This is a genomic window from Salmonella sp. 32020114201800008SM, assembly GCF_017572025.1.
GTDB lineage: Bacteria > Pseudomonadota > Gammaproteobacteria > Enterobacterales > Enterobacteriaceae > Salmonella > Salmonella enterica.
In genome coordinates, this window is the sequence record NZ_JAGEQM010000002.1 from 470,172 (window position 1) to 585,514 (window position 115,343).

Sequence of the window (115,343 nt, forward strand, 5' to 3'; positions counted from 1 at the left end):
GGAAGAATATCATGCGATTTTTGCCGAGAGAATGATCCAGCATCCGGCGGTGCAGCGTATTTGCAATGCGGACTACTCGGCATTGTTTAAACTACAGTAGACGTACCTACCGTAATACTTCCGGCTGCGGTATTAACCCGCAGCCGGAATCATTCTACAAGTTCAGCAGGCTACGGTACTGCCCACCTTCGCGGATAAACACCGGAATTCTGTTCAGTGGCGTAGCGTAATGCAGCGTCTGCCCTCCTGAATAGCTTTCACCGGTCGCAAGATCCGTCCATGTTTCCCCTTCTGGTAGCCAGACATCACGCTCGCGCATACCTTCATGCATGACGGGGGCGATCAGCAGGTCAGGACCAAAACAATACTGGTCGGTGATTGTCCAACTTGTTTCCTGTTCGGGGAATTCAAAGAACAGGGGGCGCATCACTGGCGTATTGTGCTTATGGGTTTCCTCCATCAGCGCTTTGATATAGGGCTTGAGTTTTTCTCGCAACGCCAGGCAACCTGTCAGTACGTCGCATACTTCCTCACCGTAGCTCCAGACCTCGTTCGGCGCACCTGTAGGGCATTGAGCAATGCCATCCCGGTACGGTTGCGCGGGTAAAATCTGCGGATCGCGGTTGCCGTGCAGACGCATCACCGGACTAAAGACGCCCCACTGGAACCAGCGAATTAGCAATTCATGGAATTTCGGGTCGTGAATATTACCGCCATGAAAACCGCCGATATCCGTCGTCCACCACGGTATCCCCGCGATTCCCATATTGAGTCCGGCAGCAAACTGGTTGCGCAGCGATCTAAACGAGGAGTGAATATCCCCTGACCAGACCAGAGCGCCGTACTTCTGACTGCCGGCCCAGGCGCAGCGTAGCAGGTTGATAACCTGGTCTTCGCCATCGGCTTTCATGCCGTCAAAAAAGGTTTTAGCGTACATACGTGGGTAGATATTGCCCACTTCCAGTACCGGCCCGGCATGGTAGCGATAGTTGTCGTAGTCGTAAACGCTGAACTCAGGTTCGGCTTCATCTAACCAGAATAACTTCACGCCTTTATCGTAATAGTTGCGTTTGGCTTTGCCCCAGACGTAGTCGCGCGCGCCCGGATGAGTCGCATCAAAGTAAGTGGTATTGCCGAGGAAATCCATATTGATCGGCAAGCCACGTTCCGTTTGTACCAGCCAGCCGTTTTCGCGCATCTCCCGATAGCTTTCGGTACGGTTATCCACCGTCGGCCAGACGGAGACCATCAGCTCAATTCCCAGCGATTTCAGCTCGGCAATCATGGCATCAGGATCGGGCCAGTCGCGCGCATCGAACATCCAGTCACCCTGATTCGGCCAGTGAAAGAAGTCGATTACGATCACTGAGATAGGCAGATTGCGGCGCTTATATTCGCGGGCGACCTCCAGCAGCTCTTCCTGCGTACGATAACGGAGTTTGCACTGCCAGAAGCCCATGGCGTAGTCCGGCATCATCGGCGGCGTGCCGGTAGCCAGCGCGTAAGCCCGGCTAATTTCTGCCGGGGTATCGCCAGCCGTGATCCAGTAGTCCAGTTGTTCGCTGACCTGCGCTTCCCATTCGGTAACGTTTTGGGCAAAGGTTACGCGTCCGACTGCCGGGTTGTTCCATAAAAATCCGTAGCCCAGACTGGAGAGCATAAACGGTACTGAGGCCTGGGAGTTACGTTGCGCCAGCTCAAGCACGCATCCTTTGAGATCCAGGTTGGCCTGTTGATACTGCCCCATGCCATAAATTTTTTCCCCTTCGGTGGCTTCGAAGCGGGCTTTCAGTGAATATTTCCCACCCTGAATAGGGCGGAACTCGCGTCCCTCAAGGTTGAGTGCGCTGACGTACTGGCCGTGAGATGATTCATCCTCGCCAATTTCGCCCCGCAGGCGCCAGAACTCCTGCAACAGGGGTTTGTGTGGATGGCGGTAAAAGGTAACCTGTCCTTTTTGATTGACGATAGCGATAATTTTGCCGTTGGTCAGCGTTGCCTGGTGGTGCTCATAATCAATGTGGCACTGACTTTCTGCGACTGGCTCAGTCAATGCCCAGTCTTCATTTCTCATTACCGGCAGATGACGGCCGCTGCGTACGCGCAGGCTGTTCTCGCCCCAGGGTTCAATCCATAAATAGCGATCGTTTTGCTGCCAGACCAGACGACGCGGGTCTTGTTGCATAAATGGCATGGTGGTGCCTCCCATATTCGAGGGTGAAGGTAAAGAACGTTATGAGTTGACGGTTTCCAGATCGTGGCGAATCTTCTCTTCCATCGCTTCGTATTTGCGAAAGAAAAGTAGTGGGATCGCTGCGAGCGCGAAGAGTAGGGCGGGTGCCCAGATAAAGGCCCAGATAATGCCCTCCAGACCCGCAGCACTCTGGGCATGGTTGGGGACATAGCCAAAACTGTTCATGATCCAGGCGGCGAAAGCGGTGCCGAGGCCACTACCCATCTTGATGCAGAAGGTGCTGCCGAAGGCGATAAGAATGCCGGTAGCCTTAATACCGGTCTTCCAGGCGCCGAAATCGACGGCGAAGCCCAGCATGGCAAACGGCATTGAGCAGGCGATACCGCTGCCGATATTGCCGAGTATCCAGGCGGCGATGAGGAAAGTAATGTTGTCCGCTGCCAGCCACATCATGACGCCGCCAAACGTGGCGACCAGCAGACCGCCTACCCATATCCAGGTTTTAGCCAGGTACTTGCTAAAGAAGGGGATAGCGATGATAAACAGGATCTGAATCGTCGCCAGGCTGTTAATCAGCGGTACCAGATCTTTACGGTCGAGGTTGTAGGTCAGATAATAGACAATGGTCGTGTTGCGCTGCTGTAGGGCAATCCAGAAGATCAGATTAGCCAGCACCATCAGGATCCACGGCCAGTTACCTTTCATCGCCGCGAAACTTTTTTTCATCGGCAACTTAGGTTCATGCTGTATTTTATCCGTATCCATTTCACGAATGTTTTTAAACGCAAAGAGCGTTAGCGCGCAGGATATAATGGCAAACGTAATTGCCGTATAAATAAAACCAGCGTGATCATCACCGTTACCTAAAAAAGCGACTAACGGCAAGGCGGTCGCGTTCATTAATAAAACCCCAATTTGTCCACCGGTCATTCGCCAGGAATTTAAAACCAGTCTTTCTTTGGGAGATAAGGTCATCAGGGGTAATATTGCACTGAGTGGTGTATTAAGTCCGGTAAATAGAATGCTGGCAATCATATAAGATATTGCTGCATAGATGGCTTTTCCTGTCATACTGATATCAGGAGACCAAAATGACAGTGCGCTGAATACCGCAAAAGGCAGCGGTAACCATAAAAACCAGGGACGACATTTACCGTAGCGTGAACGTGTTTTATCGATGATGATCCCCCATATGGGGGCGTCTATGCCATCGATAATACGCGCCAGCAGCAGGATAACGCCTGCTACGGCAAGGCTAATGCCCGCAACGTCTGTGTAGAAATATAAAATGTACGTTGAACCGAAGCAGTACAGCAGATTACCCGCCACATCCAAAGAGCCGTAGCTAATACGCTGTAGTAAAGACAATGATGCTGACCCGGAAGGCTGGGTATCCTCAATGACAGAACTCATAATGATAACTCCGATATTGGTACGATACGCCCAGAAAAACAACCTCTACTTTCTAAGCAAGTTTTGAATATTATTTTTATGTCGTTTCTGAATTTAACCTCAGATTAAAATGAGTAAGTAAGGTGTACATGAAAAGTAGTTAACCCGACGGCATCAATCAATTATTAAATCTTACATCAGGATTGCGTTTATTAGTTTTTGAATGAGCGATGTTTTTATTTGCTAAGGTGGTCACAGTTTTTTCAGTAATGAAATAAGAAAAGGAAAACAGTGAAAGAAAATAACTTTCAAGTATTACGTGACTGAGGGAGGGGGAGCTGAAAAAATAGGCTGGTCAGGAAGAGCGTGAACGAGTGAGGTTAGCGCCAGCGGTTGACGAGCAAAACGGCAGATAGCAGGCATAAAAAAACCCGCTTTACGCGGGTTTTTCTACAAAGCTGATAACAAGCAGGCGATTAAGCCAGTTTGTTGATCTGTGCAGTCAGGTTAGCTTTATGACGTGCAGCTTTGTTTTTGTGGATCAGACCTTTAGCAGCCTGACGGTCCACGATCGGTTGCATTTCGTTAAATGCTTTCAGTGCAGCAGCTTTGTCGCCAGCTTCGATAGCTGCGTATACTTTCTTGATGAAAGTACGCATCATAGAGCGACGGCTTGCGTTGTGCTTACGAGCCTTTTCAGACTGAACGGCGCGCTTCTTAGCTGATTTGATATTAGCCAAGGTCCAACTCCCAAATGTGTTCTATATGGACAATTCAAAGGCCGAGGAATATGCCCTTTTAGCCTTCTTTTGTCAATGGATTTGTGCAAATAAGCGCCGTTTAAATTGCAGCACTCGTTGCGTAGTGATGGCGCAGGATTCTACCAGCTTGCGTGCTGTGAATACAGCTTTTCCATGAGAAAAATTGCATTAAGCGGCGGGTTTTGGGGCGGAGTTTGCCGCATGGCGATGAAAAGCATCTTCTTTATGTTTCCTCAGGGCAATAGTCGGTTAACCTTGACCGCTGTACAAGGTATACTCTTGCGATTTTCACTGTTTTGAGTCAGACATGAAGCTGATACGCGGCATACATAATCTCAGTCAGGCCCCGCATGGGTGTGTGCTGACCATTGGTAATTTCGACGGCGTACATCGGGGGCATCGCGCTCTACTGCAGGGGTTGCAGGAAGAAGGACGCAGACGCGGTCTGCCGGTGGTGGTCATGATTTTCGAACCGCAGCCGCTGGAGCTGTTCGCGACGGATAAAGCGCCCGCTCGCCTGACGCGCCTGCGTGAAAAACTGCATTACCTTGCGCAGTGCGGCGTGGACTATGTGCTGTGCGTGAAATTCGATCGCCGCTTTGCCGCTTTGACGGCGCAAACGTTTATCAGCGAACTGCTGGTGGAGCGACTTGGCGTGCAATTTCTTGCCGTCGGCGATGATTTCCGCTTTGGTGCTAGCCGCGCGGGCGATTTCTTGTTATTACAGAAGGCGGGGGCGGAGTATGGTTTTGCGGTTTCCAGCACCCAAACCTTTTGTGAAGGCGGCGTGCGTATCAGTAGTACCGCAGTGAGACAGGCGCTGGCGGAAGATAACCTGGCGCTTGCCGAAAGCCTGCTGGGACATCCCTTTACTATTTCCGGGCGTGTCGTTCATGGCGACGAGCTGGGACGTACCATTGGCTTCCCGACGGCGAACTTACCGCTGCGCCGTCAGGTCTCCCCGGTAAAAGGGGTCTATGCGGTGGAAGTCACCGGGCTTGGCGATAAGCCGTTACCCGGCGTAGCGAACATTGGCACTCGTCCAACGGTGGCTGGCGTGCGTCAACAACTGGAAGTGCATCTGCTGGACGTTGTAATGGACCTCTACGGTCGCCATATAGATGTAATACTGCGTAAAAAGATACGTAATGAGCAGCGATTTGCGTCGCTTGATGAGCTAAAAGCGCAAATCGCACGCGATGAGTTAACGGCCCGCAAGTTTTTTGGGCTAGCCGGGCAGGTGTAACCCTGACGGTGTTTATCAAACCGAAATACGGAACCGAGAATCTGATGAGTGACTATAAATCGACCCTGAATTTGCCGGAAACAGGGTTCCCGATGCGCGGCGACCTCGCCAAGCGTGAACCGGGAATGCTGGCGCGTTGGACCGATGATGATCTGTACGGCATCATTCGTGCGGCCAAAAAAGGCAAAAAAACCTTCATTCTGCATGATGGCCCTCCATATGCGAATGGCAGCATTCATATTGGTCACTCAGTTAACAAGATTCTGAAAGACATTATCGTGAAGTCCAAAGGACTGTCGGGATTTGACTCGCCTTACGTGCCGGGCTGGGACTGTCACGGTCTGCCTATCGAGCTGAAAGTCGAGCAGGAGTTCGGTAAGCCGGGCGAAAAATTCACCGCCGCTGAATTCCGCGCCAAGTGCCGCGAATATGCCGCTACGCAGGTTGACGGCCAGCGTAAAGACTTCATTCGTCTGGGCGTGTTGGGCGACTGGTCGCATCCGTACCTGACCATGGACTTCAAAACCGAAGCCAACATCATCCGCGCGCTGGGCAGAATTATCAAAAACGGTCATCTGCACAAAGGCGCTAAGCCGGTGCACTGGTGCGTTGACTGCCGTTCCGCGCTGGCGGAAGCGGAAGTTGAATATTACGACAAAACGTCGCCGTCTATCGACGTGGCGTTCCGCGCCGTCGATCAGGATGCGGTGAAAGCGAAGTTTGGTTTGCCGGGCGTGAGCGGCCCTGTGTCGCTGGTTATCTGGACCACCACGCCGTGGACACTACCGGCTAACCGCGCCATCTCCCTGGCGCCGGACTTTGATTATGCGCTGGTGCAGATTGACGGCCAGGCGGTGATTCTGGCGAAAGATCTGGTTGAAAGCGTCATGCAGCGTATTGGCGCGGCTGAATACACCATTCTCGGCACCGTTAAAGGCGCGGAGCTGGAACTGCTGCGCTTTACCCATCCGTTTATGGGCTTTGACGTGCCGGCGATCCTCGGCGATCACGTCACCCTGGACGCCGGTACCGGCGCGGTACATACCGCCCCTGGTCACGGCCCGGATGACTACGTGATCGGCCAAAAGTATGGCCTGGAAACCGCTAACCCGGTTGGCCCGGACGGCGCTTACCTGCCAGGCACATATCCAACGCTTGACGGTGTTAACGTCTTCAAGGCGAACGATATCGTTATTGAACTGCTGAAAGAAAAAGGCGCGCTACTGCATGTCGAAAAAATGCAGCACAGCTATCCGTGCTGTTGGCGTCACAAAACGCCGATCATTTTCCGCGCGACCCCGCAGTGGTTCGTCAGCATGGATAAAGAAGGGCTTCGTCAACAGTCGCTGAAAGAGATCAAAGGCGTTCAGTGGATCCCGGACTGGGGTCAGGCGCGTATTGAATCAATGGTCGCTAACCGTCCTGACTGGTGTATCTCACGTCAGCGTACCTGGGGCGTACCGATGTCGCTGTTCGTGCATAAAGAAACGCAGGAGCTGCTGCCGATTGAGCGTACTCTGGCGGCGATGGAAGAGGTGGCGAAACGCGTCGAAGTTGACGGTATCCAGGCATGGTGGGATCTCGACCCGAAAGAGATCCTCGGCGAAGATGCCGATCAATACGAGAAAGTTCCGGATACGTTGGACGTTTGGTTTGATTCCGGTTCCACCAGTTATTCCGTGGTTGACGCACGTCCGGAATTCGCCGGTCATGCTGCCGATATGTATCTGGAAGGGTCTGACCAGCATCGCGGCTGGTTTATGTCCTCCCTGATGATTAGCGTGGCGATGAAAGGCAAAGCGCCATACCGCCAGGTACTGACTCACGGCTTCACCGTCGATGGTCAGGGGCGCAAGATGTCCAAGTCCATCGGTAACACCGTGTCGCCGCAGGATGTGATGAATAAACTGGGCGCGGATATCCTGCGTCTGTGGGTAGCGTCTACTGACTATACCGGCGAAATGGCGGTCTCTGACGAAATCCTGAAACGTGCTGCCGACAGCTATCGTCGTATCCGTAATACCGCGCGCTTCCTGCTGGCGAACCTCAATGGCTTCAATCCGGCCACCGATATGGTCAAACCGGAAGAGATGGTGGTGCTGGACAGGTGGGCGGTGGGCTGCGCGAAAACGGCGCAGCAAGAGATTCTGAAGGCATACGAAGCTTACGACTTCCATGAAGTGGTACAGCGCCTGATGCGCTTCTGCTCCGTTGAAATGGGTTCGTTCTACCTCGACATCATCAAAGACCGCCAGTACACCGCGAAGGCCGATAGCGTCGCGCGTCGTAGCTGCCAGACTGCGCTGTATCATATCGCAGAAGCGCTGGTTCGCTGGATGGCGCCGATCATGTCCTTCACGGCTGATGAAATCTGGGGCTACCTGCCGGGCGAGCGTGAAAAATATGTCTTCACCGGCGAATGGTACGACGGGTTGTTTGGCCTGGAAGAGAATGAAGAATTTAATGACGCATTCTGGGACGATGTCCGCTATATCAAGGACCAGGTCAACAAAGAGCTGGAAAATCAGAAAGCCAATGGCATCAAATCGAACCTGGAAGCAAAAGTGACGCTGAAATATGCTGACGATGCTAACGGTACGATCAAGAAGCTGAAACTGTTGGGCGAAGAGGTCAGATTTATCTTCATTACTTCCCAGTTCGTGATTTCTGAGCAAGCGGGGGGTATTGATGATGAAAATATTCAGTACAATGCTGGTAATACGACAGTTCAGGCAGTGGTAACGCGTGCCGAGGGTGATAAGTGTCCGCGCTGCTGGCACTACACTACTGATGTCGGCAAGGTGGCGGAACATGCAGATATCTGCGGACGCTGTGTCAGCAACATCGCCGGTAATGGCGAACAACGTAAATTTGCCTGATGAGTAAACCACTCTGTTCAACAGGACTACGCTGGCTATGGCTGGTAGTAGTCGTGCTGATTATCGATTTGGGCAGCAAATACCTGATCCTCCAGAATTTCGCTCTGGGGGATACGGTAGGGCTGTTCCCGTCGCTTAATCTGCATTATGCGCGTAACTACGGCGCGGCTTTTAGCTTCCTGGCGGATAGCGGCGGCTGGCAGCGCTGGTTCTTTGCCGGGATTGCGATAGGGATCTGCGTAATTCTTTTGGTGATGATGTATCGCTCGAAAGCGACGCAGAAGCTGAATAACATCGCTTATGCGTTAATCATCGGCGGCGCGCTGGGTAACCTGTTCGACCGCCTGTGGCACGGCTTTGTTGTCGATATGATCGATTTTTACGTCGGCAACTGGCATTTCGCGACGTTCAACCTTGCCGATAGCGCGATCTGTATCGGCGCGGCGCTGATAGTACTGGAAGGCTTTTTGCCGAAGCCGACAGCGAAAGAACAGGCATAAGCGTAAATACCGGGTGGCGCTTATCCGGTTTTGTAGGCTTGGTAAGCGCAGCGCCATCAGGCAAACGTGGTGCCGGATGGCGGTGAAAACGCCTTATCCGGCCTACGGTTTTATCGTTCTTTATGCCTCCGGGCAAAACACGTGAGCAATTTGCATGTCTAAATCCGTACAGAGCAACAGCGCGATCCTCGTTCACTTCACCCTGAAACTGGATGATGGCTCAACGGCGGAATCTACCCGCAATAACGGCAAGCCAGCCCTGTTCCGTCTTGGCGATACCTCGCTTTCCGAAGGTCTGGAGCAGCAGCTTCTGGGGTTGAAAGAAGGGGAAAAGAAAGCGTTTTCGCTGGAGCCTGACGCCGCGTTTGGCGTCCCCAGTCCGGACTTGATCCAGTATTTCTCGCGCCGTGAGTTTATGGCGGCGGGCGAACCGGAAGTCGGGGCGATTATGCTTTTTACCGCAATGGATGGCAGCGAAATGCCTGGCGTGATTCGCGAAATCAACGGCGACTCGATTACCGTTGATTTTAACCATCCGCTGGCCGGGCATACCGTTCACTTTGATATTGAAGTGCTGGAAATCGATCCGGCGCTGGAGGCATAAACATGCAGATCCTGTTGGCCAACCCACGCGGTTTTTGCGCCGGGGTAGACCGCGCTATCAGCATTGTTGAAAATGCGCTCGCCATTTACGGCGCGCCAATTTACGTTCGGCACGAAGTCGTGCATAACCGCTATGTAGTGGACAGCCTGCGCAAGCGCGGGGCGATCTTTATAGAGCAAATTAGCGAAGTGCCGGATGGCGCCATTCTGATCTTCTCCGCTCATGGGGTTTCCCAGGCGGTGCGTAACGAGGCGAAAAGCCGCGATCTTACCGTTTTTGACGCCACCTGCCCGCTGGTGACGAAAGTCCATATGGAAGTGGCGCGCGCCAGCCGTCGCGGTGAAGAATCTATTCTCATCGGCCACGCCGGGCACCCGGAAGTGGAAGGCACCATGGGCCAGTACAGCAACCCGGAAGGGGGGATGTATCTGGTTGAGTCGCCAGAGGACGTCTGGACGCTGAATGTCAAAAATGAAGGCAAGCTCTCCTTCATGACGCAAACCACGCTTTCTGTGGACGATACGTCCGATGTGATTGATGCGCTGCGTAAACGCTTTCCGAAAATCGTCGGCCCGCGCAAAGACGATATTTGCTATGCCACTACTAATCGTCAGGAAGCGGTGCGGGCGCTGGCGGAGCAGGCTGACGTGGTGCTGGTGGTCGGCTCGAAAAACTCTTCTAACTCTAACCGATTGGCGGAACTGGCCCAACGGATGGGAAGAACTGCGTTTCTTATCGACGATGCGGCGGATATCCAGGAGGCGTGGGTGAAAGAAGCCGCCTGCGTCGGCGTCACTGCTGGCGCTTCCGCGCCGGATATTCTGGTGCAGAATGTTATTGCGCGTCTGCGCGAGTTTGGCGGCGGCGAAGCCGTCACGCTTGAGGGGCGCGAAGAAAATATTGTTTTTGAAGTGCCGAAAGAGCTGCGTGTGGATGTTCGTGAGGTCGAATAAGATTTCACAATTCAGAAATCTGCCTGATGACGCTACGTTGACCAGATCTTAAGGATTTCTTTTGATATTCAATGTGCGACAGGAAGAATAAGGCGTAGTCGTCATCCAGTGCTAATGCCCCACCTTTTTGCTATTCATCTGAAAAACCAGCACAATCGTTGCTGGTTTTTTGGTTGTAATGCCTACAGGGATAAGGGAAATGGGCAAAATAAAATATGGATTGGCAACGTTACTCGCCATCGGCTTTTGGATGGACGCAACAAGCGCCACGGTGCTGGAGCTACCCGCCTGGGAGCGAAACTATACCGGGACTATCGCGGGGAAACCGGTAAACGTTAATATCACGCGATTTGGTAATACGCTTTATGGGTATTACTGCTATGAACCTTGCAATCAGCACAAGGCAGCGATTGCTCTACGCGGCTCACTCCAGGATAAAGAGGTGCATCTTGAAGAACGCGTAAAGGCGCTTTCGGGTTACTGGAATGCGGAAATCTCCAGCAGTGAGATTAAAGGCGAATGGACGTCCGCAGATAAAAAACGACATTTTCCTGTTGCCCTTATCTATTACAAACCTAAAAACTCCCCTGATATTGTGCTGGTCACGAACACGAATGATGCAGGGGGTTACGACCCTTCCAAAGAGATTGATTGCGGCAATACGCCGGCCATTTCGGCGATAAAATTATACCGTGATGGTAAACTCATACAGACCTTAGATACCGCCTCGGTGGGCACTTGTAGCCCGTTTATGCCTCAATGGGGGGATGTCAATTTTGATGGCTACCCGGATCTATCGATTGTAACAGAGTTACTTGCTGGGCCGGATGCTCCAGTACAAACATGGCTCTATGACCCCGCCAAACAGCGTTATGTTGATGCGCCAGCGTCTTATCAGGAAATCACTTCACCAGAGATCGATGCTGAACATAAACAGATTGTCAGCTATTGGCGCGGCGGTTGCTGCAGCCATGGCGTCAATGTGTATCGCTGGAAAGGAAAAACGATTGAACTGATCGATCGCGGTGAAAGCTACTTTCAGCCTGTGATAAGTAAAGGCAAAATGTATAACTGCTACATGACACCTTCCTACGCTGATGGGCGTATTATTTATCCGCTAGTACGTAAAAATGGTCATTTGACGCCGCCTCTTAGCCTTGATGGGACGTGTCAATCTTTTTGGCTAACCGGTAATGTTCGTACCGTGATTCAGGCAGAAAAACCCGGCGCTGAGCCCGAATCGCTTGAGATTCAGTGGCAGGAAAACAAAGCATCGCCAGGGCGTTTTTGCCCATTAGTTCCGTTTGTCGAAGGTGATAAGCTAAGTCCGCGTCTGGTGACGGATGACGATGTGCCTGATGCCTGTATCAGTCGCGCTGAGTATGAAGATATAAAACAATAGGTCAGGAGAGCATTAATGACAGCATCCCTACACATTATTCTTGATACCGATCCGGGCATTGATGACGCGGCTGCGATTGCCGCTGCGCTGTTCGCCCCCCAGCTTGATCTGCAACTAATAACCACCGTCGCAGGTAATGTTTCCGTTGAAAAAACGACCCGTAATGCGTTGCAGCTTCTGCATTTCTGGAACAGCGATATCCCACTTGCCCAGGGGGCCGCGACACCGCTGCTGCGTCCGTTACGCGATGCGGCATACGTCCACGGCGAATCCGGTATGGAAGGCTATGATTTTGTCGACCATCAGCGCCAACCGTTGGCGAAGCCTGCGTTTATCGCTATCCGGGATGTGCTGATGAACGCCCCGGAGCCCATGACATTAGTGGCGATTGGGCCATTGACCAATATTGCGTTGCTACTGATGCACTATCCGGAGTGTGCGTGTAACATTCGCCGTCTGGTGTTGATGGGCGGTTCCGCAGGGCGCGGCAATTTTACGCCTAATGCTGAATTTAACATTGCTGTCGATCCGGAGGCCGCGGCGCTGGTGTTCCGCAGCGGTCTGGAGATTGTGATGTGTGGGCTGGACGTTACAAATCAGGCAATGCTCTCGCCAGATTTTCTGAATAAACTGCCCGCGCTGAATCGCACCGGTAAGATGTTGCACAGCCTGTTCAACCATTATCGCAGCGGTAGTATGCGCACTGGCGTCCGGATGCACGATCTCTGCGCTATCGCCTGGCTGGTGCGTCCGGAGCTTTTTACCCTGCAATCCTGTTTTGTGGCCGTAGAAACGCAGGGGCAATATACCGCCGGTACCACGGTGGTGGATATTGAAGGGCGTCTGGGGCAGCCCGCCAACGCGCAGGTGGCACTGGCGCTGGATGTGGACGGTTTTCGTCAGTGGGTGGCTGAGGTGTTTGCCTATGCGCCGTAATTACATGTTGGCGCCATAATCTCATACTTTGCCGCGATAGAGTCTCTCCGGCCTGCCCACTTTCCCGTAGCTGATCTCCGCTTCGAGAAAGTTATTTTTCACGCCTTGTTCCAGATAGCGTCGGGCAGTGGTTTTACTGCTGCCCAGAATTTGCGCCAGAGTGTCTGCTGTATGTACTGCCTGCGGGTCGGCGAATATTTGTCGTACCCGGTTGAAGGTGTTTTCATCAATTCCCCGCAGTCCGCTATTCGGTTCTGCGGTTTGTTCTTTGGCCTGGATATTAAATAAGGCATCAACGTGCGTCTGGTTTGCCTGCTCACTGGAACGTAACGAACTGCGGTAACGGGTGAACCGCTCCAGGGTATGCTGCAGGCGCTGATAATGTACCGGCTTAATCAGGTAATCGAATACGCCCATGCGTAAGGCATCGCTGATGGTATCCATATGATTGTCGGCGGTAATGAAAATAATTCGCCCCGTGTAGTTGGTGCTGATGGTATGACGAATTAAATCGATCCCTTTGCCATCGGGTAAAAAATTATCCAATAGAATTAACTGTGGTTGATAGAGGCGTATTTGCTTCTTCGCACTTTCCAGTTTGTCTGCGATGCCGACGATTGAAAACTGGGGAAAAATCTTGATGGTGTCCACCAGGATTTCCGCTAGCATCGGTTCGTCTTCAACGATGAGTGTCGTAATGCTATCCATGTTATTCTTCTCTGGTAAAAGGGATATAGAGGGTAAAAATGGTGCCAAAAGGATTATTGCTATCGACGATAATGTCGCCATTGGCCTGCTTGACGTAGCTGTGCACCAACCATAATCCAATTCCGTGATCGCCGTTGTTGTGGGTGGTCACTCCACGCTCGAAAATATGCTGGCGGATATTTTCGTCAATACCACATCCCTGATCGGCAACTTCAATAATGACTTCATTACCTTCGCTATTGATCAGGCACTCAATCTGTCGCGAGCCTTCGCGATTGAGCAGGGTGGCGTTATAGGCGTTGTCCAATAAATTGCCAACAATCGAAATCCATTCATTATGCGAGAGCGATGACGGCAGGTGTTCAACAAAGCTTGAAGGATCGAAAATCAGCTCCAGCCCCAGCTCTTTTGCCCGATAATATTTACCGATTAATAGCCCCGCAAGGTGGTGGTCGCGGAAATTATGGGAAATAAAATCGAGTACTTTCTGGTGGCTTTCCGACTGCTGCTGAATCAGCGCCAGCGCATTATCGTAGCGCTTCAGGAACAGCAGTCCGGCAATGGTGGAAATAAGGTTGCGATGCTCATGCTGCACGGCGCGCAGGTTATCGGCGTATTGCCGCACCTGGCTTAACTGCAGGCTGAGTGTATTGATATCGTCTTTGTTGCGAAAGCTAATAACCCAGCCCTGAGGCTGGTTGTCAATAATGACCGCCATGCGACTGGCGATGACTTTCATTTGGTTAAAGGTGACGATCTCATCTTTTTTGTTTTTTTGCGGCGCATCGTAAAAGAAGGCCTCCGGCAACACGACATGGTGGATTGCATAGCCAATGAGTTCAGACTCCGGTTGGCTCAGATTCAGTAAGCGGCGAGCCGTTTGGTTAATGGCGGTAATACGGTGATGGGAGTCAATGGCGATCAACCCTTCAAATACCGACTCAAATAACACGCTTTGCTGAATTAATAGTTGTGAAAGCTGCTGCGGCTCCATGTTAAGCATCTGCTTTTTAATATGCAGCGAGAAGCGGCGGGCGCAGTACAACAGCACCAGCAGCAGTAACGCCATCGGGAACAGCAACGAGCTGATTTGTAAGTTAAGCCAGCTCTCCAACTGTTCCAGAGTATAGCCGACGGAAACAATACCAATGACTTTACCGGTATTGTCCTGAATCGGGGATTTACCACGTAGGGAAGAGCCTAATGAACCTTTGCGCACCGATACGTAGCTTTTAGCGTTATACAGCGCGTCGTCGCTATCGCCGCCCTCCATATATTTGCCGATCTCATCCGGGTTGACGTGATACAGTCGCTGACCTTTTTCGTTGCCAACGGTAATGTAAGTCGCATCCGAAAACGAGCGCATTGGGTCAATCAGCGCTTTGATGCGTGACAAATCATGCGCCTCTACGGCTTCAACTAATTCTGGCATAGCGGATATTTGCATTGCCTGAATAAGCGCACGTTGGCCCACCTGATAATGCAGGCGTTCTTTCGTGATATCGGTCAGATACCAGGTGATTGCCAGCATCACGATGGTGGATGTAAACAGGATCAGTAGAAATATCCGGTTTTGAAACGAGCGTCTGGCAAACCAGCGTGTAATTTCCCGTATAAACATATTGGTATTTAGATATTTAATTACGGTATTTTCTTGCATTCGGCATCACCGGAACCTGAACCAGTTCATACTTACTTTTCTTTCAGAAAAAATTTGGATGAAAATGGGATACGACATGCGTATCCCATCCACTATTACATCGCCAGCACGTACTTCAGCATCACGCCCGCCGCAATGGCCGAACCGATAACCCCCGCCACGTTCGGGCCCATCGCGTGCATCAGCAGGAAGTTCTGCGGGTCTGATTCCAGCCCCACTTTGTTCGATACGCGGGCCGCCATCGGCACCGCCGACACCCCCGCCGAACCGATAAGCGGGTTGATTTTGTTCTTACTGCACAGGTTCATCAGCTTCGCCATCAACACCCCGGCCGCCGTCCCGATACCAAAGGCAATCACCCCCAGCAGCAGAATGCCCAGCGTCTGCGGCTGCAAAAACTTATCCGCCACCAGCTTCGCCCCCACCGACAGCCCGAGGAAAATGGTGACGATATTAATCAGCCCGTTCTGCACCGTGTCGCTCAGACGCTCCACCACGCCGCTTTCGCGCATCAGATTGCCAAAGCAGAACATCCCCAGCAGCGGCGCGGCGTCCGGCAGCAGCAGCGCCACCAGTAGTAACAGCACCACCGGGAACAGGATTTTTTCCCGCTTACTCACCGTGCGCAGCTGCACCATGCGGATTTTGCGCTCTTTCTCGCTGGTCAGCGCGCGCATAATCGGCGGCTGGATTAACGGCACCAGCGCCATATATGAGTACGCCGCCACCGCAATGGCCCCCAGCAGCTCCGGCGCCAGCTTGCCCGACAGATAAATCGCCGTCGGGCCGTCCGCGCCGCCGATAATGCCGATGGCCGCCGCCTGCGGCAGGGTGAAGGCAATCAGGCCGAAGTAGTTCAGCGTCAGCGCCCCCAGCACGGTGGCGAAGATGCCGAACTGCGCCGCCGCCCCCAGCAGCAGGGTGCGCGGGTTGGCCAGCAGCGGGCCGAAGTCGGTCATCGCGCCCACGCCCATAAAGATGACCAGCGGCGCGACACCGGAGCCAATCGCCACTTTGTAGAACAACGCCAGCACCCCCGGCGTGTAGCCCATGTCCACCGCCAGATTTTCCATCTGGCCCTGCACCGACGGCAGCGCCAGCGCTAACGCCTCCTTGATGGCGTGCACGTCCGGCGCGCAGTTAAGCTTCGCGGCAATCACCGCCAGCTGCCCGGCGTCGTGGTGGGCCAGCAGGCTCTCCAGCGCGGTCAGCGCCATGCCCGCTTCCGGGATGTTGGAGAGCAGCCCGCCGAAGCCAATCGGCAGCAGCAGCAGCGGCTCGAACTTCTTCGCTATCGCCAGCCACAGCAGCAGCAGGCTCACCAGCAGCATGATGGCCTGGCCTGCGCCAAGGTGCATCAGCCCCATGCCCTGAAGCAGGGCGTTCAGACTTTCCATTTCCGCTCCTCGTCCTTACGCCAGCGTCATCAGGGTGTCGCCGACGGAGACCGCATCGCCGGACTTCACCGCGATACCGCGTACCGTCCCGGCCTGCGCGGCGCGAATTTCGGTTTCCATCTTCATGGCTTCCAGAATCAGCAGCACATCGCCTTCGGCCACCGTCTGGCCCTCGGTGGCAATCACCTTCCAGATGTTGCCCGCCAGCGGCGCGGTGACCGGGGTGCCGGCGCCTGCCGGGGCGGCAGCCTGAACCGGTGCGGAAGACGGGGTGGCAGCAGTGAGCTGGCTGATATCGCCGCCGTCGCTGACCTTCACCACAAAGGCTTTGCCTTCCACTTCCACGGTGTAGATACCGGAGGCGGCAGGCTTCTCTGCTTTTGCCACCGGCTGCGCGGCTTCCGCCTGCGGTACCGGCTCAAACGCCGCCGGGTTATGGCGGTTCTCAAGGAATTTGAGGCCGATTTGCGGGAACAGCGCCACGGTGAGCACGTCGTCGATGGCGTTTCCCGCAAGCGTGATGCCCTTCTCCTGCGCCTGGCGCCTGACGTCCGCTTCCAGTTCAGCCAGTTCCGGTTTGAGTAAATCCGCCGGACGGCAGGTCACCGGAGCGCCCCCTTCCAGCACGCGGGCCTGTAACGCCGCGTTCACCGGCACCGGGGTGTGGCCGTATTCGCCTTTCAGAATGCCGGCCGTTTCTTTGGCAATGGTCTTGTAGCGTTCGCCCGTCAGCACGTTGAGCACCGCCTGGGTGCCGACAATCTGCGAGGTCGGGGTCACCAGCGGGATAAAGCCGAGGTCCTCGCGCACGCGGGGGATTTCCGCCAGCACCTGGTCGAGTTTGTCCGCCGCGTTCTGCTGCTTCAGCTGGCTTTCGAGGTTGGTCAGCATCCCGCCCGGCACCTGCGCCACGAGGATACGGCTGTCGTAGCCTTTCAGCTGGCCTTCAAAGGCGTGATACTTTTTGCGCACCTCGCGGAAGTACGCGGCGATATTTTCCAGCTTCAGGATATCCAGCCCGGTGTCGTGCTCAGTACCTGCCAACGTCGCCACCAGCGCCTCGGTGGCCGGGTGGCCGTAGGTGGCGCTCATGGACGAAATCGCCGTGTCCACGCCGTCAACACCCGCCTCGATAGCCTTCAGCAGGGCCATCTCCGCCATCCCGGTGGTGGCGTGACAGTGCAGGTGCAGGCGCACCTCAAAACGTTTTTTGATTTCGCTGACCAGCTCATACGCCGCCATCGGCGTGAGAATGCCGGACATATCCTTGATGGCAATCGAGTCAACGCCGGTCTCTAACAACTGTTCGGTTAAGTCCAGCCAGGTCTGCAGGGTGTGCGCCGGGCTGGTGGTGTAACTCAGGGTCCCCTGGGCGTGGGCGCCGTGGCTGCGCACCGCCTGCAGTGCGGCTTTCATATTACGCGGGTCGTTCATGGCATCGAAGACGCGGAACACGTCCATGCCGTTTTTCACCGCGCGTTCGACGAAGCGTTCCACCACGTCATCGGCGTAATGGCGATAACCGAGCAGGTTCTGGCCGCGCAGCAGCATCTGCAGTGGGGTTTTGGGCATGGCTTTTTTGAGTTCGCGCAGGCGCAGCCACGGGTCTTCGCCGAGGAAACGGATGCAGGCGTCAAAGGTGGCGCCGCCCCAGCACTCCAGCGAGCCGTAGCCCACGTCATCGAGCTGGGCGGCAATCGGCAGCATGTCGTCAAGGCGCAGGCGGGTGGCGAAAAGGGACTGGTGGGCGTCGCGCAGGACGACATCGGTAATGGCAATGGTCATGGATCCCTCCGGGAAATTAAACGTGGTGGCGGTGATGGTGAATGGCGGCGGCAATCACCGGCTTTAAGCGGGTGAAGTCGTCCACGGCGGGAACGGCACGCGGTGCGGGCGCGGCGACGGGTTCCGGGAAGAAGCGAGTAATCACGGCAGACATGCCGCGAATGGCAAAGATGAGCAGGAACAGAAAGCTCAGTACGAACCCCATCCCTAAAAACATCAGGGTGAAACCTTCACCCAGTAGTACAGCTTCATTCATGAATCATTTTCCATAATGAGAGGCACGACGGTGGCCTTGACGACAGCCTTCCTGGTGAATCCGGCTAAGGAGTAGAGTGGATTTCCCTTGGCCACCTCTGGCTTTGGCCTCTACTTTTCTCCAGGTCGTTTGCGGCAAAGACACCGCCGTGCGTTTTTTTACACCATCATGCTGAACACGATGCTAGCGATAACCAGCACAATACCGCCGCCCAGACGAGAGGAAATTTGTGCATATGAAATGAGGTTCATACGGTTACAGGCGGAGAGCACTTCCAGATCGCCAGAGCCGCCGCGGTTGGCCATACAAAGACCCGCAGTAATGGATGATTCAATCGGGTAGAAGCCAATCAACCAGCCCCCGATAGCTGCGCCAACGACTGCGCCGACCACGATGATCGCGGCGATAACGACGTTGGCGAACGTCAGGGCATCGATGATCTCTTGCAGATCGGTGTAGCAAACACCCACACCGACCATCAGCACCCACAGTAGCTGTTTGGAGAAGAAGTCAGAAAGACGTTTCGCCCCGGCTTTAATCTCCGGTGAGCAAAGACCTGATGCGTTCAGCGCAGCAACAATCAGAACCATCCAGGCGAAGTAGTGAATAGAGACGCCGCCGATGCTTGGCAGAATTTTCTTGGCAACAACATAGGCCAGCAGGAAGCAGGTGGTGGATAACACCATGCCAACCGCCGTTTCACGATGGGTAATCTGACCGGCCTTTTCATCATCTTCGGTTTTGAAGGAAGCCTTACGAACCAACTCACCTTCACCGCTAAGCCAGGTGTATTTTTTGCCTATCATATCGAGGAGGGCGGCGAAAATAATGGCGAAGATATTCGCAATGGTCAGAATAGCAATAGCCGTTGAGTAATACTCTTCGCGAGAACGTCCGGTAACCGAGTGATAAATTTCAGACAGAGGCACGGCGCCCGCGCCGTTACCACCGCCCATAATCGGCAGAACGTACAGCATCATGATACGGTCGACCGGGATACCGAAGCACAGACCAATGACGATACCGAAAAGGGACGCGCCGACAATCCCGGCGAGGATGGTTGGGATATAGCCCAGCAGTGATTTTAATAGCAGCTTACGGTTTACCGACAGGATCGCGCCTGTGATCAACACTGCGATAAACAGGTTAAGGAAGTTGCTTTTATCCATTACGTTGCTGATCGCATCAATTTCTTTCTGCGTAAATATGCCAGCATAGACAAAATAAGCTGCAACCAGAAATATCATAACCGGTGCGCCACCAATATATTTATTGAAGATCGGTAAACGTTTGCCGATTTCACCAAAAATGGCCCCCATCACAAACATAAGGGCAAAACCACCGACTAAGTCAGTCGGTATAGCATTATAAAAATGAGAAAGTAATAGAGTAATTAATGCAAAGGCATAAAGCGGTAGCGGCATACCAAAGATTTTGAATCTGAGTAAATCGCTAGCCCCCTTTTTCTCCGTCGCCGAAGCCTGGGTCATGTTGGTCATAAACATTTTCCTGTGTATTGATGGGTAACAAGACCCGCGCATACTAATAAATTCAATGAACCATGAGATGTGACTATCTTCACTGAATGGTTGTGTTTTTAATTAATTTAATTATTTTTATTAACTCTGGTTAATTAAGGAAATAAAAACCATAAAGCTTATAAAAGCAAGGGGGAAAGTGTGATGTCTATTCCAGACGAGTAATACAAACGCTGGCGAAATATGCGACGTTATTTGCTGACGGATGCAGAATAGAGTGAATCTAATATTTAAACGCATTTATTTGCAAAAGGATGTATTGCGTCGCGAGTCGGTCGCCATGTTTCTGGAGGGCGTGGGACTCGCCCTGGAAGATGATTGTGAAATCGCGGTATGCGCATATTGGCAGGGTGAGATAGTCGGGTGCGGTTCTCTGGCCGGGAACGTACTGAAATGCATCGCTGTTTCCCCGGTTTTACAAGGGGAAGGGCTCAGCCTCAAACTGCTGACTGAGCTGCTTACATTGGCCTACGAGTTAAACCGCAGCGAGCTTTTCCTGTTCACTAAGCCGCAAAATCGGTTGCTGTTTTCTGGCGCGGGGTTTTGGCCCATTGCGCAGGCAGGTGAGCTGGCGGTGTTAATGGAGAACAGCAGTGAACGGTTAGCGCGCTTTTGTCGCCAACTGGCGCTTTATCGTCAACCGGGAAAAACGATCGGCGCCATCGTCATGAACGCCAATCCGTTTACATTGGGCCACCGTTATCTGGTGGAGCAAGCGGCTGCGGCCTGTGACTGGTTGCATCTGTTTGTAGTCAAAGAAGATGCTTCATTTTTTTCCTATACCGACCGTTGGGCGCTGATCGAACAAGGAATCGCGGGTATTGACAACGTCACGTTGCATTCCGGCTCCGCTTATATGATCTCGCGTGCGACGTTTCCCGGCTATTTCCTCAAAGAAAAAGGGGTTGTAGACGACTGCCATTGCCAGATCGATCTGCAACTCTTCCGTGAACATCTGGCTCCAGCGCTGGGGATTACCCATCGTTTTGTCGGCAGTGAACCGTTTTGCCCTCTGACCTGTGCCTATAACCAGCGAATGCACGACATTTTGCACGATCCGAAGCGTAGCGGCCCGGTTATTGAGGTCGTCGAGCTGGCGCGGGTGGAGAAAAACGGCGCGGCTATTTCCGCCTCTCGCGTCAGAAAACTGTATAGCGAACGTAATTGGTCGGCAATAAGCGCGCTGGTGCCTGCTGGCACCCTGGCATATCTGCAGCGGCATGCCGCCAGACACACTGAAACCATATGACGTAACACCGTTAACAAGGAACATAACTAATGAAAATCATTAAAGATGCCCTGGCAGGCACGCTGGAATCCAGCGATGTGATGATCAGGATTGGTCCATCCAGCGAGCCAGGAATTCGGCTGGAGCTAGAGAGTCTGGTGAAGCAGCAGTTTGGCGCGGCGATTGAGCAGGTGGTTCGGGAAACGCTGGCGAAGCTGGGCGTTGAACGCGCGCTGGTTAGCGTCGATGACAAAGGCGCGCTGGAGTGTATTTTACGCGCCCGAGTGCAGGCGGCGGCGTTACGCGCTGCAGAACAAACGGAAATTCAATGGAGTGCGTTATGAGACCACGTCGCAGTATGTTGTTTATCCCCGGCGCAAATGCGGCCATGTTGAGCACCTCGTTTGTCTACGGTGCGGACGCGGTGATGTTCGACTTAGAAGACGCCGTAGCGTTACGTGAGAAAGATACCGCCCGTCTTTTAGTCCATCACGCGCTTCAACATCCGTTCTATCAGGATGTTGAAAAAGTGGTGCGCATTAATCCACTGAACACGCCATTCGGTCTGGCCGATCTTGAGGCCGTCGTGCGTGGTGGCGCGGATATCGTGCGTCTGCCGAAAACCGACAGCAAAAACGATGTGCTGGAGCTGGAAGCGCAGGTCGAACGGATCGAACGTGAATGTGGACGTGAAGTCGGCAGTACCAGGCTGATGGCGGCGATCGAATCAGCGAAAGGCGTGGTCAATGCCGTCGACATCGCCACCTCCAGCCCGCGCATGGTGGCAATTGCGCTGGCGGCATTTGATTACGTGATGGATATGGGCACCAGCCGGGGCGATGGCACCGAGCTGTTCTACGCCCGCTGCGCAGTGCTGCATGCGGCGCGCGTTGCGGGTATTGCCGCCTATGATGTCGTTTGGTCGGATATCAATAATGAAGAAGGCTTCCTGAAGGAAGTGCAGTTGGCGAAAGGGCTTGGTTTTAACGGTAAGTCCTTAGTGAACCCACGTCAGATTGAGCTGTTACATCAGGCTTATTCTCCGACACGTAAAGAAGTTGAGCATGCGTATGAGGTGATTGCCGCCGCTGAAGAGGCTGAGTCTCGCGGTCTGGGCGTCGTTTCACTCAACGGCAAAATGATTGACGGCCCGATTATCGACCACGCGCGCAAAGTGGTGGCGCTGTCGGCTTCCGGTATTCGTGATTAAGGAAGGAACCATGAAAGAGACTGTAACCATGCTCAACCAGCAATATGTCGTACCGGAAGGATTACAGCCCTACCAGGGGGTAACAGCGAACAGCCCGTGGCTTGCCAGTGAAACGGAAAAGCGTCGGCGTAAAATTTGTGACTCGCTTGAAGAGGCTATTCGTCGTTCCGGGCTTAAAAATGGCATGACGATATCCTTCCACCATGCGTTTCGTGGTGGCGACAAAGTCGTCAATATGGTGATGGCGAAGCTGGCGGAAATGGGATTCCGCGATCTGACGCTTGCCTCCAGCTCATTAATTGATGCCCACTGGCCGCTTATCGAACACATTAAAAATGGCGTGGTGCGGCAGATTTACACCTCCGGGCTGCGCGGCAAGTTAGGGGAAGAGATCTCCGCTGGCCTGATGGAAAACCCGGTACAGATCCACTCTCACGGCGGCCGCGTAAAACTGATTCAGAGCGGTGAGCTGAATATTGATGTCGCTTTCCTCGGCGTGCCGTGCTGCGACGAATTTGGTAATGCGAACGGTTTTAGCGGCAAGTCACGCTGCGGCTCTTTAGGGTATGCGCAGGTTGATGCGCAGTACGCTAAATGCGTGGTGCTCCTGACTGAAGAGTGGGTCGAGTTCCCCAATTATCCGGCCAGTATCGCGCAGGATCAGGTTGATTTGATCGTGCAGGTGGATGAGGTAGGGGATCCGGAAAAAATCACCGCGGGCGCGATTCGTCTGTCCAGCAACCCGCGTGAACTGTTGATCGCCCGGCAGGCGGCCAATGTGATCGAACACTCGGGCTATTTTTGTGACGGTTTCTCGCTGCAAACCGGCACCGGTGGCGCATCTCTGGCGGTCACCCGTTTCCTGGAAGACAAAATGCGTCGGCACAACATTACGGCGAGTTTTGGCCTGGGCGGGATCACCGGCACCATGGTGGATCTGCATGAGAAAGGGTTGATCAAAGCGCTGCTGGATACGCAATCATTCGATGGCGATGCAGCCCGTTCTCTGGCGCAGAATCCACATCATATTGAAATTTCAACCAATCAATACGCGAACCCCGCCTCTAAAGGCGCGGCATGCGAACGCCTGAATGTGGTGATGCTGAGCGCACTGGAAATTGACGTGAATTTTAACGTTAACGTGATGACCGGTTCAAACGGCGTACTGCGTGGCGCATCGGGCGGCCATAGCGATACGGCAGCAGGGGCCGATCTCACCATTATTACCGCACCGCTGGTCCGTGGCCGAATCCCATGCGTGGTGGAAAAAGTGCTGACTACCGTCACGCCAGGGGCAAGCGTTGATGTGCTGGTTACCGACCATGGTATTGCGGTGAACCCTGCGCGTCAGGATCTGATTGATAACCTGCGTGCTGCTGGTGTGGCGCTGATGACCATCGAACAACTGCAACAGCGCGCCGAGCAACTGACCGGTAAACCGCAGCCGATTGAGTTTACCGATCGGGTGGTGGCTGTGGTGCGTTATCGCGACGGTTCAGTGATTGACGTGATTCGCCAGGTTAAAGGCTGATGAAGGGCACAGACCTGCTGTACCAGGGCCAGGCAGTTACGCTGGAGGAGATGCTACAAGCGCGCGATAAACGTGCCGCCAGGCAGCGTCAGGCGTTGAACTGCTATCGGCTACCGTTGATTTCCCTCACGCTGGTTGCACCGGGCGCCGTTAAAAACTCAGCGGTCTGGCGGCGTGTCGCCGATTACGCAATTGCCGAAATACTGGCGCTTTGCGAACAGAAGGAGTGGGTCAACGTCTGGGAAATGCAGGTAAATGAACGCAGCGGCCCGGAATGGATGGCAGCGGTCTGTGCGCCGGCAATGGCGTTGAAACAGCACATGTCGACACTAGAGATGAGCCATCCGTTAGGGCGGCTTTGGGACATCGACATTATTGATAGCGACGGTAAGTCGCTATCACGCCGTGAACTCGGGCATCCTGCCCGGCCATGTTTGATATGCCAGCAGGATGCTCATCTCTGTGCCCGGGGCAAGCATCACACCCTTGACCTTTTGTTGGATGAAATTGCACGAAGGATTGAATGCTATGAGCGTGAGCGTTGTAACTGAACGGCGTACGCCAGCGTACTCATCGCTGGCGGCTGGCGATCTTAACGGGTTGGTTGCAAGAGCGCTGCTGACGGAAGCCAGGCTGACACCAAAACCCGGTCTGGTCGATATTCGTAATTCGGGAGCGCATAGGGATATGGATCTGGCGGCATTTGAACGTAGCACTACCGCCATTGCTCCATGGATGGAAAAGTTTTTTATCATGGGCAACAACACGGCGGCGCTGGCGGCAGAAAATGTCCTGGTGATGCTGCGTCCGCTGGGGATGGCCTGTGAGAACGATATGCTACAGGCGACCAATGGTGTGAATACCCATCGCGGGGCGATTTTCGCTTTTGGCCTGCTGAGCGCAGCGATTGGTCGACTTCTCGCGCGGGGAGAACCGTTGGAGCAAAATCGTATCTGCGACCAGGTTGCCCGCCTGAGTCGGAATATTGTTGCCCACGAGCTCTCAGCAAAAAAAGCGGGAAAACTGACAAAGAGTGAAACCCATTTCCAGTGTTATGGACTGTCGGGCGCGCGGGGAGAAGCGGAAAGCGGTTTTCGAACCGTCAGAACGCAGGCTTTGCCGGTGTTTAACCGGGTCGTGCAGGAGCATGACGATACCCATCTTGCCCTACTGCAAACATTGTTGCATCTGATGGCGTGGAATGATGATACCAATCTGGTGTCACGGGGAGGCCTGGAAGGGCTTTACTACGTGCAGCAGCAGGCACAAAAATTGTTGTGGCAAGGGGGCGTATTGGTTGAGGGGGGCATTGAAGCGATGCAGTCCCTCGATGATGAACTCATCCTGCGTAACTTAAGCCCTGGCGGTAGCGCGGATTTACTGGCAGTGACCTGGTTTTTAAGTCATTTTCCTGCCGGTTCCCTCTATCCTGAGTAAGTTTCTCTTCTTTCATTCTCTCCAGCAATGATTCATCCTGCGGGATGAATCATGTCTTTTACTGATATCGCTCCCTGTTTATCATTAATTTCTAATTATCGGCGATTTTAGATGGCGGCCTCCGGGCGCGCTGGTTACTCTGAAAACGGTTTACGCAATTTTTACAAAAGAGAATAGCTATGCATGAAGCACAAATCCGCGTCGCCATTGCCGGCGCCGGTGGCCGCATGGGACGGCAGTTAATCCAGGCCGCCATGGCGATGGAAGGTGTTCAGCTGGGTGCCGCGCTGGAGCGCGAAGGCTCTTCCTTGCTGGGCAGCGATGCTGGCGAACTGGCAGGGGCGGGAAAGTCCGGCGTGATCGTTCAAAGCAGCCTTGAGGCGGTAAAAGATGATTTTGACGTTTTCATCGATTTTACCCGTCCGGAAGGCACGTTGACGCATCTGGCGTTTTGCCGCCAGCATGGTAAAGGGATGGTGATTGGTACTACCGGCTTTGACGACGCCGGTAAACAAGCCATTAGCGAGGCGTCACAAGAGATTGCGATCGTTTTCGCCGCAAACTTTAGCGTCGGCGTTAACGTCATGCTCAAGCTGCTGGAGAAAGCCGCGAAGGTAATGGGCGACTATAGCGATATTGAAATTATTGAAGCGCACCACCGCCATAAAGTGGATGCACCGTCGGGTACGGCGCTGGCAATGGGCGAGGCAATCGCCGGGGCGCTGGATAAAAATCTGAAGGACTGCGCGGTCTACTCGCGTGAAGGTTATACCGGCGAGCGCGTACCGGGCACGATTGGCTTTGCGACCGTTCGGGCGGGCGACATCGTCGGCGAACATACCGCGATGTTTGCCGATATTGGCGAGCGCGTAGAGATTACGCATAAAGCTTCCAGCCGCATGACGTTTGCAAATGGCGCGTTGCGATCGGCGTTATGGCTAAAAACGAAGAAAAATGGGCTATTTGACATGCGGGACGTGCTGGGGCTGGATGTATTATAGCGACTAAATACCTTCGTGATGTGGTTGTGGTAATCAAGATTAATTGATTACAAAGGGCAATATATTATTGCCCTTTTGTTTTTGCCCCCCGGTTATTCGGTCAGATAAATAACGCCTTTCACCATTCATGTTTCGACAGTTTCTTCTCCCACGACATGTTCTGCCGCAGTGACTTACCGTATGCAAAAGGCACCTCGACCAGACTGATAAGACTGATATCCATCGGAGGGGGAGTGCTGTTCCTCGGGGGCGTTTTATCTCTTTTACTTCAATGGGTTAGCTTTTTTATGCTGTAGTGAGGCTGGTTGTGTTCCAATCTTATGCGCTAGTCTTAAAGAAAAAGAAGTTGGATCTTTATATCGCGATTGTAATTCTTATTACATTGTCTTAATTTGCTGTTTTTTGTCGATTTTTTGATGTGTTTGATTTGTTTTTTATTTTCATAACAACTTGATTTTTAAATTATTTTTGTTGTTAATTTGCTTTATTTTGAATTTTTATGAATTTAATGGCATTAGTGATTATTAAATGAATTTTTATCGTTGTTTTTTGTTGTTTTGATGTGAAATTTGACCATTTGGTCCACTTTTTATCGTTCCAGTCAGCTTTTTTCTAACTTAAGGAAGCGCAAGCGTTTTCTATCGTCACTTAGTTGATCTTTTTGCCTCTTAAACAGAATAACTTACTTATAATGTGCAAAATAACATAAAAAACACCCGCTTTAAGTTGACTTTTATCCGGCTTAACTTCAGAATGCCGCCGTTTGCCAGAAATCCACGGGTAAGCAAATTTGCATTGCTTCATACTGACTGAATGAATTAATATGCAAATAAAGTGAGTGAATATTCTCTGGAGGGTGTTTTGATTAAGTCAGCGCTATTGGTTCTGGAAGACGGAACCCAGTTTCACGGTCGGGCCATAGGGGCAACAGGTTCGGCGGTTGGGGAAGTCGTTTTCAATACTTCAATGACCGGTTATCAAGAAATCCTCACTGATCCTTCCTATTCCCGCCAAATCGTCACTCTTACTTATCCCCATATTGGTAATGTCGGCACCAATGAAGCCGATGAAGAATCTTCTCAGGTTCATGCGCAAGGTTTAGTGATTCGCGATCTGCCGTTGATTGCCAGCAACTTTCGTAACACAGAAGACCTCTCTTCTTACCTCAAACGCCATAACATCGTGGCGATTGCTGATATCGATACCCGCAAGCTGACCCGACTGCTGCGTGAGAAAGGCGCACAGAACGGCTGCATCATTGCAGGCGATAGCCCGGATGCGAAGCTGGCGCTGGAAAAAGCGAAAGCATTTCCTGGACTTAACGGTATGGATCTGGCGAAAGAAGTGACCACGGCGGAAACTTACCGCTGGACGCAGGGTAGCTGGACGCTGAAAGACGGTTTACCGGAAGCGAAATCTGAGGATGACCTGCCGTTCCATGTGGTGGCCTATGATTTCGGCGCCAAACGCAACATCCTGCGCATGCTGGTGGATCGCGGCTGCCGCCTGACGGTGGTGCCAGCGCAAACCTCTGCTGAAGAGGTGCTGAAAATGAATCCGGACGGCATCTTCCTGTCGAACGGCCCTGGCGACCCGGCCCCGTGCGACTACGCCATCGAGGCGATTAAGAAATTCCTCCAGACCGACATTCCTGTGTTCGGCATCTGCCTCGGCCATCAGCTACTGGCGCTGGCGAGCGGTGCGAAGACCGTTAAGATGAAGTTCGGCCATCACGGCGGCAACCATCCGGTAAAAGATATGGACAGAAACGTGGTAATGATCACTGCGCAGAACCACGGTTTTGCGGTGGATGAAGACTCGCTGCCAGCCAACCTGCGCGTGACCCACAAGTCGCTGTTCGACGGCACCCTGCAGGGGATTCATCGTACCGACAAACCGGCGTTCAGCTTCCAGGGTCACCCGGAGGCGAGCCCAGGCCCGCACGATGCGGCGCCGCTGTTCGACCACTTTATCGAGCTTATTGAGCAATACCGTCAGTCCGCGAAATAATCAGGAGTAATAAGAGCCATGCCAAAACGTACAGATATAAAAAGCATCCTGATTCTGGGCGCGGGCCCGATTGTTATCGGTCAGGCGTGTGAGTTTGACTACTCCGGCGCTCAGGCGTGTAAAGCGCTGCGCGAAGAGGGTTACCGCGTTATTCTGGTGAACTCCAACCCGGCCACCATCATGACCGACCCGGAAATGGCCGATGCCACCTACATCGAGCCGATTCACTGGGAAGTGGTGCGCAAAATCATCGAAAAAGAGCGTCCGGATGCGGTGCTGCCGACCATGGGCGGCCAGACCGCGCTGAACTGCGCGCTGGAGCTGGAGCGTCAGGGCGTGCTCGAAGAGTTCGGTGTGACCATGATTGGCGCCACCGCCGACGCCATTGATAAAGCCGAAGACCGTCGTCGCTTCGATATCGCGATGAAGAAAATTGGTCTCGACACCGCGCGTTCCGGTATCGCGCACACTATGGAAGAAGCGCTGGCGGTTGCCGCTGACGTGGGCTTCCCGTGCATCATCCGGCCTAGCTTTACCATGGGCGGCACCGGCGGCGGTATCGCTTACAACCGTGAAGAGTTCGAAGAAATCTGCGAACGCGGTCTGGACCTCTCGCCAACCAACGAGCTGCTGATTGATGAATCGCTGATCGGCTGGAAAGAGTACGAGATGGAAGTGGTGCGTGATAAAAACGACAACTGCATCATCGTCTGCTCTATCGAAAACTTCGATGCGATGGGTATCCACACCGGTGACTCCATCACCGTGGCCCCGGCACAGACGCTGACCGACAAAGAATACCAAATCATGCGTAACGCCTCGATGGCGGTACTGCGTGAAATCGGCGTCGAAACCGGCGGTTCTAACGTCCAGTTCGCAGTGAACCCGAAAAACGGTCGTCTGATCGTTATCGAAATGAACCCGCGCGTCTCCCGCTCCTCGGCGCTGGCGTCGAAAGCCACCGGCTTCCCGATTGCCAAAGTAGCCGCCAAACTGGCGGTGGGTTACACCCTTGACGAACTGATGAACGACATCACCGGCGGGCGCACTCCGGCCTCCTTCGAGCCGTCCATCGACTATGTGGTTACTAAAATTCCGCGCTTTAACTTTGAGAAATTCGCCGGTGCTAACGACCGTCTGACCACCCAGATGAAATCGGTCGGGGAAGTGATGGCGATTGGCCGCACCCAGCAGGAATCCCTGCAAAAAGCGCTGCGCGGCCTGGAAGTGGGCGCTACCGGCTTCGACCCGAAAGTCAGCCTTGACGACCCGGAAGCGCTGACCAAAATCCGCCGCGAGCTGAAAGATGCGGGCGCAGATCGTATCTGGTATATCGCCGATGCCTTCCGTGCGGGCTTGTCTGTGGATGGCGTCTTTAACCTGACCAACATCGACCGCTGGTTCCTGGTGCAGATTGAAGAGCTGGTGCGTCTGGAAGAGAAAGTGGCTGAAGTCGGGATTACTGGCCTCAACGCCGACTTCCTGCGTCAGCTCAAGCGCAAAGGGTTTGCCGATGCGCGTCTGGCGAAACTGGCGGGCGTACGCGAAGCGGAAATCCGCAAACTGCGTGACCAGTATGACCTGCATCCGGTCTACAAGCGTGTGGATACCTGCGCGGCGGAATTCGCCACCGATACCGCCTACATGTACTCCACTTATGAAGATGAGTGCGAAGCGAACCCGTCCATTGACCGCGATAAAATCATGGTCCTCGGCGGCGGCCCGAACCGTATCGGCCAGGGTATCGAATTTGACTACTGCTGCGTACACGCCTCGCTGGCGCTGCGCGAAGACGGTTACGAGACCATTATGGTCAACTGTAACCCGGAAACCGTCTCCACCGACTACGACACTTCCGACCGTCTGTACTTCGAGCCGGTCACGCTGGAAGACGTGCTGGAAATCGTGCGCATCGAGAAGCCGAAAGGCGTTATCGTGCAGTACGGCGGCCAGACGCCGCTGAAGCTGGCGCGCGCGCTGGAAGCGGCAGGTGTGCCGGTAATCGGCACCAGCCCGGACGCCATCGACCGCGCGGAAGACCGTGAACGCTTCCAGCATGCGGTTGACCGTCTGAAGCTGAAGCAACCGGCCAACGCCACCGTCACCGCCATTGAACAGGCGGTCGAAAAAGCGAAAGAGATCGGCTACCCGCTGGTGGTTCGTCCTTCTTACGTACTGGGCGGTCGGGCGATGGAAATTGTCTACGACGAAGCCGACCTGCGTCGCTACTTCCAGACCGCGGTCAGCGTCTCTAACGATGCGCCGGTACTGCTGGACCGCTTCCTTGATGACGCGGTTGAAGTGGACGTGGACGCTATCTGCGACGGCGAAATGGTGCTGATTGGCGGCATCATGGAACACATCGAGCAGGCGGGCGTACACTCCGGCGACTCCGCCTGTTCCCTGCCAGCCTACACCCTGAGCCAGGAAATTCAGGATGTGATGCGCCAGCAGGTGCAGAAGCTGGCCTTCGAGCTGCAGGTGCGCGGCCTGATGAACGTGCAGTTTGCGGTGAAAGACAACGAAGTCTATCTGATTGAAGTTAACCCGCGTGCGGCGCGTACCGTACCGTTCGTCTCCAAAGCCACCGGCGTGCCGCTGGCGAAAGTGGCGGCGCGCGTAATGGCCGGCAAATCGCTGACCGAGCAGGGCGTGACCCAAGAAATTATCCCGCCGTACTACTCGGTGAAAGAAGTGGTGCTGCCGTTCAACAAATTCCCGGGCGTTGACCCGCTGTTAGGGCCAGAAATGCGCTCCACCGGGGAAGTGATGGGCGTGGGCCGTACCTTCGCGGAAGCGTTCGCTAAGGCGCAGCTGGGCAGTAACTCCACCATGAAGAAACAGGGCCGTGCGCTGCTCTCCGTTCGCGAAGGCGACAAAGAGCGCGTGGTGGACCTGGCCGCTAAGCTGCTGAAACAGGGCTTCGAGCTGGATGCTACCCACGGTACGGCGATTGTGCTGGGCGAAGCCGGTATCAACCCGCGTCTGGTGAACAAGGTGCACGAAGGTCGTCCGCACATTCAGGACCGTATCAAGAATGGCGAATATACCTACATCATCAACACCACCGCAGGTCGCCGCGCGATTGAAGACTCCAGGGTGATTCGCCGCAGCGCGCTGCAGTACAAGGTGCATTATGACACCACGCTGAACGGCGGTTTTGCCACGACGATGGCGCTCAATGCCGATGCCACCGAGAAGGTAACCTCGGTGCAGGAAATGCACGCGCAGATCAAAAAGTCGTAAACAAAGGGTCCGGTGGATATTGCTCTAACCGGACCTGTAATATAATGTTGAAAGGGTTTCTGTAAAGAAACCCTTTTTTTATCTTGCGTAAGGTCATTCCTGGAGAAGTCCGTTTCCGTAACCACATTTTCAATGTAATAAGCACGATATTGCTCACACTAATCAATATTTAAGTCGCATACTATCTTGCATATCCACAATTTTAATATGGCTTAGTTTTTATTAGTTTGGACAGGCCGTAGCCAGATTTTTAATTTGTGAAATGGTGTGCTTATGTGTGAAAAATATGTTGAAAGACCGCTTTATTTGTTAATTGCTGACTGGATGATGGCAGAGAACCGATGGATCACTGCCAGGGAGATTTCCCGTCAATTTGATATTGAACATTGCAAAGCAATTAATACGCTCTCCTATATTCTGTCAGAAGTGGGGGAAATTGTTTGTGAAGTGAAGATGATCCCTAACCAAATTGCAGGACGAGGCTGCCAGTGCCAGCGTCTGGTGAAAGTCGTGAGTATCGACTCTCAACTCTATCGCCGATTGAATCATAATTTGCAGGAAAGAAAAGTGAGCGTGGCGAAAGCGCCGCGGCTGTCTGCCGTTCCCCCCACAGAGCTAAACCGTGAGCAGAAATGGCAGATGATGCTCTCCAAGAGTATGCGTCGCTAATTGTCTGTTTAACCTGTTGGCGGGGTAAACGGTAATTGACGCGTAGGCCGGATAAGCGTGAGCGCATCCGGCATCAATTACTGTGCTGATTTTGGCTTCACGTCCGTCGTGCCTTTCAGGCGCGGTCGGTTTTCTTCGACCTGCGTTAACGGCTTCGTTTCAGATAACCCCGTTCGACAACGGATCGCAAGATCCTGATATTCTTTGGTATTGAGGCGTTTCCAGTGCAGCTCCTGGTCCGTAACCTGGCGTAGTACGCGCGCCGGTGAACCCACCAGCAGTTGCCTTGCCTCACCCTGAAATCCGGCTTTGACAAAACTCATGGCGGCGACAATGCCCTCTTCGCCAATCACTGCGCCGTCCATAATGACGCTATTCATGCCGACCAGGGCATCCCGTCCCACCACGCAGCCATGTAGAATAGCGCCGTGGCCGATATGGCCGTTTTCATGCACGATGGTATCGGTATCGCAGTAGCCATGCATAATGCAGCCATCCTGCAGATTAGAGCCTGCCTCCAGGATCAGGCGACCATAATCCCCACGCAATGACGCGAGTGGGCCAATATAAACACCGGCGCCCACGATGACATCGCCAATCAGCACGGCGCTGGGGTGGACAAACGCGTCCGGATGCACCACCGGGATCAGTCCTTCAAAGGCGTAATAGCTCATAGTTGTACCTCGGTTTTTTGCCGGATGGCGGCGTAAACACCTTATCCGGTCTACGGTTGCGCATGTGCTGTAGGCCGGATAAGCGAAGCGCCATCCGGCATAGTCACATTAACGACCTTTCCACACGGGATCGCGTTTTTCGGCAAATGCCTGCGGTCCTTCGAGCGCATCTTCTGAATGCAGTACCGACGGATAATGCTTCAGTACGCCGCTGCGGATGTAGCGGTAGCCTTCTTCTACCGGCATTTCGCTGGTCGCGCGATAAATCTCTTTCAGCGCCGCGATAGCCAGCGGGGCGCTATTGACCAGTTGTTGCGCCAGTTCGCGCGCGCTATCCATCAGTTCGCTCTGGCTGACAACGCGGTTCACGATCCCCCAACGCAGCGCTTCTTCGGCGCTCATTCGTCTGCCGGTCATTACCATTTCGTTGACGATAGCCGGTGGCAGCAGCTTAGGCAGACGCAATACGCCGCCGCTGTCAGGCACGATGCCGAGCTTGGCTTCCGGCAGCGCGAAGCTGGCGTTTTCGGCGCAAACAATAAAGTCCGCCGCCAGCGCCAGCTCAAAACCGCCGCCAAACGCGTAGCCGTTCACCGCGGCGATAACCGGCTTATCGAGGTCAAATATTTCGGTTAAACCAGCAAAGCCGCCGGGACCAAAATCGGCATCCGGCGCTTCACCTTCCGCTGCCGCTTTTAAGTCCCAGCCAGCAGAAAAGAATTTCTCCCCGCCGCCGGTAATGATTGCTACGCGTAATTCCGGATCGTCACGGAAATTAAGAAAAGCTTCACCCATTGCAAAGCTGGTTTTGGCGTCAATGGCATTCGCTTTAGGTCGGTCGAGGGTAATTTCCAGGATCGGGCCGTTACGGGTCAGATGTAATGATTCACTCATAGTTCATCTCCAGATAAATAGTTTCCCGGCGGGAGGGATTCCTGCCGGAAGGTTTATTTCAGATTTTTTTTGATTATTTTTCCTGAACAGTTGCGCGGCAGGTCGGTTCTGATCTCCATAAAAGAGGGAACCTTGAATTTCGCCATATTGTTTTCGCAAAAGCTGAAAAACTCGGCTTCGCTTAATGTTTCACCTTCATTAAGGACGATAAACGCTTTAATGGCCTCATCACGGATCGCGTCTTTAATACCAACCACCACAATGTCCTGAATTTTCGGATGCGCAGAAATAATATTTTCCAGCTCGACGCAGGAGACATTTTCCCCGCCGCGTTTAATCATGTTGCAGCGTCTGTCGACAAAATAGAAATAGCCATCCTCATCCTGGTAACCCGAATCACCGGTATGTAACCAGCCCTCTGGTTCCAGCGCCCTGGCGGTTGCCTCCGGCTGCATGTAATACTCTTTGAAGATAGTCTTGCCGGGGATGCCTTTAATACAGATTTCGCCAATTTCTCCGGCGGGCAGCGGGCGATTTTGATCGTCGCGAATTTCAGCTTCATAGCTAAAACCCACGCGACCAATGGAAGGCCAGCGCCGTTTGTCTCCGGGACGGTCGCCAATAATTCCGACAATGGTTTCAGTCATACCATAAGAGGTCAGCAGCCTGACGCCAAAGCGTTCGGTAAAGGCGTCTTTTTCCTGCGCGGATAGATTGAGATAGAACATCACTTCGCGCAGATGATGCTGCCTGTCCGTTGGCGCGGCGGGCTGGACCATCAGCGTGCGGATCATCATCGGAATGCACTCGGTCACCGTCGCCTGATATTTACGTACCTGATCCCAGAATGCCCGGGCGCTGTACTTTTCCAGGAGCACAAAGGTGCTGCCGGCGGAAAAGGCTGGCATTGCGGCGGTACACTGGCAGTCGATATGAAAAGCGGGCATCACCGTCATGTACACGTCATCATCGCGCAGGGCGATTTGCCAGGCAGAGTAGTAGCCTGCAAAACGCAGGTTATAGTGGGTAATCACCACCCCTTTTGGACGCGAGGTGGTACCGGAGGTAAACAGAATTTCCGCCGTATCGTCAGTGGATAACACGGGCGTATAGCACAGCGTGGTGGACTGGCGGGATTGCAGTTGGGTAAAGTGACTCACGCCGTCGTCAGCCGGAAGCTGCTCGCCAATCAGACAGATATGATTAAGCGGAGTGCTATTGTCCTGGCGTATTTCACGGTACATAGGATAAAACTGGGCGCTGGTAACCAGCAGACTCACCTGGCTGTTTTGCAGGATCCAGGCGCTTTCTTCGCCCAGTAAGCGGGCATTAATCGGCACCATAATGGCGCCGATTTTTGCCAGTCCAAACCAGCAAAAGATGAATTCCGGACAGTTATCCAGATGCAGCGCGACCCTATCACCCTTGCGGATCCCTAAGGAATAAAAAAGGTTCGCCGTGCGGTTAATCTCTTCATTGAGCGAAGCATAGCTAAACTGCCGAACGATTCCCTCACAGGATTCGAAAATTAACGCCGTTTTATCTCCGTACACCCCGGCCAGGTCGTCCCACATCTGACGTAAGTTTTGTCCGCCAACGATATCCATATTGCTTTATCCACTGAAATCAGGCGTGAGCGCTAACCGGAAAACCGATTAGCGCATCGCGTTTAATCCTCAACTTTGGCCAGGCCTTTGCCGACCAGTTCCTTAATATCTGCTTCGCTATAACCAATGTTTTTCAGAATGGCGGCGGTATCCATGCCGTGTGACGGCATGCCACGCCAGATTTTCCCCGGGTTGTTTTTAAATTTCGGCATGATGTTCGGCCCTTTACAGGTGCGGCCGTCCATTGTTTGCCACTGAGTAATGGATTCGCGGGCAACGTACTGCGGGTTACCTTCCAGTTCCGGAATGGTGAGCACCTTCGCACAGGCGATATTCAGCTCAGCAAAACGCGCCTGAACGTCGGCGATGGTGTGTGTTGCCAGCCAGGCGTCCAGTTTCTCTTCGACGAGCGGGCCGTAAGGGCATTCCACGCGATGGATGAGCTGCGTGCCTTCCGGAACTTCCGGCGTACCGAGAATATGGGCCAGACCAATATCTTTAAAACACTCGTTGATTTGCGTGATGCCGACCAACTCCATGACGATGTAGCCATCGGCGCATTTATACAGGCCGCAGCCGGCGTAGTAGGGGTCTTTCCCTTTCGTCATACGTGGACAGATTTCGCCGCCGTTGAAGTAATCCATCATGAAGTACTGACCCATGCGCAGCATCACTTCGTACATGGCGATATCGATGCTTTCACCTTTACCCGTTTCGCGTACTTTGTGCAGGGCTGCCAGCGCGGCTGTCGTCGCGGTCATCCCAGAGAAGTAATCGGCGGTATACGGGAAGGCTGGCATCGGCTGATCAACGTCGCCGTTTTGGATCAGATAACCACTGAATGCCTGCGCGATGGTGTTATACGCCGGAAGATTGGTGTACTCCTCGGTACCATACTGGCCGAAGCCGGAAAGGTGGGCTATCACCAGTTTCGGGTTATGCTCCCACAGCACTTCATCAGTAATACCGCGGCGGGCAAAGGCCGGGCCTTTACTGGCTTCAATGAAAATATCGGTGGTTTCCATGAGTTTCAGAAACGCTTCCCGACCTTCATCTTTGAAAATATTCAGCGACAGGGCGTGCAGGTTGCGGCGTGAGAGCTGCGGGTAGTTAGGCTGTACGCGGATGGTATCGGCCCATGCGACGTTTTCAATCCAGATAACCTCGGCGCCCCATTCGGCGAACATCTGTCCGGCGAACGGACCGGCGATTTCGATTCCCGAAAAAACAACGCGTACCCCAGCAAGCGGGCCAAAGGTTGGCATTGGTAAATGATTCATCATTTTTCTCCTGGCATTTTTTGCGGTATGTAGGCCGGATAAGCACAGCGCCATCCGGCATGATTGCCTGATGGCGACGCCCCGCGTCTTATCAGGCCTGCAAGAGATCGATTAGCGGTATTGCTTGAGTACCGCACGACCCAACGTCAGGATCTGCATTTCGTCAGAACCACCAGAAACACGGTCAACGCGCAGGTCACGCCAGAAACGCGTGATGCGGTGGTTGCCCGCGATACCAACACCTCCCAGTACCTGCATGGCGGTGTCTACCACTTCAAACGCGGCGTTGGCGCAGAAGTATTTGCACATTGCCGCGTCGCCGGAGGTAATGGTGCCGTTATCCGCTTTCCACGCGGCTTCCAGCAGCATATTTTTCATGGAGTTCAGTTTGATCGCCATATGCGCAAACTTCTCCTGAATCAGCTGGAAACGGCCAATAGCTTCACCAAACTGCACGCGCTGATTCGCGTAACGCGCAGCGTCTTCAAAAGCGCACATTGCGGTACCGTAGTTGGTCAGCGCGACGAGGAAGCGTTCATGGTCAAACTCTTCTTTCACGCGGTTGAAGCCGTTACCTTCCCGACCGAACATGTCTTTCTCGTCCAGTTCAACGTCGTCAAAGGTGATTTCACAGCAGCTATCCATGCGCAGACCGAGTTTCTCCAGTTTGTTGACCTTGATACCCGCTTTGCTCATGTCCACAAACCACTCGGTGTAAACCGGTTTATCCGGCGATGCACCGTCTCTCGCCATGACCACGATGTACGGGGTATAGGCGCTACTGGTGATAAAGCACTTACTGCCATTAAGATAAACCTTACCATTTTTGCGTGTATAAGTGGTTTTCAGACTACCAACATCCGATCCCGCTCCCGGTTCAGTGATAGCAGAGTTCCACATCTGCTTACCGGTGCCCCGGAACGCCATGATTTTATCAATTTGCTCCTGAGTTCCTTCACGCAGGAAAGTGTTAAAACCTCCCGGCAATTGGTACAACACGTAAGTTGGCGCGCCAAGACGTCCCAGCTCCATCCAGACGGCGGCGACGGTAACAAAACCCGCTTCCAGACCGCCGTGTTCCTCCGGGATCAGCAGGCTATCAATACCCATATCCGCCAGCGCTTTTACAAAACGCTCAGGGTAGACGCTGTCACGATCGCACTCGGCAAAATAAGCTTCCCAGTTCTCACTGGCCATCAGTTCGCGAATACCGGCGACAAACAGCTCCTGTTCGTCATTTAAGTTGAAATCCATCTTTCAGCCTCTTGATCAATTGGGTTAATAAGAATTACTTGTCTTTCCAGTGCACTTTGGCGTCTTTAATAAAGGACAGCGTCACCATAATGTTGACGAAGAACAGCGGGCATCCTCCGGCGATAATCGCGGTCTGAATCGGTTTCAACCCACCCAGCGCCAGCAGAACGATACCGATGATGCCGACCAGCACCGACCAGCCGATACGCACTAACAGAGGCGGCTCTTCACCATCGCGAACTTCACGACAGGTCGACATCGCCAGGGTGTAAGAGCAGGCGTTAATCAGCGTGACGGTGGCAATAAAGCAGAGGATGAAGAAGCCCCACATGGTGGCGGTGCTGAGCGGCAAGGCGGCCCAGGTTTCGATAATGGCGCGCGCCACGCCGTGTTGCTCAATCAGTTGCGGAATGTTGAGGATGTTTTTATCCATCAGCAGCAGCGTGTTGCTGCCCAGCACTGTCCACAGGATCCAGGTAGACGCGGTCAGACCCATCACCATCCCGAAGCACAGCTCACGTACGGTACGACCACGGGAAATACGGGCCAGGAAGATACTCATCTGGATGGCGTAAATAACCCACCACGCCCAGTAGAAAACGGTCCAGCCCTGCGGGAAGCCGCCTTTACCGATGGCGTCGGTATAGAACAGCATCCGTGGCAGGTGCATTAACAGCATCCCGACGGAGTCGGTGAAGTAGTTCATGATGAAGCTGGCGCCGCTGACGATAAACACCCAGCCGAGCATCAGGAAGCTCAGGTAGCTACGCACATCGCTGGCGATTCTGACCCCTTTTTGCAGGCCGCAGGCCACGCAAATCGCGTTCAGAATGATCCAGCAGGTAATGATGATGGCATCCAATTGCAGCGTATGCGGAATACCGAACAGCCATTGCATACACTCGGTGACCAGCGGGGTAGCCAGACCGAGGCTGGTGCCCATCGCGAAGATCAGCGCCACCAGGTAGAAGTTATCGACGATGGTACCGAACAACCCTTTCGCATGCTTTTCACCGACGAGCGGTACCAGCGTGGAGCTGGGGCGGATGACGTCCATCTTGCGTACAAAGAAGAAGTAGGCGAAGGCCACGGAAAGGAAGCTATAGGTTGCCCACGGCAGCGGCCCCCAGTGGAACAGGCTGTACGCCAGGCCTATCTCTTTCGCGCCCGTGGAATTTGGTTCCAGGCCGAACGGCGGGGTGGAGATATAGTAGTAGATCTCAATAGAGCCCCAGAACAGAACCGCAGCGGATGTACAGGAGGCGAACATCATGAAAATCCAGCTGGCGGTGCTAAACTCCGGTTTTTCGTCACCTAATCTCTTTTTGGCATAGGGGCCAAAAACCAGCCAGAACCAGCCGAAGAGCATGACGACCATATACCATTCAAATGCCCAACCCCAGACGTTGGTGACATAACTGAATACCGCATTAATAACGACGTTAGCGGCATCAAGATCTCTGACTGTTAGCCAGCAAAGTATCCCGACAATTATTAATGGCGGAAAAAAAACCTTCGGTTCAATTCCCGATTTTTTCTTTTCATTTTTCATAAGTGAATTCCAGTGTGAAAACGAAATTTATTTAGCGTGCCAGTCCATGAACGTTTGTTTATTTATTATTAATGATTTGTTGATAAGTTTTTAACCTCTGGGACGCCTCAATGAGTAACTCATGATGGGTATTCACTTCGGGTGATTCTGTTATCTTCGTCACACTTTTTTGCGTTGATTATTTTGTGTTTAAATTTTGATTTTTGCTTTATTTATCAATTGATTGGTTGTGGTTTTTTAACTTTTTTAAGTATCTGACGTTCAATATTGTTGAGCCAGCAAACAATATTGAAAATTTTCATATTTGGCATATTTCTTTCAATATTGGTGAGGTGCGTAACACTATTGAAAGTTACGAATATCAATGTGTGACATTTTCAATATTGGTGATTAAGGTTTTATTTCCGAATTAAAGAGCGTGATATCTGTATTTAACACCGCCGATATAAATACGTTTCCTTCATGATTTCTGGAGATGCAATGAAGATAATTACTTGCTACAAATGCGTACCTGATGAGCAGGATATTGCGATTAATAATGCTGACGGAACACTCGATTTCAGCAAAGCGGATAGCAAAATCAGCCAATATGATCTGAATGCAATTGAAGCTGCTTGCCAGTTAAAACAGCAGTTGGGAGACGCTCAGGTTGTCGCCATGAGCGTTGGCGGCAAAGCGCTGACTAATGCAAAAGGGCGCAAAGATGTCCTCTCTCGTGGCCCTGATGAACTGATTGTGGTCATTGACGATCAATTTGAGCAGGCGCTGCCGCAACAAACTGCCAGCGCGCTGGCCGCCGCGGCGCAAAAATCAGGTTTCGATCTACTTATCTGCGGCGACGGTTCTTCCGATCTTTATGCTCAGCAGGTCGGTTTGCTGGTGGGCGAAGCGCTGAACATTCCGGCGATTAACGGCGTGAGTAAAATCCTCTCTCTTACCGACAGCACATTGACGGTAGAACGCGAACTGGAAGATGAAGTTGAAACGCTGAGCATCCCGCTCCCGGCGGTGATCGCGGTTTCCACCGACATTAACACCCCACAAATCCCTTCGATGAAAGCCATTCTTGGCGCGGCGAAAAAACCGGTTCAGGTCTGGTCGCCTGCGGATATCGGGCTGCACAGCGTACCCGCGTATTCCGCACAACAGGTTGCCGCACCGAAGCAGCGCGAGCGTCAGCGTGTGGTGATTGAAGGTGACGGTGAAGAACAAATCGCCGCGTTTGTCGAGAATCTGCGCAAAATCATTTAATTATCAGGGGATGTTATGAACAAATTTTCCAGTGTCTGGGTATTCAGCGATACCCCTTCTCGTCTGCCCGAACTGATGAGTGGCGCGCAGGCTGTAGGTGAAAAAGTTAACGCGTTCGTACTGAACGAAGCAGACAGCGCGACAGCATGTCATTTGGGCGCGGATCATGTCTGGCTGCTCAGCGGCAAACCAGAAGACCGCATGATCGAAGACTACGCTGATGCGATGGCTGAGACTATTCGTCAGCATAGCGAGGGCGGCGCGGTGCTGCTGCCGAATACGCGTCGAGGCAAGCTGTTGGCAGCAAAACTGGGCTATCGCTTGTCGGCTGCGGTTTCCAACGACGCCAGCGAAGTCGCCCTGCAGGATGGAAAAGCGGCGGTTAAACATATGGTCTACGGCGGTCTGGCGATAGGAGCGGAAACCATCGCTTCGCCGTTTGCCGTGATCACGCTTAGCAGCGGAACGTTTGACGCACAAGACCCGGACACTTCTCGCAGCGGCGAGATGCATACCGTGCAGTGGCAGGCTCCGGCCATTACCGTGACCCGCACCGCAACCCAGGCGCGTCAGAGCAACAGCGTTGACCTCGACAAAGCGCGTCTGGTGGTCAGCGTGGGACGCGGCATCGGCAGCAAAGAGAATATCTCGCTGGCCGAAGCGCTGTGCCAGACGATTGGCGCCGAGCTGGCCTGTTCCCGCCCGGTGGCGGAAAACGAGAAGTGGATGGAGCACGAGCGCTACGTCGGTATCTCCAACCTGATGCTCAAACCTGAACTGTATCTGGCTGTGGGGATCTCCGGGCAGATCCAACACATGGTCGGCGCCAACGGCGCGCAGACGATTTTCGCCATCAACAAAGATAAAAACGCGCCAATCTTCCAGTATGCGGATTTTGGCATCGTTGGCGATGCGCTGAAGATCCTGCCTGCGCTGACGGCTGCCTTAGCGCGATAAACCATTTCGGGCAGGATACGAAGGTATCCTGCCGCTGACAGGAGTACGTATGTCCGAAGATATCTTTGATGCCATCATCGTGGGTGCAGGTCTGGCCGGTTCGGTTGCGGCGCTGGTGCTTGCTCGCGAAGGTGCACAGGTGCTGGTTATCGAGCGTGGCAATTCTGCTGGCGCGAAGAATGTCACCGGTGGGCGTCTGTATGCACATAGCCTGGAACGCATCATTCCCGGCTTTGCGGATCAGGCCCCCATTGAACGCATGATCACCCACGAAAAACTCGCCTTTATGACCGACAAAGGGGCGATGACGATGGATTATTGCAACGGCGAGGACGCCGCATCGTCGCAAGTTTCTTATTCCGTTTTGCGCAGTAAATTTGACGCCTGGCTGATGGAGCAGGCCGAAGAGGCGGGGGCGCAACTGATCACCGGTATTCGCGTGGATAATGTCGTTCAGCGTGATGGCAAAGTCGTGGGCGTGGAAGCCGATGGCGATATTCTGGAAGCCAAAGTCGTAATCCTCGCTGATGGGGTGAATTCTCTGCTGGCTGAAAAGCTGGGCATGGCAAAGCGTGTTGAGGCATCGCATGTTGCTGTCGGCGTGAAGGAACTGATCGAATTGCCGAAGTCGGTCATTGAAGATCGTTTCCAGTTACAGGGCAACGAAGGTGCCGCCTGTCTGTTTGCCGGGGCGCCAACCGATGGTCTGATGGGCGGTGGCTTCCTGTATACGAATGAAACAACCCTTTCCCTGGGGCTGGTCTGTGGACTTCATCATCTGAAAGACGCGAAAAAATCGATCCCGCAAATGCTGGAAGATTTCAAACAGCATCCGGCAGTTGCGCCGCTGATCGCCGGTGGCAAGCTGGTGGAATATGCCGCGCACGTTGTACCCGAGGCGGGAATGAATATGCAGCCTGAACTGGTGGGCGATGGCGTTCTGATTGCCGGGGACGCTGCCGGCATGTGTATGAACCTCGGCTTTACCATCCGTGGTATGGATCTCGCCATATCCGCAGGCGAAGCGGCGGCGAAGACGGTGCTTTCGGCGATGAAGCGCGACGATTTTAGCAAGCAGTCGCTGGGGGAATACCGTCAGCATCTGGACGAAGGTCCGATGCGCGATATGTGTATGTATCAGAAACTGCCAGCTTTTCTTGATAATCCCCGCATGTTTACCGCTTATCCCGAAATGGCGGTCAGTATCGCGCGCGACCTGTTCACCGTGGATGGCTCCGCTCCGGTGCCCATGCGTAAAAAAATCCTGCGCCATGCGAAGAAAGTGGGCTTCATCAACCTGATGAAAGATGGCCTGAAAGGAGTGACCGTATTATGACATCTCCCGTCAATGTGGACGTCAAACTGGGCGTCAATAAGTTCAATGTGGATGAAGACAGCCCACACATCATTCTCAAAACCGATCCTGATAAACAGGCGCTGGAGGTGCTGATTAAGGCCTGTCCGGCGGGACTGTATAAAAAGCAGGACGACGGCAGCGTTCGTTTTGATTACGCCGGGTGCCTGGAGTGCGGAACGTGCCGGATCCTCGGCCTTGATACGGCGCTGGAAAAATGGGAATACCCGCGCGGGACGTTTGGCGTGGAGTTCCGCTACGGCTAATAAGTACGAAGTTGTGCCCCCGTAGGCCGGATAAGATGCGGTAGCGTCGCCATCCGGCAATCATGTGGCGCCAATGCCGGATGGCGGCGGAAACGCCTTATCCGGCCTACAGATGCGCTTTGCCCGTGTTGAAACAGGACATCACCATGCAGCAGCCCAGGAACTTTGATGACCTTAAATTCTCCTCCATTCATCGCAGAATTATGCTGTGGGGAAGCGGCGGCCCGTTCCTTGATGGCTACGTGCTGGTGATCATTGGCGTGGCGCTGGAACAACTGACGCCGCTATTGCACCTTGATGCTGAATGGATTGGCGCGCTCGGCGCGGCTACGCTTGCCGGACTGTTTATCGGCACCTCGTTGTTTGGCTATATTTGCGATAAAGTCGGGCGGCGTAAAATGTTCCTGCTTGATATTATCGCTATCGGCGTTATCTCCGTGGCGACCATGTTTGTTTCCACGCCGCTTGAATTACTGGTGATGCGCGTTTTAATTGGCATTGTTATCGGCGCGGATTACCCTATCGCCACTTCCATGATTACGGAGTTTTCCAACACCCGCCAGCGCGCGTTCTCCATCGGTTTTATCGCCGCGATGTGGTACGTCGGCGCGACCTGCGCCAACCTGGTGGGTTACTGGCTGTATGACATGGAAGGCGGCTGGCGCTGGATGCTTGGCAGCGCCTTTATCCCGTGCTTAATCATTTTGATTGGCCGCTTTGACCTGCCGGAATCGCCACGCTGGCTATTGCGAAAAGGACGGGTAAAAGAGTGCGAACAAATGATGATCAAACTGTTCGGCGAACCGGTCTGCTTTGACGATGAGCCGCCGCAGGAGACCCGCTTCCTGCAGCTGTTTAACCGCCGTCATTTCCCGTTTGTACTGTTCGTTGCGGCTATCTGGACCTGTCAGGTGATCCCGATGTTCGCTATCTATACCTTTGGGCCGCAGATCGTCGGGTTACTCGGCTGGGAGCAGGGGCGCAACGCGGCGCTCGGCAATGTGGTCATTAGCCTCTTTTTTATGCTGGGCTGTATACCGGCGATGTTCTGGCTAAACAGTATTGGCCGTCGCCCTCTGCTTATTGGCAGCTTCGCCATGATGACTATCGCGCTGGCGCTGCTGGGGCTGGTGTCAAATCTGGGCATCATACTGGTCGTGGTGGCGTTTGCGGTATACGCCTTCTTTTCCGGCGGACCGGGCATACTGCAATGGCTTTATCCTAATGAACTCTTCCCGACGGATATTCGCGCTTCGGCCGTGGGGGTCATCATGTCATTAAGCCGCATCGGAACCATTGTCTCCACCTGGGCATTACCGATTTTTATTACTCGTTACGGTATTAATAACGTCATGCTGATTGGCGCGTTGATTTCGTTAGTCGGGCTTGGCGTATCGGTGATGTTTGCCCCGGAAACTCGCGGCTTGACGCTAACACAGACCGGAAACATGACTTTGCGCGGAACGCCATCGGATAACCCTCGTTAAGAGTGTTCTGCATTTCTCCCTGCTTTTCGCCAATAACGCTACAGTTAACAGTCACATGCTAAAACAACTGAAAAGCAGGGAGAACACCATGCAAAAACGTCTTATGACCGCACTGTTTACCGCAGCAACACTATTCACCGTCGCAGGATGCTCTTCTAACCAGGCGGTTGAAACCACGGATGGCAAAACTATTGTCACCGACGGGAAACCCGAGGTCGATAACGACACCGGTATGGTGTCTTACAAAAACGCCGCCACCGGGAAAACCGAACAGATTAACCGCGATCAGCTGAAAAATATGAGCGAGCTGGATAATTAATTCAATCTTTTCTGGTTAGCCGCGCAATAATATTTTCTCTTTATGCGCATCCATTTATTCCCATGCGAATAAACGGATGCCTGAACTGGCAGGGACGCCGGAAAACGTCGAAATACGTTAGACCATTCGCCCGTGTTCCCGCTTTCCCCACCGCGCTGTCCGCTTACATGAGGTTACACTCATCGACATTTCTCTGAACAGCGGCTCAACATTTCCCGGAAAAAAACATATCGCAGGGCATTTATCCTTATGATTAGGTATAAATGATGAGGTATAAGGAACAGGAGTCTGTAATGAAACTGAAACTAATACCTTTTTATTTTCTCGCGCTATTTTCTGCCGCCTCCGGGGCTACGGAGATAAACGCCTGCAAAGACCTGATCGGAACATGGAAAACCACGGCAGATAACCCGCCTTATACCATGACAATATTGCCGCCAGTAGAAGGCTGCGGGGAAAAATGTGTGAAACTGAACGTGCAGTATGAACTTGACGTGACTCACCGCAACGCGCTTTATTGCCATGAAGGACAAGAGGGGGTAAAAGGGCAGGGACCCATGGTGATAGCATTTGAAGGGGCGTATGGTGGACACGCTATTGGAACCTATAACCGACAGCTGCAATTACTTTGGGCTGGCGTAATACCGAAAAATAAAAAGGGGAAATGGATAACGAAAATGGAAAATTACTGGTTCAGGCAGGTAAAAGCGCACTAAATATTACCTTAAAACAGCCCGCAAAACCGTCTTATTCACGAAGGGCTTACTGCCTGCGCGCGCACATTCCAACGGCTTGCCTGCCCCGGATGAACTGTTGATAAAAAAGAGGGCCAGCATCTGTTTCCAGACGGCCCTGAGTGGATTGTGACGTCACATGGCACCTTGCTGGCGCTCTCTTATTATTTCATGCCTGTGCCCTCGTTATGGCGCAATCAGAGCTTTATTTCGTCGCATCGTTATAAACTTCGGCAACGGCTTCAAAATTCGGACCATGCTCACGTGCAGCGATAATATGGTAATATTTTCCGCCTTTCGCATCGGCTAATGCTGACAGTTTTTCGCGTAAATCAGTGGGTGAGGAAATCTGCCCGCCACTCTGGGACACATTTATGGTGCCGACCTTAACCAGTTTGAAGTGGCTGATTTCTTGCTTAGAGACCTGCTCTGCCGCAAGCGTGCTGAATGAAGCAACCGTTGCCAGTAATGCGGCGGCAATAATGCATTTTTTCATGGTTCTGTTCCTGTTGCATTGATGATAAGGTTTGCGCAATATCAGTAATCCGTAACGAAATTATTTATCCCCTTCATACTTCAAGTGGCTTACGGGTTGGCTACGGATTACCCGGCCCATCCATGGGCCTCGCCCTGACGGGCCGTCGCACGCGACGTTCAAATCTGCTCCCGGCAGATTTGTCGCTCACCTCAGTCACATAATTATCTATGCTCCTGGTAACTCACTCCCTTACCGCCTTTAAGCAACTCGAATTATTTTGGGTAATAACCTCGGTTGATTATCTGAAAATAGCCTTGTTTGGTGTGACCGTCTTATATCTTGTTATAGTCACCTATTTATGTTGTTGTCAATGTAAAATAATGCGCTGCCAGTTAAAAAGAAACTTAACCCCCTGTAAATAATAATTTTTATATTATTTCTTGTAATGACGGAATTTTTATTGAATCACACGGCAATACGCTAGTTTTATTCATAAGCAACATAACAGAATTGAGTTATGTTTTAATTTCACAGAGTGATATTACCGGTTGTATGTCTATGGTTACGCGGCCTGTTACTGATAGTGTTTCTTTCGGGGGGATTTTATTGTAGCGGCATAGGGTAATCACCGTAGCTGAAGGGAAAAGGCGCGAACACAGAGCTATAGAGTATGTTTAATAATGTATTTTTTTATGAAGTAATGTCTGCAGTTGTATCTCTAAAATAAAAAAATGAACTTTTCATCTAAATAATTTTTCAGTGAATTATGGTTATTTATTAATATATTTCTAATTTGAAATACAAATCAATTTATAACACATATTCTTACCCGGAAGGCATTGATACATATCCACGCTTCCTCGTACAGTAATAAATGAATATGTGATAAAGTTACTGACTACAGGTATAATAATATGAGTAATAAAAAAAATCTGTCCGCAGAAGAGACGGATCTTACGCGTAGGAAACTGTTAACCAGTGCCGGTATTCTTGCCGCAGGCGGTATGTTATCCGGCGCGGTAAAGGCTGATGAAAAATGCGCCGTCAAGGCGAAACCGGCGTGGGATAAACCGTTTACTGGCGAAATCCCGGAAAAATTGCCAGAAGGATATAATATTCTGTTAGTCGTGACCGACCAGGAGCGTTTTTTTCCTACGTTTCCTTTCCCGGTACCCGGCAGAGAGCGGCTCATGAAAACGGGGGTGACATTCTGTAATCATCAGAATACCAGTAATGTCTGTACGCCTTCCCGCTCCGTATTGTATACCGGCTTACATATGCCCCAGACAAAAATGTTTGATAATCTGGGCTTACCCTGGATGCCTTATGACCTTGACCCCGCTCTTGGAACCACAGGCCATATGATGCGGGAACTGGGATACTATACGGCCTATAAAGGTAAGTGGCATCTTACAGAAAAACTGGAGAAGCCTTTGCCTGACGAAAAAGATGAGGATATTGATGTCGGGGATATTCCTGAACCAGAATTACATAAAATTATGGAAAAATATGGTTTTGCTGACTATCACGGCATCGGCGATATTATAGGCCATAGTAAAGGCGGCTATTTTTATGATTCAACCACCACGGCTCAGACTATAAATTGGTTAAGATGCAAGGGGCAGCCCTTGAATGACCAACACAAGCCCTGGTTCCTGGCCGTTAACCTCGTTAATCCTCATGACGTCATGTTTATTGATACCGATAAAGAGGGAGAAAAGGTACAGTGGCGTGGCGAGTTGGATCAGGATGATAATACCCTGGCGCCCACGCAGCCGCCGGAAAACGAGCTTTATCAGGCAAGCTGGCCGAACTATCCGCTGCCGGCAAACAGGCATCAGTCATTCAATGAGCAGGGAAGACCGCCGGCGCATCTTGAATACCAGACGGCGCGCGCTGCGCTGGAAGGGCAGTTTCCTGATGAAGATCGTCGTTGGCGTAAACTGCTTGACTACTATTTCAACTGTATCCGCGATTGTGATACTCACCTTGACCGGATATTAAATGAACTGGATGCCCTCAAGTTAACTGATAAAACGATTGTTGTATTTACTGCCGATCATGGCGAATTAGGCGGAAGCCATCAGATGCACGGTAAAGGCGCTTCCGTTTATAAAGAACAGATCCATGTACCGATGATTATTTCCCACCCGGCGTACCCCGGTAATAAGAAATGTCAGGCGTTGACCTGTCATCTTGATATCGCGTCGACATTAGTTGGACTGACCGGTTTGCCGGAAGAAAAACAGCACCAGGCGTTAGGCAACCGCAAAGGCGTTAATTTTAGCGGATTGCTAAAAAACCCGGAGGGCGTTGCGGTTAATGCGGTGAGAAATGCCAGCTTATATTGCTATGGCATGATCTTGTATACCGATGCCCATTATCTCCACCGCGTTATCGCGCTACAAAGAGATAAACAAAAAACGGTGGCGCAAATCAAGCAGGAAATATCCCATTTGCATCCTGATTTTAGCCATCGTTCAGGGACGCGGATGATTAACGATGGCCGTTATAAGTTTGCGCGTTATTTCTCGCTAAGGGAGCATAATACGCCGGAAACCTGGGAGGATCTTATTAAGTACAACGATCTTGAACTTTACGATCTTAAAAATGATCCCGATGAGAACCATAACCTTGCTGCTGATAAACAGAAATATCAGGATCTCATTCTTACGATGAATGAAAAACTGAATAAAATTATCAAAGACGAAATTGGCGTGGATGACGGCAGTTTTATGCCGGATGCGGCCCATGAGCCGTGGGATCTTACTATTGAGCAATTTAACCGCATAGCGAAAGATTAAGTGTCTGACCCATTAGGCTATTTTATTCGCCATTTTGGGTCCGGGCAGTGCTCAAAATCCTCACGTACTACGTGTACGCTCCGGTTTCTGCGCGCTGGTCGGCCCCAAACTGGCTTCAACAATTACGCCTACTGGGCCAGGCTCTAAGTACCTGACCCATTAGGCTATTTTATGCATCGGCGATCTGGCATCCACCGTGTCTGGAGGTTCAGATGCTGTTGGCGCTGCGCTTATTGGGCCTGTGTCATCATGTAATGGATTGATATTACAGTCATTACAGGCAAATTTAGCGCAGCGCCGCCCGACAAGAAGGCCTTAAACCGATTTGTCAGCGATTTAAGACTGCTATCATCACCGACCTTTCCACACCGGATCGCGCTTTTCCGCAAACGCCTGCGGCCCTTCGAGAGCGTCTTCTGGGGGCAGGATGGCGTCAACTCCTGGCTGGCGTTAATTCAATTTTTTCTGATTAGCCGCTCAATAATATTCACTATTAGCCTGGCGAATTTGTCACTACACTTTGTAATAAAAAACAGATCATCACAGGCTAATCATGATCCTCATTATTTATGCGCATCCGTATCCGCATCATTCTCATGCGAATAAACGGATGCTTGAACAGGCAGGGACGCTGGAAAACGTCGAAATACGTTCGCTTTATCACCTCTATCCCGATTTCAATATTGACGTTGCCGCCGAGCAGGAGGCGCTGTCGCGCGCGAGTCTTATCGTCTGGCAGCATCCGATGCAGTGGTACAGCGTCCCTCCTTTACTCAAATTATGGATGGATAAAGTCCTCACCCACGGCTGGGCTTACGGTCATGGCGGTACGGCATTGCATGGTAAACATCTGCTGTGGGCGGTAACGACCGGCGGTGGTGAAAACCACTTTGCTATCGGCTCCCATCCCGGATTTGACGTCCTTTCTCAGCCGCTACAGGCGACGGCGCTCTATTGCGGCCTCAAATGGCTGCCGCCGTTTGCCATGCACTGCACGTTCATTTGCGATGACGACACCTTACAGGCGCAGGCGCGTCAATATAAACAGCGTTTACTGGCATGGCAGGAGGTGAATCATGGATAGCCATACTCTACTGCAGGCGCTGATCTATCTTGGTTCGGCGGCGTTGATTGTGCCGATTGCGGTACGTTTGGGCTTAGGATCGGTGCTGGGGTATCTGATTGCGGGTTGCATTATCGGCCCCTGGGGGCTACGGCTGGTGACGGACGCCGAATCTATTCTGCATTTTGCGGAAATCGGCGTCGTGCTGATGTTGTTTGTTATTGGGCTTGAGCTGGACCCGCAACGGTTATGGAAGCTGCGCGCCTCGGTATTTGGCGGCGGCGCGTTACAGATGGTGGTCTGCGGCGGACTGATTGGTCTGTTCTGCATGTTTCTTGGCCTGCGTTGGCAGGTGGCGGAACTGATTGGCATGACGCTGGCGCTTTCGTCCACGGCTATCGCCATGCAGGCAATGAATGAGCGTAACCTGACCGTTTCACAAGTAGGGCGTAGCGCATTTGCAGTGCTCTTGTTCCAGGATATCGCGGCGATCCCGCTGGTGGCGATGATTCCGCTGCTGGCCGCCAGCGGCGCATCCACCACGCTTGGCGCGTTTGCGCTATCGGCGTTGAAAGTCGCAGGCGCGTTGGCGCTGGTGGTGTTGCTGGGACGCTACGTTACGCGCCCGGCGCTGCGCTTTGTCGCGCGTTCTGGTTTGCGGGAAGTGTTCAGCGCCGTGGCGCTATTTCTGGTGTTTGGTTTCGGCCTGTTGCTGGAAGAGGTTGGGCTGTCAATGGCGATGGGCGCGTTCCTGGCGGGCGTTCTGCTGGCGAGTTCGGAATACCGTCATGCGCTGGAAAGCGATATTGAACCCTTTAAGGGGTTGCTGCTGGGGCTGTTCTTTATTGGCGTCGGCATGTCGATTGATTTCGGCACGCTGGTGGAGAATCCGCTGCGCATTCTGCTGTTGTTGGCCGGTTTTCTGGCAATCAAAATCGTCATGCTGTGGCTGGTCGCGAGGCCGCTGGGCGTACCGGCAAAACAGCGTCGCTGGTTTGCCGTCTTATTAGGCCAGGGAAGTGAGTTTGCGTTTGTGGTTTTTGGCGCGGCGCAAATGGCGGATGTACTTGAGCCGGAATGGGCAAAAGCGCTGACGCTGGCGGTCGCGCTGTCGATGGCGGCAACGCCGATTTTTCTGATGCTGCTGACGCGCATGGAAAAGACCGAGAAGGGGGAAGCGCGCGAGGCGGATGAAATCGACGAAGAGCAGCCGCGGGTTATTGTGGCCGGGTTTGGACGGTTTGGTCAGATAGCCGGGCGTTTGCTGCTGTCGAGCGGGGTGAAGATGGTGGTGCTCGATCACGACCCCGATCATATCGAAACGCTGCGTAAATTCGGCATGAAGGTTTTTTATGGCGACGCGACGCGTATGGATTTACTGGAATCTGCCGGAGCGGCGAAAGCGGAGGTATTGATTAACGCCATTGACGATCCGCAAACCAATTTGCAACTGAGTGAACTGGTGAAGTCGCATTTCCCGCATCTGCAGATTATCGCCCGCGCCCGTGATGTCGATCATTACATTCGCCTGCGCCAGGCTGGTGTGGCGATGCCAGAACGTGAAACCTTCGAAGGCGCGCTCAAAAGCGGGCGACAGGCGCTGGAAGCGCTGGGGCTGGGGCGTTATGAAGCCCGCGAGCGCGCGGATCTGTTCCGTCATTTTAATACCCGGATGGTGGAAGAGATGGCGAAAGGGGAAAACGATCCGTTATCTCGCGCCGCCGCCTATAAACGTACCAGCGCGATGTTGAGCGAAATTATTACCGAGGACCGGGAGCATCTGTCGTTGATTCAGCGCCACGGCTGGCAGGGAACGGCTGAGGGCAAACATTCCGGGGAGGCCGCTGATGAACCCGAGGTCAAACCGTCAATCTAAAGTAAAAAATGTGATGTTCTGCAAACTTTACTGCTAATTGGCTGTTTTTGAACTACTGTAATGCTGGCGCTCCACATCAAATGAGTGGCGTCGCCAGCAGAACGAAAAATTTTCGTGCTCATCCTCTTTTCGTCAGTCGACGAAAGATTGCGCTTTACGTATAGTGGCGGCAATTTTTTTTGTATCAGGAAATAATTAATGATCAGTCTGATTGCGGCGTTAGCGGTGGATCGCGTCATCGGTATGGAAAACGCCATGCCGTGGAACCTGCCTGCCGATCTCGCCTGGTTTAAACGTAACACGTTAAATAAACCTGTCGTCATGGGACGTCACACCTGGGAGTCCATCGGACGCCCCTTACCGGGACGTAAAAATATTGTTATCAGCAGCCAGCCGGGCACCGACGATCGCGTGCAGTGGGTGAAGTCTGTCGATGAGGCGATTGCCGCTTGCGGCGATGCGCCGGAAATTATGGTCATTGGCGGCGGGCGCGTGTACGAGCAGTTCCTGCCAAAGGCGCAGAAGCTTTATCTGACGCATATTGATGCGGAAGTCGAAGGCGATACCCATTTTCCGGATTATGAACCGGATGACTGGGAATCGGTATTCAGTGAGTTTCACGATGCCGACGCGCAGAATTCTCACAGCTATTGTTTCGAGATTCTGGAACGTCGTTAACGCTGTAGTGCCGGATGGCGGCGAAACGCCTTATCCGGCCTACTCTTGAGCCAGATGTAGCCGGATGTAGGCCTGATAAGCGTAGCGCCATCAGGCATAAACCTATCAGGCGTTGACCGCTTCGCCTTCGCCCATATCCATCTGGCGGTTTGACGGCTGCACAAAATACTGTTTATCTTCCCAACGTAAACAGGTTAACTCCCCGCCCCAGCAGCAGCCGGTATCCAGCGCGTAAATACCTTCCGGCGTCCCTTTCCCTTCCAGCGACGCCCAGTGCCCGAACGCAATACTGTAAGCCTCGCTCACCGGTCCCGGAATGGCGAACCACGGCTTCAGCGGCGCAGGGGCATTTTCCGGCGACGCTTTACTGTACATATCCAGTTGACCGTTAGGAAAGCAGTAACGCATACGGGTAAAAGCATTAGTAATAAAGCGTAGCCGCGCCAGACCGCTTAACTCCGGCGACCAGTTATTCGGCATATCGCCATACATCGCGTCGAGGAAAAACGGGTACGAGTCGCTCGACAGCACCGCTTCAACATCGCGGGCGCACTCTTTTGCCGTCTGCAAATCCCACTGCGGGGTAATACCCGCATGCGCCATGACCAGCTTTTTCTCTTCATCTACCTGCAACAGCGGCTGACGGCGTAACCAATTCAACAGCTCATCGGCGTCCGGCGCTTCAAGAAGCGGGGTCAGCCGGTCTTTAGGTTTGTTGCGGCTAATCCCGGCGAATACGGCCAACAGGTGTAAATCGTGATTCCCCAGCACCAAACGCACGCTATTGCCAAGCGATTTGACGTAGCGTAACACGTCCAGCGAACCGGGACCGCGGGCGACCAAATCGCCAGTCAGCCACAGAGTGTCTGTATCTGGCGTAAATTCCACTTGCTGTAATAAGGCGATCAGTTCGTCGTAGCAACCGTGAACGTCGCCGATGAGATAAGTTGCCATTGTTATAATTTTAGTGAATGAGTGTAGGGACGGCGAGTCGAAACACGGGAATGTCGATGGTAAAGGCGTCGCCATTTTCATCGATCATTTCGTAATGACCCTGCATGGTGCCCAGCGGCGTTTCAATTACCGCGCCGCTAGTGTACTGATACTCTTCGCCAGGCGCAATGCGCGGCTGGACGCCAACCACACCTTCGCCCTGGACTTCGGTTTCACGGCCATGACCATTGGTAATTAGCCAGTAGCGGCCCAATAGCTGCACTGGCGCCCGACCCAGATTGCGGATGGTTACGGTATAGGCAAAAACGTAACGTTCATCGTCAGGTGAGGATTGCGCCTCAATGTAGACGCTTTGCACCTGAATACACACTCTGGGCGAATTGATCATGTTTAACTCTCCTTCAAAGGCGCGTTTTCCGACAGATAGTTGGCCATCTGGCAGTACTGCGCGACAGAGATATTTTCCGCGCGCATTGCCGGGTCAATACCCATTTCCGTCAACGTCTCAACGCTAAAAAGATTGCCGAGACTGTTACGGATCGTTTTACGGCGCTGGTTAAAGGCCTCGGTGGTAATACGGCTCAACACGCGAATATCTTTAACCGGGTAAGGCATTGTTGCGTGTGGAACCAGACGCACCACGGCGGAGTCCACTTTGGGCGGCGGCGTGAAGGCGGATGGCGGCACTTCAAGCACCGGGATCACCTGACAGTAATATTGCGCCATCACGCTTAAACGACCATACGCTTTGCTGTTCGGCCCTGCAACCAGACGATTTACCACTTCTTTTTGCAACATAAAGTGCATGTCGGCAATGGCATCAGTATAGCTAAAGAGATGGAACATCAGCGGGGTGGAGATATTATAGGGCAGATTGCCGAACACACGCAGCGGTTGGCCCAACTGCGCAGACAGTTCGCCAAAGTTCATGGTCATGGCGTCCTGCTGATAAATAGTCAGCTTCGGCCCTAAAAACGGATGGGTTTGCAAACGCGCCGCCAGATCGCGGTCAAGTTCAATGACCGTGAGCTTATCCAGGCGTTCGCCGACCGGCTCCGTCAGCGCCGCCAGACCGGGGCCGATTTCAACCATCGCCTGGCCTTTTTGCGGATTAATAGCAGAAACAATACTGTCGATCACAAACCGATCGTTGAGAAAGTTTTGCCCGAAGCGTTTACGGGCTAAATGGCCCTGATGGACTCGATTATTCATTGGGTATTAACAATCATTTTGATGGCGAGATTAAGCGCCGTAATAAAACTGCCGACATCCGCTTTTCCACGGCCCGCCAGTTCAAGCGCGGTGCCGTGGTCAACGGAGGTTCGAATAAAAGGTAGGCCGAGCGTAATATTCACTCCCCGACCGAATCCCTGGTATTTTAGCACGGGCAGGCCCTGATCGTGGTACATTGCCAGCACCGCGTCGGCATTATCGAGATATTTGGGCTGAAACAGCGTATCAGCAGGTAGCGGCCCGTTGAGTTTCATCCCCTGCGCCCGCAGCTCGTCGAGCACCGGAATGATGGTGTCTATCTCTTCCGTGCCCATATGACCGCCTTCGCCCGCGTGCGGATTCAGGCCACAGACAAGAATGCGCGGTTCGGCAATACCAAATTTGGTCCGCAAATCGTGATGCAAAATAGCAATCACTTCGTGCAAAAGCGCAGGGGTGATGGCGTCTGCAATCGCCCGTAGCGGCAGATGCGTGGTCGCCAGCGCCACGCGAAGTTCTTCGGTTGCCAGCATCATCACGACTTTTTTCGCCTGCGAACGCTCTTCGAAAAACTCGGTATGACCGGTAAACGAAATGCCTGCGTCGTTAATAACGCCTTTGTGCACGGGGCCTGTGATCAGCGCGGCAAATTCACCGTTCAGACAGCCATCACACGCTCGCGCCAGCGTCTCTACCACGTAGGGGCCATTTTCTACCGTCAACTGACCGGGGATGGCAGGCGCGCGCAGCGAGACCGGCAATAGGGTCAGCGTTCCCGCGGGCTGCGGCGCAGCGGGGACATCAGGCGAGTAAGGGAGAAGCGAGAGGGGCAGGCCGAGCATGGCGGCCCGCTCCGTCAGGAGCGCGCCGTCCGCACAGACGACCAGTTCAATCGGCCACGCGCGTTGCGCCAGTTGGACGACAAGATCGGGGCCAATCCCGGCGGGTTCGCCGGGAGTGATAACAACGCGTTGCGCACTGCTCATTAGTTACTCAAAATCTTAACGTAAGCGCTGGCGCGCTGTTCTTGCATCCAGGTCGCCGCTTCTTCTGAGAACTTACGGTTCATCAGCATACGATAAGCGCGATCTTTCTGCGCCGCATCGGTTTTGTCTACCTTACGCGTATCCAGCAATTCGATCAGATGCCAGCCGAAAGAGGAGTGTACCGGCGCGCTTATTTGGCCTTTATGCAGCTTCGTCAGCGCGTCGCGGAACGCCGGATCGAAAATATCTGGCGTAGCCCAACCCAAATCACCGCCCTGGTTAGCGGAGCCCGGGTCCTGAGAGTACTCTTTCGCCGCAGCGGCAAATGTGGTTTTACCACTCTTAATGTCAGCCGCGATTTCTTCCAGCTTCAGGCGCGCCTGCTGATCGTTCATGATCGGCGACGGCTTAAGCAGAATGTGACGAGCGTGAACTTCGGTCACGGAGATACTCTGGCTCTGACCGCGCAGGTCGTTTACTTTCAGAATGTGGAAACCGACGCCGGAGCGAATCGGGCCGACAATGTCGCCTTTCTTCGCGGTGCTCAGCGCCTGGGCGAAAATCCCCGGCAGCTCCTGGATACGGCCCCAGCCCATCTGACCGCCTTTTAGCGCCTGCTGGTCGGCAGAGTAGGTAATCGCCAGTTTGCCGAAATCTGCGCCGTTACGCGCTTCTTCAACAATGCTTTCCGCCTGGCGCTGCGCGTCGTTAACCTGTTCGGAGGTTGGGTTTTCCGGCAGAGCAATCAGGATATGGCTCAGGTTCAGCTCGGTGCTGGCGTCGTTTTGGGTGCCAATCTGTTTTGCCAGCGCGTCAACTTCTTGCGGCAAAACGGTGATACGGCGACGAACCTCATTGTTGCGCACTTCAGAGATAATCATCTCTTTACGAATCTGGTTACGGTAGGTTGAATAGTTCAGCCCATCGTAAGCCAGACGGCTGCGCATCTGATCCATCGTCATATTGTTTTGTTTGGCGATGTTGGCGATGGCCTGATCCAACTGCTCATCCGTGATCTTCACCCCCATCTTCTGACCCATCTGCAGGATAATTTGATCCATAATCAAACGTTCCAGGATCTGGTGACGCAGCGTGGCGTCGTCCGGAAGCTGCTGACCTGCCTGACCCGCGTTGAGTTTGACTGATTGCATTAAGCCATCAACGTCGCTTTCCAGCACGACGCCATTATTGACGACGGCTGCGACTTTATCGACTACCTGGGGGGCAGCGAAACTGGTATTCGCGATCATGGCGATACCGAGAAGCAGCGTTTTCCAGTTCTTCATACTTTTTCCATTTCAATTAACCGCAATGCGGATTACGTTGTAAATCAATCAGATTACATAGAGCTTTGGTACGGCAGAATGTTCGAACGCAACATTTCTTGCGTGCCGAGGCCGTAGTTAGAGCTCAAACCGCGCAGCTCAATGTTGAAGCCAATCGCGTTATCATAAATCGCGTGTTGTTTATCGTTATCCCAACCGTTCAGCTTACGTTCGTATCCGACGCGGATCGCATAGCAGCAAGAGTTGTACTGCAAGCCGAGCATCTGGTCTGCAGGTTTGCTCGAATTGGTATCGAAGTAGTACGCGCCGACAATCGACCAGCGATCGGCAATCGGCCAACTTGCCACCGCGCCCACCTGGTTGATGCCGTTTTTATACTGCTCTGCCGTGGAATAATACGAAGGCAACGTAGCCTGAATATATTCCGGGCTGGCATAGCGGTAGTTCAACTGTACCAGACGATCCTGATCCCGACGGTATTCGAGGCTGCTGCTGCTGGTAGCGACGCTATCCAGACGGGTATCGTACTGCACTCCGCTACGCAGCCCCCAGCGTTCTGAAATACGCCAGTAAGTGTCGCCTGCCCAAACCAGCGAACCGGTTTTGTCGTCATTCTCCCATTTAATGTTGTCATCGCCGGTGCGAGACTCCGTGAAATAGTAGATTTGACCAACAGAAACGTTAAAACGTTCAACGGCGGCATCATCATAAATGCGTGTTGTGACGCCGGTCGTGACTTGGTTGGCGGAAGCAATACGGTCGAGACCGCCATAAGTGCGGTCGCGGAACAGGCCGTTATAGTCGGATTGCAGCAAAGAAGAATCGTAGTTATAGATGCCGCTCTGGTCGCGGTACGGCACATACAGGTACTGCACGCGTGGTTCCAGCGTCTGGGTATACCCCGGCGCCAGCATCGCCATATCGCGTTCGAAGATGAGCTTACCGTCGACTTTAAACTGCGGCATGACGCGGTTAACCGAATCTTCCAGCTTATTTTTATTGTTTGGATCGCTGTTATAGCTGTCCAGATTCGTTTGCTGATAGTGCGTCGCCATCAGCTTCGCTTCGGTGTTCAGGCTGCCCCAGCGGTTGGAGAGCGGCAAATTGATGGTTGGCTCCAGGTGGACGCGGGTCGCTTCCGGCATATTGTCTTTGGTGTTAACAAAGTGCACCGCCTGGCCGTAAATCCGGGTATCAAACGGCCCGAGATCGTTATGGTAGTAGTTAACGTCTAACTGCGGCTCCGCAGAGTAGCTGCTGGTGTTTTGATCGTTAAAGACCTGGAATTGTTTGGTCGACACCGTAGCGTCAAAGTTTTGTACGGCGTAGCCGACGCTGAATTTCTGCGTTGCGTAACCGTCGGTACTGGAACCGTACTTACTGTCGAAATCGTTAAAGTAGCTGGAGTCGCTGACTTTGGTGTAATCGACGTTAAAACGCCACACCTGATCCATCACGCCTGAGTGCTGCCAGTAGAATAACCAGCGGTGCTTATCGCCCTCTTTGGGATGATCGTCCTCGTAGACTTTATCAGAAGGCAGATAATCTAATTCCATCAACCCGGCGCCTGCCTGCGTGAGATAACGGAATTCGTTCTCCCACATAATATTGCCGCGGCGGTGCATATAGTGCGGGGTGATGGTGGCGTCCATATTGGGCGCGATGTTCCAGTAATACGGTAAGTAGAACTCGAAATAGTTCTTGGTCGTGTATTTCGCGTTCGGGATCAGGAAACCTGAGCGACGTTTGTCGCCGACGGGTAGCTGTAAATAGGGGCTATAAAAGATCGGAACCGGACCTACTTTAAACCGGGCGTTCCAGATCTCCGCAACCTGTTCTTCACGGTCATGGATGACTTCACTCCCCACCACGCTCCAGGTATCGGAGCCAGGCAGACAGGAGGTAAAGCTGCCGTTTTCCAGAATGGTATAGCGGTTTTCGCCGCGCTGCTTCATGAGATCGGCTTTACCGCGCCCCTGACGGCCCACCATCTGGTAATCGCCTTCCCAGACGTTCGTGTCTTTGGTGTTCAGGTTCGCCCAGCCCTTCGGCCCTTTAAGGATGACCTGATTATCATCATAATGCACATTACCCAGCGCATCGACGGTGCGTACAGGTTCCGGCTGACCTTCCGCCTGCTTCTGATGAAGCTGCACTTCATCCGCTTGCAGGCGGCTATTCCCCTGCATAATGTCCACGTTGCCGGTAAAAACGGCATCGTCCGGGTAGTTACCTTTAGCGTTATCGGCATTGATAGTAACCGGCAGATCGTTGGTATCGCCTTTTACCAGAGGACGATCGTAGCTCGGCACGCCCAACATACACTGTGAGGCGAGATCGGCTGCCAGCCCCTGATGACTATAAAGGGCGCTGGCGATCATGGTGGCCAGAAGAGTGAGAATACGTTTTTTCATACGTTGTATTTATTGTTCCATCATCGGTAGCGTTGCGCGTGACAAACGGTCACAGCCTAACTTACTCATCTTCGCTGCGCCAGTGTTAATCCTGCCGTTTAGCGTCTGTGGTGTTAGGCACGGCATTGAATGACAGGTATGATAATGCAAATTATAGGCGATGTCCCACAATTGACCGTAGCCTTCATTCGCAGAAAAGCACCTTATTTTGTGGGAGATAGCCTCACCGATAGCGTAACGTTTTGGGGAGTCTATGCAGTACTGGGGAAAGATAATTGGCGTCGCCGTAGCCCTGATGATGGGCGGCGGCTTTTGGGGCGTGGTCCTGGGTCTGCTGGTGGGCCATATGTTCGACAAAGCCCGCAGCCGAAAAATGGCGTGGTTTGCCAACCAGCGGGAACGGCAGGCGCTGTTTTTTGCCACCACCTTTGAGGTGATGGGCCACTTAACCAAATCAAAAGGACGGGTGACGGAAGCGGATATTCATATCGCCAGTCAGTTGATGGATCGTATGAATTTACACGGCGATTCACGTACTGCCGCGCAGAACGCCTTTCGGGTCGGAAAAGCGGATAATTACCCATTACGTGAAAAGATGCGGCAGTTTCGTAGCGTCTGCTTCGGGCGTTTTGATCTGATCCGGATGTTTCTGGAAATTCAGATCCAGGCGGCGTTTGCCGATGGCTCGCTACATCCTAATGAGCGGGAAGTGCTGTATGTGATTGCGGAAGAGTTAGGTATTTCCCGCGTACAGTTCGATCAGTTTCTGCGCATGATGCAGGGCGGCGCGCAGTTTGGCGGCGGTTATCATCAACAGTCCGGCGGCGGCTGGCAGCAGGCGCAGCGCGGCCCGACGCTGGAAGATGCCTGTAATGTGCTGGGGGTTAAAACCACCGACGATGCAACCACCATTAAACGCGCTTATCGCAAACTGATGAGCGAGCATCATCCGGACAAACTGGTCGCGAAAGGTTTACCGCCGGAAATGATGGAAATGGCGAAGCAAAAAGCGCAGGAAATTCAGAAAGCGTATGAGCTAATCAAAGAACAGAAAGGCTTCAAGTGATTGAATTGCCGGATGCGGCTAGCGCCTTATCCGGCCTACGTTAATGAATGTAGGCCGGGCAAGCGAAGCGCCCCGGCATAAATTGGCTCTGAATTTAAAAATCTGCCGGGACTTTAAACGTCATGCTGTTACCGTAAGCGGGATGGGTAATGGTCAGCATTTCGGCGTGTAACTGCAAACGCGGCGCCAGCGACAACGCTTCCGGCGAGGCGTAAAACCGATCGCCTAAAATCGGGTGGCCTAACGCCAGCATATGCACACGAAGCTGATGCGAACGTCCGGTGATCGGTTTGAGCACCACGCGGGCGGTATTATCCGCCGCAAACTCCACCACGTTATATTCCGTTTGCGCCGGTTTGCCGGTTTCATAACACACTTTCTGCTTTGGCCGGTTCGGCCAGTCGCAGATAAGCGGTAAGTCAACCAGTCCTTCCGCCGGGGAGGGATGCCCCCATACGCGCGCCACATACTGCTTTTTCGGCTCACGTTCGCGGAACTGGCGTTTTAGCTCCCGCTCCGCGGCTTTGGTCAGCGCCACTACAATCACGCCGCTGGTGGCCATATCCAGACGATGCACCGATTCTGCCTGCGGGTAGTCGCGCTGGATACGCGTCATAACGCTGTCTTTGTGCGCTTCCAGACGCCCCGGCACGGACAACAGGCCGCTGGGCTTATTGACCACCATAATGTGCTCATCCTGATACAGGATAACCAGCCAGGGTTCCTGCGGCGGATTGTAGTTTTCCATCCCCATGTACGGCTCCGTTATTGGTGCGTGACGACGATAAGACGCAGCGCGTCCAGACGCCAGCCTGCCTGATTCAGGCTTTCCAGCACCTGCTGACGGTTGCTGTCGATAGCGGCAAGTTCGTCGTCGCGAATGTTCGGGTTGACGGCGCGCAGCGCTTCCAGACGCGACAGTTCCCCGGACAGTTTTTCATCCGCCTCGCGACGCGCGTTATCAATCAGCGCTCTGGCGGACTTTTCAATCTGCGTCTCGCCCAGTTGCAAAATGGCATGGACGTCCTGTTGCACGGCGTTAACCAGTTTGCTGCCGGTGTGGCGATTCACGGCGCTGAGCTGACGGTTGAAGGTTTCAAACTCGACCTGGGCGGCCAGATTGTTGCCGTTTTTATCTAACAGCATACGTACCGGCGTCGGCGGCAGGAAGCGGTTCAGTTGTAGCTGTTTCGGCGCCTGCGCTTCCACGACGTAAACCAGTTCGACCAGCAGCGTGCCGACTGGCAGCGCTTTATTTTTCAACAGCGAAATGGTGCTGCTGCCGGTATCGCCGGAGAGGATCAGATCCAGTCCGTTACGGATGAGCGGATGTTCCCAGGTAATAAACTGCGCATCTTCGCGAGACAGGGCTACGTCACGTTCGAACGTGATAGTACAGCCGTCTTCCGGCAGGCCGGGAAAATCCGGCACCAACATGTGGTCGGACGGCGTCAGCACGATCAGGTTGTCGCCGCGATCGTCCTGGTTAATGCCGACGATATCGAACAGGTTCATGGCGAACGCGATCAGGTTGGTGTCGTCGTCCTGTTCTTCAATGCTTTGTGCGAGTTGTTGGGCTTTTTCACCACCGTTGGAGTGGATCTCCAGCAGGCGGTCGCGGCCCTGTTCTAACTGGGCTTTTAGCGCTTCATGTTGCTCGCGGCAGGATTTGATCAGATCGTCAAACCCGTCGGTTTCTTCAGGCGCGGCCAGATAGTTAATCAGACTGGCGTAGGCTGAATCATAAATCGCGCGACCGGTCGGGCAGGTGTGCTCAAAGGCGTCCAGCCCTTCGTGATACCAGCGAACCAGCACCGACTGGGCGGTTTTTTCCAGGTACGGGACGTGGATCTGGATATCATGCGCCTGGCCGATACGATCCAGACGACCAATACGCTGTTCCAGCAGATCCGGGTTAAACGGCAAGTCGAACATCACCAGATTGCTGGCAAACTGGAAGTTACGTCCTTCAGAGCCGATTTCGGAACATAACAGTACCTGCGCGCCGGTATCTTCTTCGGCGAACCAGGCGGCGGCGCGGTCGCGTTCGATAATCGACATGCCTTCATGGAACACGGCGGCGCGGATGCCTTCGCGTTCGCGCAGCACCTGCTCCAGCTGTAACGCGGTGGTCGCCTTAGCGCAGATCACCAGCACTTTTTGCGAACGATGGCTGGTCAGATAGCCCATCAGCCACTCAACGCGCGGGTCGAAGTTCCACCAGGTGCCGGTATCGCCTTCGAACTCCTGATAAATTTGTTCCGGATAGAGCATATCGCGGGCGCGATCTTCCGCGCTTTTACGCGCGCCCATAATGCCGGAGACCTTAATGGCGGTCTGATACTGGGTCGGCAGCGGCAGTTTTACCGTATGCAGTTCACGTTTCGGGAACCCCTTGACGCCGTTACGGGTGTTGCGGAACAGAACGCGGCTGGTGCCGTGGCGATCCATCAGCATCGACACCAGCTCATCACGGGCGGCCTGCGCGTCGTCGCGATCGCTATTAGCGGCCTGTAACAGCGGTTCAATATCCTGTTCGCCGATCAGATCGCCCAGCCTGTTCAGTTCGTCGTTGCTGAGTTTATTGCCCGCCAGCAGCATGGCCACCGCATCGGCGACAGGGCGGTAGTTTTTCTGTTCTTCGACAAACTGTTCGAAATCGTGGAAACGGTTCGGATCGAGCAGGCGCAGACGGGCGAAATGGCTTTCCATCCCCAGCTGTTCTGGCGTGGCGGTCAGCAGCAGCACGCCCGGCACGCGTTCAGCTAACTGTTCGATGGTCATATATTCACGGCTCGGCGCATCGGTACTCCACACCAGATGATGCGCTTCGTCGACCACCAGCAAATCCCACTCGGCGTCGCACAAATGTTCCAGACGCTGCTTATTACGGCGGGCGAAATCCAGCGAACAGATCACCAGTTGTTCGGTTTCAAACGGGTTATACGCGTCGTGCTGCGCTTCGGTATAGCGTTCGTCATCGAACAGCGCGAAGCGCAGGTTGAAACGGCGCAGCATTTCTACCAGCCACTGGTGTTGCAGGGTTTCCGGAACGATGATCAATACGCGTTCCGCCGCGCCGGATAATAACTGTTGATGCAGAATCATCCCGGCTTCAATGGTTTTACCTAAGCCCACTTCATCCGCCAGCAGTACGCGCGGCGCGTGGCGACGACCTACATCATGAGCGATATTAAGCTGATGCGGGATCAGATTGGTCCGCTGACCGCGCAGGCCGCTGTATGGCATCCGGTACTGCTCGCTCTGAAATTTACGGGCGCGATAGCGCAGCGCGAACCGATCCATTCGATCGATTTGACCGGCGAACAGACGATCCTGGGGCTTACTGAAAACCAACTTGCTGTCGAGCAGAACCTCGCGCAACGTCACATTGGTCTCTTCGGTATCCAGGCGGGTGCCGACATAAACAAGCAGGCCATTTTCTTCTTTTACTTCATCGATATGTAGCTGCCAGCCTTCATGGCTTGTAATCGTATCGCCAGGGTTGAACATGACGCGGGTCACGGGAGAATCACTGCGCGCATACAGGCGGTTTTCCCCCGTGGACGGGAAAAGTAAGGTGACGGTTCGCGCATCCATCGCAACAACGGTTCCAAGTCCCAGCTCGCTTTCTGTATCGCTGATCCAGCGTTGACCAAGTGTAAAAGGCATATGTGTTCGGCTCTATATCTTTAATTGCAGGCATTACTCGCCATTCCCAGGCGACAGCACTGGATAATTGCGAGTATACGACCCCGCTACCAGGCTAATGTGGTAGTGGCGTTAATTAGGTCCAGGAATGGAAAGGGCGCTATGGTACTGGAAGGCGGCGCTTTCGTCACGCGTCAAAATAACCCCAGTTGCCCGGTCAGTAGTGTAGCAAAATTATCTTCAACGAAGGGAAGAATTCCTTCCGCCACGGGTTGTAGCTGGCGGGTAAGATAGTGTTCGTAATCCAGCGGCGACTGCTGGTAATCCACGGGCTCGGGGCCGTTAACAGTCCAGACATATTTTATGGCGCCGCGATTCTGATACTGCGCCGGACGACCCTGCTTCAGGTTTTGTTCATCCGCCAGCCGGGCGGCGCGAACGTGCGGCGGGATGTTACGTTGGTACTCATGTAAAGGGCGACGCAGACGCTTACGATAAACCAGCTGTGCGTCCAGTTCGCCCGCCATCAGTTTATCGATAGTCTCACGCACATAGTCTTGATAAGGTTCATTGCGAAAAACACGCAGATACAGCTCCTGTTGAAAGCGCTGCGCCAGCGGCGTCCAGTCGGTCCGCACCGTTTCCAGACCTTTAAATACCATGCGCTGGCTGTCGCCTTCCTGAATCAGGCCCGCGTAGCGTTTTTTACTGCCAGTATCCGCGCCGCGGATGGTCGGCATCAGAAAACGGCAAAAGTGGGTTTCAAACTCCAGCTCCAGCGCGCTGGTCAAATTTTGCTGTTGTAACGTCTGCGCCCACCATTCGTTCACGTGACGCACCAGCCTGTGCCCGATTTCCGCCGCGTCGGCTTCTGAATGCGCACGCCGGAGCCAGACGAAAGTGGAATCGGTATCGCCATAAATCACGTCATAACCCTGCGCCTCAATCAATGCTTTGGTCTGGCGCATAATCGCATGACCGCGCATGGTGATTGACGACGCCAGACGGGGATCGAAAAAGCGGCAGGCCGTGGTGCCGAGTACGCCATAAAAGGCGTTCATAATGATTTTAAGCGCCTGCGAGAGCGGTTTATTGCCCTGACGTTTGGCTTCATCGCGCCCGTGCCAGATTTGGCTAACAATTTCCGGCAGGCAGTGCTTTTCTCGTGAAAACCAGGCGTCAAGGAAACCTTCGGTACTGTGTTCCGGATCCGGCTGCGCCATGCCTTCGACCAGCCCGACGGGATCAATCAAAAACGTGCGGATAATCGACGGGTACAGGCTTTTATAATCCAGCACCAGTACTGAATCGTATAATCCGGGTTGTGAATCCATTACGTAGCCGCCGGGACTTGCCAGCGGCGGCACTTCGCCGAGATTGGGCGCGACATAGCCGGCGCGGTGCATTCGCGGAAAGTAAAGATGCCCGAATGCGGCGACCGAACCGCCGTGGCGATCGACCGGCAGACCGTTGATCGTCGCGCGTTCCAGCAAAAACGGCATGATCTCGGTTTTATGGAAAATGCGCGTGACCAGCTCGCAGTCTTTCAGGTTGTAGGTGGCGAGGGCGGGTTTATCCTGGGCAAAGCGGCGATCGATCTCATCCATACGATCCCAGGGATTATCAATGGATTTTCCTTCGCCGAGCAGTTCCTGCGAGACGGCTTCCAGCGAAAAAGACGAAAAATTCCAGAACGCGGATTTAAGCGCGTCGATACCATCGATAATGACTCGCCCTCTGGCCTGGGCGAAAAAAACGCCGTTTTTGAAGCCATGTTCGCGCCACTCCAGTTCGCTATTGTCTCGCCCCAGCCGTAAAGGGATACGGTAGCGTTCGGCATGTTTTTGCAGCATACGCAGGTCGAACTGCACCACGTTCCAGCCGATGATGACGTCAGGATCATGTTCGGCAAACCAGGCGTTGAGTTTTTCCAGCAACTGCGGGCGGCTGGCGACATACACAAGCTCGAAGTCCAGTTGGCGGTCATCGCCATTCGCCGGACCCAGCATATAAACGGTACGCTGGCCGCAGCCTTCCAGACCAATGCAATACAGTTCGCCGTGTCGCGTGGTTTCGATATCCAGCGAGACCCATTTTAGCGGCGGTCGATAGTCGGGGTGGGGTTTAAGACGCGCATTGAGGATAACGCCGTTGCGCATCTCGCCGTCTACCCAAACGGGCGACGTAATAAAACGTTCCATCAGGTAACGTTCCGGCGGGCGTACATCCGCTTCATAAACGGTGACGCCGCTTTCGCGCAGCAGTTTCTCCATCCGCATAAGCTGGCGGTGAGTGCGGCAATACAGACCGGATACCGGCTGACGATGAAAGTCTCGCAGCTGGAGCGGCGTCAGGCGATAGTCTTTTTCCGCCTGTAGCAGCGAGGCGGCGCGGGAGGTCTGGCTGGTCGGAATAAACGCCACGGATTCCTGCGGTGCCAGCGTCGCCTGCACAGGGCCGTTGTCTGTCGCCAGCCAGAAAGAGACCTCCGTTCCTTGCGGCGTATCCCGCCAGTGCCGGGTTAAAATGAAACCTGCCTGCGCCACGATGATTACCTGTCTAAAAAATTCACGCTAATTATAACCTGTTTTAGGGGGTAATACTGTTATTTTGTACAGGCATATAACGTAAAAGCCGATATCCGCTGTAATAAAAAGTTTCTCGCAGTAAGAAGCGGGTTTGCGCCCACCAGGATTTATAGCGGGTGGATCGCGTGGGTGATGAGCGGCTATCGATACCATTATCCTGAGCGATAGTTTTCAGACGCAGCATATGCAGCGGATCGCTGACCAGTAACGCTGTGCGCCATTGTTGTTGTCGCAGTATCTGTTTTGCGTAACGAATATTTTCGCGCGTCACGGTAGAGCGCTCTTCAATAAAAATCGCCTTAGCCGGAATGCCTTTTTCCAGAACGTATTGACGGGCTATCGCCGCGTCGGAAACCGTTGCGCCAGCGCCGTAGCCGCCGGTTAATACCAACGCGCGGACAATGTGTTGTTGGTAAAGCCAGATGGCATGATCCAGTCTGGCCTGAAAAACGGGAGAAGGCGTTTTTCCGCTAACGCCTGCTCCTGCGACAATCGCGCAGTCAGCTACGCGCGTCTGGTTTTGCTGACTGAACTGATAAATAGCGATAGCGTTATGGATAAACACCGTGGCCATAATAAGAATTATGCCTGCCGCGATTCTGGTGATGTAGCGATATTTCATGAATGAGTTCGTTCCCCGTGACGGGTGTAATGGATATTTTAACGATAAAAGGGCTTTTAGCGTCAGATATTTTTGCTGACGTATATTTATCAATATATACCCAAAATAATTCGAGTTGCTTAAAGGCGGCAAGGGAGTGAGTCCCCAGGAGCATAGATAACTATGTGACTGGGGTGAGCGACCAATCTGCCGGGAGCAGATTTGAACGTCGCGTGCGACGGCCCGTCAGGGCAAGGCCCATGGATGGGCCGAGTAATCCGTAGCCAACACATAAGCAACTCGAAGTATGAAGGGTATAATGATGCTGGTGTAGACAGCAGATATAATTATCCTATAACTGCTAATTTTGAATCATGTTTATTTACAGTTTTTACCCATGTATTAGCCGTTTTGTGTCAAGTCTGTTTTCATACATTCAGTATTTTTCAGAAAGGCGCTTGTTCGAATCTGTTACTTATTTCTCGGATTAACAAAAAAGCGATATTTTTTGTTTGTTTTAATTAATGAAAAGTGTAACAATTTCATTTGGAACATCCGCACCGTCAGGTAGAAATATAATATTCCAATTGGCCGCTATGGTTAAATAAAAATGGATTACAGTGCGAATTCGTCGGGAACTCTCTGCATAATTTAATTTTTATTTTAGAATATAATTTTATTTTGACTTTCAGGTGCGGGTGTTTTTATCAAAATTTGTGGTATTCGGGAATGATCTTTTATGAATGTGAGTATGCAGGTGCGTCTGGTAGGGAGCGACCGTTATCTTTTCGTCAATACTCAACGCGCTAACCCTTCCATAAAAACCGTGAGTCGATTTTTTGAGTATAAAACATGGACAGAACAGATTTGGCGTACCGAAATTATTGAAAACGGCAATGCTTTTTTTCACTGGCAAGGACACGACAGAAAAAACGGACATCGGGATACCATTATTAATTATCTGTTAAATGGGCAACGCTGGCAGTCAACAATCGAGGATTATATTTTCTTCCATGCGCTGGAAGGAAAAGTGTTGCAGGGATATTATGATAATATTATTGAATATGTGAGTTCTGATCATTACGTCTATCAAAGCGCATTTGCTGAATATATCACCGACCAGACTCATCAACGCGCCCCCCATGGGACGCGTTTTTAGAGGCATTACTGCCCGTAATAGGCTTTTGCGCCATGTTTGCGTAGATAGTGTTTATCCAGCAGGGATTGCTGCATGTCGGGCAACTGCGGCGCAAGCTGGCGGCAGAAGATCCCCATATAGGCCACTTCTTCCAGCACGATGGCGTTATGCACTGCATCCTCGGCATTTTTACCCCAGGCAAACGGGCCGTGCGAATGGACAAGCACGCCGGGCATTTGAGCGGCGTCAATGCCTTGTTTTTCAAAGGCTTCAACAATGACATTGCCCGTTTCCCATTCATACTCGCCATTAATTTCCGCCTCGGTCATTTTGCGAGTGCAGGGAATCGTACCGTAGAAATAGTCGGCGTGGGTGGTGCCCGTCGCCGGAATCGGCTGACCCGCCTGCGCCCAGATAGTCGCGTGGCGCGAATGGGTGTGTACGATGCCGCCGATAGTCGGAAATGCCTGATATAACAAACGGTGAGTTGGCGTATCGGACGACGGTTTCTTATGACCTTCAACGACTTCACCGGTCTCCAGGCTGACCACCACCATATCGTCAGCGGTCATGACGCTATAATCGACTCCGGACGGCTTAATCACCAGTACGCCGCGTTCGCGATTGACGGCGCTGACGTTACCCCAGGTAAGGGTGACCAGGTTGTGTTTTGGCAGCGCCAGATTGGCTTCCAGTACCTGGCGTTTGAGATCTTCTAACATTGTTTTCTCCCTGCCGGATGGCGCTTCGCTTATCCGGCCTACGAGCGACGGTGTGCCGGATGGCGACATAAATGCCTTATTCGGCCTACAGGACCGTAGGCCCGGTAAATGAAATGCCACCGGGCAATTCGTTTCACCAATTAACGTTTGAACCCGTAATACACCTCGTTCCAGCGCAGCGCGTCCTTAAAGGCTGGCAGACGGGTATCGTTATCAATCACCGCGATTTCGATATCGTGTATTTCTGCAAACTGGCGCATATCGTTCAGATCCAGCGCGTGGCTGAAGACGGTATGGTGCGCGCCGCCAGCCAGAATCCATGCTTCGGAGGCGGTCGGCAGATCCGGCTGCGCCTTCCACAGCGCGTTAGCCACCGGCAGTTTCGGCAGGGAGTGCGGCGTTTTTACGGTGTCAATGCAGTTGACCAGCAGGCGGTAACGATCGCCGAGGTCGATCAGGCTGGCGACGATCGCCGGGCCGGTTTGGGTATTGAAAATCAAACGCGCCGGATCTTCCTTGCCGCCAATGCCGAGGTGCTGGACGTCGAGGATCGGTTTCTCTTCCACCGCGATGGAGGGACACACTTCCAGCATGTGCGAGCCGAGCACCAGATCGTTGCCTTTCTCGAAGTGGTAGGTGTAATCCTCCATAAATGAGGTGCCGCCCTGCAGACCGGTTGACATTACTTTCATAATGCGAAGCAGAGCGGCGGTTTTCCAGTCGCCTTCGCCCGCAAAGCCGTAGCCCTGTTGCATCAGACGCTGTACGGCCAGACCCGGAAGTTGTTTCAGGCCGTGCAAATCTTCAAATGTCGTCGTAAAGGCGTGGAATCCGCCCTGTTCCAGGAAACGCTTCATACCGAGTTCAATGCGCGCCGCTTCCCGCACGTTCTGGCGTTTATCGCCGTGGATCCGGGTGGCGGGCGTCAGGGTATAGCTGCTTTCATACTCGTCAATCAGAGCGTTGATATCGCCGTCACTAATTGCGTTCACCACCTGCACCAGATCGCCGACCGCCCAGGTATTGACCGAAAAGCCAAATTTGATTTGCGCGGCCACTTTATCACCGTCAGTCACTGCGACTTCACGCATATTGTCGCCGAAGCGGCAGACTTTTAGCTGGCGGGTATCCTGTTTAGAGACCGCCTGGCGCATCCAGGCGCCGATACGCGTATGGGCCTCTTTATCCTGCCAGTGGCCAGTGACGACCGAGTGCTGCTGGCGCATCCGCGCGCCGATAAACCCGAACTCGCGGCCGCCGTGCGCAGTCTGGTTCAGGTTCATAAAGTCCATATCGATGCTGTCCCACGGCAGGGCGGCGTTAAATTGGGTATGGAATTGCAGTAGTGGTTTGTTAAGGATACTCAGCCCGTTGATCCACATTTTGGCCGGGGAGAAGGTGTGCAGCCAGACCACCAGCCCTGCGCAGCGATCGTCATAATTGGCGTCACGACAAATAGCGGTAATCTCATCCGGCGAGGTGCCCAGCGGTTTTAATACCAGTTTACATGGCAGTTTGGCTTCGGTATTCAGCGCGTTGACCACATGCTCGGCATGTTGAGTGACCTGACGCAGGGTTTCTGCGCCATACAAATGCTGGCTGCCAATCACAAACCATACTTCATAATTATCAAAAATCGTCATTGTCGTGTCCTTAATGAGTCAGGATTGCCTGATTGGCCGGGGTCGTTGGCGCCGGCGCGGCAGTCGGAAGATAATGTTGTTCTGCGCTTAGCGCCCACTGCTGGTAGCGGCGGTAAAGCTGTTCGAGGCGTTGCGCCTGTTCAGGGCGGGGACGCAGAGTGCGTTCTACCGCGCTTGCCATGCTTTGCTGGGCGGCAGGAATATCGGCATGGACTTTCGCAGCGACGGCGGCAAAGATAGCGGCGCCTAATGCGCAACACTGGTCGGAAGCGACGATCTGCAACGGACGATTCAGTACGTCGCAGCAGACCTGCATAATGACCTGATTTTTACGGGCGATGCCGCCAAGCGCCATCACGTTATTGACCGCGATACCCTGCTCGGTAAAACACTCCTGAATGGCGCGCGCGCCGAAGGCGGTCGAAGCGACCAGACCGCCAAACAGCGCTGGCGCGTCGGTGGCGAGATTGAGATCGGTAATGACGCCTTTCAGACGCTGATTAGCGTTTGGCGTGCGGCGACCGTTAAACCAGTCGAGCACCACCGGCAGGTGATCCAGGGACGGATTTTTCGCCCAGGCGTTGGTGAGCGCTGGCAGTAGCTGCTTCTGGCTGGCGTTAATCTGGGGTTTCAGTTCCGGGTGCTGCGCGGCAAGTTGTTCCAGCGGCCAGCTCAACACGCGGCTAAACCAGGCGTAGATGTCGCCGAAAGCAGATTGCCCCGCTTCCAGACCGATAAAGTTCGGCACCACGCTGCCATCAACCTGACCGCAAATGCCTTTCACGGCGCGATCCCCGACGCTCTGTTTATCCGCAATCAGAATGTCGCAGGTAGACGTGCCGATGACTTTTACCAGCGTATTGGACTGTGCGCCCGCGCCGACCGCGCCCATGTGGCAGTCGAACGCGCCGCCGGAAATCACTACGCTTTCCGGCAAGTCGAGGCGCTGCGCCCATTCGGCGCACAGGGTGCCCACGGGCAGATCGGCGGTGAAGGTTTCGCTAAATAACGGGTAGTGCAGATGACGGTTAATGCACGGATCGAGTTCATCAAAGAAGCTCGCGGGCGGCAGACCGCCCCAGCTTTCATGCCACAGTGTTTTGTGCCCGGCGCTGCAGCGGCCACGGCGGATATCCTGCGGGCGAGTGGTGCCGGAAAGCAGCGCCGGCACCCAGTCACACAGCTCAATCCACGAGACGGCGGCCTGCGCGACGGCGCTATCCTGGCGGGTGACGTGCAAAATCTTCGCCCAGAACCATTCGCTGGAGTAAATGCCGCCAATATAGCGGGAGTAGTCGACCTTGCCTGGCTTATGGCACAGACGAGTGATTTCGTCGGCCTCTTCCACGGCGGTGTGATCTTTCCACAGCACAAACATCGCATTCGGGTTCTCGGCGAACTCTGGACGCAGCGCCAGGACGTTACCGTCGGCGTCAATCGGCGCTGGCGTAGAGCCGGTGCTGTCAACGCCAATGCCAACGACATTTGCGCGTTGCGCGGCGCTTAATTGTGCCAGAACGGCTTTCAGCGCGGCCTCCATTGACTCCATGTAGTCGCGCGGATGATGACGGAACTGGTTGTTCGGGCCGTCGCAATAACGGCCTTCTTGCCAGCGCGGATACCACTCTACGCTGGTGGCGATCTCGTCGCCGGTGGCGCAGTCCACTGCCAGAGCGCGCACTGAATCACTGCCAAAATCGAGGCCAATTGCAATTGCCATCGTCTTACTCCATCCAGAAAAACAGGTATGGAGAAACAGTAGAGAGTCGCGGCAAAAACCGTCAGGCAGGATCCGCTAATCTTATGGACAAAAATGCTAATGCTTTGCAAAGTGTGACGCTGTGCAAATATTCAATGTGGACATTCCAGCCATAGTTATAGACACTTCTGTTACTTAATTTTATCGCCTGAACTGTACGCTTTTGTTACAAAGCGCTTTTCACAAGCGGGGTTGATACGTGCTTTCATCAAGCGCAAGGTCTTGCGGAGACGTAAGCACTGTCGTCCTGGTCAATATGGACAATTTGTTTCTTCTCTGAACATCGGGGGGTAGAGAAATCATGGCTGAAACGCAAAATGATCCGCTATTGCCGGGATATTCATTTAATGCCCATCTGGTCGCCGGACTGACGCCAATTGAAGCGAATGGATATCTGGATTTTTTTATCGATCGTCCGTTGGGCATGAAGGGATATATTCTTAACCTGACCATCCGCGGAGAGGGCGTCATTAATAATAATGGCGAGCAGTTTGTCTGTCGGCCTGGCGATATATTATTGTTTCCGCCGGGCGAGATTCATCACTATGGACGGCATCCGGACGCCAGCGAGTGGTATCACCAGTGGGTTTATTTCCGGCCTCGCGCCTACTGGCAGGAGTGGCTGACCTGGCCGACAATCTTTGCCCAGACAGGATTTTTCCGCCCGGACGAGGCGCGCCAGCCGCATTTCAGCGAACTGTTCGGGCAGATCATCAGCGCCGGGCAAGGGGAAGGCCGCTATTCTGAGCTACTGGCGATCAATCTGCTGGAGCAGCTGTTGCTCAGACGTATGGCGGTAATTAATGAGTCGTTGCATCCGCCGATGGATAGCCGTGTGCGCGATGCCTGCCAGTATATCAGCGACCATCTGGCGGACAGCCATTTTGATATCGCCAGCGTCGCCCAGCATGTCTGCCTGTCGCCCTCCCGGTTATCGCATCTGTTCCGCCAGCAGTTAGGCATTAGCGTATTGAGTTGGCGCGAAGATCAGCGTATCAGCCAGGCGAAACTCCTGCTTAGCACCACGCGAATGCCGATAGCGACCGTTGGGCGCAATGTTGGATTTGACGATCAGCTCTATTTTTCGCGGGTATTTAAAAAATGCACCGGGGCAAGTCCTAGCGAGTTCAGGGCCGGATGTGAATAAAAAGTGAATGATGTGTCCACAAAGATGTCATAAGCCGTAACTATTCGGATAATTGACGGCTTGACGAAGGGGGTCGGGGTAAGCAGAATCCCTGCTTCATCACGCTGACGGACACACTATGCAAGCACTGCTGGAACATTTTATCACCCAATCCACTCTGTATTCGCTCATCGCCGTGTTGCTGGTCGCCTTCCTGGAATCGCTGGCGCTGGTGGGGTTGATTTTACCCGGCACGGTACTGATGGCGGGGCTGGGCGCGCTTATCGGCAGCGGCGAGCTCAATTTTTGGCATGCCTGGCTGGTGGGTATTATCGGCTGTCTGATGGGCGACTGGATTTCGTTCTGGCTGGGGTGGCGCTTTAAAAAGCCGCTACACCGCTGGTCTTTTATGAAAAAGAACAAGTCGCTGCTGGATAAAACCGAACACGCGCTGCATCAGCACAGTATGTTCACGATCCTGGTCGGACGTTTTGTCGGTCCGACGAGGCCGCTGGTGCCGATGGTGGCAGGGATGCTGGATCTTCCCGTAGCGAAATTTATTGGGCCGAACTTGATTGGCTGTTTGCTGTGGCCGCCGTTTTATTTCCTGCCGGGCATTCTGGCGGGAGCGGCAATCGATATTCCTTCCGATATGCAGAGCGGAGATTTCAAATGGCTGCTGCTGGCGACGGCGTTGCTGCTGTGGGTCGGAGGCTGGCTATGCTGGCGGCTGTGGCGCAGCGGCAAAGCGGCAGTCGATCGTTTAACCGCGTATTTCCCCCGCAGCCGTTTGCTGTATCTGGCGCCGTTGACGCTCGGGATCGGCGTGGTCGCGCTGGTGGTGCTGGTTCGCCACCCGCTGATGCCGGTATATATCGATATTCTGCGCAAAGTTGTGGGTTACTAACGATTCCTTTGCCGGATGGCGGCTTCGCCTTATCCGGCCTACAAAATATGGGATTTGATGCCCAATAGCGCTGAGGCGCTGGCTTGACCGCTTAGTAGCTCGTCTGTTTTGCCTTGCCACGCAATGCGTCCGTCGGCCACGACGATTGACCGGGGCGCAATTCGCGCCGCATCTTCCACGCTGTGCGAGACCATCAACAGCGTGAGCTGTCGCTCGCGGCAGATATCGCTGACCAACGTCAGCATCTCCTGGCGCAGCGCGGGATCGAGCGCGGAGAACGGTTCATCCAGCAGCAGTACCGGCTGTTCACGTACCAGGCAGCGCGCCAGCGCTACCCGCTGACGCTGGCCGCCGGACAGTTCGCCCGGTAAACGCGTTATCAGACTCTCAATGCCCATCTGATGTGCGATAGCGTCCCGTTTTTCCCGCTGGCTGGCGTTGAGCGTTAACCCAGGATTTAGCCCCAGACCGATATTTTGCTGCACATTCAGGTGGCTGAATAAATTATTCTCCTGAAACAGCATTGAGACCGGACGGCGTGAGGGCGGCGTAAGCGTATGATCTTCACCGGCAATCAGTAACGTACCGCTGGCAGGCGCAAGAAAACCGGCAATTAAATTCAACAACGTGCTTTTCCCCGCGCCGCTGGGGCCAAGAATCGCCACCTGCTCGCCGCGTTCTACCTCCAGCGTAAAACGCATCGGCAAATGATGGTAAAGCCAGGTGATATCAATCAGTTCTAGCATGTCGGCCCGGTAGTTTCTCTATGAGGGTAAATAACGTAAAACAGAGCAGCAACAGTATCAGCGCGGTCACCGCGCCGTCCTGGCTGCGGTAGGAGCCGATCTGCTGATACAGATAAAACGGCAGCGTGCGGAAATTGTCATTGCCGAAAAGCGCGACGACGCCAAAATCACCGATAGAAAGTACGCAGGCAAACGCCAGCGCCTGCGCCAGCGGACGTTTCAGCGCCCGCAGTTCCACGACCTTTAACCGCGACCAGCCTTCAATTCCCAATGACTGGCACAGCATTCCATAACGGGCGGTAATATCGCGCATTGGGTTTTCCAGGACTTTTAGCGCGTAGGGGATTGCCATCAGCGCATTGGTGAAAATCACGATGCCGTCGGCGGATTCCGGTAAGCCAACGCTGTTATTGAGCAGTAAAAAGAAGCCTGTCGCCAGCACGATCCCCGGCATCGCGAGGATCAACATCCCGCTGAGTTCCAGCGTTTGTCCGGCGAATAGTTGCTGGCGTTGGCGTAGCTCGCGGCTACTCCACAGTAGCATCATGGTCAGCACCACACACAGAACGCCCGCCGCCAGCGCAATGCGTAGCGATGTCCAGACAGCCTGCCACAGAATGGGTTGCGCCAGCACCTCCGGCAGGCTGCGGTTGACGCCATCGACCACCACGGCGACCAGCGGCGGAAGCAGCAGCAGCAGCGCCAGCACGATTAATAAGGCGTCCGTCAGACGGCTGTGGAGACGATCGTCAGGATCGCGCCAACCCTGCGTCAGCGTCATCCCCGGCGCAATCGCTTTGCTCAACCGTTGGCTTAGCAGTACCAGCGCCAGGCAGCAGACCATCTGGATTAATGCCAGCATCGCCGCGCGGGCGGGATCGTAGTCATAACTGAGCGCCTGAAAGATAGCCAGCTCGATAGTGGTGGCCTGCGGGCCGCCGCCGAGCGACAGAACCGTTGCGAAACTGGCGAAGCAGAGCATAAAAATCAGCGCCGCGACGGGCGGAATTTGGCGGCGCAGCCACGGCCATTCGACAAAACGGAAAAAATGCCAGCCGCGCATACCGAGCTGGGCGGCGAGCTGGCGCTGCTCGCCGGGAATGCTTTCCAAAGATTGCAGCAACAAACGGCTCGCCATTGGCAGGTTAAAAAAGACGTGCGCCAGTAAAATGCCCTGCAAGCCGTAGGGGGAGAATGTCCACTGAAGCCCCAGCATCTGCCACAGCGAGGCCAGCCAGCCCTGACGGCCATACACGCTAAGAATACCGAACACGGCAACCAGTACCGGCAGAATCAGCGTCATGGCGCACAGACGCAGCAGCGCCAGACGTCCAGGAAAACGGCGTCGATAAAGCGCGCGGGCGAGAAAAACCGCCGGGACCACAGACAGCACTGCGGACAGAAACGCCTGCCAGAATGAGAAGCGCACCACATGCCACAGGTAGCTATCCCGCCAGATTGTCGACCACGCGCCCGACGGCGCGTTCAGCCAAAGCGCCAGAAAGGCCGCCAGCGAGACGGTTATCATCAGCGCGGCGGCGCACAGCCCCGGAATCAGCCAGCCGGGAATTAACGGCTGACGGCGCGTTGCCATTCGCTAATCCATGCCTGGCGTTGTGCTGCCACTTGTTGCGGCGTGAATTCCAGCGTTGTGGCGGGTTTTGCCAATGATTCAAACCCTGCTGGTAGGGCGACGTCCGCTACCGGGTACATCCAGTTGCCGGTGGGTATGGCGTTCTGAAACGCCGGAGAAACCATAAATTTGAGGAATTTCTCCGCCAGTTCCGGCTGCTTACTGGCGACGGTACGCGCCGCGACTTCTACCTGTAAGTAATGGCCTTCGCTGAAGTTCGCGGCGGCGTAATTGTCCTTCTTCTCTTCAATAATGTGATACGCCGGAGAGGTGGTGTAACTGAGCACCAAATCGCTTTCACCTTTCAGAAATAAACCGTAGGCCTCGCTCCAGCCTTTCGTCACCGTCACCGTTTTGGCCGCCAGTTTTTGCCAGGCCTGCGGCGCGTTATCGCCATAGACTTTGCGCATCCACAGTAACAGCCCCAGCCCTGGCGTACTGGTACGCGGGTCCTGATAAATCACCCGCCATTTTTGATCGCTCTCGACCAGTTCTTTCAGGCTTTTCGGCGGATTTTTCAGCTTGCTTTTATCGTAGACAAAGGCGAAATAGCCGTAATCGAACGGCACAAATGTGTCGTTTTTCCAGCCGCCGGGCACCTTGACCGCCTCATTCGCCACGCCGCTTTTGGCAAAGAGTTTAGTTTGCGTGGCCGCTTCCAGCAGATTGTTGTCCAGCCCCAACACCACATCGGCTTTGCTGTTCTTCCCCTCCATCCGCAGGCGGTTGAGCAGTGAAACGCCATCCTCCAGCGCCACCAGTTTCAGCTCGCAGTTGCAATCGGCTTCAAACGCTTTTTTCACCGCCGGGCCTGGCCCCCAGTCGGCGGCGAACGAGTCGTAGGTATAGACGGTGAGAACGGGTTTGGCGAAAGCAGGCGCCGCGCACAGGAGTAAAAGCGGAAGATATTTTTTTAACACTTTGCACCTCAGTTAAAGAGTGGCAAAGGACTTGAGAGGTAACCTCAAATCCCTTCGCCGGCATTATCCGGATCAGGTTCGACGGGTATTTTCTCAGCGCGCGCATGAGCGCGGCACCCCGTTGAGTTCGGCGTTAGTGTAGTGATTTTGTTGCCGGGCAGCAATCAAGAGCTGGCGTTAAGGATCTGGCGGCGCAAACCACGCCGATTTAAAATCAAACCAGCCGAGGGTATTCATGCGCAGCCCGCGCATACTGCGTTGTCCCTGGATAATCAGCCAGTGGTGGATCAACGGCACAATCGCTTTGTTGACCAGCAGTTGCTGGCACCAGTTCGCCAGGTTCATCTCGCCAGCGCGCCACTGCGCGGCGTCGTCCTGCCAGTCGCGCGGAATGCAGTTCTGCAAGAGCGGTACTTCGCACAAGTGCGCGAACAGCGAGAAATCCAGCGGCAGCGTAAAGTTAGCGCTATTGAGCCAGATATCGCTTTCGATCTCGCCGGCGTGCCATTGATCGTAGTCGATCTCCTGAATATGCAGATGCACCTGATGTTCAGCCAGAAGCGCGCTCATGATATGGGCGATAACCCGGTGCTCAATGTGTTCGCGATAGAAGGTCAGCGTGAGGGTTTCCAGCCCGGCGGGTTTTTCGCCCGGGCCTGGACGGGCGTGGTGCCAGCGCGGTAAAAGCCCATAGGCCGGGAACCAGAGCTGCTGTAGCGGTTCATCGGCATGATAGAGTAAATTGGTGGGGGAGAGGACGTGGCTTACCCATTCTCTGACCTGCGGATGCGCGCCGCGCGGCGTCCTGGCGTCGAATAGCAGGTAATAGCACCCCTCTTCCAGTCGGCTTTCTATCGCTTTTTCACCGCCTTGTATCGGCCCTTCCAGCATCAAGCCGCAGGCCGGTTCTTCACTGATATCCGGCAGTACCCAGACGTTCACTTCGTCTATCAACGCCCGATAGCCGAAGTAGTCATCAAAGGCGAGTATCTTGAGCTGGTTTGGCGTATTACGCCGCACGGCATAAGGCCCGGTGCCGATAGGGTGGCTGGCGAAATTAGCCAGCGTTTCCCACTCCCGCGGCAAAATCATCGCCGGGACCTGGCCCAGCAGCCACGGCAACCAGCGATCCGGCTGGGAAAGATGAATATCCAGCGTCCACGCGGTAGGGGAGTCTATCTTTGTGATGTGCGAGTAAAGCGGAAGCGTATTGATACGCGTCAGCGAGGAGATGACATCTTCCATCTCCAGCTCGCGGCCATGATGAAAATGAATGCCGGGGCGCAGGTAGAAGCGCCACAGTAAAGGGGAAATTTGCTGCCAGTGGTGCGCAATGTCCGCTTCCAGTTCCCCGTTTTCCTCATTTACCCGCGTGAGCGAACTGAAAATTTGCCGGGCAATATGAGTTTCCGAGCGACGTAATGCGGTTCCCGGCAGAAGATTGTGCATCGGACGATAGTAAAGAACCCGCAGAATATGCCGCCCCTGGCGGAAGCTGCGTCCCAGATGGGAAATCAGCATTTGCCTGACAGCGCTTTTATCGCCGACCAGTTGTACCAGTTGATCGATTCGATCTTGTTCCAGCAGGTCTTCCGCCCGCTGCTGTTGCAGCGCCAGTCCGGTATACAGGAACGTCAGACGCGAACGCTTTCCGCGTCCAACCTCGGCTTCCCATGTTAGCCAACCGCGCGCCTGCATCGTATTTAGCAGCGTACGCATATGGCGACGCGAACAGTTCAGCAGATCCGCCAGCTCATTAAGCGTGGTGTCTTGCGTTTTACCGTCACAACATTGCCAGAGACGGATAAATTGTTGTTGCAGGCGACCTGAGGGCATAAAAGGGGAACTCCGATGAAAAACTCAGCAATTTTATTATCCCTATATTAGGCCAATAATATCTTTCGATGAAGCAAGAGGAAGAGGTCACTATGCGCCAGTTCTGGTTGAGATATTTTGCCGCGACGGAAAAAACGTCCTGGCTGGCTTGCCTGAGCGCGCCGCAGCGCTTAAAAATGCTCGCGGAACTGATGCAGTGGGAGGCGACCGATTGAAGCCAATTGCAGACATCATGTGTGACTGAGTATTGGTGTAGGCGATAGCCTAAAATCACCCGCCAGCAGATAATATCTGCTGGCTTTTTTTATTTCGGCTGTTTCTGGATGACGACGATGGGACGGCGTCTCAACGGGATTTATACGGCGGTCTCTGTGGTCACGCAGGTGGTGAGCGGGCGAGTAAAAGACGTGTAATGTTGCGTGACAAGCGCCATTTTGCATGGTACTGAAACAGACTTTTTTTTATTTTTATCATCGCTAATCTTATACGCGTTATCGCATGGTGCTTTAACGTGTTTAGTACAAAGGAATGATAATGAAAAAGGTTTTTTTGCTTGCAGCGCTTTTTGCTATGTCCAACTCCTCTTTCGCGGCAATGGCTGAAAGTTGTCAGCAATATTTTAATGATATTGATGCCCTGGTTGAGCAGGCTGCAGCAACGAGTGAACAGGCAAAACAGCAATTTGACGCGATGAAGCCTCAACTCGAAGCGTCAAAAAAACAGTTGGAAACTGTAGCTGCATCTGACCAGGATGCTGCGTGTAAGCAGGCTCTGGCGTCAATGGTTCAGATTAAACAGGCTCTGGGATTAAAATAAGATAGATACCAGCAATAAGCGATGAGTATCGCTTATTGCTGGTCGTTTTGGTATCAACGCATAAACTCAGGCTGCTTGTCTTCGTACTCGGCAATCGCGTCTTCGTGCTGCAGCGTCAGCCCGATGCTGTCCAGACCGTTCAACATGCAGTGGCGGCGGAAGTCGTCGATTTTAAAGCTGTAGGTCTTATCGCCTGCTTTCACCACCTGTGCTTCCAGATCCACTTCAAAATGAATGCCCGGATTGGCTTTCACCAGGCTGAACAGCTCATCGACCTGTTCGTCGCTTAATTTCACCGGCAGCAGTTGGTTATTGAAACTGTTGCCGTAGAAGATGTCGGCGAAGCTTGGCGCGATCACCACTTTAAAACCGTAATCGGTCAACGCCCACGGCGCGTGTTCGCGTGAAGAGCCGCAGCCAAAGTTTTCCCGCGCCAACAGTATCGACGCGCCTTGATATTCCGGAAAGTTCAGCACGAATTCCGGATTTGGCTGTTGGCCCTTTTCGTCCAGGAAGCGCCAGTCGTTAAACAGATGGGCGCCAAAACCGGTGCGCGTAACCTTCTGCAAAAACTGTTTAGGGATAATTGCATCGGTATCGACGTTGGCGGCATCCAGTGGGACAACCAGGCCGGTATGCTGGGTAAATTTCTCTGCCATGGTAGTTTCCTTATTTGATGCTGCGAATGTCGGCGAAGTGGCCGGTAACGGCGGCAGCGGCGGCCATCGCCGGGCTAACCAGGTGAGTGCGACCCCCGCGGCCCTGACGGCCTTCAAAGTTACGGTTGCTGGTGGAGGCGCAGCGCTCGCCCGGGTTCAGGCGGTCATTATTCATGGCCAGGCACATGGAACAGCCTGGTAAGCGCCATTCAAATCCTGCTTCGATAAAGATCTTGTCCAGACCTTCCGCTTCCGCCTGCGCTTTCACCGGACCTGAACCCGGCACCACCAGCGCCTGCACGCCAGGCGCAACTTTGCGCCCTTTGGCGACTTCCGCCGCCGCGCGCAAATCTTCAATACGCGAATTGGTACAAGAGCCGATAAAGACTTTATCAATAGCAACGTCCGTTAACGGTACGCCCGGCTGTAAGCCCATATAAGCCAGCGCTTTTTCGGCGCTGGCGCGCTCAACCGGATCGCTAAAAGAGGCGGGATCGGGGATGATGTCGGTGACGGAAATCACCTGGCCCGGATTCGTGCCCCAGGTCACCTGTGGCGCGATCTCTTCTGCTCGCAGGGTGACGACAGTATCAAAGGTCGCGCCGTCATCGGTTTTCAGCGTTTTCCAGTACTCGACGGCTTCGTCAAAATCGCGGCCCTTCGGCGCGTGCAAACGCCCTTTTACGTAGTTGAAAGTGGTTTCATCCGGGGCGACCAGACCGGCTTTGGCGCCCATCTCAATCGCCATATTGCACAGCGTCATGCGGCCTTCCATACTCAGCGCGCGGATAGCGTCGCCGCAAAATTCAACCACGTGTCCGGTGCCGCCGGCGCTACCGGTTTTACCGATGATCGCCAGCACAATGTCTTTGGCGGTAATGCCCGGCGCGGCGTTGCCCGTGACTTCAATCTTCATGGTTTTAGCGCGCCCCTGTTTCAGGGTTTGCGTCGCCAGTACATGTTCTACCTCAGAAGTGCCGATGCCGAAGGCCAGCGCGCCAAACGCGCCGTGGGTAGCGGTGTGGGAGTCGCCGCAGACGATGGTCATACCCGGCAGGGTAACGCCCTGTTCCGGCCCCATCACATGGACGATGCCCTGATATGGGTGATTCAGGTCATACAGTTCGACGCCGAACTCGTTACAGTTCTTAATCAGCTCCTGCATCTGGATACGCGCCATTTCACCGGAAGCATTAATGTCTTTAGTCTGCGTCGAGACGTTGTGATCCATCGTGGCGAAGGTTTTCCCTGGCTGACGTACCGGACGATGGTGCGCGCGCAGACCGTCAAACGCCTGCGGAGAGGTGACTTCATGCACCAGGTGGCGATCGATGTACAGCAGCGGCGTTTCGTTTGGCGCCTCAAAGACCACGTGGGCATCAAATAATTTTTCGTATAACGTTTTGGCCATGATTACACCCCTTCTGCGACATAGCGGGCGATAATATCGCCCATCTCATCGGTACTGACTGCGACAGCGCCCCTGGCTAAATCGCCGGTGCGAACGCCCTCTTCTAATGCGCGATTGATCGCCTGTTCAATGGCCGTTGCCGCATCGTTGGCATCCAGGCTGTAGCGCAGCAGCAGCGCCAGCGACAGGATCTGCGCAATTGGGTTGGCGATATTTTTCCCGGCGATATCCGGCGCGGAGCCGCCAGCCGGTTCATACAGGCCAAACCCTTGCTCGTTCAGGCTGGCGGAGGGCAACATCCCCATTGAGCCGGTGATCATGGCGCATTCGTCGGACAGAATGTCGCCGAACAGGTTAGAGCACAGCAGGACGTCAAACTGCGACGGGTCTTTAATCAACTGCATGGTGGCGTTATCGATATACATGTGCGCGAGTTCCACATCGGGATACGTTTTCGCGACATCATTGACGATCTCACGCCACAGGATAGAGCTTTGCAGTACGTTGGCTTTATCTATAGAGGTGACTTTACGGCGGCGTTTACGCGCCGATTCAAAGGCGATACGGGCAATGCGCTCGATCTCAAAGCGGTGATAAACTTCGGTATCAAAGGCTTTTTCGTACTGACCGCTGCCTTCGCGGCCTTTTGGCTGACCGAAATAGATCCCGCCGGTCAGCTCGCGCACGCACAGGATATCGAAACCGTTAGCGGCGATATCGGCGCGCAACGGGCAAAATGCTTCCAGTCCCTGATACAGTTTCGCCGGACGCAGGTTACTGAATAACTTGAAATGCTTGCGCAGCGGCAGCAGGGCGCCGCGCTCTGGCTGGCTTTCCGGGGGCAAATTTTCCCATTTCGGGCCGCCGACGGAGCCAAACAGAACGGCATCCGCCTGCTCACACCCTTCAACGGTGGCTTTCGGCAGTGGATGGCCATGATTGTCGATAGCAATACCGCCGACGTCATAGCGGCTGGTGGTGATACGCATATCAAAACGGCTGCGTACCGCATCCATAACTTTCAGGGCTTGCGCCATGACTTCCGGGCCGATACCGTCGCCCGGCAGTACGGCAATATGATAGTTCTTCGACATTACACGGTTTCCTTGTTGTTCTCTTTATTTTGAGCTTTGCGTTGCAATTCTTTTTCAACTTCGGCGGCGCGCCAGATATTGTTCAGTACGTGCACCATCGCTTTGGCGGAGGATTCGACGATATCCGTCGCCAGCCCGACGCCGTGGAAGCGGCGACCATGATGGTTCACGACGATATCGACCTGACCCAGCGCATCTTTGCCCTGGCCTTTGGCATTCAGGTCGTATTTAACCAACTCAACGTCGTAGCCAGTGATGCGGTTAATCGCCTGATAGATGGCGTCGACCGGGCCGTTGCCGTTCGCCGCCTCGGCCTTGATCTCTTCACCACAGGCCAGCTTCACGGAAGCGGTGGCGATATCGCTGGAGCCGGACTGCACGCTGAAGTAATCCAGACGGAAATGCTCTGGTTCTTCTTGCTGTTTATTAATAAACGCCAGCGCTTCCAGGTCATAGTCGAACACCTGGCCTTTTTTGTCCGCCAGCTTCAGGAACGCGTCGTACAGGTGGTCCATGTTGTAGTCTGTGTCCTTGTAACCCATCTCTTCCATGCGATGTTTCACGGCGGCACGGCCAGAGCGGGAGGTCAGGTTCAGCTGTATCTGGTTCAGACCGATGGACTCTGGCGTCATGATTTCATAGTTTTCGCGGTTCTTGAGGACGCCATCCTGGTGGATGCCGGAAGAGTGGGCAAAAGCGCCGCTGCCGACAATCGCTTTGTTGGCCGGGATCGGCATGTTACAGATCTGGCTGACGGTCTGGCTGGTGCGCCAGATTTCGTGGTGATTGATGTTGGTGTGTACGTTCATGATGTCTTTGCGCACTTTAATCGCCATGATCACTTCTTCCAGTGCGCAGTTACCGGCACGTTCTCCGATACCGTTCATCGCGCCTTCAACCTGACGCGCGCCCGCATATACTGCCGCCAGCGAGTTGCCTACTGCTATCCCTAAATCGTCGTGGGTATGAACGGAGATGATAGCCTTGTCGATATTGGGGACACGTTCATACAGGCCGGAAATGATTCCCGCGAACTCAAACGGCATGGTATAGCCCACGGTATCGGGAATATTAATGGTTCTCGCGCCGGCGTTTATAGCGGCTTCCACCACGCGCGCCAGATCGTCAACAGGCGTCCGGCCAGCATCTTCGCAGGAGAATTCCACGTCATCAGTGTAATTACGCGCCCGCTTAACCATGTATACCGCGCGTTCGATGACCTCATCCAGCGTGCTGCGCAGCTTGGTGGCGATGTGCATTGGCGAGGTGGCGATAAAAGTATGGATGCGAAACGCGTCGGCGACCTTCAGCGCCTGTGCCGCGACGTCGATGTCTTTTTCTACACAACGCGCCAGGGCGCAAACGCGGCTGTTTTTAATGGTGCGGGCGATGGTTTGGACGGATTCAAAATCACCCGGAGAAGAGACCGGGAAGCCTACTTCCATGACATCAACACCCATGCGCTCAAGGGCCAGGGCAATCTGCAGCTTCTCTTTCGCGCTCAGGCTGGCCTGTAACGCTTGTTCGCCGTCGCGTAAGGTCGTATCAAAAATAATGACTTGCTGGCTCATGATGTGGTCCTTGTCTCCAGGGGCGCCTTGCGTCAGGCATAAAAAAACCCGCGCAACGGCGCGGGTTTTGTTTGACTTCGAGCTGACTTAATGTTGAATGCCGCCCACCGGTCTACCGCGCACAATAAATGCGTTGAGTAGTAGTAGCCCAGTGAAACGAACGATATGTGACATTAATTCAGCTCCAGCGAATGCGTTATGCTTTTAGTGGTACTGGATATGCCGTTTAATGTCAACTCTATTTTCTGTCGCCATTGCATTTTGTTGACGATATCCGGATACGTACTTTAGCTAATTGTGCTGGGCTGCGCGTCCAATAAAGGATAAAAGAACGAGTGGACATTCATACTTTTCATTGTTTGAAATATTTAGGCATTTTTGTTTGCAAATTGGTTAGGGGAATGGCCTGTTAAAGGTATGCTAAAGGTTTGGTTTATCTTTTTGATTTGTTTTATATTTTAACAAATAACCTTGTTTACTTAATGGATAAGGATAAAGTTATTGATAAATTAATGTTAACTTTTTAGCTATTAATAATATAAACATTTAATTGAAACTTAAATGATCATTCACTTGGTGTATGATTGTGTATTCGCCATAGTTATGGTTATATTGCTTGCGTAATTTAAACATTATGAATCGCAATGGTGTGACTCAGGACACATTACGCTTGCGCTGGCATTCTATTTGTCTCTGTCAGCGTCTTTATGTTTTCCGAATTTTAACGCTTTCCCTTTTTCTTATTTTATATGCATGGTAAATCATATTTTCAGGAATTATTTCTGCCTTCAGCCAGAAAAAGGGAGTTAAGCGTGACAGTGGAGTTAAATATGCCAGAGGTCAAAACCGAAAAGCCGCATCTTTTAGATATGGGCAAACCACAGCTTCGCATGGTTGATTTGAACCTATTGACTGTGTTCGATGCGGTAATGCAAGAGCAGAATATTACGCGCGCCGCCCACACGCTGGGAATGTCGCAGCCTGCGGTCAGTAACGCCGTAGCGCGTCTGAAGGTTATGTTTAATGACGAACTTTTTGTTCGATATGGACGAGGAATTCAGCCGACTGCCCGTGCATTTCAGTTATTTGGTTCAGTCCGTCAGGCGTTGCAATTGGTGCAAAATGAATTGCCGGGATCGGGGTTTGAGCCGACCAGCAGCGAACGTGTATTCAATCTTTGCGTGTGCAGTCCGCTGGATAATATCCTTACGTCACAGATTTATAATCGTGTAGAAAAAATTGCGCCAAATATTCATGTCGTTTTTAAAGCGTCGTTGAATCAGAATACTGAGCATCAGTTACGCTATCAGGAAACCGAGTTCGTTATTAGTTATGAAGAATTCCGTCGTCCTGAGTTTACCAGCGTACCGCTATTTAAAGATGAAATGGTTTTAGTCGCCAGCCGAAAACACCCGCGTATTAGCGGCCCGCTACTGGAAGGCGATGTTTATAATGAACAACATGCGGTTGTTTCTCTCGATCGTTATGCGTCATTTAGTCAGCCGTGGTATGACACGCCGGATAAACAGTCGAGCGTGGCTTATCAGGGCATGGCGCTTATCAGCGTTCTGAACGTGGTTTCGCAGACGCATTTGGTCGCTATTGCCCCGCGCTGGCTGGCGGAAGAGTTTGCGGAATCGCTGGATCTGCAAATATTGCCGTTGCCTTTAAAACTGAATAGCCGGACATGCTACCTTTCCTGGCATGAAGCGGCTGGGCGTGATAAAGGGCACCAATGGATGGAAGATTTATTAGTTTCTGTTTGTAAGCGATAAAACCGGGCAGAATAAATCAGAAACAAATTCTGGTTTATTCTGCTTTTTAGCGTATATAAAAAATTTTATGCTGAATTAACGGTGAGCGATGCTTTTCGTCGTTGTGAAAAATAGATGAATTGCTGTAAGTCTGCATTTATAAGCGATTATTTATTACCTGGTGTGATTCAGACGGAGTATTTCTCCATTTCTTCTCTTCTTGCCTCCTGATTATTCTAACCTTTCCCATCTTTACGTCATTCCACCCAATTGCCAGGCGTGATAGCGAGCGGTTAAGGTGTCCGTCAAACCGTGATGACAGGTATAAAGTGGAGGCAAGCCGTGGAGATGTTGTCTGGAGCCGAGATGGTCGTCCGATCGCTTATCGATCAAGGCGTAAAGCAGGTGTTCGGCTATCCTGGAGGCGCAGTGCTTGATATTTATGATGCGCTACATACCGTTGGAGGGATCGATCATGTGCTGGTGCGTCATGAGCAGGCCGCGGTGCATATGGCGGATGGCCTGGCGCGAGCCACTGGCGACGTTGGCGTGGTGCTGGTGACTTCCGGACCGGGAGCGACCAATGCGATTACCGGGATTGCTACGGCCTATATGGATTCCATTCCGCTGGTGATTCTTTCCGGCCAGGTCGCCACCTCATTGATTGGCTATGATGCCTTTCAGGAGTGCGACATGGTGGGGATTTCCCGACCGGTGGTCAAACATAGCTTCCTGGTCAAACAGACGGAAGATATTCCCCAGGTGCTTAAAAAGGCCTTCTGGCTGGCGGCAAGCGGACGTCCTGGGCCGGTGGTCGTGGATCTGCCGAAAGATATTTTGAATCCGGCGAAAAAAATGCCGTATGCCTGGCCGGAAACGGTCAGTATGCGCTCTTACAATCCCACAACATCAGGACATAAAGGACAAATTAAGCGTGCCTTGCAAACGCTGGCGTCGGCAAAAAAACCGGTGGTCTACGTTGGGGGAGGGGCGATAAGCGCGGCCTGCTATGCGCCGTTGCGCCACATCATTGAAACCTTTAACCTGCCGGTGGTCTCTTCATTAATGGGACTGGGCGCGTTTCCTGCTACTCATCGCCAGTCGTTAGGAATGCTGGGAATGCATGGCACTTATGAAGCCAATATGACCATGCATAACGCCGACGTGATTTTCGCTGTTGGCGTACGATTTGACGACCGCACGACGAATAATCTCGCTAAATATTGTCCGAACGCGACGGTATTACACATCGACATTGACCCGACGTCCATATCCAAAACGGTTAACGCTGATATCCCGGTGGTGGGCGATGCCCGCCTGGTACTGGAACAAATGCTGGAGCTACTGGCGCAGGATGCGCCGTCTCAGCCGCAGGATGATATTCGCGACTGGTGGCAGCAGATAGAGAGCTGGCGCGCCCGTCAGTGCCTGAAATATGACGCGGAAAGCGAAAGCATTAAACCCCAGGCGGTGATTGAAACCCTCTGGCGTCTGACGAAGGGCGATGCGTACGTGACGTCCGATGTAGGACAACACCAGATGTTTGCCGCTCTCTATTACCCGTTCGATAAGCCACGTCGCTGGATTAATTCCGGCGGGCTCGGCACGATGGGTTTTGGCCTACCGGCTGCATTGGGCGTTAAAATGGCCCTGCCGAAAGAAATGGTGGTCTGCGTGACCGGCGATGGCAGTATACAGATGAACATTCAGGAGCTGTCGACAGCCTTACAGTATGAACTGCCGGTACTGGTTTTGAACCTGAACAACCGTTATCTGGGGATGGTAAAACAGTGGCAGGATATGATCTATTCCGGTCGCCATTCTCAGTCTTATATGCAGTCGTTACCGGATTTTGTGCGCCTGGCGGAAGCATATGGCCATGTCGGGCTGCAGATTAACCACCCGGATGAGCTGGAAAGTAAACTCAGCGAAGCCCTTGAGCATGTGCGTAATAACCGACTGGTGTTCGTCGATGTCACCGTTGATGGCAGCGAGCATGTCTATCCGATGCAGATTCGCGGGGGCGGGATGGACGAAATGTGGTTAAGCAAAACGGAGAGGACCTGATGATGCGCCGGATTTTATCGGTATTACTGGAAAACGAATCTGGGGCGTTATCGCGGGTTATCGGCCTCTTTTCGCAACGCGGATATAATATTGAAAGCCTGACCGTCGCGCCGACAGACGATCCGACGTTGTCGCGCATGACTATCCAGACGGTAGGCGATGAAAAAGTGCTTGAGCAAATTGAAAAGCAACTGCACAAGCTGGTTGATGTGCTGCGCGTCAGCGAGCTGGGACAGGGAGCGCACGTTGAGCGGGAAATCATGCTGGTGAAAATCCAGGCCAGCGGCTACGGACGGGAAGAGGTGAAGCGTAATACGGAAATTTTCCGTGGTCAGATTATTGACGTTACGCCAACGTTGTATACCGTTCAACTGGCGGGCACCAGCGATAAACTGGATGCTTTTCTGGCCTCGCTGCGCGACGTGGCGAAAATTGTTGAAGTGGCGCGTTCAGGCGTCGTCGGGCTTTCGCGCGGCGATAAGATTATGCGCTGAGCTGATTCGCCGGATGACGACGCGCTTGCGTTTTATCCGGTCTACAGGCTGATATCTGGCCCAGGTCCGATAAGCGTAGCGCCATCAGGCAGGTTTGCCGGATATCAGCCAACAGGAATTATCGCCCAACCCAATATCACCGGTTGGGCTTTTTTTTGCGAAATCCGTGGTAACCCGGAATAAAAGCGGTTGCCGGAGTGATCAAACTGCGCTTAGATGTTAACGATTTTAACCCATGCCGACATAAAGGTTATGGTTTGTACAATTTACACAAGGGGCAATTGTGAAACTGGATGAAATCGCTCGGCTGGCCGGTGTCTCGCGCACAACTGCAAGCTACGTTATAAACGGTAAAGCAAAGCAATACCGCGTGAGCGACAAAACCGTAGAAAAAGTCATGGCGGTAGTGCGTGAGCACAATTACCATCCTAACGCTGTGGCTGCCGGGCTGCGTGCTGGACGCACACGTTCCATTGGTCTGGTGATCCCGGACCTTGAAAACACGAGCTACACCCGTATCGCAAACTATCTTGAGCGCCAGGCACGCCAGCGTGGCTACCAACTGCTGATCGCCTGTTCTGAAGATCAGCCGGATAACGAAATGCGCTGCATTGAGCACCTTTTGCAACGCCAGGTGGATGCAATCATTGTTTCAACTTCGTTACCGCCGGAGCATCCCTTCTATCAGCGCTGGGCCAACGATCCGTTCCCCATCGTCGCGCTCGACCGCGCGCTGGATCGCGAACATTTCACCAGCGTGGTCGGCGCCGATCAGGATGATGCCGAGATGTTGGCGGAAGAGCTGCGTAAATTCCCGGCAGAAACGGTGCTTTATTTGGGCGCGCTGCCGGAGTTGTCCGTCAGTTTCCTGCGCGAGCAGGGTTTCCGCACCGCATGGAAAGACGATCCGCGGGAGGTGAATTTCTTATATGCCAACAGCTATGAGCGCGAAGCCGCCGCGCAGTTGTTTGAGAAATGGCTGGAAACGCATCCTATGCCGCAGGCGCTCTTTACGACATCGTTCGCGCTATTACAGGGCGTGATGGACGTAACGCTGCGGCGCGATGGAAAACTGCCCTCGGATTTGGCGATTGCGACCTTCGGCGATCATGAGCTGCTGGATTTTCTGCAATGCCCGGTGCTGGCGGTGGCGCAGCGTCATCGTGATGTCGCGGAACGCGTGCTGGAGATTGTGCTGGCAAGTCTTGATGAACCGCGTAAACCGAAACCCGGCTTAACGCGTATTCGGCGAAACCTGTATCGTCGCGGCATTCTGAGCCGTAGCTAAAGGACCGGCGGTAAAAGACTCTCTCTTCTGCCGCCGTCAAACAAATGCGTATCAGTAAAAATATCCCTTAAATAATTAAGATTATTCCTTAAAATTATCCGAAAATTCTTTTTTATTACCTTTCTTTTGTCCGAAATCGTCCACATTCCACTAATTAAGACGTAACGAGTCTTTTCCTTTGTATTGTTTTGTTACAAGCAGGCAAGAAATCGTCGAATTAACAGCCACTTTTTGTCTTTGGCGCGACAGTCGCTCGTAGGCGCTGGTATAGCAGGCACCGCACACGTTAAACAGGCACTGTTAACACGGTGCAATATGTCCTAAAATGCCGCTCGCGTCGCAAACTGACACTTTATATTTTTCTCGGATTATATTGAGTCCGTTTTAAACGGCGGTGGGCCTTTGGTTTTTTTCTTACAAATATTCATAACGTTAATTTGGCTTGCACGCTGGGCGGAAATTAATCAACGCAGATATTCGCCGTAAACATTGGCTTTTTTACTTAGGTAAGCGTTGTGACTTGCTTGACAAGCTTTTCCTCCGCTCCGTAAACTCCTTCGAGTGGGAATTTGTGGGATAAAGTGGTAAGAAGGGGTGAGACTGGCATGTTCCGGGGGGCAACGTTAGTCAATCTCGACAGTAAAGGGCGCCTGACCGTGCCGACCCGTTATCGGGAGCAACTGATCGAGAGCGCTACCGGTCAAATGGTATGTACCATTGACATCCATCACCCATGCCTGCTGCTTTACCCCCTGCCTGAATGGGAAATTATTGAGCAAAAGTTATCTCGTCTGTCGAGCATGAACCCGGTAGAACGTCGCGTACAGCGTTTACTGTTGGGCCATGCCAGCGAATGTCAGATGGATGGTGCAGGTCGATTACTGATCGCGCCAGTTCTGCGGCAACATGCCGGACTGACGAAAGAAGTGATGCTGGTTGGACAGTTCAACAAATTTGAGCTGTGGGATGAAACGACCTGGTATCAACAGGTCAAGGAAGATATCGACGCTGAACAGTCAGCTACCGAAACGTTATCGGAGCGGCTGCAGGACTTGTCTCTATAAGATGATGGAAAATTTTAAACACACTACGGTACTGTTGGATGAAGCTGTTAATGGGCTGAATATTCGTCCGGATGGTATCTATATTGATGGCACATTTGGTCGCGGCGGCCACTCGCGCCTGATCCTCTCGCAACTGGGCGAAGAGGGGCGCTTGCTGGCGATCGATCGCGATCCGCAGGCGATCGCCGTTGCGCAGACCATTAATGATCCTCGCTTCTCCATCATTCATGGACCTTTTTCCGCGCTGGCTGATTATGTAGCCGAGCGCGAGCTTACCGGCAAGATTGACGGGATCCTTCTCGATCTTGGCGTCTCTTCTCCGCAGCTTGACGATGCGGAGCGCGGTTTTTCATTTATGCGCGACGGTCCGCTGGATATGCGAATGGACCCGACGCGCGGCCAGTCTGCCGCCGAGTGGTTACAAACGGCGGAGGAGGCGGATATCGCCTGGGTGCTGAAAACATTCGGCGAGGAGCGTTTTGCCAAACGTATTGCTCGCGCCATTGTTGAGCGCAATCGCGAACAGCCGATGACCCGCACCAAAGAGCTGGCGGAAGTGGTTGCGGCGGCGACCCCGGTAAAAGACAAATTCAAACATCCCGCGACCCGTACCTTCCAGGCGGTGCGCATCTGGGTAAACAGTGAACTGGAGGAGATAGAGCAGGCGCTAAAAAGCTCGCTCAGCGTACTGGCCCCAGGCGGGCGGCTTTCAATCATCAGTTTCCACTCGCTGGAAGACCGTATTGTGAAACGCTTTATGCGTGAGCAAAGCCGCGGTCCGCAGGTACCGGCGGGATTACCGATGACGGAAGCGCAGCTCAAAAAACTGGGCGGTCGTGAGTTACGAGCGTTAGGCAAGTTGATGCCGGGTGAAAAAGAGGTAGCTGAAAATCCTCGGGCCCGTAGTTCAGTTCTGCGTATCGCAGAGAGGACGAACGCATGATCAGCAGAGTGACAGAAGCCCTAAGCAAAGTGAAGGGATCGATAGGAAGCAACGAGCGCCATGCCTTGCCTGGCGTGATCGGTGACGATCTTTTGCGGTTCGGGAAGCTGCCACTCTGCTTGTTCATTTGCATCATTTTAACGGCGGTGACGGTGGTCACGACGGCGCACCATACTCGTTTACTCACCGCGCAGCGTGAACAACTGGTTCTGGAGCGCGATGCATTGGACATTGAATGGCGCAACCTGATCCTTGAAGAAAATGCGCTCGGCGATCACAGCCGGGTAGAGCGGATCGCAACGGAAAAGCTGCAAATGCAGCATGTTGATCCGTCCCAAGAAAATATCGTAGTGCAAAAATAAGGATAAACGCGACGCATGAAAGCAGCGGCAAAAACGCAAAAATCGAAACGCCAGGAAGAACAGACCAACTTCATCAGTTGGCGTTTTGCGTTGCTGTGCGGCTGTATTTTACTGGCGCTGGTTTTTTTACTTGGACGCGCGGCGTGGCTACAGATTATCGCCCCGGATATGCTGGTGCGTCAGGGCGATATGCGTTCGCTGCGTGTTCAGGAAGTCTCCACCTCACGCGGTATGATTACCGACCGTTCCGGGCGTCCACTGGCGGTCAGCGTACCGGTTAAGGCGATCTGGGCCGACCCGAAAGAAGTTCATGACGCCGGCGGCATCAGCGTTGGCGATCGCTGGAAAGCGCTTTCTACTGCGCTCAATATTCCACTCGATCAGCTCTCCGCCCGTATCAACGCCAACCCGAAAGGGCGTTTTATTTATCTGGCGCGCCAGGTAAATCCTGACATGGCGGACTACATCAAAAAACTCAAACTGCCGGGCATTCATTTGCGTGAAGAGTCCCGCCGCTACTACCCGTCAGGAGAAGTAACCGCTCACCTCATCGGTTTTACCAACGTCGACAGTCAGGGGATTGAAGGCGTTGAAAAGAGCTTTGATAAGTGGCTTACCGGTCAGCCTGGCGAGCGAATCGTGCGTAAAGACCGCTATGGCCGCGTGATTGAAGATATCTCCTCCACTGATAGTCAGGCAGCGCACAACCTGGCGTTAAGCATTGATGAACGCTTACAGGCGCTGGTTTACCGCGAACTGAACAACGCGGTGGCGTTTAACAAGGCGGAATCCGGTAGCGCGGTGCTGGTCGATGTCAATACCGGTGAAGTACTGGCGATGGCGAATAGCCCTTCCTATAACCCCAACAACCTTGCCGGTACGCCGAAAGACGCGATGCGTAACCGTACCATCACCGACGTGTTTGAACCAGGTTCTACGGTTAAGCCGATGGTGGTGATGACTGCGCTTCAGCGCGGTATAGTCAACGAAAATACGGTGTTGAATACCGTTCCATACCGAATTAACGGCCACGAAATTAAAGACGTGGCGCGCTACAGCGAATTAACCCTGACCGGGGTTCTACAGAAGTCGAGTAACGTCGGTGTATCCAAGCTGGCGTTAGCGATGCCGTCCTCAGCGTTAGTAGATACTTACTCACGTTTTGGGCTAGGAAAGGCGACCAATTTGGGGTTGGTCGGAGAACGCAGTGGCTTATATCCTCAAAAACAACGGTGGTCCGACATAGAGAGGGCCACCTTCTCTTTCGGCTACGGGCTAATGGTAACGCCGTTACAATTAGCGCGAGTCTATGCAACGATCGGCAGCTATGGCATTTATCGCCCGCTGTCGATTACCAAAGTTGATCCGCCTGTACCCGGCGAACGCATCTTCCCTGAATCCACCGTACGCACCGTGGTGCATATGATGGAAAGCGTGGCGCTGCCGGGCGGCGGCGGCGTGAAGGCGGCGATTAAAGGCTACCGTATCGCGATTAAAACCGGTACGGCGAAAAAAGTGGGGCCGGACGGTCGCTACATCAACAAATACATTGCTTACACCGCAGGCGTCGCGCCTGCGAGTCAGCCGCGCTTCGCGCTGGTGGTTGTCATCAACGATCCGCAGGCGGGTAAATACTACGGCGGCGCCGTTTCCGCGCCGGTATTTGGTGCCATCATGGGCGGCGTTCTGCGCACCATGAACATCGAACCGGACGCGCTGGCAACGGGCGAAAAAAATGAATTCGTAATTAATCAAGGCGAGGGAACAGGTGGCAGATCGTAATTTGCGCGACCTTCTTGCTCCGTGGGTGGCTGGACTACCCGCGCGAGAACTGCGAGAGATGACGCTCGACAGCCGTGTGGCTGCGGCGGGCGATCTCTTTGTGGCAGTGGTGGGTCATCAGGCGGACGGGCGTCGATATATCCCGCAGGCGATAGCGCAAGGCGTAGCTGCCATTATTGCAGAGGCGAAAGACGAGGCGAGCGACGGTGAGATTCGCGAAATGCACGGCGTACCAGTCGTCTATCTCAGCCAGCTCAATGAGCGTTTATCTGCGCTGGCGGGCCGCTTTTACCATGAGCCATCTGAAAACATGCGTCTGGTGGCGGTGACCGGCACCAATGGCAAGACCACCACCACCCAACTACTGGCGCAGTGGAGCCAGTTGCTCGGCGAAACCAGCGCAGTGATGGGGACGGTAGGTAACGGACTGTTGGGTAAAGTGATCCCGACGGAGAACACAACCGGTTCCGCAGTGGATGTTCAGCATGTGCTGGCCAGTCTGGTTGCGCAGGGCGCGACCTTCGGCGCGATGGAAGTCTCTTCTCACGGCCTGGTGCAGCATCGCGTGGCGGCGCTGAAATTTGCCGCCTCCGTGTTTACTAATTTGAGCCGCGACCATCTCGACTATCATGGCGATATGGCGCATTACGAGGCGGCAAAATGGATGCTTTATTCCACCCACCATCACGGTCAGGCAATCGTCAACGCCGATGATGAAGTTGGACGCCGCTGGCTGGCGTCGCTACCCGATGCGGTCGCGGTATCAATGGAAGGGCATATCAACCCTAACTGTCACGGTCGTTGGCTGAAAGCGGAGGCGGTGGAGTACCACGACCGCGGAGCGACGATTCGTTTTGCTTCAAGTTGGGGTGAAGGCGAAATCGAAAGCCGCCTGATGGGCGCGTTTAACGTCAGCAACTTACTGCTGGCATTGGCGACGCTGCTGGCGCTGGGCTATCCGTTAACGGATTTGCTGAAAACCGCCGCGCGTTTGCAGCCAGTTTGCGGGCGTATGGAAGTGTTCACTGCGCCAGGCAAACCGACGGTGGTGGTGGATTACGCGCACACGCCGGATGCGCTGGAAAAAGCGTTGCAGGCGGCGCGCCTGCACTGCGCCGGAAAATTGTGGTGCGTCTTTGGCTGTGGCGGGGATCGTGACAAAGGTAAGCGCCCACTCATGGGGGCCATTGCCGAAGAATTCGCGGATATCGTCGTGGTGACTGACGATAACCCGCGTACCGAGGAGCCGCGCGCCATTATCAACGATATTCTGGCCGGAATGCTGGACGCCGGGCAGGTCAGGGTAATGGAAGGCCGCGCTGAGGCGGTAACCAATGCCATTATGCAGGCAAAAGACAATGACGTCGTGCTGATTGCAGGTAAAGGGCACGAGGACTACCAGATTGTCGGCACGCAGCGTCTTGATTATTCAGACCGCGTGACCGCAGCGCGTTTGCTGGGGGTGATCGCATGATTAGCGTAACGCTCAGCAAAATTGCCGATGTCCTTGGCGCCGAACACCGCGGGGCGGATCTCACGCTCGATACGGTCATTACCGACACACGGAAAGTGACGCCGGGATGCCTGTTCGTGGCGCTGAAAGGGGAACGCTTTGATGCGCATGATTTTGCTGATAAAGCAAAAGCGAACGGCGCTGGCGCCCTGCTGGTCAGTCGTCCTCTGGATATCGATCTTCCGCAGGTGATTGTAAAAGACACGCGTCAGGCATTTGGCCAACTGGCCGCCTGGGTACGTATGCAGGTACCGGCGCGGGTGGTGGCGTTAACCGGTTCGTCCGGCAAAACCTCGGTCAAAGAGATGACCGCCGCGATTCTTAGCCAGTGCGGAAATACTCTGTATACCGCAGGCAATTTTAACAACGACATCGGCGTGCCGATAACGCTGCTGCGCTTAAACCATGATTATGACTATGCGGTAATCGAGTTAGGCGCTAATCACCAGGGAGAAATCGCCTGGACCGTTAGCCTGACGCGCCCGGAAGCGGCGCTGGTCAATAACCTGGCGGCGGCGCATCTGGAAGGTTTCGGCTCGTTGGCCGGCGTGGCGAAAGCGAAAGGCGAAATCTATACCGGTTTGCCTGAGAACGGTATTGCGATTATGAATGCCGATAATAATGACTGGCTGAACTGGCAAAGCATTATTGGCGATCGTCAGGTGTGGCGCTTTTCGCCGAATGCGGCAAACAGCGACTTTACCGCTGCGAATATCCACGTGACGTCACACGGTACCGAATTTACCCTGCAAACGCCGATGGGTAGCATTGATGTGCTGCTGCCGTTGCCGGGGCGGCACAATATTGCCAACGCGCTGGCGGCCGCTGCTTTATCAATGGCGGTGGGGGCGACGCTGTCGGCGATTAAAGCAGGGCTGGCGGCGTTAAAAGCCGTACCCGGGCGTCTGTTCCCGATTCAGCTAAGTGAAAACCAACTGGTACTGGATGACGCTTATAACGCCAACGTCGGTTCGATGACCGCCGCAGTGCAGGTCCTTTCTGAAATGCCCGGCTACCGCGTGCTGGTGGTAGGCGATATGGCCGAGCTGGGCGCAGAAAGCGAAGCGTGCCACATCCAGGTTGGCGAGGCCGCAAAAGCGGCGGGTATTGATCGCGTGTTAAGCACCGGAAAACTCAGTCAGGCTATCAGCCACGCCAGCGGCGTCGGCGAACATTTTGCCGATAAAGCCGCGCTCATTGCGCGTTTACACGCTCTGCTTCAGGAGCAACCAATGATGACTATTTTAGTGAAAGGATCACGCAGCGCCGCGATGGAAGATGTGGTTCATGCGTTACAGGAGAAAGGTTCATGTTAGTTTGGCTGGCCGAGCATTTGGTCAAATATTATTCCGGCTTTAACGTCTTTTCTTATCTGACGTTTCGCGCCATCGTCAGCCTGTTGACCGCGCTGTTCATCTCTTTATGGATGGGCCCGCGTATGATCGCTCGTCTGCAAAAACTCTCTTTTGGCCAGGTGGTACGTAACGATGGCCCGGAATCGCACTTCAGTAAACGCGGTACGCCAACGATGGGCGGCATCATGATCCTGACGGCGATTGTGATTTCCGTTCTGTTATGGGCTTACCCGTCTAACCCGTACGTCTGGTGCGTGCTGGTGGTATTGATTGGCTACGGCATTATCGGTTTTGTCGATGACTACCGCAAAGTGGTGCGGAAAGATACCAAAGGGCTGATTGCGCGCTGGAAATATTTCTGGATGTCGGTTATCGCGCTCGGCGTGGCCTTTGCGCTTTATCTCGTCGGGAAAGACACGCCCGCGACCCAACTGGTGGTGCCGTTCTTTAAAGATGTTATGCCGCAATTGGGGCTGTTTTACATTCTGCTGTCCTACTTTGTTATCGTCGGTACGGGTAACGCCGTAAACCTGACCGACGGGCTTGATGGCCTGGCGATCATGCCGACTGTTTTCGTTGCCGCCGGCTTTGCGCTGGTGGCCTGGGCGACCGGGAACATGAACTTCGCCAATTACCTGCATATTCCGTATTTACGCCATGCGGGCGAGCTGGTGATTGTCTGTACGGCGATTGTCGGCGCGGGATTAGGATTCTTGTGGTTTAACACCTATCCGGCGCAGGTTTTTATGGGCGATGTCGGATCGCTGGCGTTGGGCGGTGCGTTGGGCATTATCGCCGTGCTGCTGCGTCAGGAATTTCTGCTGGTGATCATGGGCGGCGTCTTTGTGGTGGAAACTCTGTCGGTCATCCTGCAGGTGGGCTCCTTTAAACTACGCGGACAGCGTATTTTCCGTATGGCGCCTATCCATCACCACTATGAACTGAAAGGCTGGCCGGAACCGCGCGTGATTGTGCGCTTCTGGATTATTTCGCTGATGCTGGTGCTGATTGGCCTGGCAACGCTGAAGGTACGTTAATCATGGCTGATTACCAGGACAAAAACGTCGTCATTATTGGTCTGGGCTTAACCGGACTCTCTTGCGTGGACTTTTTTCTCGCCCGCGGCGTGACGCCGCGGGTGATGGATACTCGCGTGACGCCGCCGGGTCTGGATAAGCTGCCGCAAGAGGTTGAGCGTCACGTTGGCGGCCTGAACGACGAGTGGCTCTTAGCGGCGGATTTAATCGTCGCCAGCCCTGGTATTGCTCTGGCACATCCCTCTCTTAGCGCTGCCGCCAGCGCTGGAGTGGAAATTGTCGGCGATATCGAACTGTTTTGCCGCGAAGCGCAGGCGCCGATTGTGGCCATCACCGGCTCGAACGGCAAAAGCACCGTGACCACCTTAGTGGGCGAGATGGCGAAAGCGGCGGGCGTCAATGTCGGCGTTGGCGGCAATATCGGTCTTCCGGCGCTGATGCTGCTGGATGCCGATCGCGAATTGTACGTGCTGGAATTATCCAGTTTCCAACTGGAAACTACCTCAAGTTTGCAAGCGGCGGCGGCAACGGTGCTCAACGTCACTGAAGATCATATGGACCGGTATCCGTTTGGTTTGCAACAGTACCGGGCGGCGAAACTGCGCGTCTACGAGAAGGCGAAAGTGTGCGTAGTGAATGCCGATGACGCGTTGACGATGCCGGTACGCGGGGCCGATGAACGCTGCGTTAGCTTTGGCGTCAATATGGGCGATTATCACCTTAATCGTCAGCAGGGCGAAACCTGGCTGCGAGTCAAAGGCGAGAAGGTGCTGAACGTGAAAGAGATGAAGCTTTCCGGGCAGCATAACTATACCAATGCGTTAGCGGCGCTGGCGCTGGCGGATGCCGTAGGTCTGCCGCGCGCCAGCAGTTTGAAGGCGTTGACGACATTTACCGGTCTGGCGCATCGCTTCCAGCTGGCGTTGGAGCATAACGGCGTTCGTTGGATCAACGACTCGAAAGCGACCAATGTCGGCAGTACCGAAGCGGCGCTAAACGGTTTGCATGTGGACGGTACGCTGCATCTGCTGCTGGGCGGCGACGGTAAGTCGGCAGACTTTTCTCCGCTGGCGCGCTATCTGACCGGCGACCGTATCCGCCTGTATTGCTTTGGGCGCGATGGCGCGCAGCTTGCCGCGCTGCGTCCGGAAATCGCCCAACAGACTGAGACGATGGAAGAGGCGATGCGTTTGCTGGCGCCGCGCGTTCAGCCGGGAGATATGGTGCTGCTGTCGCCCGCCTGCGCCAGCCTCGATCAGTTTAAAAATTTTGAGCAACGGGGCGATGTCTTTACCCGTCTGGCGAAGGAGTTAGGTTGATGCGTTTATCTCTCCCCCGTCTGAGAATGCCGCGCGTACCAGGCTTTGGCCTCCTGGCCTGGCTGTTTGCGGCGCTTAAAGGCTGGGTGATGGCTTCGCGCGATAAAGACGCCGACAGTCTGATCATGTATGACCGCACGCTGCTATGGCTGACCTTCGGGCTGGCGGCGATTGGTTTTGTCATGGTGACGTCGGCCTCCATGCCAGTCGGGCAGCGCCTGGCGAACGATCCGTTTTTGTTTGCCAAACGTGATGCGCTCTATATCTTCCTGGCATTTTGTCTGGCGATGGTCACGCTACGTTTGCCCATGACCTTCTGGCAAAAATACAGCACGACGATGCTGATTGCGTCGATCATTATGCTGCTTATTGTGCTGGTCGTCGGGAGCTCGGTCAACGGGGCGTCGCGCTGGATTGCGCTGGGGCCGCTGCGTATTCAGCCTGCGGAGTTTACCAAGCTGTCGCTGTTCTGCTACCTCGCGAACTATCTGGTGCGTAAGGTTGATGAGGTGCGAAATAACCTGCGCGGCTTTTTAAAACCAATGGGCGTGATTCTGGTGCTGGCGGTGTTACTGCTGGCGCAGCCTGACCTCGGGACGGTGGTCGTACTGTTTGTCACCACGCTGGCGATGCTGTTTCTCGCCGGGGCGAAATTATGGCAGTTCATCGCCATTATCGGGATGGGCATCTCGGCGGTGATTCTGTTAATCCTCGCCGAACCGTATCGTATTCGCCGCGTTACCTCGTTCTGGAACCCCTGGGAAGATCCGTTCGGCAGCGGTTATCAGCTGACGCAGTCGCTGATGGCTTTTGGTCGCGGTGAGATATGGGGGCAAGGGCTGGGGAATTCGGTGCAGAAACTGGAGTATTTGCCGGAGGCGCACACCGATTTCATCTTCGCCATTATTGGGGAAGAACTGGGTTATATCGGTGTGGTATTGGCGCTTTTAATGGTATTCTTCGTCGCTTTTCGCGCGATGTCGATTGGCCGTAAGGCATTGGAGATTGACCACCGTTTTTCCGGATTTTTAGCGTGTTCTATCGGTATCTGGTTTAGTTTCCAGGCGCTGGTAAACGTTGGCGCGGCCGCGGGGATGCTGCCGACCAAAGGCCTTACGCTGCCGCTGATCAGTTATGGCGGGTCGAGTCTGTTGATTATGTCGACGGCCATTATGTTTTTATTACGTATTGATTATGAAACGCGTCTGGAAAAAGCGCAGGCGTTTACACGAGGTTCTCGATGAGTGGTCAACCGAAGCGGTTAATGGTGATGGCGGGCGGTACCGGCGGGCACGTGTTCCCGGGACTGGCCGTTGCGCATCATTTAATGGCCCAGGGCTGGCAGGTTCGCTGGCTGGGTACCGCCGATCGTATGGAAGCGGATTTAGTGCCGAAGCATGGCATCGACATTGACTTTATTCGGATCTCCGGTCTGCGCGGTAAAGGCGTAAAAGCGCTTCTGGCGGCGCCGCTGCGGATTTTTAACGCCTGGCGGCAGGCGCGGGCGATCATGAAGCGGTTTAAGCCGGATGTCGTGCTGGGAATGGGCGGTTATGTTTCCGGCCCCGGCGGTCTTGCCGCCTGGTCATTGGGTATTCCGGTCGTTTTGCATGAGCAAAACGGTATCGCCGGGCTAACCAATCAGTGGCTGGCCAAAATCGCGACCACGGTGATGCAGGCGTTTCCCGGTGCGTTCCCGAACGCGGAAGTGGTGGGTAACCCGGTGCGTACCGACGTACTGGCGTTGCCGTTGCCGCAGGTGCGTCTGGCCGGTCGTGACGGCCCGATTCGCGTGTTGGTGGTCGGCGGTTCTCAGGGGGCGCGAGTCCTGAACCAGACGATGCCGCAGGTTGCCGCCAGACTGGGCGATACGGTTACAATCTGGCATCAAAGCGGAAAAGGCGCGCAGCTCACGGTAGAGCAGGCATATGCCGGGGCGGGACAACCGCAACATAAGGTAACGGAATTTATCGATGACATGGCCGCCGCCTATGCGTGGGCGGATGTGGTGGTATGTCGTTCCGGCGCTTTAACGGTGAGCGAGATCGCCGCCGCCGGATTACCGGCGATATTCGTGCCGTTTCAGCATAAAGACAGGCAGCAGTACTGGAATGCGCTGCCGTTAGAAAACGCCGGCGCAGCTAAGATTTTTGAGCAGCCGCAGTTTACTGTAGAGGCTGTCGCCGACACCCTGGCGGGGTGGTCGCGCGAGGCGTTGTTAACCATGGCGGAGCGTGCCCGCGCGGTATCCATTCCGGATGCTACCGAACGCGTCGCCAGTGAAGTCAGCCGGGTTGCCCGGACATAATTTGTGGCGGTGCCTTTTGCATCGCAGGGTTTTTCTACCCTCAATAATTTGGGTTGCAGGCAAGCCAACGCATCTGCAATTTGAAGTATGGCGGGTATTGGAGTTAATGGCGTAAAGAATGAATACACAACAACTGGCAAAACTGCGTTCCATCGTGCCCGAAATGCGTCGCGTTCGGCACATTCACTTTGTCGGCATCGGTGGTGCTGGTATGGGCGGTATTGCCGAAGTTCTGGCCAATGAAGGGTATCAGATCAGTGGTTCCGATTTAGCGCCGAATCCGGTGACCCAGCAGTTGACGAGCCTGGGGGCGACGATTTTCTTTAACCATCGTCCGGAAAATGTGCGTGATGCCAGCGTGGTCGTCGTTTCCAGCGCAATTTCCGCGGATAACCCGGAAATTGTCGCGGCGCATGAAGCGCGTATTCCGGTTATTCGCCGTGCGGAAATGCTGGCGGAACTGATGCGTTTTCGCCACGGCATCGCCATTGCCGGGACGCACGGAAAAACCACAACGACCGCGATGGTGTCCAGTATTTATGCCGAAGCGGGGCTGGACCCGACTTTCGTGAATGGCGGACTGGTGAAAGCCGCAGGCGTTCATGCGCGTCTGGGCCATAGTCGTTACCTGATTGCCGAGGCAGATGAGAGCGACGCATCTTTCCTGCATTTGCAGCCGATGGTCGCGATCGTCACCAACATCGAAGCCGACCATATGGATACCTATCATGGCGACTTTGAAAATTTAAAGCAGACGTTTATTAACTTCCTGCATAACCTGCCGTTCTATGGTCGCGCGGTAATGTGCGTCGACGATCCGGTCATCCGCGAGTTGCTGCCGCGGGTGGGGCGTCAGACCACGACGTATGGCTTTAGCGAGGATGCTGACGTCCGCGTAGAAGATTATCAGCAGATAGGGCCGCAGGGGCACTTTACGCTGTTGCGCCAGGGAATGCCGGATCTGCATGTCACGTTGAATGCGCCGGGTCGCCACAATGCCCTGAATGCCGCTGCGGCAGTGGCGGTAGCGACCGAAGAAGGCATCGCCGATGACGCTATCCTGCGCGCGCTGGAAAGCTTCCAGGGGACCGGGCGTCGTTTTGACTTCCTCGGCGAGTTCCCGCTTGAGCCGGTGAATGGTAAAGCCGGGACGGCGATGCTGGTGGATGACTATGGCCATCATCCGACCGAAGTAGACGCCACCATTAAAGCTGCGCGAGCAGGGTGGCCGGATAAAAACCTGGTGATGCTGTTTCAGCCGCACCGTTACACGCGCACGCGCGATCTGTATGACGATTTCGCCAATGTGCTGACCCAGGTCGATGCGCTGCTGATGCTGGACGTTTACCCGGCGGGTGAAGCGCCGATTCCGGGCGCGGATAGCCGTTCTTTATGTCGTACGATTCGTAATCGGGGAAAAATTGACCCGATTCTGGTTTCCGATCCGGCTCAGGTTGCGACAATGTTAGCGCCGGTGCTGACGGGTAACGACTTGATATTAGTGCAAGGCGCAGGAAATGTTGGCAAAATTGCGCGTTACTTATCTGAAATCAAGCTGAAGCCGCAAATCCAGGAGGAAGAGCAACATGGCTGATAAAATCGCGGTCCTGTTGGGCGGAACCTCTGCGGAGCGGGACGTTTCGTTAAATTCCGGCGCGGCAGTGTTGGCCGGGCTACGTGAAGGCGGCATTAATGCGCATCCCGTCGATCCGCAAGAGGTCGATGTCGCGCAGCTTAAAGCAATGGGCTTTCAGAAGGTCTTTATTGCGTTGCATGGCCGTGGCGGTGAAGATGGCACCTTACAGGGAATGCTTGAACTGCTCGGCCTGCCTTATACCGGCAGCGGCGTGATGGCCTCGGCGCTTTCCATGGATAAACTGCGCAGTAAATTGCTGTGGCAGGGCGCAGGCTTACCGGTTGCGCCGTGGGTCGCGCTGACGCGCGCTGAGTTTGAAAAAGGCCTTAGCGAAGAACAAAAAGCGCGAATTTCGGCGCTGGGTTTACCGCTGATCGTCAAACCCAGCCGTGAAGGCTCCAGCGTCGGTATGACGAAAGTAGTAGAAGAAAATGCTTTACAGAGTGCGTTATCATTGGCTTTTCAGCATGATGACGAAATACTGATTGAGAAATGGCTGTGCGGTCCGGAATTTACGGTGGCGATAGTTGGCGAAGAAATTTTACCGTCAATTCGTATCCAACCGGCAGGAACCTTCTATGATTATGAGGCGAAGTATCTCTCTGATGAGACTCAGTATTTCTGTCCTGCCGGTTTAGAAGCGTCCCAGGAAGCCGCGCTACAGTCTCTCGTCCTGCAGGCATGGAAAGCTTTAGGCTGCACGGGATGGGGGCGTATTGACGTCATGCTGGACAGCGATGGTCAGTTTTATCTGCTGGAAGCCAATACTTCTCCGGGGATGACCAGCCATAGTCTGGTGCCGATGGCGGCGCGTCAGGCGGGAATGAGCTTCTCGCAGTTAGTGGTACGAATTCTGGAGTTGGCGGACTGATATGTCGCAGGCTGCGCTGAACACGCGAAACAGTGATGAAGAGACGCCTTCTTCACGCCGCAATAATGGAACGCGTCTTGCAGGTATTTTATTTCTGCTGACGGTACTGTGCACCGTGTTTGTTAGCGGGTGGGTCGTGTTAGGGTGGATGGAAGATGCGCAGCGTTTACCGTTATCAAAGCTGGTATTAACCGGCGAGCGTCACTATACGCGTAACGATGATATCCGTCAGGCGATACTGGCTCTGGGCGCGCCGGGAACCTTCATGACGCAGGATGTGAACATTATCCAGAGCCAGATTGAGCGTTTGCCGTGGATTAAACAGGCCAGCGTCAGAAAACAGTGGCCTGATGAATTGAAGATTCATCTGGTTGAATATGTGCCGATTGCGCGTTGGAATGATCAACATATGGTCGATGCTGAAGGGAACACCTTCAGCGTGCCGTCAGACCGCATCGGCAAACAGGTTTTACCCATGTTGTATGGCCCGGAAGGCAGCGCGAGTGAAGTGTTGCAGGGATACCGCGAGATGGGGCAGGTGCTGGCTAAGGATAAATTCACTCTAAAGGAAGCGGCGATGACCGCACGTCGCTCCTGGCAATTGACGCTTAATAACGGCATTAAGCTCAATCTCGGCAGGGGCGATACGATGAAAAGGTTGGCTCGCTTTGTAGAACTCTATCCGGTTTTACAGCAGCAGGCGCAAACCGATGGCAAACGGATTAGCTACGTTGATTTGCGTTATGACTCAGGTGCGGCAGTTGGCTGGGCGCCGCTCCCCCCTGAGGAATCTAATCAGCAACAGAATCAGGCACAGGCAGAACAACAATGATCAAGGCGACGGACAGAAAACTGGTAGTAGGACTGGAGATTGGCACCGCGAAGGTTGCCGCTTTAGTAGGGGAAGTTCTGCCCGACGGTATGGTCAATATCATTGGCGTGGGCAGTTGCCCATCGCGGGGTATGGATAAAGGCGGGGTGAATGACCTTGAGTCAGTGGTGAAATGCGTTCAGCGCGCCATTGACCAGGCGGAATTGATGGCTGATTGCCAGATCTCCTCGGTATATCTGGCGCTTTCCGGCAAACATATTAGCTGTCAGAATGAAATTGGTATGGTGCCCATTTCCGAAGAGGAAGTGACGCAGGAAGATGTGGAAAACGTCGTGCATACTGCGAAGTCAGTGCGCGTGCGCGATGAACATCGCGTGCTGCATGTGATTCCTCAGGAGTACGCCATTGACTACCAGGAAGGCATTAAAAATCCGGTCGGTCTTTCCGGCGTGCGTATGCAGGCGAAAGTACATTTGATTACCTGCCACAACGATATGGCAAAAAACATTGTCAAAGCTGTTGAACGTTGTGGTCTGAAAGTTGACCAACTGATATTTGCCGGACTGGCGGCCAGTTATTCCGTGTTAACGGAAGATGAACGTGAACTGGGCGTCTGTGTCGTGGATATCGGCGGTGGTACAATGGATATCGCCGTTTATACTGGCGGCGCGCTGCGTCATACCAAAGTGATCCCTTACGCGGGGAACGTGGTGACCAGCGATATCGCTTATGCCTTTGGTACGCCGCCGAGCGATGCTGAAGCCATTAAAGTCCGCCACGGTTGCGCGCTGGGCTCCATTGTCGGTAAAGACGAAAGCGTTGAAGTACCGAGCGTAGGCGGGCGTCCGCCGCGCAGCCTGCAACGTCAGACGCTGGCGGAAGTGATTGAGCCGCGTTACACCGAGCTGCTCAATCTGGTCAACGAAGAGATATTGCAATTACAGGAACAGCTTCGCCAACAAGGGGTAAAACATCACCTGGCGGCGGGGATTGTGTTAACCGGCGGCGCGGCGCAAATCGAAGGGCTTGCTGCTTGCGCTCAGCGCGTGTTTCATACGCAGGTGCGTATCGGCGCGCCGCTGAATATCACCGGTCTGACGGATTATGCCCAGGAGCCGTATTACTCAACGGCGGTGGGATTGCTTCACTACGGGAAAGAGTCCCACTTAAACGGTGAAGCAGAAGTGGAAAAACGTGTTACGGCATCAGTTGGCTCGTGGATCAAGCGACTTAATAGCTGGCTGCGAAAAGAGTTTTAATTTTTATGAGGCCGCCAGATATTACGGCCTCAGGCGACAGGCACATGACGGAGAGAGATTATGTTTGAACCTATGGAACTAACCAACGACGCGGTGATTAAAGTCATCGGCGTCGGTGGTGGCGGCGGTAACGCTGTTGAACACATGGTGCGCGAGCGCATCGAAGGTGTTGAATTCTTCGCGGTGAATACCGACGCTCAGGCGTTGCGTAAAACGGCGGTTGGCCAGACCATTCAAATTGGTAGCGGCATTACCAAAGGTCTGGGCGCTGGCGCTAACCCGGAAGTCGGTCGTAACGCGGCGGACGAAGACCGTGAAGCGCTGCGTGCGGCGCTTGAAGGCGCAGACATGGTATTTATCGCGGCAGGCATGGGCGGCGGTACCGGAACCGGCGCGGCGCCAGTGGTTGCTGAAGTGGCAAAAGATTTAGGTATTCTGACCGTTGCCGTGGTGACTAAGCCTTTCAATTTTGAAGGCAAAAAGCGCATGGCATTTGCGGAGCAGGGTATTACCGAGCTGTCCAAGCATGTGGACTCGTTGATCACCATCCCGAACGACAAGCTGCTGAAAGTGCTGGGTCGTGGTATCTCCCTGCTCGACGCGTTCGGCGCGGCTAACGACGTGCTGAAAGGCGCGGTTCAGGGTATCGCAGAGCTGATCACCCGCCCGGGCCTGATGAACGTCGACTTTGCTGACGTGCGTACCGTGATGTCTGAAATGGGCTACGCAATGATGGGCTCCGGCGTGGCGAGCGGTGAAGACCGTGCGGAAGAAGCGGCTGAAATGGCTATTTCTTCTCCGCTGCTGGAAGATATCGACCTGTCCGGCGCGCGCGGCGTGTTGGTCAACATTACGGCGGGCTTCGACCTGCGTCTGGATGAGTTCGAAACCGTCGGTAACACCATCCGTGCCTTTGCATCGGATAACGCCACCGTGGTTATCGGTACTTCTCTGGACCCGGATATGAACGACGAACTGCGCGTGACCGTTGTTGCCACTGGAATTGGTATGGACAAGCGTCCTGAAATCACTCTGGTCACCAATAAACAGGTGCAGCAGCCGGTGTTGGATCGTTATCAGCAGCACGGTATGGCGCCGCTGACGCAGGAGCAAAAAACGGTTGCGAAAGTGGTTAACGACAATACACCACAGGCGGCGAAAGAGCCGGATTATCTGGATATCCCCGCATTCCTGCGTAAGCAAGCTGATTAAGAATTAGCTGGAATTTGGGATTCTGGGCTCTTTGTGCTAAACTGGCCCGCCGAATGTATAGTACACTTCGGTTGGATAGGTAATTTGGCGAGATTATACGATGATCAAACAAAGGACACTTAAACGTATCGTTCAGGCGACTGGCGTCGGTTTACACACCGGCAAAAAAGTCACCCTGACATTACGCCCTGCGCCGGCCAATACCGGGGTCATCTATCGTCGCACCGACTTGAATCCACCGGTAGATTTCCCGGCCGATGCCAAATCTGTGCGTGATACCATGCTCTGTACGTGTCTGGTGAATGAGCATGATGTACGGATTTCAACCGTTGAGCACCTGAACGCTGCTCTGGCGGGCTTAGGTATCGATAACATCGTTATTGAGGTTAATGCCCCGGAAATCCCGATCATGGATGGCAGTGCCGCTCCGTTTGTCTACCTGCTGCTTGATGCCGGTATTGATGAACTGAACTGCGCCAAAAAATTCGTACGCATCAAAGAGACTGTTCGGGTTGAAGATGGCGATAAATGGGCTGAATTCAGACCGTACAATGGTTTTACGTTGGATTTCACCATCGACTTTAACCATCCGGCGATCGATTCCAGCAGCCAGCGCTACGCGATGAACTTCTCTGCGGATGCGTTCATGCGCCAGATCAGCCGTGCGCGTACCTTCGGTTTTATGCGTGATATCGAATATCTGCAGTCCCGCGGCCTGTGCCTGGGCGGCAGCTTCGATTGTGCCATCGTTGTTGACGATTATCGCGTATTGAACGAAGACGGCCTGCGTTTTGAAGATGAATTCGTTCGTCACAAAATGCTCGACGCGATCGGTGACTTGTTCATGTGTGGTCACAATATTATTGGTGCGTTTACCGCGTATAAATCCGGTCACGCATTGAATAACAAATTGTTACAGGCAGTCCTGGCAAAACAGGAAGCTTGGGAATTTGTGACCTTCCAGGACGACGCAGAACTGCCGTTGGCTTTCAAAGCGCCTTCGACGGTACTGGCATAACGACATACGCTGTCGTATAAAATTCGACTGGTTAACCTGGCACTCTCTCCGGCCAGGCGAGCCAGTCGTTTTTTTTACTATCCTTTATCTGCGCTTTCCTTAATACAGCCATTTTGACAGGGTTAAATGGAAACACGGCGCGTTCGCTGTTTTCTTAGCCGATTTTCACCTTAGCTTCTCGTCATTACTGCTGTAGCGCGTACGCTTTAATGATAAGATTTGTGCGCAAATTGTTTTGATTCCGTAAGCCCATGAGGGGCATATCAGGTGGCAATGACGTGAGTGGAATACTGACGCGCTGGCGACAGTTAGGCAGACGATACTTCTGGCCGCATCTCTTATTAGGGATGGTCGCGGCGAGTTTTGGTTTGCCCGCGCTCAGTAACGCCGCTGAAACCAATACGCCTGCAAGGACGACCGCCAGCACCGCGTCTAAAGTTAACTTTAGCCATCTTGCGCTGTTAGAAGCCTCTAACCGTCGTCCCAATTTCACCGTAGATTACTGGCATCAGCACGCTATTCGCACGGTGATTCGCCACCTTTCTTTTGCAATGGCGCCGCAAACGCTGCCCGTTGCCGACGCGCCGTCGCCATTACAGGCGCATCATATCGCCTTACTGAATACGCTCAGCGCGATGCTCACGCTGGAGGGCACGCCGCCGGCGATTGTTCGTCGCCTCTCCCTGGCGTATTTTGCGCCACAAACCGCATTTAGCATCCCGGCCTGGATAAGTCAGGCGCAGGGTATCCGCGCCGGTCCGCAACGTCTCAGCTAACGAAAAAAGACCCTTTTACTTTATTTGTAGCTCCGCGGCGCGGGGCATTTGAGACTTTATTATGCTAATCAAATTATTAACCAAAGTATTCGGTAGCCGTAACGATCGTACGCTGCGTCGTATGCGTAAGGCCGTCAGCCTTATTAATGCGATGGAACCGGAGATGGAAAAACTCTCCGATGACGAACTGAAAGCGAAAACCAACGAATTTCGTGCCCGTATTGAAAAAGGCGAAAGCGTAGAGAGCCTGATTCCGGAAGCGTTCGCGGTGGTGCGTGAAGCCAGTAAACGCGTCTTTGGGATGCGTCACTTCGACGTTCAGCTATTGGGTGGTATGGTGCTCAACGATCGCTGTATCGCCGAAATGCGTACTGGTGAAGGTAAAACGCTGACCGCAACGCTGCCAGCCTACCTGAACGCGTTGTCCGGCAAAGGCGTTCATGTGGTAACCGTGAACGACTATCTGGCGCAGCGTGACGCCGAAAACAACCGTCCGCTATTCGAATTCCTCGGTATGTCCGTTGGTATCAACCTGCCAGGTATGCCTGCGCCAGCCAAACGTGAAGCTTACGCTGCCGACATCACTTACGGCACTAACAACGAATACGGTTTTGACTACCTGCGCGACAACATGGCGTTCAGCCCGGAAGAGCGCGTACAGCGTAAACTGCATTATGCGCTGGTGGATGAGGTCGACTCCATCCTGATCGATGAAGCGCGTACGCCGCTGATCATTTCCGGCCCGGCGGAAGATAGCTCGGAAATGTACAAAAAAGTGAACAAAATCATTCCGCACCTGATTCGTCAGGAGAAAGAAGATTCTGACACTTTCCAGGGCGAAGGCCACTTCTCCGTTGATGAGAAAGCGCGCCAGGTTAACCTGACCGAACGCGGTCTGGTGCTGATTGAAGAGCTACTGGTGCAAGAAGGCATTATGGATGAGGGCGAGTCGCTCTACTCGCCTGGCAATATTATGCTGATGCATCACGTCACCGCCGCGCTGCGCGCGCACGCGCTATTTACCCGTGACGTGGATTACATTGTGAAAGACGGCGAAGTCATCATTGTTGATGAACATACCGGTCGTACCATGCAGGGGCGTCGCTGGTCTGACGGTCTGCACCAGGCGGTAGAAGCGAAAGAAGGCGTTGAAATTCAGAATGAAAACCAGACGCTGGCGTCTATCACCTTCCAGAACTACTTCCGTCTGTATGAAAAGCTGGCCGGTATGACCGGTACGGCGGATACTGAAGCCTTCGAATTTAGCTCTATCTATAAGCTGGACACCGTCGTTGTTCCGACCAACCGTCCGATGATCCGTAAAGATTTGCCGGATCTGGTCTACATGACCGAAGCGGAAAAAATCCAGGCCATTATCGAAGATATTAAAGAACGTACCGCGAACGGTCAGCCAGTGCTGGTCGGGACGATTTCTATCGAGAAATCTGAAGTGGTCTCCAGAGAGCTGACCAAAGCGGGCATCAAACATAACGTACTGAACGCAAAATTCCACGCCAACGAAGCAGGCATCGTTGCGCAGGCTGGTTATCCAGCGGCGGTCACTATCGCTACCAACATGGCGGGTCGTGGTACCGATATTATGCTGGGTGGTAGCTGGCAGGCGGAAGTCGCCGCGCTCGAAGCGCCGACGGAAGAACAGATTGCGCAGATTAAAGCGGACTGGCAGGTACGCCATGACGCGGTTCTGGCTGCCGGCGGTCTGCATATCATTGGCACCGAGCGCCATGAATCCCGCCGTATCGACAACCAGCTGCGTGGCCGTTCCGGTCGCCAGGGCGATCCGGGTTCTTCCCGTTTCTACCTGTCGATGGAAGATGCGCTGATGCGTATTTTCGCCTCCGATCGTGTCTCCGGTATGATGCGTAAACTGGGGATGAAGCCGGGCGAAGCGATTGAGCACCCGTGGGTGACGAAAGCTATCGCTAACGCGCAGCGTAAAGTAGAAAGCCGTAACTTCGATATTCGTAAGCAACTGCTGGAATATGATGATGTGGCGAACGATCAGCGTCGTGCAATTTATACCCAGCGTAACGAACTGCTGGATGTGTCTGACGTGAGCGACACCATTAACAGCATTCGCGAAGATGTCTTTAAGGCGACTATCGACGCCTACATTCCGCCGCAGTCGCTGGAAGAGATGTGGGATATCCCGGGTTTGCAGGAACGCCTGAAAAACGACTTCGACCTGGAGATGCCGATTGCCGAATGGCTGGATAAAGAGCCGGAGCTGCATGAGGAGACGCTGCGTGAGCGCATCCTGGCGCAGTCCATCGAGGTGTATCAGCGTAAAGAAGAGGTGGTTGGCGCTGAAATGATGCGTCATTTCGAAAAAGGCGTGATGCTGCAAACGCTCGATTCCCTGTGGAAAGAGCACCTGGCGGCGATGGATTACCTGCGTCAGGGTATTCATCTGCGCGGCTATGCGCAAAAAGATCCGAAGCAGGAATACAAGCGCGAATCCTTCGCTATGTTCGCCGCGATGCTGGAATCGCTGAAATATGAAGTGATCAGTACCCTGAGCAAAGTCCAGGTACGTATGCCGGAAGAGGTCGAAGCGATGGAAATGCAGCGTCGCGAAGAGGCGGAGCGCCTGGCGCAGATGCAGCAGCTAAGCCATCAGGATGACGATGCCGCCGTGGCTGCCGATCTGGCCGCCCAAACCGGCGAACGTAAGATTGGACGTAACGATCCTTGCCCTTGCGGTTCCGGTAAGAAATACAAACAGTGTCACGGTCGCCTGAGCTAATGCGATAAACTTACCGGCCTGATAAGACATAATGTGTTGCCATCAGGTCGGTGCTGGCATTATTGCCGAAGGGCGCTACGCTTATTCGGCCTGGCATTGAACACAGATAAAAAGGCGCAGGCGACTGCGCCTTTTTTATGGATGCAACAAGATGAAAAAACTGCAAATCGCGGTTGGGATTATCCGCAACCCGAACGACGAAATTTTTATTACCCGACGCGCCGCTGATGCGCATATGGCGAACAAGCTGGAATTTCCCGGCGGAAAAATTGAAGCCGGCGAAACACCAGAGCAGGCGTTGATCCGGGAGCTACAGGAAGAGGTGGGGATTACGCCAACACAGGTGACATTATTCGACACTCTGGAATATCAATTCCCGGATAGACACATTACGCTGTGGTTTTGGCTGGTTGAACGCTGGGATGGCGAACCGTGGGGGAAAGAAGGACAGCCGGGACGGTGGATCGCGCAGAACGCGTTGAGTACGGACGATTTTCCGCCGGCCAATGAACCGATTATTCGTAAATTACGCCAATTTGCGCTTTAGTGGGGGATCGCAACACGATCCCCATCGATCTTATTAGCGATTTAATGTCGACATAATTTCCGGCCAGTAGCGGGGGCCGGCCGCGGCGTCGTGAGGAAAAACCGCCTCAATTGCCGTCAGCTCCTGCGGGCTTAGGGTCAGTGATAACGCGCCGAGGTTTTCATCCACCCTGGCGCAGTGGCGGCTACGTTTCTGTTATAGCCTAATCTCGCCGGTTTATTTGTATTATCCCGGCCGCGCGCATATGGCGCCAAAACTACGCGTATTTATTGATTATTTTTGTCATAAGGCGATATTGCCATCTCAACAGAGCCATCACTGTTAGCGCTCTTCGCTCCAGTCGTCGCTATCAGACTGGTCGCCGCTGCTGGCGATTCGTTTCTCTTCGGCGGCCCATTCGCCCAAATCAATTAACTGACAGCGTTTAGAACAAAATGGGCGGAAGGGGCTAATTTCCCCCCAGACGACCGGTTTACCGCAGGTCGGACAGTTTACGACGGTCACGTCAGACATTTTTACTCCTTAGCAACAGGCCAGTTCAAAATCAAGACGCTCCGGCACCAGACCATTTTCACTATCCAGCGGCATAAAGCGAATGGCAAAACGGCTCTTATGGCCGGAAATTTGCGGATAAAGTTGTGAATCGAGCGTCAGCATAAGACGCAGCAAATCGGCGTCGTCCCCGTTATCCTGATAAAAACCGTTCAGGCTGGTTTGCTTACGGAAAGGCGCTGAATTACGGATCAGATCAAGCACCAGCGTCAGCGCCTGGGTGAGGGGATTCAGGCTGGCAAGCCAGGTTTCAATCTGGGCGTCGCGCTGCGCCTGTTGTAGGTGCAACCAGATATGCAGAGTGGGTAAATCGAAACTGCAACAGCCGCCAGGAATACTTAAGCGTTGACGCACAAGGGCAATCAAGCGATCTTCGCGTAGCTGCTGGCCAATCCTCGGGGCGGAGATCAGCACGCTGCCCGCCGATTTTAACTGCTGGCGCAGGGCTTCAATACGGTCTTGATCGACGCCGGGAACCTCAACCCAGGCCTGTAATTTACGCTGCTGGCGCTCCAGTTCTTTCAGCAGTTCGGTACGGACTTCGCCCCGTTCGAACACATCCAGTAGATCGCTGATATTACGGAAAAAATGCAGTGCGCCAGCATGGTCTGCAATTGGCAGGTTGATGGAGAGCTGTTGGATCAAAAACTCTATGCGCAGCCACGTACGCATCTTCTCATTGAGAGGGTGTTCAAATAGGACCTGGGTGTGCATTACGGTTTTTCCTGTGAGACAAACTGCGACGCGAGCTTAAGATAACTGGCGTGCAGGCGGGCC

General features: G+C 53.7%; 100 protein-coding genes, 2 pseudogenes and 1 riboswitch (2 of these 103 cut by a window edge). Of the genes and pseudogenes, 60 read left to right on the forward strand and 42 right to left on the reverse strand.

Annotated elements, in window-relative coordinates; translation table 11 throughout:
• On the forward strand, positions 1-100 hold the end of the coding sequence (nhaR, locus tag J4613_RS08280) for a transcriptional activator NhaR (RefSeq protein WP_000062872.1). It extends 800 nt beyond the left edge of the window; the window shows 100 of its 900 coding nt (coding positions 801-900); the start codon falls outside the window, past its left edge; the stop codon is at positions 98-100.
• 54 nt (positions 101-154) lie between these two features.
• Here nhaR and J4613_RS08285 read toward each other — a convergent pair whose 3' ends face one another.
• The 3 genes from J4613_RS08285 to rpsT all read right to left on the reverse strand — a co-directional run bounded on the left by J4613_RS08285 (position 155) and on the right by rpsT (position 4,326).
• Positions 155-2,194: a glycoside hydrolase family 31 protein gene (locus J4613_RS08285; protein WP_001116453.1), complete on the reverse strand. Its 2,040-nt coding sequence runs from the start codon at positions 2,192-2,194 to the stop codon at positions 155-157.
• A 39-nt stretch (positions 2,195-2,233) separates the two neighbouring features.
• On the reverse strand, positions 2,234-3,607 hold the full coding sequence (locus J4613_RS08290) for an MFS transporter (protein ID WP_000099989.1): 1,374 nt from the start codon (positions 3,605-3,607) through the stop codon (positions 2,234-2,236).
• A gap of 455 nt (positions 3,608-4,062) precedes the next feature.
• A complete protein-coding gene (gene rpsT / locus J4613_RS08295; protein WP_001518655.1) occupies positions 4,063-4,326 on the reverse strand; it encodes a 30S ribosomal protein S20 in 264 nt (87 codons plus the stop codon).
• 105 nt (positions 4,327-4,431) lie between these two features.
• On the opposite strand from rpsT, the gene J4613_RS08300 reads away from it, so the two are divergent.
• From J4613_RS08300 to rihC, 8 genes are all read left to right on the forward strand, one after another.
• Positions 4,432-4,647: a DUF2575 family protein gene (locus J4613_RS08300; protein WP_023209321.1), complete on the forward strand. Its 216-nt coding sequence runs from the start codon at positions 4,432-4,434 to the stop codon at positions 4,645-4,647.
• 7 nt (positions 4,648-4,654) lie between these two features.
• The gene (gene ribF, locus J4613_RS08305; RefSeq protein ID WP_000767311.1) at positions 4,655-5,593 is read left to right on the forward strand and encodes a bifunctional riboflavin kinase/FAD synthetase; all 939 of its coding nucleotides are present in this window, start codon (positions 4,655-4,657) and stop codon (positions 5,591-5,593) included.
• 44 nt (positions 5,594-5,637) lie between these two features.
• A complete protein-coding gene (ileS, locus tag J4613_RS08310) occupies positions 5,638-8,472 on the forward strand; it encodes an isoleucine--tRNA ligase (RefSeq protein ID WP_001674865.1) in 2,835 nt (944 codons plus the stop codon).
• On the forward strand, positions 8,472-8,972 hold the full coding sequence (gene lspA, locus J4613_RS08315; RefSeq protein ID WP_000042739.1) for a signal peptidase II: 501 nt from the start codon (positions 8,472-8,474) through the stop codon (positions 8,970-8,972). The genes ileS and lspA overlap by 1 nt, the downstream gene beginning before the upstream one ends.
• Positions 8,973-9,126: 154 nt before the next feature.
• Entirely contained in the window at positions 9,127-9,576 is a 450-nt protein-coding gene (fkpB, locus tag J4613_RS08320; RefSeq protein WP_000047269.1) for an FKBP-type peptidyl-prolyl cis-trans isomerase, read from the forward strand.
• Between the two features lie 2 nt (positions 9,577-9,578).
• Positions 9,579-10,529: a 4-hydroxy-3-methylbut-2-enyl diphosphate reductase gene (ispH, locus tag J4613_RS08325; protein WP_001166422.1), complete on the forward strand. Its 951-nt coding sequence runs from the start codon at positions 9,579-9,581 to the stop codon at positions 10,527-10,529.
• 199 nt (positions 10,530-10,728) lie between these two features.
• Positions 10,729-11,931, forward strand: a complete 1,203-nt coding sequence (locus J4613_RS08330) for a nitrite reductase (protein WP_111742477.1) — start codon at positions 10,729-10,731, stop codon at positions 11,929-11,931.
• Between the two features lie 15 nt (positions 11,932-11,946).
• On the forward strand, positions 11,947-12,867 hold the full coding sequence (rihC, locus tag J4613_RS08335; protein ID WP_000127283.1) for a ribonucleoside hydrolase RihC: 921 nt from the start codon (positions 11,947-11,949) through the stop codon (positions 12,865-12,867).
• A gap of 21 nt (positions 12,868-12,888) precedes the next feature.
• On the opposite strand, the gene J4613_RS08340 is transcribed toward rihC, so the two are convergent.
• The 6 genes from J4613_RS08340 to citS all read right to left on the reverse strand — a co-directional run bounded on the left by J4613_RS08340 (position 12,889) and on the right by citS (position 20,172).
• A complete protein-coding gene (locus J4613_RS08340; protein ID WP_000377406.1) occupies positions 12,889-13,575 on the reverse strand; it encodes a response regulator in 687 nt (228 codons plus the stop codon).
• A gap of 1 nt (position 13,576) precedes the next feature.
• Complete coding sequence (locus tag J4613_RS08345; protein WP_064043357.1) at positions 13,577-15,196, reverse strand: sensor histidine kinase; 1,620 nt, start codon at positions 15,194-15,196, stop codon at positions 13,577-13,579.
• Between the two features lie 134 nt (positions 15,197-15,330).
• On the reverse strand, positions 15,331-16,632 hold the full coding sequence (locus J4613_RS08350) for an oxalacetate decarboxylase subunit beta (protein ID WP_079905600.1): 1,302 nt from the start codon (positions 16,630-16,632) through the stop codon (positions 15,331-15,333).
• 15 nt (positions 16,633-16,647) lie between these two features.
• Positions 16,648-18,417, reverse strand: coding sequence for a sodium-extruding oxaloacetate decarboxylase subunit alpha (gene oadA, locus J4613_RS08355; protein WP_111742476.1), 1,770 nt, complete (start codon positions 18,415-18,417; stop codon positions 16,648-16,650).
• Positions 18,418-18,433: 16 nt separating this feature from the next.
• Positions 18,434-18,673: an oxaloacetate decarboxylase subunit gamma gene (locus J4613_RS08360; RefSeq protein WP_001001150.1), complete on the reverse strand. Its 240-nt coding sequence runs from the start codon at positions 18,671-18,673 to the stop codon at positions 18,434-18,436.
• Between the two features lie 158 nt (positions 18,674-18,831).
• Entirely contained in the window at positions 18,832-20,172 is a 1,341-nt protein-coding gene (citS, locus tag J4613_RS08365; RefSeq protein ID WP_000183602.1) for a citrate/sodium symporter CitS, read from the reverse strand.
• Between the two features lie 244 nt (positions 20,173-20,416).
• Here citS and citC point away from each other — a divergent pair, with 244 nt between their 5' ends.
• From citC to caiF, 10 genes are all read left to right on the forward strand, one after another.
• Positions 20,417-21,460: a [citrate (pro-3S)-lyase] ligase gene (citC, locus tag J4613_RS08370; protein WP_072095630.1), complete on the forward strand. Its 1,044-nt coding sequence runs from the start codon at positions 20,417-20,419 to the stop codon at positions 21,458-21,460.
• A 29-nt stretch (positions 21,461-21,489) separates the two neighbouring features.
• Positions 21,490-21,783, forward strand: a complete 294-nt coding sequence (gene citD / locus J4613_RS08375; protein WP_000691461.1) for a citrate lyase acyl carrier protein — start codon at positions 21,490-21,492, stop codon at positions 21,781-21,783.
• Positions 21,780-22,649 (forward strand): citrate (pro-3S)-lyase subunit beta, encoded by an 870-nt coding sequence (gene citE / locus J4613_RS08380; RefSeq protein WP_001247811.1) that lies wholly within the window; start codon positions 21,780-21,782, stop codon positions 22,647-22,649. Before citD ends, citE begins: the two co-directional genes overlap by 4 nt.
• A 10-nt stretch (positions 22,650-22,659) precedes the next feature.
• Positions 22,660-24,180, forward strand: coding sequence for a citrate lyase subunit alpha (citF, locus tag J4613_RS08385; RefSeq protein ID WP_000665572.1), 1,521 nt, complete (start codon positions 22,660-22,662; stop codon positions 24,178-24,180).
• Positions 24,180-24,731 carry a citrate lyase holo-[acyl-carrier protein] synthase gene (citX, locus tag J4613_RS08390; protein ID WP_023254331.1) on the forward strand — a complete coding sequence of 184 codons (552 nt, stop codon included), beginning with the start codon at positions 24,180-24,182 and terminating at the stop codon, positions 24,729-24,731. The genes citF and citX overlap by 1 nt, the downstream gene beginning before the upstream one ends.
• A complete protein-coding gene (citG, locus tag J4613_RS08395; protein ID WP_000117014.1) occupies positions 24,709-25,617 on the forward strand; it encodes a triphosphoribosyl-dephospho-CoA synthase CitG in 909 nt (302 codons plus the stop codon). The genes citX and citG overlap by 23 nt, the downstream gene beginning before the upstream one ends.
• A gap of 179 nt (positions 25,618-25,796) precedes the next feature.
• On the forward strand, positions 25,797-26,618 hold the full coding sequence (gene dapB / locus J4613_RS08400) for a 4-hydroxy-tetrahydrodipicolinate reductase (protein WP_111742475.1): 822 nt from the start codon (positions 25,797-25,799) through the stop codon (positions 26,616-26,618).
• 861 nt (positions 26,619-27,479) lie between these two features.
• Complete coding sequence (gene carA, locus J4613_RS08410) at positions 27,480-28,628, forward strand: glutamine-hydrolyzing carbamoyl-phosphate synthase small subunit (protein ID WP_000597276.1); 1,149 nt, start codon at positions 27,480-27,482, stop codon at positions 28,626-28,628.
• A gap of 18 nt (positions 28,629-28,646) precedes the next feature.
• Positions 28,647-31,874, forward strand: a complete 3,228-nt coding sequence (gene carB / locus J4613_RS08415; protein ID WP_001126305.1) for a carbamoyl-phosphate synthase large subunit — start codon at positions 28,647-28,649, stop codon at positions 31,872-31,874.
• A 273-nt stretch (positions 31,875-32,147) separates the two neighbouring features.
• Positions 32,148-32,543 carry a carnitine metabolism transcriptional regulator CaiF gene (caiF, locus tag J4613_RS08420; protein WP_000333324.1) on the forward strand — a complete coding sequence of 132 codons (396 nt, stop codon included), beginning with the start codon at positions 32,148-32,150 and terminating at the stop codon, positions 32,541-32,543.
• Between the two features lie 77 nt (positions 32,544-32,620).
• Here caiF and caiE read toward each other — a convergent pair whose 3' ends face one another.
• The 6 genes from caiE to caiT form a co-directional block, all read right to left on the reverse strand.
• Positions 32,621-33,217, reverse strand: a complete 597-nt coding sequence (gene caiE, locus J4613_RS08425; RefSeq protein ID WP_111742474.1) for a carnitine operon protein CaiE — start codon at positions 33,215-33,217, stop codon at positions 32,621-32,623.
• A gap of 108 nt (positions 33,218-33,325) precedes the next feature.
• Positions 33,326-34,111 carry a crotonobetainyl-CoA hydratase gene (gene caiD / locus J4613_RS08430; RefSeq protein ID WP_000004376.1) on the reverse strand — a complete coding sequence of 262 codons (786 nt, stop codon included), beginning with the start codon at positions 34,109-34,111 and terminating at the stop codon, positions 33,326-33,328.
• Between the two features lie 53 nt (positions 34,112-34,164).
• Positions 34,165-35,718, reverse strand: coding sequence for a crotonobetaine/carnitine-CoA ligase (caiC, locus tag J4613_RS08435; RefSeq protein ID WP_000355809.1), 1,554 nt, complete (start codon positions 35,716-35,718; stop codon positions 34,165-34,167).
• Between the two features lie 62 nt (positions 35,719-35,780).
• Positions 35,781-36,998, reverse strand: a complete 1,218-nt coding sequence (gene caiB / locus J4613_RS08440; protein ID WP_001016212.1) for an L-carnitine CoA-transferase — start codon at positions 36,996-36,998, stop codon at positions 35,781-35,783.
• 111 nt (positions 36,999-37,109) lie between these two features.
• Positions 37,110-38,252, reverse strand: coding sequence for a crotonobetainyl-CoA dehydrogenase (caiA, locus tag J4613_RS08445; protein ID WP_000347134.1), 1,143 nt, complete (start codon positions 38,250-38,252; stop codon positions 37,110-37,112).
• A 34-nt stretch (positions 38,253-38,286) separates the two neighbouring features.
• Positions 38,287-39,804 carry an L-carnitine/gamma-butyrobetaine antiporter gene (gene caiT, locus J4613_RS08450; RefSeq protein ID WP_000787073.1) on the reverse strand — a complete coding sequence of 506 codons (1,518 nt, stop codon included), beginning with the start codon at positions 39,802-39,804 and terminating at the stop codon, positions 38,287-38,289.
• 480 nt (positions 39,805-40,284) lie between these two features.
• On the opposite strand from caiT, the gene J4613_RS08455 reads away from it, so the two are divergent.
• The 7 genes from J4613_RS08455 to J4613_RS08485 all read left to right on the forward strand — a co-directional run bounded on the left by J4613_RS08455 (position 40,285) and on the right by J4613_RS08485 (position 46,154).
• Complete coding sequence (locus tag J4613_RS08455) at positions 40,285-41,055, forward strand: electron transfer flavoprotein FixA (RefSeq protein ID WP_111742473.1); 771 nt, start codon at positions 40,285-40,287, stop codon at positions 41,053-41,055.
• Between the two features lie 15 nt (positions 41,056-41,070).
• Complete coding sequence (locus J4613_RS08460) at positions 41,071-42,012, forward strand: electron transfer flavoprotein subunit alpha/FixB family protein (RefSeq protein WP_111742472.1); 942 nt, start codon at positions 41,071-41,073, stop codon at positions 42,010-42,012.
• A 49-nt stretch (positions 42,013-42,061) separates the two neighbouring features.
• Positions 42,062-43,348, forward strand: coding sequence for an FAD-dependent oxidoreductase (locus J4613_RS08465; protein WP_111742471.1), 1,287 nt, complete (start codon positions 42,062-42,064; stop codon positions 43,346-43,348).
• Positions 43,345-43,632, forward strand: a complete 288-nt coding sequence (fixX, locus tag J4613_RS08470) for a ferredoxin-like protein FixX (protein ID WP_000203736.1) — start codon at positions 43,345-43,347, stop codon at positions 43,630-43,632. Before J4613_RS08465 ends, fixX begins: the two co-directional genes overlap by 4 nt.
• Positions 43,633-43,778: 146 nt before the next feature.
• Positions 43,779-45,119 carry an MFS transporter gene (locus J4613_RS08475; RefSeq protein WP_001187057.1) on the forward strand — a complete coding sequence of 447 codons (1,341 nt, stop codon included), beginning with the start codon at positions 43,779-43,781 and terminating at the stop codon, positions 45,117-45,119.
• Positions 45,120-45,207: 88 nt separating this feature from the next.
• Positions 45,208-45,438 (forward strand): YgdI/YgdR family lipoprotein, encoded by a 231-nt coding sequence (locus J4613_RS08480; protein WP_001172089.1) that lies wholly within the window; start codon positions 45,208-45,210, stop codon positions 45,436-45,438.
• A 299-nt stretch (positions 45,439-45,737) separates the two neighbouring features.
• The gene (locus J4613_RS08485; RefSeq protein WP_161460226.1) at positions 45,738-46,154 is read left to right on the forward strand and encodes a hypothetical protein; all 417 of its coding nucleotides are present in this window, start codon (positions 45,738-45,740) and stop codon (positions 46,152-46,154) included.
• Positions 46,155-46,377: 223 nt separating this feature from the next.
• On the opposite strand, the gene srfN is transcribed toward J4613_RS08485, so the two are convergent.
• Complete coding sequence (gene srfN, locus J4613_RS08490) at positions 46,378-46,668, reverse strand: DUF1471 family virulence protein SrfN (protein WP_000710534.1); 291 nt, start codon at positions 46,666-46,668, stop codon at positions 46,378-46,380.
• An 896-nt stretch (positions 46,669-47,564) separates the two neighbouring features.
• On the opposite strand from srfN, the gene J4613_RS08495 reads away from it, so the two are divergent.
• The 4 genes from J4613_RS08495 to folA all read left to right on the forward strand — a co-directional run bounded on the left by J4613_RS08495 (position 47,565) and on the right by folA (position 53,071).
• Entirely contained in the window at positions 47,565-49,454 is a 1,890-nt protein-coding gene (locus J4613_RS08495; protein ID WP_111742470.1) for a sulfatase-like hydrolase/transferase, read from the forward strand.
• A 553-nt stretch (positions 49,455-50,007) separates the two neighbouring features.
• A complete protein-coding gene (gene kefF, locus J4613_RS08500; protein WP_000600706.1) occupies positions 50,008-50,538 on the forward strand; it encodes a glutathione-regulated potassium-efflux system oxidoreductase KefF in 531 nt (176 codons plus the stop codon).
• Complete coding sequence (gene kefC, locus J4613_RS08505) at positions 50,531-52,393, forward strand: glutathione-regulated potassium-efflux system protein KefC (protein WP_023243389.1); 1,863 nt, start codon at positions 50,531-50,533, stop codon at positions 52,391-52,393. The genes kefF and kefC overlap by 8 nt, the downstream gene beginning before the upstream one ends.
• Positions 52,394-52,591: 198 nt before the next feature.
• A complete protein-coding gene (gene folA, locus J4613_RS08510) occupies positions 52,592-53,071 on the forward strand; it encodes a type 3 dihydrofolate reductase (protein WP_000624379.1) in 480 nt (159 codons plus the stop codon).
• A 105-nt stretch (positions 53,072-53,176) separates the two neighbouring features.
• On the opposite strand, the gene apaH is transcribed toward folA, so the two are convergent.
• Genes apaH through lptD form a run of 6 tightly spaced genes read right to left on the reverse strand, consistent with a single transcriptional unit; the run spans position 53,177 to position 59,923 of the window.
• Positions 53,177-54,025 carry a bis(5'-nucleosyl)-tetraphosphatase (symmetrical) ApaH gene (gene apaH, locus J4613_RS08515; protein WP_000257211.1) on the reverse strand — a complete coding sequence of 283 codons (849 nt, stop codon included), beginning with the start codon at positions 54,023-54,025 and terminating at the stop codon, positions 53,177-53,179.
• A 10-nt stretch (positions 54,026-54,035) separates the two neighbouring features.
• The gene (gene apaG, locus J4613_RS08520; protein WP_000610894.1) at positions 54,036-54,413 is read right to left on the reverse strand and encodes a Co2+/Mg2+ efflux protein ApaG; all 378 of its coding nucleotides are present in this window, start codon (positions 54,411-54,413) and stop codon (positions 54,036-54,038) included.
• Between the two features lie 2 nt (positions 54,414-54,415).
• Positions 54,416-55,237, reverse strand: coding sequence for a 16S rRNA (adenine(1518)-N(6)/adenine(1519)-N(6))-dimethyltransferase RsmA (gene rsmA / locus J4613_RS08525; RefSeq protein WP_001065397.1), 822 nt, complete (start codon positions 55,235-55,237; stop codon positions 54,416-54,418).
• The gene (gene pdxA / locus J4613_RS08530) at positions 55,234-56,223 is read right to left on the reverse strand and encodes a 4-hydroxythreonine-4-phosphate dehydrogenase PdxA (protein ID WP_023244099.1); all 990 of its coding nucleotides are present in this window, start codon (positions 56,221-56,223) and stop codon (positions 55,234-55,236) included. Before pdxA ends, rsmA begins: the two co-directional genes overlap by 4 nt.
• Complete coding sequence (gene surA, locus J4613_RS08535; protein WP_000800482.1) at positions 56,223-57,509, reverse strand: peptidylprolyl isomerase SurA; 1,287 nt, start codon at positions 57,507-57,509, stop codon at positions 56,223-56,225. The genes pdxA and surA overlap by 1 nt, the downstream gene beginning before the upstream one ends.
• A 53-nt stretch (positions 57,510-57,562) precedes the next feature.
• Positions 57,563-59,923 (reverse strand): LPS assembly protein LptD, encoded by a 2,361-nt coding sequence (gene lptD, locus J4613_RS08540; protein ID WP_111742469.1) that lies wholly within the window; start codon positions 59,921-59,923, stop codon positions 57,563-57,565.
• A gap of 253 nt (positions 59,924-60,176) precedes the next feature.
• Here lptD and djlA point away from each other — a divergent pair, with 253 nt between their 5' ends.
• Positions 60,177-60,989: a co-chaperone DjlA gene (gene djlA, locus J4613_RS08545; RefSeq protein ID WP_001200595.1), complete on the forward strand. Its 813-nt coding sequence runs from the start codon at positions 60,177-60,179 to the stop codon at positions 60,987-60,989.
• 94 nt (positions 60,990-61,083) lie between these two features.
• On the opposite strand, the gene rluA is transcribed toward djlA, so the two are convergent.
• The 4 genes from rluA to J4613_RS08565 form a co-directional block, all read right to left on the reverse strand.
• Complete coding sequence (gene rluA / locus J4613_RS08550; protein WP_000525202.1) at positions 61,084-61,743, reverse strand: bifunctional tRNA pseudouridine(32) synthase/23S rRNA pseudouridine(746) synthase RluA; 660 nt, start codon at positions 61,741-61,743, stop codon at positions 61,084-61,086.
• 11 nt (positions 61,744-61,754) lie between these two features.
• Entirely contained in the window at positions 61,755-64,661 is a 2,907-nt protein-coding gene (gene rapA / locus J4613_RS08555; protein WP_001116978.1) for an RNA polymerase-associated protein RapA, read from the reverse strand.
• Positions 64,662-64,834: 173 nt separating this feature from the next.
• Positions 64,835-67,186 (reverse strand): DNA polymerase II, encoded by a 2,352-nt coding sequence (gene polB, locus J4613_RS08560; RefSeq protein ID WP_111742468.1) that lies wholly within the window; start codon positions 67,184-67,186, stop codon positions 64,835-64,837.
• Positions 67,187-67,229: 43 nt separating this feature from the next.
• A complete protein-coding gene (locus tag J4613_RS08565) occupies positions 67,230-67,850 on the reverse strand; it encodes a YdcF family protein (protein ID WP_000877520.1) in 621 nt (206 codons plus the stop codon).
• 718 nt (positions 67,851-68,568) lie between these two features.
• On the opposite strand from J4613_RS08565, the gene J4613_RS08575 reads away from it, so the two are divergent.
• The gene (locus tag J4613_RS08575) at positions 68,569-68,988 is read left to right on the forward strand and encodes a DUF4751 family protein (protein WP_111742467.1); all 420 of its coding nucleotides are present in this window, start codon (positions 68,569-68,571) and stop codon (positions 68,986-68,988) included.
• Positions 68,989-68,993: 5 nt separating this feature from the next.
• Here J4613_RS08575 and araD read toward each other — a convergent pair whose 3' ends face one another.
• The 3 genes from araD to araB form a co-directional block, all read right to left on the reverse strand.
• Positions 68,994-69,689 carry an L-ribulose-5-phosphate 4-epimerase gene (gene araD, locus J4613_RS08580; RefSeq protein ID WP_111742466.1) on the reverse strand — a complete coding sequence of 232 codons (696 nt, stop codon included), beginning with the start codon at positions 69,687-69,689 and terminating at the stop codon, positions 68,994-68,996.
• 140 nt (positions 69,690-69,829) lie between these two features.
• Entirely contained in the window at positions 69,830-71,332 is a 1,503-nt protein-coding gene (araA, locus tag J4613_RS08585; RefSeq protein WP_000151703.1) for an L-arabinose isomerase, read from the reverse strand.
• A gap of 10 nt (positions 71,333-71,342) precedes the next feature.
• Positions 71,343-73,052: a ribulokinase gene (gene araB / locus J4613_RS08590; RefSeq protein WP_020437951.1), complete on the reverse strand. Its 1,710-nt coding sequence runs from the start codon at positions 73,050-73,052 to the stop codon at positions 71,343-71,345.
• A gap of 340 nt (positions 73,053-73,392) precedes the next feature.
• Here araB and araC point away from each other — a divergent pair, with 340 nt between their 5' ends.
• Together araC and J4613_RS08600 are read left to right on the forward strand one after the other, a co-directional pair.
• A complete protein-coding gene (araC, locus tag J4613_RS08595) occupies positions 73,393-74,238 on the forward strand; it encodes an arabinose operon transcriptional regulator AraC (RefSeq protein ID WP_000852387.1) in 846 nt (281 codons plus the stop codon).
• A gap of 118 nt (positions 74,239-74,356) precedes the next feature.
• Positions 74,357-75,124, forward strand: a complete 768-nt coding sequence (locus tag J4613_RS08600) for a DedA family protein (RefSeq protein WP_001148369.1) — start codon at positions 74,357-74,359, stop codon at positions 75,122-75,124.
• Positions 75,125-75,162: 38 nt separating this feature from the next.
• Here J4613_RS08600 and thiQ read toward each other — a convergent pair whose 3' ends face one another.
• The 4 genes from thiQ to sgrR all read right to left on the reverse strand — a co-directional run bounded on the left by thiQ (position 75,163) and on the right by sgrR (position 80,259).
• A complete protein-coding gene (thiQ, locus tag J4613_RS08605) occupies positions 75,163-75,870 on the reverse strand; it encodes a thiamine ABC transporter ATP-binding protein ThiQ (protein WP_111742465.1) in 708 nt (235 codons plus the stop codon).
• Entirely contained in the window at positions 75,854-77,464 is a 1,611-nt protein-coding gene (gene thiP, locus J4613_RS08610) for a thiamine/thiamine pyrophosphate ABC transporter permease ThiP (protein ID WP_058145250.1), read from the reverse strand. The genes thiQ and thiP overlap by 17 nt, the downstream gene beginning before the upstream one ends.
• Positions 77,440-78,423: a thiamine ABC transporter substrate binding subunit gene (gene thiB, locus J4613_RS08615; protein ID WP_000915326.1), complete on the reverse strand. Its 984-nt coding sequence runs from the start codon at positions 78,421-78,423 to the stop codon at positions 77,440-77,442. Before thiB ends, thiP begins: the two co-directional genes overlap by 25 nt.
• Positions 78,424-78,454: 31 nt before the next feature.
• Positions 78,455-78,554, reverse strand: a riboswitch (TPP riboswitch).
• Positions 78,555-78,600: 46 nt separating this feature from the next.
• The gene (gene sgrR, locus J4613_RS08620) at positions 78,601-80,259 is read right to left on the reverse strand and encodes an HTH-type transcriptional regulator SgrR (protein ID WP_111742464.1); all 1,659 of its coding nucleotides are present in this window, start codon (positions 80,257-80,259) and stop codon (positions 78,601-78,603) included.
• Between the two features lie 92 nt (positions 80,260-80,351).
• Between sgrR and sgrT the strand changes: the two genes are divergently transcribed.
• Positions 80,352-80,474, forward strand: coding sequence for a glucose uptake inhibitor SgrT (sgrT, locus tag J4613_RS08625; RefSeq protein WP_001248755.1), 123 nt, complete (start codon positions 80,352-80,354; stop codon positions 80,472-80,474).
• A 319-nt stretch (positions 80,475-80,793) separates the two neighbouring features.
• On the forward strand, positions 80,794-81,075 hold the full coding sequence (locus J4613_RS08630) for a DUF5339 family protein (RefSeq protein WP_000755258.1): 282 nt from the start codon (positions 80,794-80,796) through the stop codon (positions 81,073-81,075).
• A gap of 53 nt (positions 81,076-81,128) precedes the next feature.
• Here the strand turns inward: J4613_RS08630 and leuD are convergent, their stop codons facing one another.
• The 5 genes from leuD to leuL all read right to left on the reverse strand — a co-directional run bounded on the left by leuD (position 81,129) and on the right by leuL (position 85,984).
• Complete coding sequence (gene leuD / locus J4613_RS08635; RefSeq protein WP_000818261.1) at positions 81,129-81,734, reverse strand: 3-isopropylmalate dehydratase small subunit; 606 nt, start codon at positions 81,732-81,734, stop codon at positions 81,129-81,131.
• Between the two features lie 10 nt (positions 81,735-81,744).
• The gene (leuC, locus tag J4613_RS08640; protein ID WP_001140632.1) at positions 81,745-83,145 is read right to left on the reverse strand and encodes a 3-isopropylmalate dehydratase large subunit; all 1,401 of its coding nucleotides are present in this window, start codon (positions 83,143-83,145) and stop codon (positions 81,745-81,747) included.
• A 2-nt stretch (positions 83,146-83,147) separates the two neighbouring features.
• A complete protein-coding gene (leuB, locus tag J4613_RS08645) occupies positions 83,148-84,239 on the reverse strand; it encodes a 3-isopropylmalate dehydrogenase (protein WP_080193513.1) in 1,092 nt (363 codons plus the stop codon).
• Positions 84,239-85,810 carry a 2-isopropylmalate synthase gene (leuA, locus tag J4613_RS08650; protein WP_001523208.1) on the reverse strand — a complete coding sequence of 524 codons (1,572 nt, stop codon included), beginning with the start codon at positions 85,808-85,810 and terminating at the stop codon, positions 84,239-84,241. Before leuA ends, leuB begins: the two co-directional genes overlap by 1 nt.
• An 87-nt stretch (positions 85,811-85,897) precedes the next feature.
• Positions 85,898-85,984, reverse strand: a complete 87-nt coding sequence (leuL, locus tag J4613_RS08655) for a leu operon leader peptide (RefSeq protein WP_001575587.1) — start codon at positions 85,982-85,984, stop codon at positions 85,898-85,900.
• A 656-nt stretch (positions 85,985-86,640) separates the two neighbouring features.
• Between leuL and leuO the strand changes: the two genes are divergently transcribed.
• The 23 genes from leuO to mutT all read left to right on the forward strand — a co-directional run bounded on the left by leuO (position 86,641) and on the right by mutT (position 114,014).
• Positions 86,641-87,585: a transcriptional regulator LeuO gene (gene leuO / locus J4613_RS08660; RefSeq protein WP_001115420.1), complete on the forward strand. Its 945-nt coding sequence runs from the start codon at positions 86,641-86,643 to the stop codon at positions 87,583-87,585.
• Positions 87,586-87,906: 321 nt separating this feature from the next.
• On the forward strand, positions 87,907-89,631 hold the full coding sequence (gene ilvI, locus J4613_RS08665) for an acetolactate synthase 3 large subunit (protein ID WP_000425613.1): 1,725 nt from the start codon (positions 87,907-87,909) through the stop codon (positions 89,629-89,631).
• A 2-nt stretch (positions 89,632-89,633) separates the two neighbouring features.
• Positions 89,634-90,125, forward strand: a complete 492-nt coding sequence (gene ilvN, locus J4613_RS08670) for an acetolactate synthase small subunit (protein WP_001563086.1) — start codon at positions 89,634-89,636, stop codon at positions 90,123-90,125.
• A gap of 283 nt (positions 90,126-90,408) precedes the next feature.
• Positions 90,409-91,413 carry a catabolite repressor/activator gene (cra, locus tag J4613_RS08675; RefSeq protein WP_000762406.1) on the forward strand — a complete coding sequence of 335 codons (1,005 nt, stop codon included), beginning with the start codon at positions 90,409-90,411 and terminating at the stop codon, positions 91,411-91,413.
• A 605-nt stretch (positions 91,414-92,018) separates the two neighbouring features.
• On the forward strand, positions 92,019-92,477 hold the full coding sequence (mraZ, locus tag J4613_RS08680; RefSeq protein WP_000488294.1) for a division/cell wall cluster transcriptional repressor MraZ: 459 nt from the start codon (positions 92,019-92,021) through the stop codon (positions 92,475-92,477).
• A 1-nt stretch (position 92,478) separates the two neighbouring features.
• Entirely contained in the window at positions 92,479-93,420 is a 942-nt protein-coding gene (gene rsmH, locus J4613_RS08685) for a 16S rRNA (cytosine(1402)-N(4))-methyltransferase RsmH (protein WP_000970444.1), read from the forward strand.
• Entirely contained in the window at positions 93,417-93,782 is a 366-nt protein-coding gene (gene ftsL, locus J4613_RS08690; RefSeq protein ID WP_000625651.1) for a cell division protein FtsL, read from the forward strand. Before rsmH ends, ftsL begins: the two co-directional genes overlap by 4 nt.
• Positions 93,783-93,797: 15 nt before the next feature.
• Entirely contained in the window at positions 93,798-95,564 is a 1,767-nt protein-coding gene (gene ftsI, locus J4613_RS08695; protein ID WP_000642235.1) for a peptidoglycan glycosyltransferase FtsI, read from the forward strand.
• On the forward strand, positions 95,551-97,038 hold the full coding sequence (murE, locus tag J4613_RS08700) for a UDP-N-acetylmuramoyl-L-alanyl-D-glutamate--2,6-diaminopimelate ligase (protein ID WP_000775073.1): 1,488 nt from the start codon (positions 95,551-95,553) through the stop codon (positions 97,036-97,038). The genes ftsI and murE overlap by 14 nt, the downstream gene beginning before the upstream one ends.
• On the forward strand, positions 97,035-98,393 hold the full coding sequence (gene murF, locus J4613_RS08705; RefSeq protein WP_023209234.1) for a UDP-N-acetylmuramoyl-tripeptide--D-alanyl-D-alanine ligase: 1,359 nt from the start codon (positions 97,035-97,037) through the stop codon (positions 98,391-98,393). The genes murE and murF overlap by 4 nt, the downstream gene beginning before the upstream one ends.
• A complete protein-coding gene (mraY, locus tag J4613_RS08710; RefSeq protein WP_000964138.1) occupies positions 98,387-99,469 on the forward strand; it encodes a phospho-N-acetylmuramoyl-pentapeptide-transferase in 1,083 nt (360 codons plus the stop codon). The genes murF and mraY overlap by 7 nt, the downstream gene beginning before the upstream one ends.
• Positions 99,470-99,471: 2 nt before the next feature.
• Positions 99,472-100,788: a UDP-N-acetylmuramoyl-L-alanine--D-glutamate ligase gene (murD, locus tag J4613_RS08715; RefSeq protein ID WP_000796443.1), complete on the forward strand. Its 1,317-nt coding sequence runs from the start codon at positions 99,472-99,474 to the stop codon at positions 100,786-100,788.
• Positions 100,788-102,032, forward strand: coding sequence for a cell division protein FtsW (gene ftsW / locus J4613_RS08720; RefSeq protein WP_001239803.1), 1,245 nt, complete (start codon positions 100,788-100,790; stop codon positions 102,030-102,032). The genes murD and ftsW overlap by 1 nt, the downstream gene beginning before the upstream one ends.
• Positions 102,029-103,096, forward strand: a complete 1,068-nt coding sequence (murG, locus tag J4613_RS08725; protein WP_000016613.1) for an undecaprenyldiphospho-muramoylpentapeptide beta-N-acetylglucosaminyltransferase — start codon at positions 102,029-102,031, stop codon at positions 103,094-103,096. The genes ftsW and murG overlap by 4 nt, the downstream gene beginning before the upstream one ends.
• A gap of 118 nt (positions 103,097-103,214) precedes the next feature.
• The gene (murC, locus tag J4613_RS08730) at positions 103,215-104,690 is read left to right on the forward strand and encodes a UDP-N-acetylmuramate--L-alanine ligase (protein WP_001096070.1); all 1,476 of its coding nucleotides are present in this window, start codon (positions 103,215-103,217) and stop codon (positions 104,688-104,690) included.
• Positions 104,683-105,603: a D-alanine--D-alanine ligase gene (locus J4613_RS08735; protein ID WP_111742463.1), complete on the forward strand. Its 921-nt coding sequence runs from the start codon at positions 104,683-104,685 to the stop codon at positions 105,601-105,603. Before murC ends, J4613_RS08735 begins: the two co-directional genes overlap by 8 nt.
• Position 105,604: 1 nt before the next feature.
• Entirely contained in the window at positions 105,605-106,435 is an 831-nt protein-coding gene (gene ftsQ, locus J4613_RS08740; protein WP_000075728.1) for a cell division protein FtsQ, read from the forward strand.
• The gene (gene ftsA / locus J4613_RS08745; protein WP_000588463.1) at positions 106,432-107,694 is read left to right on the forward strand and encodes a cell division protein FtsA; all 1,263 of its coding nucleotides are present in this window, start codon (positions 106,432-106,434) and stop codon (positions 107,692-107,694) included. Before ftsQ ends, ftsA begins: the two co-directional genes overlap by 4 nt.
• Positions 107,695-107,754: 60 nt before the next feature.
• A complete protein-coding gene (gene ftsZ / locus J4613_RS08750; RefSeq protein ID WP_000462785.1) occupies positions 107,755-108,906 on the forward strand; it encodes a cell division protein FtsZ in 1,152 nt (383 codons plus the stop codon).
• Positions 108,907-109,006: 100 nt separating this feature from the next.
• Complete coding sequence (gene lpxC, locus J4613_RS08755; protein ID WP_000595487.1) at positions 109,007-109,924, forward strand: UDP-3-O-acyl-N-acetylglucosamine deacetylase; 918 nt, start codon at positions 109,007-109,009, stop codon at positions 109,922-109,924.
• 278 nt (positions 109,925-110,202) lie between these two features.
• Positions 110,203-110,700: a secA translation cis-regulator SecM gene (gene secM, locus J4613_RS08760; RefSeq protein WP_198871417.1), complete on the forward strand. Its 498-nt coding sequence runs from the start codon at positions 110,203-110,205 to the stop codon at positions 110,698-110,700.
• Between the two features lie 61 nt (positions 110,701-110,761).
• A complete protein-coding gene (gene secA / locus J4613_RS08765) occupies positions 110,762-113,467 on the forward strand; it encodes a preprotein translocase subunit SecA (RefSeq protein ID WP_000905756.1) in 2,706 nt (901 codons plus the stop codon).
• 151 nt (positions 113,468-113,618) lie between these two features.
• The gene (gene mutT / locus J4613_RS08770; protein WP_000736062.1) at positions 113,619-114,014 is read left to right on the forward strand and encodes an 8-oxo-dGTP diphosphatase MutT; all 396 of its coding nucleotides are present in this window, start codon (positions 113,619-113,621) and stop codon (positions 114,012-114,014) included.
• Between the two features lie 33 nt (positions 114,015-114,047).
• On the opposite strand, the pseudogene J4613_RS22865 reads toward mutT, so the two are convergent.
• Positions 114,048-114,197 (reverse strand): annotated as a pseudogene (locus J4613_RS22865) (aldo/keto reductase); the annotation flags it as partial.
• 34 nt (positions 114,198-114,231) lie between these two features.
• Between J4613_RS22865 and J4613_RS08775 the strand changes: the two are divergent.
• Positions 114,232-114,339: pseudogene (locus tag J4613_RS08775) on the forward strand (LysR family transcriptional regulator); the annotation flags it as partial.
• Here J4613_RS08775 and yacG read toward each other — a convergent pair.
• The 3 genes in view from yacG to coaE are tightly spaced (at most 9 nt apart) and all read right to left on the reverse strand, a layout consistent with a single transcriptional unit that may run on beyond the window.
• Positions 114,336-114,527 carry a DNA gyrase inhibitor YacG gene (gene yacG / locus J4613_RS08780; RefSeq protein ID WP_001286419.1) on the reverse strand — a complete coding sequence of 64 codons (192 nt, stop codon included), beginning with the start codon at positions 114,525-114,527 and terminating at the stop codon, positions 114,336-114,338. The pseudogene J4613_RS08775 and the gene yacG sit on opposite strands and share 4 nt — an antisense overlap.
• 9 nt (positions 114,528-114,536) lie before the next feature.
• Complete coding sequence (gene zapD, locus J4613_RS08785; protein WP_000557443.1) at positions 114,537-115,280, reverse strand: cell division protein ZapD; 744 nt, start codon at positions 115,278-115,280, stop codon at positions 114,537-114,539.
• Positions 115,280-115,343, reverse strand: the 3' portion of a protein-coding gene (coaE, locus tag J4613_RS08790) for a dephospho-CoA kinase (protein WP_001270913.1). Its footprint extends 557 nt past the window's final position; 64 of the gene's 621 nt are visible here — the last part of the coding sequence; its start codon lies beyond the right edge, outside the window; the stop codon is at positions 115,280-115,282. Before coaE ends, zapD begins: the two co-directional genes overlap by 1 nt.

Excerpts from the sequence above, each read along its gene's own strand:
- lptD (WP_111742469.1), bottom strand. The coding sequence starts at position 59,923 with ATGAAAAAACGTATTCTCACTCTTCTGGCCACCATGATCGCCAGCGCC.
- rsmA (WP_001065397.1), bottom strand. The coding sequence starts at position 55,237 with ATGAATAATCGAGTCCATCAGGGCCATTTAGCCCGTAAACGCTTCGGG.
- araD (WP_111742466.1), bottom strand. The coding sequence starts at position 69,689 with ATGTTAGAAGATCTCAAACGCCAGGTACTGGAAGCCAATCTGGCGCTG.
- yacG (WP_001286419.1), bottom strand. The coding sequence starts at position 114,527 with ATGTCTGACGTGACCGTCGTAAACTGTCCGACCTGCGGTAAACCGGTC.
- murD (WP_000796443.1), top strand. The coding sequence starts at position 99,472 with ATGGCTGATTACCAGGACAAAAACGTCGTCATTATTGGTCTGGGCTTA.
- araA (WP_000151703.1), bottom strand. The coding sequence starts at position 71,332 with ATGACGATTTTTGATAATTATGAAGTATGGTTTGTGATTGGCAGCCAG.
- secA (WP_000905756.1), top strand. The coding sequence starts at position 110,762 with ATGCTAATCAAATTATTAACCAAAGTATTCGGTAGCCGTAACGATCGT.
- oadA (WP_111742476.1), bottom strand. The coding sequence starts at position 18,417 with ATGACCATTGCCATTACCGATGTCGTCCTGCGCGACGCCCACCAGTCC.
- srfN (WP_000710534.1), bottom strand. The coding sequence starts at position 46,668 with ATGAAAAAATGCATTATTGCCGCCGCATTACTGGCAACGGTTGCTTCA.
- citX (WP_023254331.1), top strand. The coding sequence starts at position 24,180 with ATGAAGGGCACAGACCTGCTGTACCAGGGCCAGGCAGTTACGCTGGAG.
- ftsA (WP_000588463.1), top strand. The coding sequence starts at position 106,432 with ATGATCAAGGCGACGGACAGAAAACTGGTAGTAGGACTGGAGATTGGC.
- rsmH (WP_000970444.1), top strand. The coding sequence starts at position 92,479 with ATGATGGAAAATTTTAAACACACTACGGTACTGTTGGATGAAGCTGTT.
- sgrR (WP_111742464.1), bottom strand. The coding sequence starts at position 80,259 with ATGCCCTCAGGTCGCCTGCAACAACAATTTATCCGTCTCTGGCAATGT.
- leuL (WP_001575587.1), bottom strand. The coding sequence starts at position 85,984 with ATGTCACATATCGTTCGTTTCACTGGGCTACTACTACTCAACGCATTT.
- ftsZ (WP_000462785.1), top strand. The coding sequence starts at position 107,755 with ATGTTTGAACCTATGGAACTAACCAACGACGCGGTGATTAAAGTCATC.
- apaG (WP_000610894.1), bottom strand. The coding sequence starts at position 54,413 with ATGATCAATTCGCCCAGAGTGTGTATTCAGGTGCAAAGCGTCTACATT.
- J4613_RS08475 (WP_001187057.1), top strand. The coding sequence starts at position 43,779 with ATGCAGCAGCCCAGGAACTTTGATGACCTTAAATTCTCCTCCATTCAT.
- fixX (WP_000203736.1), top strand. The coding sequence starts at position 43,345 with ATGACATCTCCCGTCAATGTGGACGTCAAACTGGGCGTCAATAAGTTC.
- J4613_RS08630 (WP_000755258.1), top strand. The coding sequence starts at position 80,794 with ATGAAAAAGGTTTTTTTGCTTGCAGCGCTTTTTGCTATGTCCAACTCC.
- ileS (WP_001674865.1), top strand. The coding sequence starts at position 5,638 with ATGAGTGACTATAAATCGACCCTGAATTTGCCGGAAACAGGGTTCCCG.
- thiP (WP_058145250.1), bottom strand. The coding sequence starts at position 77,464 with ATGGCAACGCGCCGTCAGCCGTTAATTCCCGGCTGGCTGATTCCGGGG.
- mraZ (WP_000488294.1), top strand. The coding sequence starts at position 92,019 with ATGTTCCGGGGGGCAACGTTAGTCAATCTCGACAGTAAAGGGCGCCTG.
- ftsW (WP_001239803.1), top strand. The coding sequence starts at position 100,788 with ATGCGTTTATCTCTCCCCCGTCTGAGAATGCCGCGCGTACCAGGCTTT.
- carB (WP_001126305.1), top strand. The coding sequence starts at position 28,647 with ATGCCAAAACGTACAGATATAAAAAGCATCCTGATTCTGGGCGCGGGC.
- J4613_RS08465 (WP_111742471.1), top strand. The coding sequence starts at position 42,062 with ATGTCCGAAGATATCTTTGATGCCATCATCGTGGGTGCAGGTCTGGCC.
- surA (WP_000800482.1), bottom strand. The coding sequence starts at position 57,509 with ATGAAGAACTGGAAAACGCTGCTTCTCGGTATCGCCATGATCGCGAAT.
- leuC (WP_001140632.1), bottom strand. The coding sequence starts at position 83,145 with ATGGCCAAAACGTTATACGAAAAATTATTTGATGCCCACGTGGTCTTT.
- J4613_RS08480 (WP_001172089.1), top strand. The coding sequence starts at position 45,208 with ATGCAAAAACGTCTTATGACCGCACTGTTTACCGCAGCAACACTATTC.
- J4613_RS08345 (WP_064043357.1), bottom strand. The coding sequence starts at position 15,196 with ATGTTTATACGGGAAATTACACGCTGGTTTGCCAGACGCTCGTTTCAA.
- leuD (WP_000818261.1), bottom strand. The coding sequence starts at position 81,734 with ATGGCAGAGAAATTTACCCAGCATACCGGCCTGGTTGTCCCACTGGAT.
- araB (WP_020437951.1), bottom strand. The coding sequence starts at position 73,052 with ATGGCAATTGCAATTGGCCTCGATTTTGGCAGTGATTCAGTGCGCGCT.
- citC (WP_072095630.1), top strand. The coding sequence starts at position 20,417 with ATGCAGAATAGAGTGAATCTAATATTTAAACGCATTTATTTGCAAAAG.
- J4613_RS08350 (WP_079905600.1), bottom strand. The coding sequence starts at position 16,632 with ATGGAAAGTCTGAACGCCCTGCTTCAGGGCATGGGGCTGATGCACCTT.
- mutT (WP_000736062.1), top strand. The coding sequence starts at position 113,619 with ATGAAAAAACTGCAAATCGCGGTTGGGATTATCCGCAACCCGAACGAC.
- citF (WP_000665572.1), top strand. The coding sequence starts at position 22,660 with ATGAAAGAGACTGTAACCATGCTCAACCAGCAATATGTCGTACCGGAA.
- pdxA (WP_023244099.1), bottom strand. The coding sequence starts at position 56,223 with ATGAGCAGTGCGCAACGCGTTGTTATCACTCCCGGCGAACCCGCCGGG.
- murG (WP_000016613.1), top strand. The coding sequence starts at position 102,029 with ATGAGTGGTCAACCGAAGCGGTTAATGGTGATGGCGGGCGGTACCGGC.
- mraY (WP_000964138.1), top strand. The coding sequence starts at position 98,387 with ATGTTAGTTTGGCTGGCCGAGCATTTGGTCAAATATTATTCCGGCTTT.
- rapA (WP_001116978.1), bottom strand. The coding sequence starts at position 64,661 with ATGCCTTTTACACTTGGTCAACGCTGGATCAGCGATACAGAAAGCGAG.
- citE (WP_001247811.1), top strand. The coding sequence starts at position 21,780 with ATGAGACCACGTCGCAGTATGTTGTTTATCCCCGGCGCAAATGCGGCC.
- caiE (WP_111742474.1), bottom strand. The coding sequence starts at position 33,217 with ATGAGCTATTACGCCTTTGAAGGACTGATCCCGGTGGTGCATCCGGAC.
- leuB (WP_080193513.1), bottom strand. The coding sequence starts at position 84,239 with ATGTCGAAGAACTATCATATTGCCGTACTGCCGGGCGACGGTATCGGC.
- murF (WP_023209234.1), top strand. The coding sequence starts at position 97,035 with ATGATTAGCGTAACGCTCAGCAAAATTGCCGATGTCCTTGGCGCCGAA.
- rluA (WP_000525202.1), bottom strand. The coding sequence starts at position 61,743 with ATGGGGATGGAAAACTACAATCCGCCGCAGGAACCCTGGCTGGTTATC.
- zapD (WP_000557443.1), bottom strand. The coding sequence starts at position 115,280 with ATGCACACCCAGGTCCTATTTGAACACCCTCTCAATGAGAAGATGCGT.
- caiT (WP_000787073.1), bottom strand. The coding sequence starts at position 39,804 with ATGAAAAATGAAAAGAAAAAATCGGGAATTGAACCGAAGGTTTTTTTT.
- J4613_RS08495 (WP_111742470.1), top strand. The coding sequence starts at position 47,565 with ATGAGTAATAAAAAAAATCTGTCCGCAGAAGAGACGGATCTTACGCGT.
- ftsQ (WP_000075728.1), top strand. The coding sequence starts at position 105,605 with ATGTCGCAGGCTGCGCTGAACACGCGAAACAGTGATGAAGAGACGCCT.
- leuA (WP_001523208.1), bottom strand. The coding sequence starts at position 85,810 with ATGAGCCAGCAAGTCATTATTTTTGATACGACCTTACGCGACGGCGAA.
- araC (WP_000852387.1), top strand. The coding sequence starts at position 73,393 with ATGGCTGAAACGCAAAATGATCCGCTATTGCCGGGATATTCATTTAAT.
- citD (WP_000691461.1), top strand. The coding sequence starts at position 21,490 with ATGAAAATCATTAAAGATGCCCTGGCAGGCACGCTGGAATCCAGCGAT.
- ftsI (WP_000642235.1), top strand. The coding sequence starts at position 93,798 with ATGAAAGCAGCGGCAAAAACGCAAAAATCGAAACGCCAGGAAGAACAG.
- caiA (WP_000347134.1), bottom strand. The coding sequence starts at position 38,252 with ATGGATTTCAACTTAAATGACGAACAGGAGCTGTTTGTCGCCGGTATT.
- ftsL (WP_000625651.1), top strand. The coding sequence starts at position 93,417 with ATGATCAGCAGAGTGACAGAAGCCCTAAGCAAAGTGAAGGGATCGATA.
- J4613_RS08285 (WP_001116453.1), bottom strand. The coding sequence starts at position 2,194 with ATGCCATTTATGCAACAAGACCCGCGTCGTCTGGTCTGGCAGCAAAAC.
- caiB (WP_001016212.1), bottom strand. The coding sequence starts at position 36,998 with ATGAATCATTTACCAATGCCAACCTTTGGCCCGCTTGCTGGGGTACGC.
- J4613_RS08455 (WP_111742473.1), top strand. The coding sequence starts at position 40,285 with ATGAAGATAATTACTTGCTACAAATGCGTACCTGATGAGCAGGATATT.
- J4613_RS08600 (WP_001148369.1), top strand. The coding sequence starts at position 74,357 with ATGCAAGCACTGCTGGAACATTTTATCACCCAATCCACTCTGTATTCG.
- kefC (WP_023243389.1), top strand. The coding sequence starts at position 50,531 with ATGGATAGCCATACTCTACTGCAGGCGCTGATCTATCTTGGTTCGGCG.
- kefF (WP_000600706.1), top strand. The coding sequence starts at position 50,008 with ATGATCCTCATTATTTATGCGCATCCGTATCCGCATCATTCTCATGCG.
- djlA (WP_001200595.1), top strand. The coding sequence starts at position 60,177 with ATGCAGTACTGGGGAAAGATAATTGGCGTCGCCGTAGCCCTGATGATG.
- caiD (WP_000004376.1), bottom strand. The coding sequence starts at position 34,111 with ATGAGTGAATCATTACATCTGACCCGTAACGGCCCGATCCTGGAAATT.
- J4613_RS08290 (WP_000099989.1), bottom strand. The coding sequence starts at position 3,607 with ATGAGTTCTGTCATTGAGGATACCCAGCCTTCCGGGTCAGCATCATTG.
- dapB (WP_111742475.1), top strand. The coding sequence starts at position 25,797 with ATGCATGAAGCACAAATCCGCGTCGCCATTGCCGGCGCCGGTGGCCGC.
- citG (WP_000117014.1), top strand. The coding sequence starts at position 24,709 with ATGAGCGTGAGCGTTGTAACTGAACGGCGTACGCCAGCGTACTCATCG.
- J4613_RS08340 (WP_000377406.1), bottom strand. The coding sequence starts at position 13,575 with ATGGATAGCATTACGACACTCATCGTTGAAGACGAACCGATGCTAGCG.
- caiC (WP_000355809.1), bottom strand. The coding sequence starts at position 35,718 with ATGGATATCGTTGGCGGACAAAACTTACGTCAGATGTGGGACGACCTG.
- J4613_RS08460 (WP_111742472.1), top strand. The coding sequence starts at position 41,071 with ATGAACAAATTTTCCAGTGTCTGGGTATTCAGCGATACCCCTTCTCGT.
- caiF (WP_000333324.1), top strand. The coding sequence starts at position 32,148 with ATGTGTGAAAAATATGTTGAAAGACCGCTTTATTTGTTAATTGCTGAC.
- J4613_RS08735 (WP_111742463.1), top strand. The coding sequence starts at position 104,683 with ATGGCTGATAAAATCGCGGTCCTGTTGGGCGGAACCTCTGCGGAGCGG.
- rihC (WP_000127283.1), top strand. The coding sequence starts at position 11,947 with ATGACAGCATCCCTACACATTATTCTTGATACCGATCCGGGCATTGAT.
- ribF (WP_000767311.1), top strand. The coding sequence starts at position 4,655 with ATGAAGCTGATACGCGGCATACATAATCTCAGTCAGGCCCCGCATGGG.
- ispH (WP_001166422.1), top strand. The coding sequence starts at position 9,579 with ATGCAGATCCTGTTGGCCAACCCACGCGGTTTTTGCGCCGGGGTAGAC.
- thiQ (WP_111742465.1), bottom strand. The coding sequence starts at position 75,870 with ATGCTAGAACTGATTGATATCACCTGGCTTTACCATCATTTGCCGATG.
- J4613_RS08565 (WP_000877520.1), bottom strand. The coding sequence starts at position 67,850 with ATGAAATATCGCTACATCACCAGAATCGCGGCAGGCATAATTCTTATT.
- J4613_RS08360 (WP_001001150.1), bottom strand. The coding sequence starts at position 18,673 with ATGAATGAAGCTGTACTACTGGGTGAAGGTTTCACCCTGATGTTTTTA.
- ilvN (WP_001563086.1), top strand. The coding sequence starts at position 89,634 with ATGCGCCGGATTTTATCGGTATTACTGGAAAACGAATCTGGGGCGTTA.
- apaH (WP_000257211.1), bottom strand. The coding sequence starts at position 54,025 with ATGGCAACTTATCTCATCGGCGACGTTCACGGTTGCTACGACGAACTG.
- folA (WP_000624379.1), top strand. The coding sequence starts at position 52,592 with ATGATCAGTCTGATTGCGGCGTTAGCGGTGGATCGCGTCATCGGTATG.
- lspA (WP_000042739.1), top strand. The coding sequence starts at position 8,472 with ATGAGTAAACCACTCTGTTCAACAGGACTACGCTGGCTATGGCTGGTA.
- murC (WP_001096070.1), top strand. The coding sequence starts at position 103,215 with ATGAATACACAACAACTGGCAAAACTGCGTTCCATCGTGCCCGAAATG.
- J4613_RS08575 (WP_111742467.1), top strand. The coding sequence starts at position 68,569 with ATGAATGTGAGTATGCAGGTGCGTCTGGTAGGGAGCGACCGTTATCTT.
- J4613_RS08330 (WP_111742477.1), top strand. The coding sequence starts at position 10,729 with ATGGGCAAAATAAAATATGGATTGGCAACGTTACTCGCCATCGGCTTT.
- leuO (WP_001115420.1), top strand. The coding sequence starts at position 86,641 with ATGCCAGAGGTCAAAACCGAAAAGCCGCATCTTTTAGATATGGGCAAA.
- fkpB (WP_000047269.1), top strand. The coding sequence starts at position 9,127 with ATGTCTAAATCCGTACAGAGCAACAGCGCGATCCTCGTTCACTTCACC.
- sgrT (WP_001248755.1), top strand. The coding sequence starts at position 80,352 with ATGCGCCAGTTCTGGTTGAGATATTTTGCCGCGACGGAAAAAACGTCC.
- lpxC (WP_000595487.1), top strand. The coding sequence starts at position 109,007 with ATGATCAAACAAAGGACACTTAAACGTATCGTTCAGGCGACTGGCGTC.
- citS (WP_000183602.1), bottom strand. The coding sequence starts at position 20,172 with ATGACCAACATGACCCAGGCTTCGGCGACGGAGAAAAAGGGGGCTAGC.